General features: G+C 69.7%; 110 protein-coding genes and 2 tRNA genes (2 of these 112 cut by a window edge). 57 read left to right on the top strand and 55 right to left on the bottom strand.

All coding sequences use genetic code 11. The features are described 5' to 3' along the window. The 4 genes in view from VHA73_07845 to VHA73_07830 are tightly spaced (at most 16 nt apart) and all read right to left on the bottom strand, a layout consistent with a single transcriptional unit that may run on beyond the window. Positions 1-878, bottom strand: the 5' portion of a protein-coding gene (locus VHA73_07845) for an acyltransferase (protein HVX17930.1). It extends 340 nt beyond the left edge of the window; 878 of the gene's 1,218 nt are visible here — the first part of the coding sequence; it begins with the start codon at positions 876-878; the stop codon falls past the left edge of the window. Then, positions 878-2,650 (bottom strand): hypothetical protein, encoded by a 1,773-nt coding sequence (locus VHA73_07840; GenBank protein HVX17929.1) that lies wholly within the window; start codon positions 2,648-2,650, stop codon positions 878-880. Before VHA73_07840 ends, VHA73_07845 begins: the two co-directional genes overlap by 1 nt. Continuing rightward, positions 2,647-3,816, bottom strand: a complete 1,170-nt coding sequence (locus VHA73_07835; GenBank protein HVX17928.1) for an acyltransferase — start codon at positions 3,814-3,816, stop codon at positions 2,647-2,649. The genes VHA73_07840 and VHA73_07835 overlap by 4 nt, the downstream gene beginning before the upstream one ends. A 16-nt stretch (positions 3,817-3,832) precedes the next feature. Then, positions 3,833-4,588 (bottom strand): class I SAM-dependent methyltransferase, encoded by a 756-nt coding sequence (locus tag VHA73_07830; GenBank protein ID HVX17927.1) that lies wholly within the window; start codon positions 4,586-4,588, stop codon positions 3,833-3,835. A gap of 151 nt (positions 4,589-4,739) precedes the next feature. Here VHA73_07830 and VHA73_07825 point away from each other — a divergent pair, with 151 nt between their 5' ends. Both VHA73_07825 and VHA73_07820 read left to right on the top strand, forming a co-directional pair. Beyond that, positions 4,740-5,987: a glycosyltransferase family 4 protein gene (locus tag VHA73_07825; protein HVX17926.1), complete on the top strand. Its 1,248-nt coding sequence runs from the start codon at positions 4,740-4,742 to the stop codon at positions 5,985-5,987. Then, positions 5,978-10,444, top strand: coding sequence for an alpha-(1->3)-arabinofuranosyltransferase family protein (locus VHA73_07820; protein ID HVX17925.1), 4,467 nt, complete (start codon positions 5,978-5,980; stop codon positions 10,442-10,444). Before VHA73_07825 ends, VHA73_07820 begins: the two co-directional genes overlap by 10 nt. A 35-nt stretch (positions 10,445-10,479) precedes the next feature. On the opposite strand, the gene VHA73_07815 is transcribed toward VHA73_07820, so the two are convergent. Together VHA73_07815 and VHA73_07810 are read right to left on the bottom strand one after the other, a co-directional pair. Continuing rightward, the gene (locus tag VHA73_07815) at positions 10,480-11,202 is read right to left on the bottom strand and encodes a nitroreductase family protein (protein HVX17924.1); all 723 of its coding nucleotides are present in this window, start codon (positions 11,200-11,202) and stop codon (positions 10,480-10,482) included. Continuing rightward, positions 11,199-12,221: a Gfo/Idh/MocA family oxidoreductase gene (locus VHA73_07810; protein HVX17923.1), complete on the bottom strand. Its 1,023-nt coding sequence runs from the start codon at positions 12,219-12,221 to the stop codon at positions 11,199-11,201. The genes VHA73_07815 and VHA73_07810 overlap by 4 nt, the downstream gene beginning before the upstream one ends. 114 nt (positions 12,222-12,335) lie before the next feature. On the opposite strand from VHA73_07810, the gene VHA73_07805 reads away from it, so the two are divergent. From VHA73_07805 to VHA73_07795, 3 genes are read left to right on the top strand one after another with little or no spacing between them, the layout of a single operon-like run. Continuing rightward, positions 12,336-12,731, top strand: a complete 396-nt coding sequence (locus VHA73_07805) for a nuclear transport factor 2 family protein (protein HVX17922.1) — start codon at positions 12,336-12,338, stop codon at positions 12,729-12,731. Between the two features lies 1 nt (position 12,732). Then, entirely contained in the window at positions 12,733-14,094 is a 1,362-nt protein-coding gene (locus VHA73_07800) for a M18 family aminopeptidase (protein HVX17921.1), read from the top strand. Positions 14,095-14,148: 54 nt separating this feature from the next. Next, positions 14,149-14,832 carry a J domain-containing protein gene (locus VHA73_07795; protein HVX17920.1) on the top strand — a complete coding sequence of 228 codons (684 nt, stop codon included), beginning with the start codon at positions 14,149-14,151 and terminating at the stop codon, positions 14,830-14,832. 7 nt (positions 14,833-14,839) lie between these two features. Here the strand turns inward: VHA73_07795 and VHA73_07790 are convergent, their stop codons facing one another. Both VHA73_07790 and VHA73_07785 read right to left on the bottom strand, forming a co-directional pair. Further along, on the bottom strand, positions 14,840-14,968 hold the full coding sequence (locus VHA73_07790; protein HVX17919.1) for a hypothetical protein: 129 nt from the start codon (positions 14,966-14,968) through the stop codon (positions 14,840-14,842). Positions 14,969-15,034: 66 nt separating this feature from the next. Then, a complete protein-coding gene (locus tag VHA73_07785) occupies positions 15,035-16,183 on the bottom strand; it encodes an acyl-CoA dehydrogenase family protein (GenBank protein ID HVX17918.1) in 1,149 nt (382 codons plus the stop codon). Between the two features lie 206 nt (positions 16,184-16,389). Between VHA73_07785 and VHA73_07780 the strand changes: the two genes are divergently transcribed. From VHA73_07780 to VHA73_07740, 9 genes are all read left to right on the top strand, one after another. Then, a complete protein-coding gene (locus tag VHA73_07780; GenBank protein HVX17917.1) occupies positions 16,390-18,147 on the top strand; it encodes a metallophosphoesterase family protein in 1,758 nt (585 codons plus the stop codon). Positions 18,148-18,311: 164 nt separating this feature from the next. Further along, positions 18,312-18,398, top strand: a tRNA-Leu gene (locus tag VHA73_07775). 221 nt (positions 18,399-18,619) lie between these two features. Further along, complete coding sequence (locus tag VHA73_07770; protein ID HVX17916.1) at positions 18,620-19,177, top strand: plasmid pRiA4b ORF-3 family protein; 558 nt, start codon at positions 18,620-18,622, stop codon at positions 19,175-19,177. A 71-nt stretch (positions 19,178-19,248) separates the two neighbouring features. Further along, positions 19,249-19,434 carry a hypothetical protein gene (locus VHA73_07765; GenBank protein ID HVX17915.1) on the top strand — a complete coding sequence of 62 codons (186 nt, stop codon included), beginning with the start codon at positions 19,249-19,251 and terminating at the stop codon, positions 19,432-19,434. A 459-nt stretch (positions 19,435-19,893) separates the two neighbouring features. Then, the gene (dcm, locus tag VHA73_07760) at positions 19,894-21,063 is read left to right on the top strand and encodes a DNA (cytosine-5-)-methyltransferase (GenBank protein HVX17914.1); all 1,170 of its coding nucleotides are present in this window, start codon (positions 19,894-19,896) and stop codon (positions 21,061-21,063) included. Further along, positions 21,026-21,481: a very short patch repair endonuclease gene (locus VHA73_07755; GenBank protein ID HVX17913.1), complete on the top strand. Its 456-nt coding sequence runs from the start codon at positions 21,026-21,028 to the stop codon at positions 21,479-21,481. Before dcm ends, VHA73_07755 begins: the two co-directional genes overlap by 38 nt. Before the next feature lie 52 nt (positions 21,482-21,533). Beyond that, the gene (locus VHA73_07750) at positions 21,534-22,379 is read left to right on the top strand and encodes a hypothetical protein (protein ID HVX17912.1); all 846 of its coding nucleotides are present in this window, start codon (positions 21,534-21,536) and stop codon (positions 22,377-22,379) included. A 149-nt stretch (positions 22,380-22,528) separates the two neighbouring features. Continuing rightward, positions 22,529-22,732, top strand: coding sequence for a hypothetical protein (locus VHA73_07745; GenBank protein ID HVX17911.1), 204 nt, complete (start codon positions 22,529-22,531; stop codon positions 22,730-22,732). Further along, positions 22,729-23,115, top strand: a complete 387-nt coding sequence (locus VHA73_07740; GenBank protein HVX17910.1) for a Fic family protein — start codon at positions 22,729-22,731, stop codon at positions 23,113-23,115. The genes VHA73_07745 and VHA73_07740 overlap by 4 nt, the downstream gene beginning before the upstream one ends. Positions 23,116-23,399: 284 nt before the next feature. On the opposite strand, the gene VHA73_07735 is transcribed toward VHA73_07740, so the two are convergent. Then, positions 23,400-23,810 (bottom strand): hypothetical protein, encoded by a 411-nt coding sequence (locus VHA73_07735; GenBank protein ID HVX17909.1) that lies wholly within the window; start codon positions 23,808-23,810, stop codon positions 23,400-23,402. A 54-nt stretch (positions 23,811-23,864) separates the two neighbouring features. Then, positions 23,865-24,101, bottom strand: coding sequence for a hypothetical protein (locus VHA73_07730; GenBank protein HVX17908.1), 237 nt, complete (start codon positions 24,099-24,101; stop codon positions 23,865-23,867). Between the two features lie 42 nt (positions 24,102-24,143). Here VHA73_07730 and VHA73_07725 point away from each other — a divergent pair, with 42 nt between their 5' ends. From VHA73_07725 to VHA73_07710, 4 genes are all read left to right on the top strand, one after another. After that, on the top strand, positions 24,144-24,326 hold the full coding sequence (locus VHA73_07725) for a hypothetical protein (GenBank protein ID HVX17907.1): 183 nt from the start codon (positions 24,144-24,146) through the stop codon (positions 24,324-24,326). Between the two features lie 34 nt (positions 24,327-24,360). Next, positions 24,361-24,621 (top strand): hypothetical protein, encoded by a 261-nt coding sequence (locus tag VHA73_07720; protein ID HVX17906.1) that lies wholly within the window; start codon positions 24,361-24,363, stop codon positions 24,619-24,621. Between the two features lie 119 nt (positions 24,622-24,740). After that, on the top strand, positions 24,741-25,019 hold the full coding sequence (locus VHA73_07715) for a DUF1778 domain-containing protein (protein HVX17905.1): 279 nt from the start codon (positions 24,741-24,743) through the stop codon (positions 25,017-25,019). Then, positions 25,016-25,516 carry a GNAT family N-acetyltransferase gene (locus VHA73_07710; GenBank protein HVX17904.1) on the top strand — a complete coding sequence of 167 codons (501 nt, stop codon included), beginning with the start codon at positions 25,016-25,018 and terminating at the stop codon, positions 25,514-25,516. The genes VHA73_07715 and VHA73_07710 overlap by 4 nt, the downstream gene beginning before the upstream one ends. A gap of 116 nt (positions 25,517-25,632) precedes the next feature. Here VHA73_07710 and VHA73_07705 read toward each other — a convergent pair whose 3' ends face one another. After that, positions 25,633-26,103: a pyridoxamine 5'-phosphate oxidase family protein gene (locus tag VHA73_07705; GenBank protein ID HVX17903.1), complete on the bottom strand. Its 471-nt coding sequence runs from the start codon at positions 26,101-26,103 to the stop codon at positions 25,633-25,635. 54 nt (positions 26,104-26,157) lie between these two features. Here VHA73_07705 and VHA73_07700 point away from each other — a divergent pair, with 54 nt between their 5' ends. Beyond that, the gene (locus tag VHA73_07700) at positions 26,158-26,709 is read left to right on the top strand and encodes a DinB family protein (GenBank protein HVX17902.1); all 552 of its coding nucleotides are present in this window, start codon (positions 26,158-26,160) and stop codon (positions 26,707-26,709) included. A gap of 231 nt (positions 26,710-26,940) precedes the next feature. Here the strand turns inward: VHA73_07700 and VHA73_07695 are convergent, their stop codons facing one another. From VHA73_07695 to VHA73_07630, 14 genes are all read right to left on the bottom strand, one after another. Then, positions 26,941-28,467: a hypothetical protein gene (locus VHA73_07695; protein HVX17901.1), complete on the bottom strand. Its 1,527-nt coding sequence runs from the start codon at positions 28,465-28,467 to the stop codon at positions 26,941-26,943. A gap of 189 nt (positions 28,468-28,656) precedes the next feature. Next, a complete protein-coding gene (locus VHA73_07690; GenBank protein HVX17900.1) occupies positions 28,657-29,895 on the bottom strand; it encodes an amidohydrolase family protein in 1,239 nt (412 codons plus the stop codon). A 46-nt stretch (positions 29,896-29,941) separates the two neighbouring features. Beyond that, positions 29,942-30,172 (bottom strand): preprotein translocase subunit SecG, encoded by a 231-nt coding sequence (gene secG, locus VHA73_07685; GenBank protein ID HVX17899.1) that lies wholly within the window; start codon positions 30,170-30,172, stop codon positions 29,942-29,944. Positions 30,173-30,304: 132 nt separating this feature from the next. Beyond that, entirely contained in the window at positions 30,305-31,366 is a 1,062-nt protein-coding gene (locus VHA73_07680) for a dipeptide ABC transporter ATP-binding protein (protein ID HVX17898.1), read from the bottom strand. Then, positions 31,363-32,379 carry an ABC transporter ATP-binding protein gene (locus VHA73_07675; protein HVX17897.1) on the bottom strand — a complete coding sequence of 339 codons (1,017 nt, stop codon included), beginning with the start codon at positions 32,377-32,379 and terminating at the stop codon, positions 31,363-31,365. The genes VHA73_07680 and VHA73_07675 overlap by 4 nt, the downstream gene beginning before the upstream one ends. Beyond that, positions 32,379-33,392 carry an ABC transporter permease gene (locus VHA73_07670; GenBank protein ID HVX17896.1) on the bottom strand — a complete coding sequence of 338 codons (1,014 nt, stop codon included), beginning with the start codon at positions 33,390-33,392 and terminating at the stop codon, positions 32,379-32,381. Before VHA73_07670 ends, VHA73_07675 begins: the two co-directional genes overlap by 1 nt. Then, positions 33,389-34,432: an ABC transporter permease gene (locus VHA73_07665; protein HVX17895.1), complete on the bottom strand. Its 1,044-nt coding sequence runs from the start codon at positions 34,430-34,432 to the stop codon at positions 33,389-33,391. Before VHA73_07665 ends, VHA73_07670 begins: the two co-directional genes overlap by 4 nt. A gap of 92 nt (positions 34,433-34,524) precedes the next feature. Then, positions 34,525-36,114, bottom strand: coding sequence for a peptide ABC transporter substrate-binding protein (locus VHA73_07660; protein ID HVX17894.1), 1,590 nt, complete (start codon positions 36,112-36,114; stop codon positions 34,525-34,527). A gap of 564 nt (positions 36,115-36,678) precedes the next feature. Beyond that, the gene (gene tpiA / locus VHA73_07655) at positions 36,679-37,473 is read right to left on the bottom strand and encodes a triose-phosphate isomerase (GenBank protein ID HVX17893.1); all 795 of its coding nucleotides are present in this window, start codon (positions 37,471-37,473) and stop codon (positions 36,679-36,681) included. 87 nt (positions 37,474-37,560) lie between these two features. Further along, positions 37,561-38,685 (bottom strand): phosphoglycerate kinase, encoded by a 1,125-nt coding sequence (locus VHA73_07650; protein ID HVX17892.1) that lies wholly within the window; start codon positions 38,683-38,685, stop codon positions 37,561-37,563. Positions 38,686-38,711: 26 nt separating this feature from the next. Continuing rightward, positions 38,712-39,722, bottom strand: a complete 1,011-nt coding sequence (gap, locus tag VHA73_07645; protein ID HVX17891.1) for a type I glyceraldehyde-3-phosphate dehydrogenase — start codon at positions 39,720-39,722, stop codon at positions 38,712-38,714. Positions 39,723-39,827: 105 nt separating this feature from the next. Beyond that, on the bottom strand, positions 39,828-40,730 hold the full coding sequence (gene yvcK, locus VHA73_07640) for a uridine diphosphate-N-acetylglucosamine-binding protein YvcK (protein HVX17890.1): 903 nt from the start codon (positions 40,728-40,730) through the stop codon (positions 39,828-39,830). Continuing rightward, positions 40,727-41,578 (bottom strand): RNase adapter RapZ, encoded by an 852-nt coding sequence (gene rapZ, locus VHA73_07635; protein ID HVX17889.1) that lies wholly within the window; start codon positions 41,576-41,578, stop codon positions 40,727-40,729. Before rapZ ends, yvcK begins: the two co-directional genes overlap by 4 nt. A gap of 25 nt (positions 41,579-41,603) precedes the next feature. After that, entirely contained in the window at positions 41,604-41,954 is a 351-nt protein-coding gene (locus VHA73_07630) for a hypothetical protein (GenBank protein HVX17888.1), read from the bottom strand. A gap of 188 nt (positions 41,955-42,142) precedes the next feature. On the opposite strand from VHA73_07630, the gene VHA73_07625 reads away from it, so the two are divergent. Further along, entirely contained in the window at positions 42,143-42,658 is a 516-nt protein-coding gene (locus VHA73_07625; GenBank protein ID HVX17887.1) for a hypothetical protein, read from the top strand. A 15-nt stretch (positions 42,659-42,673) separates the two neighbouring features. On the opposite strand, the gene VHA73_07620 is transcribed toward VHA73_07625, so the two are convergent. Then, positions 42,674-43,825 (bottom strand): acyl-CoA dehydrogenase family protein, encoded by a 1,152-nt coding sequence (locus tag VHA73_07620; GenBank protein ID HVX17886.1) that lies wholly within the window; start codon positions 43,823-43,825, stop codon positions 42,674-42,676. 109 nt (positions 43,826-43,934) lie between these two features. Between VHA73_07620 and VHA73_07615 the strand changes: the two genes are divergently transcribed. Then, complete coding sequence (locus tag VHA73_07615) at positions 43,935-44,612, top strand: winged helix-turn-helix transcriptional regulator (GenBank protein ID HVX17885.1); 678 nt, start codon at positions 43,935-43,937, stop codon at positions 44,610-44,612. A 24-nt stretch (positions 44,613-44,636) separates the two neighbouring features. Here the strand turns inward: VHA73_07615 and VHA73_07610 are convergent, their stop codons facing one another. The 3 genes from VHA73_07610 to VHA73_07600 all read right to left on the bottom strand — a co-directional run bounded on the left by VHA73_07610 (position 44,637) and on the right by VHA73_07600 (position 48,922). Continuing rightward, positions 44,637-45,398 carry a class I SAM-dependent methyltransferase gene (locus tag VHA73_07610; protein ID HVX17884.1) on the bottom strand — a complete coding sequence of 254 codons (762 nt, stop codon included), beginning with the start codon at positions 45,396-45,398 and terminating at the stop codon, positions 44,637-44,639. Then, positions 45,388-47,259, bottom strand: coding sequence for an excinuclease ABC subunit UvrC (uvrC, locus tag VHA73_07605; protein ID HVX17883.1), 1,872 nt, complete (start codon positions 47,257-47,259; stop codon positions 45,388-45,390). Before uvrC ends, VHA73_07610 begins: the two co-directional genes overlap by 11 nt. A 64-nt stretch (positions 47,260-47,323) precedes the next feature. Then, entirely contained in the window at positions 47,324-48,922 is a 1,599-nt protein-coding gene (locus tag VHA73_07600) for an alkaline phosphatase family protein (GenBank protein HVX17882.1), read from the bottom strand. A 353-nt stretch (positions 48,923-49,275) separates the two neighbouring features. Between VHA73_07600 and nadA the strand changes: the two genes are divergently transcribed. From nadA to VHA73_07560, 8 genes are all read left to right on the top strand, one after another. Beyond that, positions 49,276-50,418: a quinolinate synthase NadA gene (nadA, locus tag VHA73_07595; GenBank protein HVX17881.1), complete on the top strand. Its 1,143-nt coding sequence runs from the start codon at positions 49,276-49,278 to the stop codon at positions 50,416-50,418. 219 nt (positions 50,419-50,637) lie between these two features. After that, positions 50,638-51,255 (top strand): TetR/AcrR family transcriptional regulator, encoded by a 618-nt coding sequence (locus VHA73_07590; protein HVX17880.1) that lies wholly within the window; start codon positions 50,638-50,640, stop codon positions 51,253-51,255. A 118-nt stretch (positions 51,256-51,373) separates the two neighbouring features. Beyond that, positions 51,374-53,146, top strand: coding sequence for an FAD-dependent oxidoreductase (locus VHA73_07585; protein ID HVX17879.1), 1,773 nt, complete (start codon positions 51,374-51,376; stop codon positions 53,144-53,146). 71 nt (positions 53,147-53,217) lie between these two features. Then, on the top strand, positions 53,218-53,424 hold the full coding sequence (locus tag VHA73_07580; protein ID HVX17878.1) for a type II toxin-antitoxin system VapB family antitoxin: 207 nt from the start codon (positions 53,218-53,220) through the stop codon (positions 53,422-53,424). Next, on the top strand, positions 53,421-53,807 hold the full coding sequence (locus tag VHA73_07575) for a PIN domain nuclease (GenBank protein HVX17877.1): 387 nt from the start codon (positions 53,421-53,423) through the stop codon (positions 53,805-53,807). Before VHA73_07580 ends, VHA73_07575 begins: the two co-directional genes overlap by 4 nt. 51 nt (positions 53,808-53,858) lie before the next feature. After that, complete coding sequence (locus VHA73_07570; protein HVX17876.1) at positions 53,859-54,131, top strand: hypothetical protein; 273 nt, start codon at positions 53,859-53,861, stop codon at positions 54,129-54,131. Further along, complete coding sequence (locus VHA73_07565) at positions 54,128-54,508, top strand: hypothetical protein (protein HVX17875.1); 381 nt, start codon at positions 54,128-54,130, stop codon at positions 54,506-54,508. The genes VHA73_07570 and VHA73_07565 overlap by 4 nt, the downstream gene beginning before the upstream one ends. Positions 54,509-54,705: 197 nt before the next feature. Further along, on the top strand, positions 54,706-55,593 hold the full coding sequence (locus tag VHA73_07560; protein HVX17874.1) for a class I SAM-dependent methyltransferase: 888 nt from the start codon (positions 54,706-54,708) through the stop codon (positions 55,591-55,593). A gap of 52 nt (positions 55,594-55,645) precedes the next feature. Here the strand turns inward: VHA73_07560 and VHA73_07555 are convergent, their stop codons facing one another. From VHA73_07555 to coaE, 10 genes are all read right to left on the bottom strand, one after another. Further along, on the bottom strand, positions 55,646-56,551 hold the full coding sequence (locus VHA73_07555; GenBank protein HVX17873.1) for a glycosyltransferase: 906 nt from the start codon (positions 56,549-56,551) through the stop codon (positions 55,646-55,648). 11 nt (positions 56,552-56,562) lie between these two features. After that, positions 56,563-57,834 carry a polysaccharide biosynthesis C-terminal domain-containing protein gene (locus VHA73_07550; protein HVX17872.1) on the bottom strand — a complete coding sequence of 424 codons (1,272 nt, stop codon included), beginning with the start codon at positions 57,832-57,834 and terminating at the stop codon, positions 56,563-56,565. Beyond that, positions 57,831-58,934, bottom strand: a complete 1,104-nt coding sequence (locus VHA73_07545) for a glycosyltransferase family 4 protein (GenBank protein ID HVX17871.1) — start codon at positions 58,932-58,934, stop codon at positions 57,831-57,833. Before VHA73_07545 ends, VHA73_07550 begins: the two co-directional genes overlap by 4 nt. Beyond that, a complete protein-coding gene (locus VHA73_07540; GenBank protein HVX17870.1) occupies positions 58,877-59,899 on the bottom strand; it encodes a glycosyltransferase in 1,023 nt (340 codons plus the stop codon). The genes VHA73_07545 and VHA73_07540 overlap by 58 nt, the downstream gene beginning before the upstream one ends. Positions 59,900-59,931: 32 nt before the next feature. Beyond that, on the bottom strand, positions 59,932-61,269 hold the full coding sequence (locus VHA73_07535; protein HVX17869.1) for a sugar transferase: 1,338 nt from the start codon (positions 61,267-61,269) through the stop codon (positions 59,932-59,934). Between the two features lie 138 nt (positions 61,270-61,407). Beyond that, the gene (uvrA, locus tag VHA73_07530; GenBank protein HVX17868.1) at positions 61,408-64,305 is read right to left on the bottom strand and encodes an excinuclease ABC subunit UvrA; all 2,898 of its coding nucleotides are present in this window, start codon (positions 64,303-64,305) and stop codon (positions 61,408-61,410) included. A gap of 74 nt (positions 64,306-64,379) precedes the next feature. Then, positions 64,380-66,188, bottom strand: a complete 1,809-nt coding sequence (locus VHA73_07525; GenBank protein ID HVX17867.1) for a hypothetical protein — start codon at positions 66,186-66,188, stop codon at positions 64,380-64,382. Between the two features lie 42 nt (positions 66,189-66,230). After that, entirely contained in the window at positions 66,231-68,261 is a 2,031-nt protein-coding gene (uvrB, locus tag VHA73_07520) for an excinuclease ABC subunit UvrB (protein ID HVX17866.1), read from the bottom strand. A gap of 132 nt (positions 68,262-68,393) precedes the next feature. Continuing rightward, positions 68,394-69,179 (bottom strand): SDR family oxidoreductase, encoded by a 786-nt coding sequence (locus VHA73_07515; GenBank protein HVX17865.1) that lies wholly within the window; start codon positions 69,177-69,179, stop codon positions 68,394-68,396. Between the two features lie 5 nt (positions 69,180-69,184). Beyond that, positions 69,185-69,811, bottom strand: a complete 627-nt coding sequence (coaE, locus tag VHA73_07510; GenBank protein HVX17864.1) for a dephospho-CoA kinase — start codon at positions 69,809-69,811, stop codon at positions 69,185-69,187. 116 nt (positions 69,812-69,927) lie between these two features. Between coaE and VHA73_07505 the strand changes: the two genes are divergently transcribed. The 9 genes from VHA73_07505 (at position 69,928) to VHA73_07465 (ending at position 79,769) form a co-directional block, all read left to right on the top strand. Continuing rightward, the gene (locus VHA73_07505; protein HVX17863.1) at positions 69,928-70,686 is read left to right on the top strand and encodes an RcpC/CpaB family pilus assembly protein; all 759 of its coding nucleotides are present in this window, start codon (positions 69,928-69,930) and stop codon (positions 70,684-70,686) included. Positions 70,687-70,694: 8 nt separating this feature from the next. Then, on the top strand, positions 70,695-71,972 hold the full coding sequence (locus VHA73_07500) for an AAA family ATPase (protein HVX17862.1): 1,278 nt from the start codon (positions 70,695-70,697) through the stop codon (positions 71,970-71,972). 52 nt (positions 71,973-72,024) lie between these two features. Continuing rightward, complete coding sequence (locus VHA73_07495; GenBank protein HVX17861.1) at positions 72,025-73,545, top strand: CpaF family protein; 1,521 nt, start codon at positions 72,025-72,027, stop codon at positions 73,543-73,545. Then, positions 73,542-74,507, top strand: coding sequence for a type II secretion system F family protein (locus VHA73_07490; GenBank protein HVX17860.1), 966 nt, complete (start codon positions 73,542-73,544; stop codon positions 74,505-74,507). Before VHA73_07495 ends, VHA73_07490 begins: the two co-directional genes overlap by 4 nt. A 10-nt stretch (positions 74,508-74,517) precedes the next feature. Further along, the gene (locus VHA73_07485) at positions 74,518-75,453 is read left to right on the top strand and encodes a type II secretion system F family protein (protein HVX17859.1); all 936 of its coding nucleotides are present in this window, start codon (positions 74,518-74,520) and stop codon (positions 75,451-75,453) included. 5 nt (positions 75,454-75,458) lie between these two features. After that, positions 75,459-77,117, top strand: a complete 1,659-nt coding sequence (locus VHA73_07480) for a histidine kinase (protein ID HVX17858.1) — start codon at positions 75,459-75,461, stop codon at positions 77,115-77,117. A 44-nt stretch (positions 77,118-77,161) separates the two neighbouring features. Continuing rightward, positions 77,162-77,806 (top strand): response regulator transcription factor, encoded by a 645-nt coding sequence (locus VHA73_07475; protein ID HVX17857.1) that lies wholly within the window; start codon positions 77,162-77,164, stop codon positions 77,804-77,806. Between the two features lie 168 nt (positions 77,807-77,974). Beyond that, complete coding sequence (locus tag VHA73_07470; protein HVX17856.1) at positions 77,975-78,163, top strand: Flp family type IVb pilin; 189 nt, start codon at positions 77,975-77,977, stop codon at positions 78,161-78,163. Positions 78,164-78,416: 253 nt separating this feature from the next. Next, positions 78,417-79,769 carry a hypothetical protein gene (locus VHA73_07465; GenBank protein HVX17855.1) on the top strand — a complete coding sequence of 451 codons (1,353 nt, stop codon included), beginning with the start codon at positions 78,417-78,419 and terminating at the stop codon, positions 79,767-79,769. 70 nt (positions 79,770-79,839) lie between these two features. Here VHA73_07465 and rpsA read toward each other — a convergent pair whose 3' ends face one another. Then, positions 79,840-81,258: a 30S ribosomal protein S1 gene (gene rpsA / locus VHA73_07460; GenBank protein HVX17854.1), complete on the bottom strand. Its 1,419-nt coding sequence runs from the start codon at positions 81,256-81,258 to the stop codon at positions 79,840-79,842. A gap of 157 nt (positions 81,259-81,415) precedes the next feature. Between rpsA and VHA73_07455 the strand changes: the two genes are divergently transcribed. Beyond that, the gene (locus VHA73_07455; GenBank protein HVX17853.1) at positions 81,416-81,670 is read left to right on the top strand and encodes a phytanoyl-CoA dioxygenase family protein; all 255 of its coding nucleotides are present in this window, start codon (positions 81,416-81,418) and stop codon (positions 81,668-81,670) included. 221 nt (positions 81,671-81,891) lie between these two features. On the opposite strand, the gene VHA73_07450 is transcribed toward VHA73_07455, so the two are convergent. The 3 genes from VHA73_07450 to VHA73_07440 all read right to left on the bottom strand — a co-directional run bounded on the left by VHA73_07450 (position 81,892) and on the right by VHA73_07440 (position 86,253). Continuing rightward, on the bottom strand, positions 81,892-82,689 hold the full coding sequence (locus VHA73_07450) for a methyltransferase domain-containing protein (protein ID HVX17852.1): 798 nt from the start codon (positions 82,687-82,689) through the stop codon (positions 81,892-81,894). A gap of 171 nt (positions 82,690-82,860) precedes the next feature. After that, positions 82,861-85,563: a DNA polymerase I gene (gene polA, locus VHA73_07445; GenBank protein ID HVX17851.1), complete on the bottom strand. Its 2,703-nt coding sequence runs from the start codon at positions 85,561-85,563 to the stop codon at positions 82,861-82,863. A 93-nt stretch (positions 85,564-85,656) separates the two neighbouring features. Next, the gene (locus VHA73_07440) at positions 85,657-86,253 is read right to left on the bottom strand and encodes a response regulator (protein HVX17850.1); all 597 of its coding nucleotides are present in this window, start codon (positions 86,251-86,253) and stop codon (positions 85,657-85,659) included. A 91-nt stretch (positions 86,254-86,344) separates the two neighbouring features. Here VHA73_07440 and VHA73_07435 point away from each other — a divergent pair, with 91 nt between their 5' ends. The 5 genes from VHA73_07435 to VHA73_07415 all read left to right on the top strand — a co-directional run bounded on the left by VHA73_07435 (position 86,345) and on the right by VHA73_07415 (position 92,553). Beyond that, on the top strand, positions 86,345-86,875 hold the full coding sequence (locus VHA73_07435; protein HVX17849.1) for a DUF3105 domain-containing protein: 531 nt from the start codon (positions 86,345-86,347) through the stop codon (positions 86,873-86,875). A gap of 27 nt (positions 86,876-86,902) precedes the next feature. Continuing rightward, a complete protein-coding gene (gene malQ / locus VHA73_07430) occupies positions 86,903-89,041 on the top strand; it encodes a 4-alpha-glucanotransferase (protein ID HVX17848.1) in 2,139 nt (712 codons plus the stop codon). A 169-nt stretch (positions 89,042-89,210) separates the two neighbouring features. Further along, entirely contained in the window at positions 89,211-89,696 is a 486-nt protein-coding gene (locus VHA73_07425; GenBank protein ID HVX17847.1) for a TadE/TadG family type IV pilus assembly protein, read from the top strand. Continuing rightward, positions 89,693-91,615, top strand: coding sequence for a hypothetical protein (locus VHA73_07420; protein ID HVX17846.1), 1,923 nt, complete (start codon positions 89,693-89,695; stop codon positions 91,613-91,615). Before VHA73_07425 ends, VHA73_07420 begins: the two co-directional genes overlap by 4 nt. Positions 91,616-91,701: 86 nt before the next feature. Beyond that, positions 91,702-92,553 carry a metal-dependent hydrolase gene (locus VHA73_07415; protein ID HVX17845.1) on the top strand — a complete coding sequence of 284 codons (852 nt, stop codon included), beginning with the start codon at positions 91,702-91,704 and terminating at the stop codon, positions 92,551-92,553. Position 92,554: 1 nt separating this feature from the next. On the opposite strand, the gene VHA73_07410 is transcribed toward VHA73_07415, so the two are convergent. After that, entirely contained in the window at positions 92,555-92,980 is a 426-nt protein-coding gene (locus tag VHA73_07410) for a DUF3237 domain-containing protein (protein ID HVX17844.1), read from the bottom strand. Positions 92,981-93,069: 89 nt separating this feature from the next. Here VHA73_07410 and VHA73_07405 point away from each other — a divergent pair, with 89 nt between their 5' ends. The 6 genes from VHA73_07405 (at position 93,070) to VHA73_07380 (ending at position 98,085) form a co-directional block, all read left to right on the top strand. Then, the gene (locus tag VHA73_07405) at positions 93,070-94,248 is read left to right on the top strand and encodes a sterol desaturase family protein (GenBank protein ID HVX17843.1); all 1,179 of its coding nucleotides are present in this window, start codon (positions 93,070-93,072) and stop codon (positions 94,246-94,248) included. Between the two features lie 190 nt (positions 94,249-94,438). Further along, positions 94,439-95,257 (top strand): molybdate ABC transporter substrate-binding protein, encoded by an 819-nt coding sequence (gene modA, locus VHA73_07400; protein HVX17842.1) that lies wholly within the window; start codon positions 94,439-94,441, stop codon positions 95,255-95,257. Positions 95,258-95,324: 67 nt separating this feature from the next. Next, positions 95,325-95,732, top strand: coding sequence for a TOBE domain-containing protein (locus VHA73_07395; protein ID HVX17841.1), 408 nt, complete (start codon positions 95,325-95,327; stop codon positions 95,730-95,732). A gap of 12 nt (positions 95,733-95,744) precedes the next feature. Then, on the top strand, positions 95,745-96,554 hold the full coding sequence (locus VHA73_07390) for an ABC transporter permease (protein HVX17840.1): 810 nt from the start codon (positions 95,745-95,747) through the stop codon (positions 96,552-96,554). Further along, complete coding sequence (locus VHA73_07385) at positions 96,551-97,615, top strand: ABC transporter ATP-binding protein (protein HVX17839.1); 1,065 nt, start codon at positions 96,551-96,553, stop codon at positions 97,613-97,615. The genes VHA73_07390 and VHA73_07385 overlap by 4 nt, the downstream gene beginning before the upstream one ends. Before the next feature lie 68 nt (positions 97,616-97,683). After that, entirely contained in the window at positions 97,684-98,085 is a 402-nt protein-coding gene (locus VHA73_07380) for a VOC family protein (GenBank protein ID HVX17838.1), read from the top strand. Between the two features lie 27 nt (positions 98,086-98,112). Here VHA73_07380 and VHA73_07375 read toward each other — a convergent pair. The 3 genes from VHA73_07375 to VHA73_07365 form a co-directional block, all read right to left on the bottom strand. Beyond that, a tRNA-Val gene (locus VHA73_07375) sits at positions 98,113-98,186 on the bottom strand. Positions 98,187-98,241: 55 nt separating this feature from the next. Further along, positions 98,242-98,958, bottom strand: coding sequence for a hypothetical protein (locus tag VHA73_07370; GenBank protein HVX17837.1), 717 nt, complete (start codon positions 98,956-98,958; stop codon positions 98,242-98,244). 6 nt (positions 98,959-98,964) lie between these two features. Beyond that, on the bottom strand, positions 98,965-100,374 hold the full coding sequence (locus VHA73_07365) for an amidase family protein (protein ID HVX17836.1): 1,410 nt from the start codon (positions 100,372-100,374) through the stop codon (positions 98,965-98,967). 87 nt (positions 100,375-100,461) lie between these two features. On the opposite strand from VHA73_07365, the gene VHA73_07360 reads away from it, so the two are divergent. Next, a complete protein-coding gene (locus VHA73_07360) occupies positions 100,462-102,108 on the top strand; it encodes an FAD-binding oxidoreductase (GenBank protein ID HVX17835.1) in 1,647 nt (548 codons plus the stop codon). Between the two features lie 57 nt (positions 102,109-102,165). Here VHA73_07360 and murF read toward each other — a convergent pair whose 3' ends face one another. Further along, entirely contained in the window at positions 102,166-103,500 is a 1,335-nt protein-coding gene (gene murF / locus VHA73_07355; GenBank protein ID HVX17834.1) for a UDP-N-acetylmuramoyl-tripeptide--D-alanyl-D-alanine ligase, read from the bottom strand. Between the two features lie 77 nt (positions 103,501-103,577). Here murF and VHA73_07350 point away from each other — a divergent pair, with 77 nt between their 5' ends. After that, positions 103,578-104,669 (top strand): D-alanine--D-alanine ligase family protein, encoded by a 1,092-nt coding sequence (locus VHA73_07350; protein ID HVX17833.1) that lies wholly within the window; start codon positions 103,578-103,580, stop codon positions 104,667-104,669. Between the two features lie 27 nt (positions 104,670-104,696). Here the strand turns inward: VHA73_07350 and VHA73_07345 are convergent, their stop codons facing one another. After that, positions 104,697-105,356, bottom strand: a complete 660-nt coding sequence (locus VHA73_07345; protein ID HVX17832.1) for a TetR/AcrR family transcriptional regulator — start codon at positions 105,354-105,356, stop codon at positions 104,697-104,699. A gap of 52 nt (positions 105,357-105,408) precedes the next feature. On the opposite strand from VHA73_07345, the gene VHA73_07340 reads away from it, so the two are divergent. The 4 genes from VHA73_07340 (at position 105,409) to VHA73_07325 (ending at position 111,845) form a co-directional block, all read left to right on the top strand. After that, positions 105,409-107,949 (top strand): HAD-IB family phosphatase, encoded by a 2,541-nt coding sequence (locus VHA73_07340; GenBank protein HVX17831.1) that lies wholly within the window; start codon positions 105,409-105,411, stop codon positions 107,947-107,949. Continuing rightward, entirely contained in the window at positions 107,946-109,130 is a 1,185-nt protein-coding gene (locus VHA73_07335; GenBank protein HVX17830.1) for a zinc-binding dehydrogenase, read from the top strand. Before VHA73_07340 ends, VHA73_07335 begins: the two co-directional genes overlap by 4 nt. 91 nt (positions 109,131-109,221) lie before the next feature. Further along, positions 109,222-110,814 carry a lactate racemase domain-containing protein gene (locus VHA73_07330; protein HVX17829.1) on the top strand — a complete coding sequence of 531 codons (1,593 nt, stop codon included), beginning with the start codon at positions 109,222-109,224 and terminating at the stop codon, positions 110,812-110,814. Next, a complete protein-coding gene (locus tag VHA73_07325; GenBank protein HVX17828.1) occupies positions 110,814-111,845 on the top strand; it encodes a lysophospholipid acyltransferase family protein in 1,032 nt (343 codons plus the stop codon). The genes VHA73_07330 and VHA73_07325 overlap by 1 nt, the downstream gene beginning before the upstream one ends. Positions 111,846-111,907: 62 nt before the next feature. On the opposite strand, the gene VHA73_07320 is transcribed toward VHA73_07325, so the two are convergent. The 6 genes from VHA73_07320 to VHA73_07295 form a co-directional block, all read right to left on the bottom strand. Then, complete coding sequence (locus VHA73_07320) at positions 111,908-112,264, bottom strand: hypothetical protein (protein ID HVX17827.1); 357 nt, start codon at positions 112,262-112,264, stop codon at positions 111,908-111,910. Positions 112,265-112,292: 28 nt separating this feature from the next. Next, positions 112,293-112,547 carry a hypothetical protein gene (locus tag VHA73_07315; protein HVX17826.1) on the bottom strand — a complete coding sequence of 85 codons (255 nt, stop codon included), beginning with the start codon at positions 112,545-112,547 and terminating at the stop codon, positions 112,293-112,295. A gap of 35 nt (positions 112,548-112,582) precedes the next feature. Continuing rightward, positions 112,583-112,903, bottom strand: a complete 321-nt coding sequence (locus VHA73_07310) for a hypothetical protein (protein ID HVX17825.1) — start codon at positions 112,901-112,903, stop codon at positions 112,583-112,585. A gap of 136 nt (positions 112,904-113,039) precedes the next feature. Further along, positions 113,040-113,360 (bottom strand): hypothetical protein, encoded by a 321-nt coding sequence (locus VHA73_07305; protein ID HVX17824.1) that lies wholly within the window; start codon positions 113,358-113,360, stop codon positions 113,040-113,042. A 112-nt stretch (positions 113,361-113,472) separates the two neighbouring features. After that, entirely contained in the window at positions 113,473-113,832 is a 360-nt protein-coding gene (locus VHA73_07300) for a hypothetical protein (protein HVX17823.1), read from the bottom strand. A gap of 194 nt (positions 113,833-114,026) precedes the next feature. Continuing rightward, positions 114,027-114,770 carry a GntR family transcriptional regulator gene (locus tag VHA73_07295; protein ID HVX17822.1) on the bottom strand — a complete coding sequence of 248 codons (744 nt, stop codon included), beginning with the start codon at positions 114,768-114,770 and terminating at the stop codon, positions 114,027-114,029. An 80-nt stretch (positions 114,771-114,850) separates the two neighbouring features. On the opposite strand from VHA73_07295, the gene VHA73_07290 reads away from it, so the two are divergent. Beyond that, a protein-coding gene (locus tag VHA73_07290; GenBank protein ID HVX17821.1) for an aconitate hydratase crosses the window boundary here: on the top strand, positions 114,851-115,343 show its start. Its footprint extends 1,787 nt past the window's final position; only the first 493 of its 2,280 coding nucleotides appear in the window; it begins with the start codon at positions 114,851-114,853; its stop codon lies off the right edge, out of view.

Genomic DNA, 115,343 nt, shown 5'->3' with positions numbered 1-115,343 from the left:
GCGGCTTCCTGCTTCGCCACGACGAACACGACCACGAGCACGAGCCCGCCGAGGAGGGACGCGGGTCGCAGCCACCCCCTCGAACGCCCACCGACCCAGCGCCAGGTGTAGGCCAGCCCGCCGCCGCAGCCGAGCAGGATGACGTCGGCCCGGGTGTCGGTCCGCATGTACAACGGCAGTGCGCTGGCGGGGCCCGACCACGACAGCAATCGCACGATGGCCGCCACGAGCGAGCCGCCCAGCAGCACGGCGACCAGCCAGCTCCGTCGCCAGCCAGCCCGCACCGCACCCAGCACGACCAACGGCCACACCAGATAGAACTGCATCTCGACTGCGAGCGACCACGAGTGCGAGAGCTCGACCGGATACGGCATGTGCCACGCCTGCATCCAGTTCGACACGTACAGGGCGGTGCCGACCAGGGCGTGCACCGACTCCGCCGTCGTGAGCTGGCGGGCATGGATCAACCACACCAGATGCCACCCGGTGCCGACCATCACCACCGCCACGGCGGCCAGCAGAGCCATGAGCGCCGGGACCAGGCGCCGGATGCGGCGCTGCCAGAAGTTCGCGTAGCCGACGTGGCCGCGGGACTGCAGCTCGTCGATCAGCCCGGCTGTGATCAAGAAGCCGCTGATGGCGAAGAACAAGTCGACGCCGAGGAAGCCGCCCGGCAGAGGGTTGCGGACCCATGACTGGCTGAGGAAGGCCGCGTGGTACGCGACGACCGTGAGCACCGCCACGCCGCGCAGGCCGTCGAGCGGCCGGACGTAGCCGAGCCGTCGGGGCCGCGGCTGGTCGTCGAGGCGGCCCCGAGCGGGCGCCGGCGTCTCGGCCGGGTCACCGGCGGCTCGTGGCGCCGGGTCGACGCCCGTCATCAGCGGCCCGGATCGCGCACGAACACCGCGACCGGCTCCACCGGGATCACGAACATCGTCCTACGGTACGAATCAAAGGGACTTCCGGCGGTGGACTGATCCCACCTCGCCACCTGATGGAAGCCGGGCGGTACGTCGGCGGCGTCGGGCCCGCTGGCCACGATCACCGTGCCTCGCGCGCCGTGCGGCAGGTCGTGGTGGCTGCCGAGGTCGAGATTGGCCGCTGGCGCCACGCGCACGTCGCGACCAGCGGCGACCAAGCGCGCCACCACACCCGGCCCCACGACGTAATACGCGAACTCGCCGCGTCGCTCGACGACCCACGGCTCACCGCGATCGGTGGCGCGCACGGCCGCCGCGCCGAGGTGGCGGACCGGACCGAAGCCCGCGGAGCCGAAGTCGTGCGCCACCCCGAGCCGTGGCCACGTCGCCGCGACGACCACCACTGCGGCCACTGCGGCTACCGCCGCGGCCATCCGACCCGCTCGCAGCGACGTGCGGGCGTTGGACGGCCGCGCGGCGAGCTCCGCGCCGATCGCTGCCGCGGCGACGATCCAAGGGAACACCGCCATTGGCCACCACACCCGTCGGGCCCACAACAGCTCCTGGTAGCCGAACTCGCCCGGCGTCCGAGCCACGGTGACGGTGGCGGCAAGCAGGCCGGTGACGGCGACCGCGAGCCCCACCACGATCGAGCGGCGGCGCGCCCGCCAGGCCCGCACGAACAGCGTGGCGAGCACCAGCCACACCAGCACCGCGGTGGCGACGTCGATCGCCGAAACTCCTGGCTGGGGATGGACCAGGTCGTCGACGCCGCTCCACCACACGGGCGGCACCGACGTGGCGTGCACGAGGCCCCGCAGCGCGGCCCCCGCACCGAGTTGCGTCGGCGACGCACCCGATGCTCGCAGCAGGCCCACCAAGTTCCCGCGCCCGTGGATCTGGTCGATGACCGGCCCCGACCACACCGCCAGCACCAGTACCGCCGTGGTCACGACGGGCCATCTCCAGCGCACGCCGCCGGCTGCGGACCTGACGCGCGCCGACCGAACGAGCGCGGCCACGGCCACCGCGCTGACCGCCACCGCTGGCAACACGAACGTGAGGTGCAGCTGGGCGACGACGCTGGCGGCGACCGCCAGCACGGGCAGCATCCGCACGTCGCCCGAGGCGACCCGCCACGCCGCGGCCAGGACGAACAGCCCCGGTAGCACCGCCAGATGCGGGTTCCACGGGTCGTGCAGGACTTGGCCGCCGAGCGACCAGCACATGACCGCCACCAGCGCGGCCGCCACCCAGGCGAACCACGGACCGCCGAACTTGCGCACCAGCCAGACGGTGCCGCCCGCCGCCACCGCGTCGAGCAACGCCGCGCCGATCGCGAGCCCGATGCCCGATGGTCCGAACAGCCGCTGCATCGGCGCCATAGCCCAGAACTCGGCCGGCCCCGGGTGGTACAGGTGATGCGGCCAGTGGGCAGCCGAGCTGAGCGAGGTGTAGATCCCGACCAGCGGGGGGTGCCCGGCCCAGGCGTCGCTCGCCTTCACGGAGATCACGCCGTTGTCGATGACCGGTGCCCACCGCCCGGTGACCGCACGCAGCCCGCTCAGCACGGCTGGCGCCGCCGCCACCAGCGCCGCGAGCCAACCGGACCGGATCAGGGACGCACCGCGTGGCCCGACCCGCCGCCCGGCCCTTGGCGGCATCGCCGCGCCGGCGGGCCCGGCGCCGGCGTCGGCGGTGGCGCTGGCCACCGAGCCCTCGTCCGTCACGGGAGCGCGCCCTGCGTGACGGCGACGGGCCCCCCGGCCGGTGATGGGTCGCCCCGCCGCTCCCAACGCCCCTTCAGTCGCAGGAACGGTTGCTCCACCAGGTAGAACGACGTCGCCGCCAACACGAACGTGAGGCCCCAGCCCCACAGCAGCCGCGCTGCCATCCGGCCATGCGGCATCGCCCGCGTGACCGCCATGAACACCGGGGGGTGCCACAAGTACAGGCCGTAGGAGACCCGGCCGACCCACACGAGCGGTCCCCAGCGGAACGCCGCAGCGGGCAACCAGCGCCGGTCGAGCAGCGCCACGCACAGCAGCGCCAACGCCGCGTCGAACAGCGTGAACCCCCAGCCGTACATCCAGCGCGCTTCGGGCCGCACCCACACTTGGGTGGCCACCAAGGCAGCGAGCAGCGCGGTGGCCACCGCTCGCAACCCGCGGCCGGGTCGCCATCCCGCGTGCAGCGCGATGGCGGCCACGCCGCCCAACAGCAGCGAGTCGGCTCGGAAGTCGGTGCGCATGCCGATCTGCTGGTCGAGGCGTCCGGCCAGCGCCACTGCGCCCCCTGCGCCGCTCACGCGGTACGCGGCCACTGTCCGCAGCACCGTCAGCGCGACGGCACAAGCGAGGAGCAGGCCACCGACCACTTCCAACCGGATCCGGCGGATCAGCACCACCAGCAACAACGTGGGCCAGACCAGGTAGAACTGCTCTTCGACGGACAGCGTCCAGGTGTGGCCCCACGTGAGGCTCGCCACCGGGTCGGTGACGTGCCCGGCCCACTGCATCCAGTTCGAGGCGTACACCCCTGCCCACCCCATCAGCGACAGCTGCGACCGCATGGCCTGGTGCGTCGACAGCAAGTAGACGATGTCGACGCCGAACACGAGGGCGAGCGCCGGCAGCAGCCGCAGGACCCGACGCATGTAGAACGCGCCGAACGCCACCCGTCCGTTGCGTTCGCGCTCGGCCAGCAGCAGCGACGTGATCAGGAACCCGCTCAACACGAAGAAGACGTTGACGGCGAGGTACGACCCCGGGACGCCTCGTGCGTAGCTCTCGGGCCACAGCAAGAAGCTGTGGAACACCATGATCAGCAGCAGCGACACGCCCCGAAGCCCGTCGAGCCCCGGCTGGTAGCCGAGACGGAACGGTGCGCGACTCACGGCCGCGTCGCCCCCGTCAGTACGGCCAGGTCTCGCCATCGTGACCGAGCAGGCGGGTCAGGCGGCCGAGTCGGGCGACCATCAGCGCCTTGATCACCACGTTGCGGGCGAACCACGGCAGTTCGGCGAGCTGGCGCACCACGTTCTTCGTCCGGCCTCGGCCACGGACCGGGACGCGCCGGTACTGCGTCATCGACTGCGCCCGGCCCACATACGTCCAGTCGGCGGACCAGACCAAGGTGGTGAGCAGCGCCAAGGTCACGCCGATCGAGCTCCACGAGTCGTGGATGAGCAACGTGCCGCCCTCGCGCACCCGGCCACCCCACTGGACGATGTCCGCGCGGGCAGGGCCGTAGCGGTGGGCGCCATCGATGTACAGCAGGTCGACCGCGCCGGTGACCTGGTCGTGTGCCGCGCTCGACAGCTCACGCACATGGCGCACCCGCTCGGCCACCCCGGCGGCGGCCAGGTTCGCCGTGAACGCCTCGTGGTCGCTCTGGCCGAGCTGGGCGGTGGTCGTGATCTCCTGGGGGCCTCGGTCGGTACCCAAGTGCGGGTCGATGGCCACCACGGCGACCCCCCCAGGGGCGGCCCTGGCGAGGATGACCGCGGACCGTCCTCGAAAGCTGCCGATCTCCACGATCTGGTCACCCGCGGTGCAGCGAGACGCCTCTTGCCACAGCAACTTGGCCTGGTCCTCGGTCATCCACCCCTCGACGTGGGCAACCGCGCCGAAGGCGGCGTCGAAGGAGCGGGCTGACGTGTCGGTCACGAGGTCCCCGATTGGCAGGCGTCAGGGGTCGACATCCCGGTGCGTCGACCGCAGCGAGTGTAGAGGCGATGCTCGTGGCGGCCGGACCGTCTTCGATACGCTCGCTCGGCGCCCAACAGCCGACCGTGACCGCCGGGCACCCAACTCCGCCATGCCGTTCTCCGCACCCGACCCCCGCTCGACGACCGCCCCGGTCGCACACGACGAAGCCGTCGCCACCGTGGCCGACACGGCTGCGCGGGCCGGCATCCGCCGCGTCCATCTGCTGGCCTGGCGGGACCTCGACGATCCCGAGGCCGGCGGGTCCGAGGTCCACGCCGACAAAGTGGCCCGGATCTGGGCCGAGGCAGGTCTCGACGTGGTGATGCGCACCTCGTTCGCGGCAGGGCACCTCCCCGAGGTCGAGCGCGACGGTTACCGGGTGGTGCGACGGGCGGGGCGCTACCTCCTGTTCCCGCGCGCCGCGCTCGCCGAGATCGCCCGCAACCACGGACCGCGCGACGCCATGGTCGAGATCTGGAACGGCATGCCGTTCCTCACGCCGGTTTGGACCCGCAGCCCCAAGATCGTCGTGCTCCACCACGTCCACGGCGAGATGTGGCGGATGGTGCTCCCGCCCGGGCTCGCCCGCTTGGGCGACACCATCGAATCGCGCTGGGCGCCGCCCTTTTACCGCCGCGAGCGCATCGCCACGTTGTCGGAGTCCTCTCGCCAGGAGATCATCCACGAGCTCGGCATGGACCCCGACCGCGTCTCGGTGGTCCCGCCCGGGGTGGACGCCCGGTTCAGTCCGGGACCGGACCGCATCGGCCCCGACCCCACCCCACCCCCTCCGAACGTCCTGGCGGTCGGCCGCCTGGTGCCGGTGAAGCGCCTCGACGTGCTGATGCGCGCGTGCCACGAGGCCCGCGAGCACGTCCCCGACCTCACGCTCACGCTCGTGGGCCAGGGCTACGAGCAGGTGAAGCTCGAGCGGCTGGCACGGCGCTTGGATGGCGCGTCGTGGGTCACGTTCGCCCCGACGGTCTCCGACGAGGAGCTCGTCGAGCGCTACCGCCGGGCCCGGATCGTCGCCTCGGCCTCGGCACGGGAGGGCTGGGGGATGACGCTGACGGAGGCCGCGGCGTGTGGGACGCCGGCCGTGGCCACACGGATAGCGGGGCATGTCGACGCTGTCGACGACGGCGTCAGTGGCCTGCTCGCCGATGACGCGCACGAGCTCGTCCAGCACCTCGTGGAGCTGTGCAGCGACGACCGCCTCTGGCAGAAGCTGTCGACGGGTGCGGTCGCGCACGCCGCCAAGTTCTCCTGGGATGCCACCGCCGTCGGCCTGATGCAGTTGCTGGCCGAGGCGGCGCAAACGACGGGACGCCGCGGGCGGACCGGCCGATGGCGCTGACGCGCACCGGAGCCCGACGCCGGTTCGTCGAACGCTGGAGCTCCAAATCGCCGTACGCCGCGCTGGCGCTCGTGGCGTACATCCCGGCGCTGCTGACCAAGCCCGGCTGGATCTCGGTCGACACGAAGGTCTACCTGTACCTCGACCCCGGCCGCCTGCTGCACGAAGCCACTTCGATGTGGGACCCCAACACCGCGCTGGGCACTGTCACCCACCAGACCATCGGCTACCTGTTCCCGATGGGGCCGTACTACTGGGTCACGCACGCACTCGGCATCCCGGTGTGGGTGGCCCAGCGGATCTGGTGCGGCTCGCTGCTGCTCGCCGCCGGGGCGGGCGTGATCTACCTGCTGCGGACCATGCGCTGGCGGGGGCCCGGCGTCCCGGTGGCTGGCTTGGCCTACATGCTGTCGCCTTACATCCTCGCTTACCTTCCCAAGCTCTCGGTGATCCTCTTGCCGTGGGCGGGACTGCCCTGGCTGATCGCGTTCTGCATGCGCGCCGCTCGCCAAGGCGGCTGGCGCGATGCCGCGCTCTTCGCGCTCACGGTGCAGGTCATCGGCGGGGTCAACGCCAGTTCGCTCGCGTTCGTGCTGTTCGCAGCCGTGCTGTGGCTGCCGTTCGGGGTGTGGGTGCACCGCGAGGTGTCGTTCCGCGACGCCTGGCGCGCGCTGGCGCGCATCGCCCTGCTCACGTTCGTGACGTCCACCTGGTGGTTGGCCGGGTTGTGGGCACAGGGCCGCTACGGCATCAACGTGTTGCAGTACACCGAGACGGCGCAGACGGTCGCGCAAGTCTCCACCTCTTCAGAAGTGCTGCGAGGGCTCGGCTACTGGTACTTCTACGGCACCGACAAGTTCGGCGGCTTCGTCGACATGGTCGGGCCGTACACCCAGCACCTCTGGTTGCTGGTCACCAGCTTCGCGGTCCCGGGCTTGGCGCTGCTGTCCGGCCTCGTGGCCCGCTTCCGGGAGCGCGCGTACTTCGTGACGCTGGTCGTGCTCGGCGTGCTGTTGTCGGTCGGCGCGTACCCGTGGGACGGGCACACGATCGTGCCGCGGATCTTCCGATGGGTCCTCACGACCTCGCAAGCCGGCAGCGCGATGCGCTCGATGCCGCGTGCCGCACCCCTGTCCGTGCTCGGACTGGCCGTGCTGCTCGGCGCCGGGATCACCGCGCTGCACGAGCGCTACTCCGACGGGGTCAACCGCCTCGACCGCAAAGTCGTGCTCGTGGCCGCGCTGGCCGCCCTGCTGATCGGCGTGAACTACGGGCCCGCCTTCCTCGGCGGCATGATCGCCAAGGGTGGCGAGCGCCCGTCGGCGATCCCCGACTACTGGTATCAGGACGCCAACTACCTCGATGCGCAGCCGCACTCCACCCGCGTGCTCGAATTGCCCGGCAGCGACTTCGCCTCCTACCGCTGGGACGGAACGGTCGCGACCACCGTCGATCCGATCACGCCCGGGCTGATCACCCGCCCGTACGTGGCCCGCGAGCTGATCCCGTTCGGCTCGCCGCAATCGTCCAACCTGCTCGACGCCTTCGACGTGCAGCTACAAGGCCGGATCCTCGACCCTGCCGCCATCGCACCGATCGCGCGCTTCATGTCGGCCGGCACCATCAACCTCCGCAACGACCTCACGTACGAGCGCTACCTGCTCCCCCGGCCGCGTCTGTTGTGGAACTTGTTCGGCGACGCTGGCGGCCTCGGGACCCCGGTCGGGTTCGGCGGGAACGCTCCGAACGTGCCCGACCCCCGGCTCCCCTTGCTCGACGAGACCGAGTTGGGCGCCCCGGCGAACCTCCCGAACCCGCCGAAGGTCGCGGCCGTCCCCGTCGAAAAGACCCCTGCCATCGTCCACACGTCGCCGGTGAGCGGCGCCGTCGTGATGGCCGGTGACGGCAGCGGCCTGGTCAACGCCGCGGCGGCCCACCTCCTCACTGGACGTGAGCTCGTCTTCTACTCAGGGTCGTTCGCCTCGGACCCTTCGGCGCTGCGCAAGATCATCGGCGACGGCGCCACGTTGTTGGTGACCGACTCCAACCGCAAGGCCGGGCAGCGGTGGGGCACCATCTCCGACATCTACGGCTACACGGAGATGGCCGGCGAGCAGCCACTCGCGACCGATTGGCGCGATCAGCGCCTCGACGTCTTCCCCTCGGCCGGCGACGCCTCTCGCAGCGTCACCGAGCAGCGCGGCGGGGTCCAGGCCCGCGCCACTGCGTACGGCAACCCGGTCGCGTACACGCCCGAAGACCGCGCATCCAACGCCGTCGACGGCAACCCGACCACGGCATGGAGCGTCGGCGCGTTCTCCAACGTGTTGCACCAGAAGCTCCAGCTCGACTTCGCCGAGCAGCGCACTGCCGACCAGATCCACCTCCTTCAACCGCAGAACGGCGTCCGCAACCGCTGGATCACGAAAGTGAAGCTGACCTTCGACGACGGCAGCTCCGAAGTGCTCGACCTGAGCGACGCCAGCCGCTCTGGTAACGGGCAGACCATCTCCTTCCCGACGCACACGTTCCGCCGCGTCACCATCGAGATCGTCGGCGACTCGGTCGGCCAACGTCCCGCGTATCCCGGCATCTCCGGCGTCGGGTTCGCCGAAGTCGATCTCGGCAAGGCCATGCCCCACGTCGCCGAGTACGTCCGGCTGCCCACCGATCTGTTGCAGATCGCCGGCGCCTCGAACGTGTCGCACCCCCTCGACTTGGTGCTGACCCGCCAACGGGTGAGCGGCTCCAACGCGGTGCGGACCGACCCTGAACTGCGGATCGCGCGAGCGTGGAACTTGCCGACCGCTCGCTGGTTCAACGTGAGCGGGTCGGTCCGTCTCCAGTCGAACACCGCACCGGCCGCCACCGATCGCACGCTCGGGATCCCCGACGCAACGCATGGCGGGGTGACCTCCAGCGAGTCACGCCACCTGCCCGGTTCGGTCGCGGACCGCTCCACTGCTGGCGCCGACGGCAATCCCGAGACGGCTTGGTCGACGGGCCTCGGGAGCGCGGTGGGTGACTGGGCCGGCTACACCACCGCGCAGCCGGTGACCGTGAGTCAACTGGCGCTGCGGGTCGTCGCCGACGGCCGCCACTCCGTCCCGACGAGCCTCGAGGTCGACGTCGACGGCCACGCCGAGACCGTTGACCTCCCCGCCATCGCCGACAGCGCCAAGCCGGGCAGCACGCGACTGGTCCACGTCGCGCTGCCTCGCGCGATGACCGGGACGCACATCCGCTTCACCGTCAAGGGCATCCGGGCCGTCACCTCACGCGACTGGTACAGCCAGCAGCCGATCGACCTGCCCGTCGCGGTTGCAGAGTGGGGCGTGGCGGGGTTGCAGGCGCCGCGGCCCGCGGCCCGCCTCGACCCCGCCTGCCGGTCTGGGCTGCTGCAAGTCGACGGGGTCGACGTCCCGGTGTCGCTCGTGGGCACCGCCGCCGACGCGCTGGCGGGCAAGCCGATCACCTTCGTGGCCTGCACGCCACCCACAGGCCTTCTGCTGCCGTCGGGTAACCGCACGCTCACCACCACACCGGGAACGACCACCGGCCTCGACTTCGACCAGGTCGTCTTGCGCTCCGCCGCGGGCGGCCGCGGCGACCGCAACGCCGGTCCGGTCGCCCCGACGAGCCAGGGCCCAGGCGGGCGCGCGGGCGCGCCCGGCCCGAGGGTCGAGGTCACCCACCAGAGCCGCACGTCGGTCGACTTGAAGGTCACCGGTGTCGACGCGGCCCAGTGGCTCGTGCTCGGGCAGTCCTTCAACGACGGTTGGCACGCCACCGTCGGCGGCCACGACCTCGGGAAACCCACCCTGGTCAACGGCTACGCGAACGGCTGGCAGATCGGGCCGGGCACCGGCGCGCCCGCCAAGGCGGGCACGGTCGTGGTCCACCTCCGCTGGACACCCCAACGACTGGTCAACGTCGCACTGTGGATCTCGGCCATCGGCGGGCTGCTCGTGTTGATCTTGATCTTGTGGCCGATGCGACACCGGTTGGCGCCCGTCACTGCCTCGCCCCGCTCGAGCCTCGATCGCACGCCGAGCGTGCCACGCCCCGCATCGGTGGTACGCACCGTCCGCTACGGCGGCCCGAGACCGACCACCAAGGAGCTGCTCATCGCGGTGGTCGGGTTCACGGTTGCCACCGGCCTCGTGGTCACCCCGGTCTGCGGCCTGATCGCCGGGGCGCTCACGTTGGTGTGCCTGCGCATCCGCTGGTCACGCTTGTTGTTGGTGCTCGGCGCCCCGCTGTGCGTCGCGGCCGTCATGGCGTACGACGTGATCCATCAGTTCCGCGACCACATCCCGGCCGACTTCATGTGGCCCACGTTCTTCGCCCGCACCCACGACATCGCATGGATGGCCGTCGTGTTGTTGCTGATCGACGTGGTCGTCGACCGCCTGTGGCTGCGGCGCTGGTGGCCGACTGACGACTCGCCGGCCTGAGCAGCGGAGACCAGCCGCGGCCCGCGACGGCGCCCTCAGGACTTCGGTGGGCCCGCTTGCGTGAAGCGGGCGTCGGGTGGGTCGGCCGCCCACGCCGCCGGGTGGCCCCAGGCGTCGTCGAAGACGAGCTCACGCAGCGGGCGGCGGCGGACAGTGCCGTGGTTGCCCGCAGGGCGCCCGAGCGTGATCGTGGCGGCGATCAGGACGCCGTCGGGGATGGCGAGCACGTCGCGCAACTCGCGCTCGACGAGACCGTGCCACATGGTCATCACCCCGCCGTAGCCCATCGACCGGGCCGCGAGGAGCAAGTTCTGGCAAGCCGGATACACCGACGCGCCTTCGCTGGCAAAGGGCGCCCGGTAGCGCTGGAGGCATGCCAGCACCACCACTGGTGACTCCTCGAAGTGGTCGACGTAGTGCTGCATGGTGCGGGCCATGCGCGCTTTGGGCGAGTCGTCCGCAGCACCTGTCCCCTCGTCGTAGCGGTCGTCCGCGCGCTTGGTGTCCCACGCCGAGCGGAATGCGTTCCCCAACAGCGCTCTCGCCTCGAGAGCCTTCGGGCCGCCGCGCAGGACCAGGAATCGGAACGGCTGGCGGTTCGACCCCGACGGCGCGCGACTGGCGGCGAAGAGCATCCGAGCCAGGTCGGCTTCCGGCACCGGATCCGGCAAGTACCGCCGGATGGCCCGGGTGGTGCACAAGCCTTCGTACAGCCCCGGCTCGCCGGTGGGCTCGACATGGGGGTCCGGCGCGGTCATGGCGTCACCTCCACCGGCGCGCCACCCGCTCGTGCCGACTCGTAGACGGCGTCGACGAGACGGTGGGCGCGCACGGCGTCGTCGAACGACGGGCTGGCGGTCCCGCCGGTGCGCGGGGCCCGCAAGAACGCGCCGGCGGGGTTGTCGGGCTCGATGCCGCGGTTCGCCAGTTCGGCCATCAGCCCTTCGTCTTGGCGGACCTGCTCGTCGGCGCCCGTGTACTGCCACCGGACCGGTCCGAACAGGTCGTTTTCGAGCTCGACGTGCAGGCGCTCGCAGAACACCTCGACGTTCCGGCCGCTCGGGCGTTCGAGGATGTCGTGCCACACCGAGGTCAGTGCCCCCAGACCTCCGTCGCGGAACGTCAGCACGGCTGCGGCGTTGTCCTCGATGCCGGCATGGCCGTGGCGGTTCTCGGTGCGGGCGCTGATCGAGGCGATCGGACCGATCACGTGCTCGATGATGTCGAGGTCGTGGATCGAGTGCTCGAGCATCGTGCCGGCGCCGGCCAGCGTCGGGTCGACCCGCCACACCGACTCGTATTGGCCCTGGTTCGGAATGTACTGGTCGTCGCGGAACACGACGCTCATGACCTCGCCGGCTTCGGGGTCGTGGACGAGTGACCGCACCAGCTGGAACGACGGCGAGTACCGCAACACGAGCCCCACCTGGTTGACCACGCCGGCCGCGTCGACCTCTGCAGCCATCGCCGCGGCGCGCTCGGCGTCGAACGCCAGCGGCTTCTCGCAGAACACCGGTTTGCCGGCCGCCACCACCTTCGACACCAACCGGGCGTGCTCGGCAGTCCACGTGCACACGAACACGACGTCGGCGCGGGCGACGACTTCGTCCTCATCGGCGGCCACATCACCGCCGTGGTCCTCGATGAAGGCTCGCGCGCGCTCCGGGTCGTGGTCATACGCACACACGATCTCGCTGGGCTCGTCGGCCAGCGACAACATCATCACGTGGAAGCGGGCGATGAAACCCGTCCCGAGAAAGCCAACGGCGGTGGTCATGGCCGACACCGTACGCAACGACCGGCATCGCGCCAGCGGCGCCCGGCCACGGGGCCGACACCTCGCCAGAGGTCGCGGCTAGACCATTCGGGTCCCCGCGGGAAGGAAGCCCACATGGCTGACGCCGATCAGATCCGAGCCACCATCGCCAGCTACGCCGACCGACTCGGCGCGCTCGACCGCGCCGGCTGGGTGGCGCTGTTCACCGACGACGCACGCCAGGAGGACCCCGTCGGCGCGCCCGTCAACGTCGGCCACGAGGCCATCGGCGCGTTCTTCGACCGCATGATCGGCCCCATGAACGAGCCGCAGATGCTCCTGCACGACGGTTTCCCGATCGTCGTCGGCAACGAGGCGATCGTGGGCTTCCAGATCGTGGCGGGCAGCGGCGCGGAACGCATCCGCATCCCGATGATCGTCGACCACATGACGTTCGCAGACGACGGCCGCATCAGCGCGCTGCGCGCGTTCTGGGATCCCGCATCGCTCATGCTCGACCCCGAGGGCTGACGTGGCCGAGCCCAAGGCAGCCGGGACGCCCGACCCCGCTGAGCTCGGCGCGCACACCGACGACCTGCTGGCGTTCCTCGCTGCGGCCCCGTCGCCCTACCACGCCGTCGAGGAAGCCGCGCGCCGCCTCGACGACGCCGGGTTCACCCCACTGGACCGCGAGGACCCCTGGCCAGCCGGCCCGGGTTCGTTCTACGTGCGCCGCGGCGGTTCAGTCGTCGCGTGGGCCGTGGGGCCCGGAACGCGGGCCGCGGCCCCCTACCGCATCGCCGGCGCGCACACCGACAGTCCGAACCTCCGGGTGAAACCGCGGCCCGAGACGACCACGCTCGGCTACCGGCAGCTCGGCGTCGAGGTGTACGGCGGGGCGCTGTACAACTCCTGGCTCGACCGCGACCTCGGCTTGTCCGGGCGGGTCACGATCTCGACCCGCGCCGGGATCCACACCGAGTTGGTGCGGACCGACGATCCCATCGCCCGCATCCCGCAACTCGCCATCCATCTCGATCGCGGCGTGAACGACGGGCTCAAGCTCAATCCGCAGCTGCACCTCGTGCCGATCTGGTCGCTGAGCGGAGGATCGCACTCCGACGGCGACGACCTTCGCAGCTACCTCGCAGGCCTGATCGCGATGGACGGGCAGATCGATCCGGCCTCGATCACGGGTTGGGACCTGATGTTCCACGACGTCGCGCCGCCCGCACGAACCGGCCGCCACGGCGAGCTCGTCTCCTCGGGCCGGATCGACAACCTGCTGTCGTGCCACGCAGGGCTCCTCGCCCTCATCGATGCGGCCGGCCGCGGCGGCGAGACAGACGCCACCCGGCCCGGTCCAGTTCAGGTGCTCACGTTGTTCGACCACGAGGAGATCGGCTCGCAGACCCCCACCGGGGCGCAAGGCGCCTGGTTGGGTCAAGTCCTCGAGCGGATCTGCCTGGCCCGCGGCGGCACACGCGCCGACTTCCTCCAGGCGTTGGCCGCCTCGACTTGCGTGTCGGCCGACGGCGCCCATGCCACCAACCCCAACTACCTCGACCGCCACGACCCCGCCCACCAGATCACGCTCGACGGCGGGCCCGTCATCAAGACCAACGCCAACCAGCGCTACGCCACCGAGGCGACCACCGGTCCGTGGCTGCGGGCGGTGGCCGACGGGTCCGGCCTTCCTCACCAGGAGTTCGTGAGCCGTGCCGACATGCCATGCGGCTCCACGATCGGTCCACTCACCGCTGCCGGCCTCGCCATCGACACCGTCGACGTCGGCGCGCCGATGCTGTCCATGCACGCGGCACGCGAGCTCACCAGCGCGGTCGACGCCTGGCGGCTCACTGCGTTGTTGCGGGCCGCGTACCTGGCGCCGTGAGTCGACTGGTGTGCCGGCTGGGGCCGGACCGTCGCGATCTGCGATCCTGAGTTGGTGAACCACCTCGAGGCGCTCGGCGTCCTCGGCCTCGAACCTGGGGTGGGCTGGTCCGAAGTGCGAGCGGCATACCGCGGTCTGATCCGCGAGCTCCACCCCGACCGCGCCGGCGACGCCAGCACCGGCAAGGTGGCCCGCATCACCGCGGCGTACTCGCTGCTGGAGGCCACGTGGGACGACCGACCGCCCCCTCCGCCGGCACCCTCACGCCCCGTGCCGACGACCAATGGCCACCCGCCACCAGGTCAGCCGCCTCGCCACGGCACGCCCGCCACGGGCGGGGCGACGTGGTCGGGCCTTCCGGTCGACGTGTTGGGCAACGACGCGCTCGCGGTCGACGCCGACGCCGAGACGGCGTTCTTCTTGTTGCTCGATGCCGCGCATGACATCGGCGAGGTTTCCTTCGTGGACCCCTCGATCGGCCTCATCGAAGCGGTGTGCCAGTTCGCGGGCACGCCCGCGTGCTCACTGGTGATCTCGCTGCAGGGACGCCAAGACCACGTCGAAGCGTTCTGCACGCTGGAGACGCTCGACGGCACGGCGCCACCGCCGCTGCACCATGTCGTGGAAGTGCTGGCCGACTTGGCCCGCCAACGGATGGGGGCCACACTCGACCGGCCGGTGGATGCTCCCGCGGAGTGGTTGGTCGACGAGCAGGGGCGCCCCGGGCGCCCCGACTAGCGATGCGTCAGCGACCGACGGGCACGCCGTAAGCGAGGATCCCGCAGCGCCCGCACACCATCGAGCCGTCCCGCCTCGGCGATCCGAAGCGGTGACCCAAGATGACGCACAACGAGCGCATGAGCCACGCCTGCATGCGTCCATCCTGCCCCGTGGGGCACCCAGCGGCACGGTCAGGGCCCAAATTTCCGCCTCACGCTGGTCAGGCCGCGCCGATGCCTTCCATGCGCGCGAGCACCCGCAACATGACCTCGTCGGCCCCGCCGCCGATCGACAGCAGCCGGGCGTCGCGGTAGAAGCGGGCGGTCCACGTCTCCTCCATGTAGCCCATCCCGCCGTGGTATTGGACCGCGAGATCGGACACCCGGCGCAGCAGCGGGCCGGCCAGCAGCTTGGCAACGGTGGCCAGGCGCGTGGTGTCCTCGCCCGCCAGGTAGGACTCGGCGCACGCGTGGTTGACCGCCCGGAGCGCGTCGGTGTCGGCAGCGAGCTGCGCCACGGTGAACTGGAGGTACTGGTTGTCGGCCAGCGGCCGGCCGAACGCCTGGCGCTCGTTGAGGTAGGCGATGAGCCGATCGAGCGCGCCGCGCGCCTGACCCCATGCCACGTACGACGCGATCATCCGCTCGTTCTGGAACTGCTGCATCTGTTGCACGAAGCCCTTGCCGATCTCGCCGATCGTGTTCGACACCGGCACCCGGCAGTCGACGAAGCTCAACTCGGCCGTGTCCGACGAGCGGTTGCCCAGCTTGTCGAGCTTGCGGCTCACGGAGAAGCCGGGGGTGGTGGTCGGGAACAGGATCTGGCTCATGCCCCGGGCGCCACCGTCGTCGGAGGTGCGGGCCAGCAGGCACAACCAGTCGGCCTGCGCGCCGTTGGTGATGAACAGCTTCGTGCCGTTGATGACCCACTCGTCGCCGTCGCGCACCGCCCGCGTGCGCAGGCCTGCCACATCGCTGCCCGCGTCGGGCTCGGTGACCGCGATCGAGGCGACCAGTTCGCCCCGACAGGCCGGCGCCAACCACGTGCGCTTCAAGTCGTCGGATCCGTAGCGCGCCAACGACGGGGTGGCCATGTCGGTCTGAACGGTGATCGCCATCGACACGCCGCCACAGCCGATCCGGCCGAGCTCCTCGCCCAACACCAACGTGTAGCTGTGGTCCGCACCTTGCCCGCCGAACTCTGTCGGGTACTCGAGGCCGAGCAGCCCTGCCGCGCCGAGCTTCGGGAAGAGGTCGTGGGCAGGGAACTGCCCCGCTGCTTCCCACTCGTCGACGTGAGGATTGACCTCGCGGTCGATCAGGACGCGGACGGTCTCGCGGAACTGCTCGTGCTCGTCGGTGAAGCGCATCGCGCCCACGGTAGGAGGCGGCCAAGGGCGCGGCGAGCCGGCCCGCAGCGACGGTGCGGCAGCAGGTTCGCGGGCGGGGCAGCGGGCCGACCTCGAGCGACCGGGTGGCGGCAGGTTCGCGCCTGGCGCAGCGAGAACTGAACCGGTGACACCCGATGACTTCCACGCCGTCCTGATCGCGCCGACCCTGTCGAGGTTGCCCAACCGTGTACACGCCTTTCGGTGAACTGCCCGACCGGTTCTTGTCGTCGGGCATGTCGATCGACGAGGCCGACGAGTACCTCCGGGCCAGATCCAGTCGCCGGTCGTTCTTGCGTGGCGCGGCGCTCCTCGGCGGTGCCGCCGTCGTCGGGCCGACCCTGTGGCAACAGCCCGGCTGGTCGCAGGCGGCACCACCCGGGTCGCCCCGACTGGCGTTCGGGAACGACCCGACCACCACGATGAACGTGTCGTGGTCGACGCCCGCTCCGGTGGCCAATCCCCGGTTGTCGTACGGCATCGCCTCGTCGGCGGGCACGACCGTCGCCGCGGACACCCGCACCGTCGGCGGGCTCAAGCCCGTGGCCACCAACTACCACCACGTTCGCCTCACGGGGCTCGCGCCCGGGACGACGTACCGCTACCGGGTCGCCCACGACGGCGCGTCGGTCGACGGGCTGTCGTTCACCACCGCCCGCCGCGGCGACCACCCTTTCACGTTCACGGCGTTCGGCGACCAGGGCATCACCACGGCAGCAGCCGACAACACGGCGCTCATCGCCGGCATCGACCCGGCCTTCAACCTCGTGGCCGGCGACGTCGCCTACGCCGACGGCATCGGCACCGGGCTGGTGGTCGACCTCGTGCAGTTCGACCCCACCCGTTGGGACGACTGGTTCGCCGAGACCGCCGTCGCGCAGCGGCGCAGCCCGTGGATGCCCGCCATGGGCAACCACGACATGGAGCCGGGTATGGGGCTGCACGGCTACGGCGGCCACTACGCCCGCCTCGCGCTGCCCACCAACGGCTTCAACGAGGTGGTGTACGCGTTCCGCTACGGCAACGTCGGCGTGGTGGCGGCCGACGCCAACGACATCAGCGAAGAGATCCCCTCCGCGCAGCTGTACACCAACGGTCGCCAGACGCCGTGGATCGACGCCACGCTCGCTGCGTTCCGAGCCGACCCGACAATCGACTTCCTCGTCGTGTACTTCCATCACTGCGCGTACTGCACGATGACCTCGCACGGCTCCGATGGCGGCGTGCGGTCGAAGTGGGTCCCGCTGTTCGACCGTCACCACGTCGACCTCGTCATCAACGGGCACAATCACGGCTACGAGCGCACCCACCCGGTGCGCGCCAACGCGCCGACCGCCGAGGCCCCGGTGGGCGCCACGGTGCGCTCGGACCAGCTCGGCACCACGTACATCTGCGCCGGCGGCGGCGGCCGCGCCCCCGACGACTTCGGGTCCCAAGCCTTCATCAGCCACGGACCCGTCGCCTACCAGCTCAAAGCCGACGCCGAGCTGGAGCCGTCGGCGTGGTCGTCAGTGCGTCGGCCGATCAACAGCTTCATCCGCGCCGACGTCCGCCCACCCGATGCCGACGGGCTGGCCACCATGGCCATCACCACCATCTCGTCCAAGGGGACCACGATCGATCAGGTCACGTTGCGTCGGGCTCGGGTGCGCAACGCTGCCGCGACCTCGACCGTGGGCGGGGCGCAACCCGCCACGGGCGCGGTGGAGGCGGCCGACCTCAACAGGGCTGCTTCTCGCCACCCCGCTTCTGGCCACCCGGCGGCGTCGGGTACCGGACGCACGTCGGGCGGCACGCTCGCCGCGACCGGCGGCCACCTCGACCGCCTCGCGCCGATCGGCGGCCTCGCCGGCACGCTCGCCGCCGGCGGCGTCGCCGGCCTGACCGCGCTGCGCCGCCGCGCCGCCGCCCTCGAGGCGGATTCGCCCTCCGACGTGCCGCGCTGAAGGGGCGCCCCGCTCCTGTCGTCCCCGTCGTCAGCCTGGTGCGCCGGACCTGACACCCGCTGTCATGTTTGGAAGGAAGCCGCCCGGCGACGGTCCGGCACCATTCAGGAGGACGCAGGCCCTGCGCTAAAGTGGCTGCTCGCTCCGGCTCGCCGGGGCGCCACGTCGGAGTGGCGGAATAGGCAGACGCGCTAGCTTGAGGGGCTAGTGCCCGCAAGGGCGTGGGGGTTCAAGTCCCCCCTCCGACACCACCTGACCAGGGCAAACGCCCTGGTCAGCGGCGTTTTCGGCGGAGGTCGAGCGGGCCGTCGTACTCGATCTCCTCGACGGCGGGGTAGATCACCCGGAGGCCGCACTCGTTGGTCAGCGTCCCCACGCCGCGTCGGCGGCCCACTCGGGGTCGTCGTTTGCCGGTACGCACGACCTGTGGCGTGCTCGTCCAACTGCATGCGTGACCTCGTAGCCTCCAGCGATGCCGACACCTCCCGGCCAGGCCGTTGTCGACTGCACCATCGCGCTACGCGAGGTCCAGCCTCGGGTGTGGCGCCGGCTCCTCGTTCCGGGGAGCGTTCGGCTCGACAAGTTGCACCCCATGTTCCAGGCGGCGATGGGGTGGGAGGACTGCCACCTCCACGCCTTCGAGATCGGTGGCAACCACTACGGGATGCAGTTCGACGAGTACCCGGACGGCGAGCTGCAGGAGAAGGACTTCACCGTCGTCACCGCCATCGGGTCGAACGAGCGCTTCACCTACGAGTACGACTTCGGCGACTCATGGGACCACGACGTCACCGTCCACCGCGTCTGGCGGATGCCGAAGGGCCTGAAGTTCGCCGTCTGCCTCGACGGCGCCAACGCCTGCCCGCCCGAGGACGTCGGCGGCTCCTGGGGCTACGAGCACCTCCTCACGGTGCTGGCCGACCCCAGCCACGAGGAGCACGAGCACCTGAGCGGATGGGTCGGCAGGCCGGTCGATCCGCACGAGCTCGACCTCGCGCTCGTGAACGCCCACCTCCAGGCCGTTCGCTGATCAATAGACGGACCTCCTGTGACGCGCCCCACGAGATCGACCGTCGACCGCAGGCAGCTTGCCTTGAACCCATGGCTTTGGTGAAGCGTGTCTACGGCACGGATGAGGCGACAGCGTTCGTCGCTGGCGGTGGCCTCGCGACTGACGACGACGGGTCGATCACCAACGACGGCCGGCGACTGGACAGTGCCGAGGCGGTCCTCGAGTTTCTCGAAGAGCGGAGGCGGGAGCGGGAGACCGCCGAGCGCTCGGCTTGATCTGGTGGGCGATCACCCGCCGCTCGACGTCGACCGAGTGGTCGAGGTGTTCGATCGTCACCAGGTCAGTACCTGCTCGTCGGTGGCGTAGCGGCTCGCTTCCAGGCTCCAAGCGCCCGACCGAGGTCGTTGAGGTCGTCGGACGAGCAGAGGGCTCGCCCCTCAGACGGCGGAGCATGGCCTATCACTGTGATCCCGATCTTCTGCTCGTATGGTGGAGCCAGCTCAGTCGTCCGATCTTCCCGGGGGGCTGCCGGGCGTACGCCGCCCGGGTCGTCGGGCAGAGACGGCTCGAGTTCCGCCCCAGGAGATGACAGCGCCGAGACCGGCGCTCCGAACCTGGAGCGGTCCATGCAACACCCGTCCGACTCGAGCTACGGTGACGAACGCCTGTTCGACCCGATTGCTCTCACCCGAGGTCCGTTCGATGCCGAGTTTCAGCAATGTAGTTTGGCGCCCATGACCGGGGAACCCTTCAGCATCGCTGGATTGTTCGCCGGCATCGGAGGGATCGAGCGAGGTCTCGCCCGCCACGGCGGCGAAGCCGCGTTGCTCTGCGAGTATTGGGACCCGGCTCACCGCGTGCTCGCGGCGAGGTTCCCGGACGTCCCTCTCGTCGAGGATGTGCGCGACCTTCGATCGCTGCCGAAGGTCGATCTGGTGTCGGCCGGCTTCCCGTGCACGGATCTGTCCCAGGCGGGGCGAATGGACGGCATCAATGGACGCGCATCGGGTCTCGTCTCAGAAGTGTTCCGCTTGATCCGTCGTCCCCGTGCGCCGATGTTGCTGCTCGAGAACGTCAGAAACATGCTCGTGCTCGACGGCGGGGCGGCCATGCAGTACCTCGTCGATGAGTTGGAGGCTCTCGGCTATCGGTGGGCGTATCGCCTCGTGGACTCGCGCTTCACCGGCGTGCCTCAGCGACGCCAGCGAGTCATCTTCCTGGCGTCCCAGACCCTCGATCCGCGTGCCGTGCTCTTCTCCGACGATGAAGGCGAGCCCGGTCCGGAGTGGTTCTCGGACGAGACGTGCGGCTTCTACTGGACCGAAGGTCTCCGTGGCCTCGGTTGGGCACGGGACGCAGTGCCCACTCTCAAGGGCGGCTCCACGGTCGGAATCCCGTCTCAGCCTGGGATCTGGAACCCCTCGGCAGCGCTCGGTCGCCGGATCGTCCTGCCGGTGGTCGAAGAGGCCGAGCAGATGCAGGGATTCCCCGCCGGCTGGACCTCACCTGCAGCCGACGGGCCGGGTCGCAAGGGCCCCCGATGGAAGCTGACCGGCAACGCTGTCACCGTCGGCGTGTCGGCCTGGGTCGGCCGTCGCCTGCGTGACCCTGGTGAGCCGATCCTCGACGGAGAACCGATGAAGGCTGGCGGGCGTTGGCCCACCGCGGCATTCGGGGCGAAGGGCAAGATCTGGGCGGTGAACGTGTCCATGTGGCCCACCCGAGAGCCGTATCTCCATCTCCACGAGATCGTCGATCTGCAGGAGGCTCAGCCTCTGTCGGCTCGGGCGAGCGCGGGATTCCTGTCCCGGGCAGAGCGCGGCACCCTGCGGTTCGTCGACGGATTCCTGGACGACGTCGCCGAGCATGCCGCCTACATGGCGGAGGAGCTCTCTGTCGCCTGAGGCCCGCCCCCCGGGTCGTCCCGCCGCCTCGTCGGCGGTCGTGCGCACACGGATGCAGCGCCAGGCCCGGAGGGATACAGCAGCGGAGCTGGCCATTCGTCGCGAGGTGTGGCGGAGGGGACTTCGCTACCGCGTCGACGTCGCTCCGATCCCCGGTCTTCGACGGCGTGCCGACCTGGTGTTCACAAAGGCTCAGATCGCTGTGTACGTGGACGGCTGTTTCTGGCACCGCTGTCCGGTCCACGCCACCTCACCGAAGGCGAACAGCGAGTGGTGGCGCGAGAAGCTCGACGCGAACGTGCGGCGAGACCGCGACACCAACCGTCGGCTCACCGAGGCGGGGTGGACCGTCATCCGGATCTGGGAGCATGAGGACCCCGTCACGGCTGCGGACCGGATCGAGTCGGTCGTGCGCTGACTTGCGCACCGGGTCCCCGGAGCTGGTTCCGGCCTCACCTACGATCGGATCGATGGAGGGGCCCGCGATTCTCGTCGAAGCGCTGCGCGACGCGACGATCGCCGACAAGTACGGGAATCGGTGGCAGTACCACTCCCGTAGCGACCGACACTCGAAGGTCGCATGCTGGGGCATCGGCCTCGACCTCCTGAGCTCGTCGGCGTTGCTCCGACGACACGTCGCCGAGGGCAAGGTCATCCTCGGCGTGAACCACACGATGCGGGACTTCGGCACGGGCCGAAAGAAGGATCTGGACCTGGTACTTGCTCGCCCCGAGGGAGAGCCGGACCGACGAATCACGTTTGGTCAGTTGGCAGAGCGGTACTCGATTCCCCTCTCCGCTCGGCAGCGGATGATCCTCGAGGAGCTCCCCGAGCTACCGGTGGCGCCCGTCGGCGCGGTCCTGATCGCGCTCGAGGCCAAGGCGACGATGACGGCGCACATACGCGCGCTGCCTCGTCTCTACGACGAGCTCAACTCGTCCCACCTCTGTGTGCACGGCGCCAGCCGTCAGGCACTCGCCATCGGTTTCGCCATCATCAATGCGTCGGGGCGGTTCGCGTCCTCGGACATGAACAAGTTCGACCTGTCGAAGGCCGATCGTGTCTTCACGGAGGAGCCGCAGCCTCGCTCGCTGGTGCGCACGCTGGAGAAGATCGCCGAAATGCCTCGCCGATCGAACACGCGCGAGACGGGGTTCGACGGGGTGGGCGTCGTTGTCATCGATGGACCGAACGACGGCACCCCGTTCCGGCTCGTGACAGCCGCGCCTGCGCCGCAGCCGGGTGAGCCGTTCCACTACGACGGGATGATCGCTCGCATGGCCAACGAGTACGACACCAGCTTCTCGTCGATCTGACTGGCCGGCGCCGCAGGCGTCGGCATCGCGGAGATGAGGATCCTCGACATGTAGTCGCCCTCCCGATCGCCGAGTGGAGCCGGCCGATCCACTTCGCTCGGGAAGCAGCTCGCGGACCGCGTAGGTGTCAGACTGATACCGTTGTCTGCATGGCCATGACCCTGCGGCTCACGGACGAGGAGCACGCGGCCCTTCGGAGCCGCGCCGCGGCGGAGGGCATCTCGATGCAGGACGCCGCACGACGGGCGGTGCGGGAGTACGTCCAGATCGGTGAGCACCGGAGCCGCGTCGCGGCCGCCTCGGGGCGGGTGAAGGCGGCGCACGGCGAGGCGCTCGAGCGCCTCGGTGGGTGAGCCGGCAGTTCGAGTACCTCGACACCGATGACCTCGTCGAGCTGGCGATCAGCTTGCTCGGCGATCCGGCGCCGATCCGTGATCTCGGCCTGCTCGGCTCCGCGGCAGCACGGCCGCCCGCGACCGCTTTCGGCGAGGACGCCTACCCCGACATCTGGTCGAAGGCGGCTGCGTTGCTCCACTCCATCGTGCAGCACCATGCCCTCGTCGACGGCAACAAGCGACTCGGCTGGTTGGCGACCGCCGTGTTCCTGGAGATCAATGGCGCCAGGGTCACCGGGATCTCGAACGACGCGGTGTACGGACTGGTCATGGGCGTCGCAAGCGGCGACAGCGATCTTGCAGAGACCGCGCCTCAGCTCCGGACCCTGGCCGAGGGATGATGTGTACGAAGGCGCCAGTGGCAGGTACTGGATCTCGCGGGTTGGCCCTCCGACACAACCTGACCAGCGCGAAAGTGCGGGTCAGCGCAGTTTTCGCCGGCGGTCGAGCGGGCCGAAACGGCTATCGCGGCACGGACGAGTACCGGTCGGTGCTCGCCGTCGCGGGGTCCCTGCTCGCGCATCTCCGCGGTGCGGCCGTTTGGGCATATCTCGGCCTGCCCGACCCGAGGTGAGTCGCCTTATTGCTGGGCGCAGCCTGGCCGGCCATCAGGCGTTCGACGCTGTCATTTGCATCGATGCTCGCTGGTCAGAACCTTGTTCGGCGCCGGGCCTGTTACACCGACTATGAGGCAGCGACCCGTTGTACCGACGACTTCGACCTCGAGCCTCATGCTTGTTCCCGTCGGGAAGACCAGCCACAGCGGGGTGCTGAGACGTAGTGATGGAAGACCAGGTATTGACATTCCGTACAAGCCGCGCGTCGAGCGATCGGCAAAGGCTGTAGCCACCATCTGGACATCAACTGGCTTGAACTTGCTTTCGGCCTCGCGACGAGCTGCAGACACCTTCGACCGGTTCTGGTGAGCAACGTGTGCACCCCACAGCGACCAGGATCCGACTGCCACAATTACGACCATGACGATGATGAGCAAACGGCGGCGGCGGGCCTTCTTCTCAGCACTATCGATCTCCATCGGCTCCTTCACCGTTCACCGGGCCCCAACATGGGCCGACTCAGCTCTGAGCGGTCAACGTGGCCCCCTGGCGGCCCTTTCACGGCCGGCCATCGCGGCGTAGAAATGGAACGCATCGCCCAGCGTATCGATCGGCTGGATCGTTTCATCTGGCAATCCTCCCCTTGACCTATCTTCTATCAGGTCGACCAGCTGCAGGAGAGGAAGTGAATCCAGGTCCAAGTCCTCAACGGGGCGAAGCGACGCGCCATACTCTCGAACGGCAATCTGCGGCCCGGCCTCGACACCCACTACACCACCACCTGGGACTCAACTTCCGCGGACAACGGCGAGATGCTGAAGCTGTCCCGCGGGCTGTATCAGCTGGCCGACACCGCTGGCGTCGGCAACATCCACTTCATTGCGGTGTGTGCCCGGTCGCACCACGGGATGATCGTCGTGGGCTCCGCGCTGTCCTACTGGGACCTCACCGATGTGATCCTATCGGCGGTCCATCTCGCCGTCCCCGAAGGGTGACACCACCATCGACCACCCGCCCACGATGGTCCACGTGTTTCGAGCCGCGAGCTACGAGCTTGGACGCATCGAAGTGACGGAGGCCGGCGGCGAGCGGTTCTGGATCACCGACCGGGAGCGAACCGTCGTCGACGCGTTCCGCCTAGGCCACCTGGTCGGCGACACCACCGCTCACCCGGCGTCGCGCCGCTACCTGGACCAACCCCGGCCGAAGCTCGCTCAACTCGCCGACCTTGCCCGCGATCTGCGGGCGTCGACAGCGGTCCGCGTGGCGCTGGCGATACCTGACACGTGAGTCAGCCCGGCCGAGCCACGCCAGGTGGACGCGCGTGGGTGATGCCGCCTCTTCGTTGGCCTAGTCCGACATCCGCCGTACAATCGTGCGTACATAGGCACAGAAGCGCAGGAGGCATGGTGGCCATCAAGACCGATCGCGTGGAGGCACGCTTGTCCCCCACCGAGCGTGCGCACATCGAACAAGCTGCCTCGATTGCAGGCCTCCCGGTGTCGACGTTCATGGTCGGCGCCGCGGTCAACCGAGCCGACGAGATCATCACCGCGGCCACCACCACGGTCGTGCCGGCCGACTACTTCGACAGGCTCGTCGTAGCCCTCGACGAGGCCGAGCCGACCCCAGGCCTGTCGAAGGCGGCGAGGCGCTCCCACCGTTCGCCGCGCATCATTGCACGGTGACGTACCGGGTCGAGCGGCTCGCCGACCACGACCTCTCGGAGTTCACGTGCGGCAACATGGACCTCGACGACTGGCTGCGATCCCACGCCCAGAGGGCCACGGGGCAGGGGACGCGCACCTACATCCTGGTCGACGAACATGAGCGGGTCTGCGGCTACTTCGCGCTCGCACCCCACCTGTTGTCCCGCGATGACGCCCCACCGCGCCTGGCCCGAGGCGCCCCACAGCAGATCCCGGGGATCTTGCTCGCGAAGCTGGCGCTCGACTCGGCCATCCAGGGCCGCGGCATGGGTGCCGAACTGCTCGTCCGAGCGCTCGACACCATCATCGCGGCGGCCCGCCGTGCCGGAGGGAGGGTGGTCATCGTCGATGCGATCGATGACGATGCCGTCGCCTTCTACGAGCATCACGACTTCCGCCGGCTGCCGGGCCAATCATGGCGCCTGGTCATGAAGCTCAGCAGCGCCGCGAAGGCGCTGGGCCTCCCGTGGCCATGAGGTGGCCTCCCGGGAGCGCGCGGGAACGCTCGAACGTCGCCGCGCGGCCGACGCACCGCGCCGCTGACCCGGCCCGGTCGCAGGCCTCATCAGTAGGACATGGCGCCGGCCTGCGATCAGTCACGCTCGACGGCGCGGAGGCCGTGCTCGGGCGTCCACCACTGAACGACCAGCTTGGTGGCGGCGGCGTCGAGCCCCGTGATGACGACCTCGGTGATGTCGGCGACGAACATCTCGCCGTCGGGCGCCTCGCCGGCCTCGTCGGCGGGCACGGGGCCACCCGGGGTGGCGACGCCGGCGATCTTCGCCTCACCCGGCCACTCGCCCTCCTTGCCCTCGATGGGGTGGAAGGTCGGGCCGTGGAGGGCGAACCGGGGGTCGCGGCGGAGGTCGGCGCCCTTGCGCGCCGCGGTCATCGACCCGAAGCGCAGGTCGCCGTCGACGAACTCGCACTCGATGCCCGAGATGCGTGGCGAGCCGTCGGCGCGCAGGGTCGCGATCGTCTTGTGACGCCCCGCGTCCAACAGACGGCGCACCCGAGCCGCGAATTCCGGTTCCTGCTCTTCGATGACCTTCCAAGCCGGCACGGCCGCTCAGCGTACGCCGCCCGCCGGGGCCGTGGTGGGCCGTAATCTCCTGGCGTGGCCTCCTGTCCCGACTGCTCGTTCCCATTGCTCGGCGCTGACGGGGCCGACGTGAACCTCCCCGGCGCGCTGCGCTACGACGAAGCCCGGTCCGTAGGCGCCGCAGGCCGCATCCGGGTGCTGGCGGGCGAGACTGCCGCGCTGCTGCGGTCGACGTCTGCCGATCGCGCGCGCCGTCGACCCGAACCCGCCGTGTGGTCGCCGCTCGAGTACGCCTGCCACGTGCGCGACGTGCTGCTCGTGCAGCGCGAGCGCGTGCTGATGATGCGACGCGGACTCGGCGACAAGGTCGTCCCGATGGGACGCGACGAGCGGGTCGAGCTCGACGGCTACCGCGCCCAGGACCCCGTCGACGTCGCGACGCAACTCGAACAGGCCGCCGTCATGTTCGAGGGGGTGCTCGCCCAGCTCGCCCCCGACGACTGGGACCTCACCGTCGTCTACAACTTCCCGGTCCGCACCGAGCAGAACTTGCGGTGGGTGGCGGTGCACACCGAGCACGAGGTCGCCCACCACCTCCACGACATCCGCCGCGACCTCGCCTCCTGATCTCCAGCGCGCACGCCTCCTGCTCCCCAGCGCGCACGCCACCCGCTCCCCAGCGCGGACGCCACCCGTCCACCCCGGCCCTCCCTCCACTCGACCACCCCGGCCCTCCCTCGACTCGAGCCGGGCCCAACATCCGTGCTGTGAGCGCTCAGCCACCCACCAGGTGGCCAAGTGCTCACAGCAGCGGACAGCAGCGGGGGGCCGGGGGGTGCGGAGACCGGAGCTCCGGGCTCAGGGGCAGCCGCGGGCGCGGAGGTCGCCCGACGTGATCTGTCCGCCGTCGAGCCAGTAGGCCGAGTGGAAGTAGAACGACAACAAGTTCGACACGCACTTCCCGGCAATCCGATAGGGCACGTTCTGGCCGTCCTCGTACGTGCCCGCACCGATCGAGTGCGCGTCGGACGAGCCGTCGTACTGGCGTGCCGTCAAGCGCCGCAGCCCTGACGGGTCGCCCCGCAGATACCAGTCGAACCAGGCGAGTGAGTAGTAGAACGCCACCCGCTCGCCATACCGACTCGCCTGGAGCGACGCCGGGAACGGCTGGTAGCCGAACTCGTAGTGGGTGCTCGCACGGGTCGTGACGTTCATGGTGTCGACGCCGGCGTGCTGCAACTGGCGGTAGGCCGCGAGCAGGTGCTGGTCGGGGTTCGGGGGGTCGAGTGGGTTCATCGGGGCCAGCACGCTCGGGAACGCGTAGTCGACTGAGAAGAACAGCGTCGGCGCGTGGATGTGTCCCGCCGCCCAAGGCGCCACCGACCCGTCGAGGTTGTCGTACGACACGACCGCCTTCACCCGAGGGTCCGATTGGCCGACCGACGTGACCGCCATGGCGCCCAGCGAGTGGCCGGCGATGCCGATGCGGCTGCGATCGAGGTGCGCCCACAACGGGTTGTAGTGCAAGGCGCCGCGTGCGTTGGCGGGGTAAGCGCCCTTCGCATCGGGCGCGTAGGGGAACGGCGCGCTCGGGGTCGACAACAAGAAATCGACCGCCGATTGCGTATCCGGCTTGTCCGATGTCGGCACGTCCGGGCACCCCGCTGGCGAGCAGTCGATCGACCCGTCCGGCTTGTGGGGCAGGTTCTCGGAGTCCCCCTGACCCTGCGGATCGATCACCAGCACCATGTAGCCGGCCTCCGCCATCCCCTCCGCGAACCAGGCGTTCACCTCGTTGTAGGACTGCAGCCCCGGCGACATCGTCAGGCCCGGCAGCCGCTCGCCGGGCTTGATCACCCGAGGCGTGAACAGGCGGGCGGTGAGCTGCGCACCGGTGCTGGCCACGAACGTGAAGCGCTGCTGGCGCCCGCGGCCCGACGCGGCCCACTCCTCCGGCACACGGAACGGGTCGCCGACCTTGGCAGGCGCCAGCCAGTGGGTCGCGCTGATGTGCGGACGCGTCGGGTTGGCCAGCTGGTCGGCCACGAAACCTGGCAGAAGTCCGAGCGATCTGGCGTCCTCCTGCGCCCACTTGCGCAGGAACGCCGGGTTGTCGACCTCGTCTTGTTGACGTTCGGTCGCACACTCGATGTTCTCCAGATCACGCTGGGTCCAGGCGATGGGATCGGACCGAGGGTCGGGGTCGCCCGCAGGTTCGTCACAACCGAAGATCGATGGCGGGGAGACGGCAGCCGCCGCCGACCCGGACGCAGCCGAGCCCGGCCCGGACGCACCTTCCGCCGGTGCCGCCACCACCGCGCAGACGGCCAGCGTGACCACGGACAGCAGCCCCGCAACCGAGCGGCGATGACGGAAACCGGACATTTCGCCCCCGCGGACCATCCCGACATCCCACCACACCGCAGCTGTGCGCGCTCAGCCACCCACCAGGTAGCCAAGTGCTCACAGCTCGGGGAGGGAGAGGGCCGGCGCCAACCTCCGTGCTGTGCGCGCTCAGCCACCCACCAGGTGGCCAAGTGCTCACAGCTCGGGGAGGGAGAGGGCGCCGACGGGTCAGGCGGCGAGGGACTTGGCGGCTGAACCCATCAGGTCGAGGAAGTTCTCGCTGTAGAACCGGCGGCGCACGTCGTCGGACGCGTCGCCGAGGGACGCCTCGAACCGCTCCAGCGGCCGGCGCCCACCTTCCACATGCGGGTAGTCCGACGAGAACATGCACACCTCGGGGCCGGACTGGGAGATGATCCAGCCGACGTCCTCGGTGGGATACGGCGTGACCCGCACCTGGCGACGCACGTACTCCGACGGCCGCAGCGACAACGCCTGCAGCCGCTCCTCGTGGCGGGTGAACGCCTCCACGGCCGACTCCATCTGGCGCATCCACGACGGCACCCACACGGCGCCTTGCTCGATCACCCCGATGCGCAGCTCCGGGAAGCGCTCGAGGACGCCGTCGAAGATCATCGTGGCGAGCGTCTGCATGGGCGGGAACGGGATGCCCACGTAGTCGACCGAGCGGAAGTTCTCCTCGCCACCGTGGAAGTCGGGCGGGATCGGCAGGCCGTTCACGAAGTAGTTGTGGTCGATCAGGTCGGCTGTGCCGCCCACGTGGAACACCACAGGGATGCGGGCCTCCTGCGCCCGCGCCCACACCGGGTCGAGGCCGCGGTGGCTGGGCGAGTGCCCCGGCGGGCAACCCGACGCCACCAGCAGGGCCGCGGCTCCCCCGGCGAGCGCTTCGTCGGCCATGGCGGCGGCCCGGTCGAAGTCGGCCAGCGGCACGTAGCACGTCGGCAACAGGCGGGGGTCGGCGGAGCAGAACTCGACCATCCCCCGGTTGTGGGCCCGGGCCGCGCCGTACGCGAGGTCGAGGTCGCCCGAGTGCTCCCAGTCGCGCAGACGCCGGTTGTGGAACGTGTTGAACACGAGCTGGCTCGAGAAGCCGAGCAGGTCGAGGGCCCGACCCCGGTCGTCGGGCAGGAACGAGCCGGTTGCGGCGAAGTTCTTGCGCAACATGATGTCGGCGGCCTCGGTGGACCGGTACTCGTCGGAGCGGTGCTTGGCGGCGAGACGGTCGAACGCAGCAGCGAGGTCGCGCTGTTGCTCTTCCGGGTCGCCGGTCTGGCGCAGCTCGTTGCCGCCGGGGTAGCGCAGCGGCTCGATCCGGTCGCGGATCGCAGGGTCCGCGTGGTCGCGCAGCCACGTCGGCGTCTCCATGATGTGGGCGTCGGCGTCGTGTACCACCCGCCCGGCGACAGCGTTGTACGGCAACGGCTCGTGGTCGGTCACGGACATGGCTCCCCCTTCGCGGCCAGGCCGGTTCGACGCCCCAGGTGGTCGATCAGCTGCCCTTCATGAGCAGCCCGAGCGCCACCGTGGTGAACGTGAAGATCAGGGCGCACACGAGGGTCACGCGGTCGAGGTTGCGCTCCATCACCGTGGAGCCCTGTGCCTGGGCACCCATGCCGCCGAACATGTCGGACAGGCCGCCGCCGCGTCCACTGTGCAACAGGATCAGCACGCCCATGGTGAACGAGATGACCACGTGGATGATGGCGACGGTGAGAATCATGCGAACCTCGTGTGCGAGCCCGGGTGACGACCCGGCGAGCCTCTGAAGTTACCAGGCACCACGCGTCGACCCGAAGCCATCGCAGCGAACCCGCCAAGACGGGCCTGGGTGCCCCGACCGGCCGGGCAGTGCTCAGATGACCTTGATCGGCTCGGCGAAATGGCAGGCGATGCGGTGCTCGTCGTTGTCGTCGTGCGGCTCGAGCTCGGGTTCCTCGATCGCGCAGATGTCCTGCGCTTTCGGACACCTGGTGCGGAACCGGCATCCCGAGGGCGGATCGATGGGACTCGGGACGTCGCCTTGGAGGATGATCCGGCGGCGGGCCCGCTCGCGGGTGGGATCCGGGATCGGCACGGCCGACATCAACGCCTGGGTGTACGGGTGCATCGCACGGTTGTAGATGGCGTCCCGTGGCCCGGTCTCGACCACTTTGCCGAGGTACATGACAGCGACCCGGTCCGAGATGTGGCGCACCACCGAGAGGTCATGCGCGATGAACACGTACGCGAGGCCACGCTCGCGCTGGAGGCGGATCAACAAGTTGATGACGCCGGCCTGGATCGACACGTCGAGGGCGGACACCGGCTCGTCGAGCACGACAAGTGCGGGGTCGATCGACAGCGCCCGCGCGATGCCGACCCGCTGTCGCTGCCCGCCGGAGAACTCGTGCGGGTAGCGGCCACGGTGCTCGGGCGACAGGCCGACCGTCTCGAGCAACTCCCCCACCCGGTCGTTGGCGTCGGTCCGGGACAGCTTCTGGTGGATCCGCAGCGGCTCGGCGAGGGTCTCGCCGACGCTCATGCGCGGGTTGAGCGACGCGAACGGGTCCTGGAAGACCAGTTGCATCTGCAACCGGGCCGCCCGGCGTTCCTCCCGGTTGAGCGACTGCGTGTCGCGCCCGTCGAGCAGCACCTGTCCCGCGGTCCGCGGTGACAGGCCCATGATCACGCGCCCGAGTGTCGACTTGCCGCAGCCGGACTCGCCGACCACGCCGAGCGTCTCGCCCCGGTCGACCCAGATGGACACGCCGCTCACGGCGTGGACCTTCGCTCGGCGGATCGACCAGCCGATCCTGGGACCGCGGAACTCCTTGACGAGGTCCACGGTCTCGAGCAGCGGCGGACGGGACGTCGCAGCCTCGTGCTCGTCGCCAGCGGCGGACTCCTCGGTGGTCGTCACGTCGGGGGCGCTCACGCATTCACCCCATGGCGGCTCAACAAGTCGGCGGCCAGCAGTTCGTCGCTGCGGAAGCAGGCGGCCTCATGGGGCGGCGAGCCGTGCGGCTCGAGCTCCGGCAGCCGGTCGAGGCAGCCGGCCGCCTTGCTGGCGTGGGGGCAGCGCGGGTGGAAAGCGCAACCGGCTGGCGGGTGCAGCATCGACGGGGGCTGACCGCCGATGGGGACGAGAGGGCTGTCCTCGCCTTCGTCGAGCCGAGGCAACGAGCGAAGGAGGCCGGCGGAGTAAGGGTGCGACGTGTGCTCGAAGATCTCGTCGACCGTGCCCCGCTCGACGACCCGACCGGCGTACATGACGACCACCCGGTCGGCGAGGCCAGCCACCACGCCGAGATCGTGCGTGATCAGCATCACTGCGGTGTCCAAACGGTCGGTGAGGTCGACCAACAGCTCGAGCACCTGCGCCTGCACGGTGACATCGAGCGCGGTGGTCGGCTCGTCGGCGATCACCAGCTTGGGCTCGTTGGCCAGTGCCATGGCGATCATGGCGCGCTGGCGCATGCCCCCCGAGAACTCGTGTGGGTACTGGCGTGCGCGTCGCTCGGGCTGCGGGATGCCCACCAAGCCGAGCATCTCGACCGCCCGTGCCTTGGCCTCACGGCGACTGATGTCCTGATGCGCCAAGACCATCTCGACGATCTGGTTCCCGACCCGGTAGACGGGGTTCAGCGCCGACAGCGGATCTTGGAAGATCACCGCGATCTCGCCGCCGCGCACGGCGCGCATGCGGCGCTCTGGCGCCTCCAATAGCTCCTCGTCGCCCCACTTGACGCTGCCATGGATCTCGGCCATCGGCGGGAGCAACTGCAGCATGCTCATCGCCGTCACCGACTTGCCGGATCCAGACTCGCCGACGACCGCGACGACCTCGCCGGGACCGATGTCGAGCGACACGCCGCGGACCGCCTGTACGAGGCCGTCGTCAGTCCGAAACCCCACGTTCAGGTCGGTCACTTCGAGCAGGCCGGCCATCAGGTGTCCTTCACGTCGAGGGCGTCACGCAGGCCGTCGCCGATGAGCAAGAAGCCCAACACGGCCAACACGATGAACAGGCCCGGGAAGATCAACAGCCACGGTGCCTGCTGCATGATCGCGGCCTTCGAAGCGTCGTTGATCATCAGGCCGAGCGACGGGTTCGGGGGCTGCACCCCGACGCCGAGGAAGCTGAGCGCCGCCTCGGCCAGGATCGCGCCACCCACGCCCACCGCGGCCAGCACGACGACGGGCTGGAACACGTTGGGCAGGATGTGGCGCCACACGATCCGGCGTGCCGGGATCCCCATGCAGCGAGCCGCGTCGACGTATTCGAGGTCGCGGACCTGCAAGAAGCCGGCTCGCACGATGCGTGCCGTCTGGAGCCACGCGGTCACCGCGAGCGTGATGATCACCGCGTTGATCCCCCGCCCGATCGCCGCGACGAGCACGAGTGCCAAGACGAGGTACGGGATGCCGAGCAGGATGTCGACAAAGCGCATCAGCACGACGTCGGTCCAGCCGCCGAACCAGCCGGCGACGCAACCGATGAAGATGCCGATGATGGTCTCGGCAGCGGTGGCGAGCACGCCGATGAACAACGACACCCGCAGGCCGTAGATCACCCGGGCCAGCACGTCGGCGCCCACCTGGTCGGTGCCGAACCAGTGGCCGGCCGTCGGGTGGAGCAACGACGGGAAGTTCGTGTTCAGCGGGCTCGGGACGAACAACGGACCGATCAAGGCGATGCCCACCAAGACGACCACGATGAACAAGCCGGCGACGGCCAGCCGGTTGCGCTTGAACCGACGCCAGGCGTCGGCTCGCAGGGACCGGATGGGCATCACCTCGGCGAGCGAGGCGTCGAGGTCCCCGTCGCTCACCAGCTCGAGCTCGAGCGCTTCTCGGGGGGTCAGCTCGGCATCGGTCACGGCGCGGGTCGTGGCTTGCAACCCGCTGTCGCCGGGACCTTGGACGATCCGGTCGTCGCCTTGGCTGAGCGAGTCGGTCATTTCGCCTCCCCCAGCCGAACTCTCGGATCCAACAGTGCGTAGCTCAGGTCGACCACCAGGTTGGCCACGCCGTAGATCAGCATCACGACCACGGAGAAGCCGAGCACGGCCGGCAAGTCCTTGTTGGCGGCCGCATGCGCCACCGTGTAACCGAGGCCCTTCAAGTTGAAGACGGTCTCGGTCAAGATCGCGGCGCCGGCGGCGGTGCCGAAGTCGAGACCCACCACAGTGACCACCGGGATCATGGCGTTGCGGGTCACGTGGCGGCGCATCACGCGCTTCTCTGACAGCCCCTTGGCGCGAGCGGTTCGCACATGGTCCATGCGACTGGTCTCCAACACCGTGGTCCGCACGATGCGGGTGAGGATGGCCGTGGTGACCGCAGCCAGCACGATCGCGGGCTGTACCAGGTACTTGAACGTGCTCGGCCGCGGGAAGATCAGCAAGAACCAACTGCCGTTCTGGGCGTTGTAGGAATCTCCCGGGCCCAACCCGATGTTCGGGAACGTCATCCATCTCGGCAAGTGGTGCTGGTTCGCGAACACATAGGTGAGCTGGATCAGCAGATAGCCGAGGACGAACACCGGTATCGCAGAGGCCACCACCGCCGCGACGGTGGTGGTGGTATCCGCAAGTGAGTTTCTTCGTCGTGCCGACAGCACGCCGAACGCAAGGCCGATGACGATCTCGATGATGATCGCCCATGTGGCCAACCGGATGCTGACGGGTGCCCGCTGTTTGAGCAGGGCGTTGACGCTCTTGTTGGAGTCGAGCGTCTTTTCGCTGTAGGCGGTACCGAAGTCGAAGTGGAAGATCAGCCGGTCCATGTAGTGCTGGTACTGGCGCAGCATCGGCCGGTCCAGCCCCAGCTTCTTGGCGGTGTTCTTGACGACTTGGGGGTTCGTGGCCTTCGCGCCGCCGCCGACCGCCAACTCGGCCGGGTTGTCGGGGATGGCGTAGACGAGGAAGAACAACAGCGTCACGCCGGCCAGCACGGTGAAGATCAGCTGAGCGACGCGGCGCAGAGTGAACAGAAGCATGCGTCTCCAGGATCAGGCGGGATCCCCGCCCGAGAACGAGTGCAACAGGGGTGCCGGGCCCGAAGCCCCGACACCCCTGCCACGTTTTCAGGTCAGCTGGTGACGCCCACCTTCTCCCAGAGCATCAAGCCCAGGGGCGGCTGGTGGAAGTTGACCACGTTGTTGCTGTACGCGATCTGGCCGGTGTACCAGTTGATCGGGATGGCCTGTACGTCCTGGTTGAGCAGGATCTGCTCGGCCTGGTTGTACAGCTCACCCCGCTTGGTCTTGTCGGTCTCGGCCTGCGCGGCCTTGATCTTGGCCTCGAACTGCGGGCTGTCGTAGCGCCCGAAGTTGTTGCCGTCGATCGAGGCCTTCGAGAACAGGTCGACCATGAAGTTGCCGTACGTCGGGTAGTCGGCGTACCAGCCCGAACGGCAGATCATGCAAGCGCCAGCCTTCGGGATGTCCCGGAAGTAGGTCTTGGTGATCGGGTCGAGCGTGGTGCTGAGGCCCAGGTTGTCCTTCAGGTTCGCCTGGATGATCTGGACCACCGGCTCGTGGCCGGCGCCGGCGTTGAAGCTGATGCGGATCGGCTTGGTGATCTTGCCGCCCGCCTTGACCCACTTGTCGTAGTAGGTCTTGGCCAGCTTCGGGTTGTACGAGCAGTAGTCACACAGCCCTGCCTTGAACCCGGGGATGCCCGGAGGCGTGATGCCGGTCGAGATGGTGCGGGCACCCTCGTACACCTTGGTGTTGATCTCGGCCCGGTTGATCGACAGCGAGATGGCGATCCGCAGGTCGCGGTTCTTCGGACCCGCGAGCTCCGGGATGTCGTCACCGATGTCGAAGTAGTACGACCCGAGGTTCGGGTCCTTCACCGTGTTGTTCTTGTACGTGGCCTCGGCCGACTTGATCCCGTTCGGCGGGATCGTGGCGTCGTTGCCGGTGCCACCGGTGAAGGTCTGCCATGCGGTGTCGACTGTGTCGGTGGCCTTGAAGATGAGGTGCGCGAGGTGCGCCTTCTTGTCGCCGTACACGTTGCCGGCCCAGTTCGGGTTCGGCACGAGGTCGACTTCCTCGGTGGTCGGCGCCTTGGCCGGGTCGAGCATGAAGGGCCCGTTGCCGATGCTCGCGCCGACCCAGCCCGGGGGCTTGTCGCCGAGCTTCTGCAGGTCGGCGTTGCTGATCGGCGAGAAGAAGCTGTGCGACACGATCGCCGGGAAGTCGGCGTTCGGGTCCGACAGCGTGACCTTGAGGGTCATCGCCGAGTCGTCGGCCACGATCGCGGGCAGGTCGTGGACCTTGCCGGCCTGCAGGTCGGCACCACCTTTGATGTAGTCGATCAGGTAGCCGTAGGGAGAGGCGATCTCCTGCGAGCCTGCGCGCTCCCAAGCCTTCTTGAAGTTGGAGGGCAGCACCGACTCGCCGTTGGAGAACTTCAGGCCGCTCTTGATGTGGAACGTGAACTCACTCGCATCGGCGTTGCTGTCCCAGCTCGAGGCGACGAGGCCCTTGAGGACGGGGCTGCACTTCTGCGTGAAGTCGAAGTCGGTCAGGCCGTCGAACACCGCGTTGGTGATCTGGGCCTCGGCCAGTGACTGGACCACGCCAGGGTCCCAGCTCGTGTTGGTACCCGAGTTGCTGAGCCACGCGTAGTCGGTGAAGGTGCCGCCGTCTGGCACGTTCGTGTCGAACTGCATCGTTCCGCAGCTCTTCTTGTTGAGCTGGTTCGCGACGTCAGAGCCCGTCGAGCTCTGTGTCTTGTTGCTCCCCGAACTGCCACACGCACCGGCAACGAGGGCCAAGCCCACCGCTACCGCTGCGAGGCGTTTCCTACCTGACCTGGGTCGCACTGAGTGGACCTCCTTGGAACGTGGACGTGGATGCGCTGCGGAACACTAGAGGGCTGGCGCCCGAGACGTGACGATCGCCACAGCGACCCGATGGCGCGCGGGTAGCCGAGAGCAGGGCACCGACACGTGCTCCCTCCACAGCAGACCCCCGGTCCAGCGGGGCTCGGGGCGGGTCCAGCCGGGAGGCCGGAGACAGCCCGTCCAGCGAGCGCGGGTAAACGTAGCAGAAACGCATAGTGGCGGGTAAGGACACGAAGCATTTCGCGACGAAATCGTCAACTGAGCACACAACTTGCCCATACCGGCGCGCGTCAGATCGCCCTCGCTGCGGGCTCAGCCCGACGCCAGCCGTGGCGAACGTAGCCGTCTGGTCGTGGCGATGCACCGGATCCCGCGCGGTGGCGGGACCGGTCAATCTGCGTTGGGAAAGCGGATGATCGCGGCGAACTGGTCGGGATCGAGGGACGCACCCCCCACCAACGCGCCGTCGATGTCCGTTTGGGCCATCAACTCCGCCGCGTTCTCCGGTTTCACCGACCCGCCGTACTGGATCCGGACCGCGCCGGCCGCGGACTCGCCGCCAACCGACGTGAGCTCGTCGCGCACCACTGCGCACACGGCCTGCGCGTCGTCGGGGCTCGCGGTCCGCCCGGTGCCAATGGCCCAGATCGGTTCGTACGCGACCACGACCGTGGCGAGGTCGTCAGCGGACACGCCTCGGAGCCCCGCACGCACCTGGTTGCGGACCTTCTCCTCCGTGGTGCCCTCGTCACGCTCGCCGAGCGTCTCCCCCACGCACAAGATGGGCAACATCCCGGCCTCGAGGATCGCATGGACCTTGGCGTTGACGAACTCGTCGGTCTCGCCGAACAGCTCGCGCCGCTCCGAGTGCCCGGCGATCACGTACCGCACGTTGAGCTTGGCGAGCATGGGTGCCGAGACCTCGCCGGTGAACGCACCGCTCGGCTCGGAGTGGCAGTGCTGGGCGCCGAGCGCGATCGGGATGTGGTCGGCCTCGAGCACGGTCTGCACCGAGCGGAGATCGGTGAACGGCGGGTGGATCGACACCTCGACCGAGTCGTAGTCCTCTTTGGTCAACGACCACGACAGCTTCTGGACCGTCTGGATGGCCTCGAAGTGGTTGTGGTTCATCTTCCAGTTGCCGCTGATCAGCGGCTTGCGCTCGGGAGGCGTTGCGGTCGGCACGGCGGGCTCCGGGGGACGGCGGAATCGAGTCCGGCGCAGGTTAGGGCGCTCGCATGAAGGCGGACGGGCCGCTGCGGCCCGCCCGGCCTACGCGTGGAAGTTCGGTGCCGCCCGCAGCGCGGCCAGGCCGGGCAGGTCGCCTTGTTCGAGCAGCTCGAGCGAGGCGCCGCCGCCGGTCGAGATGTGGTCGATCTGGTCGGCCAGGCCGAAACGCGCGATCGCCGCTGCGCTGTCACCCCCGCCGACGACGGTGAAGGCCTTGGTCGACGCGACGGCCTCGGCCACCGTGCGGGTGCCGGCCGCGAAGCGGACGTCCTCGAATGCCCCCATCGGACCGTTCCAGAACACCGTGCGAGCGTCCATGATCACGTCGCTGAACTCCGCGGCCGAGCCAGGACCGATGTCGGCACCGATCCAACCTTCGGGCAAGTTCACGCCGAACTGGCGGACCTCACCACCTGCGGGTGGGTCGAACAACTTGCCACCGGGGCCGAGCGCGGTGAGATCCGACGGGAGGTGGATCGTCGCGTCGCTGGCCAGCAGCTCGCGGCAGGTGTCGACCTGGTCCGCTTCGAACATCGACGCGCCGATCCGGTGACCCTGGGCGGCGAGGAACGTGAAGCACATGGCGCCGCCGATGACGAGACCGTCGACCACGTCGAGCAGCGCGCGGATCACACCCAGCTTGTCGGACACCTTCGACCCGCCGAGCATCGCCACGAACGGGCGGCGGGGGTGCTCGCGCAAGTCGCCGAGGACCTCGACCTCACGGGCGAGCAAACGACCCGCCGCGCTGGGCAGCACGGCCGGCGGGCCGACGATCGAAGCGTGGGCGCGGTGCGACGCACCGAACGCATCGTTCACGTACGCGTCGAATCCGTCGGTCAGGCGGGCGACGAACGCCGGGTCGTTGCTCTCCTCGCCGGGGTCGAAGCGCAAGTTCTCCATCAGCTCGACCCCGGGCGCCAGCTCGGCGAGGCGGGCGCGGACCGCGGTCATCGCGTAGCGCTCGTCGGGCTTGCCCTTGGGGCGTCCGAGGTGGCTGCACGCAGTGACCTTGGCGCCGCGCTCCTGCAGCCATTGGAGGGTCGGGAGCGCCGCGCGGATGCGAAGGTCGTCGGTGATGTGCCCGTCTTCGAGCGGCACGTTGAAGTCCGTGCGGACCAGCACGGAATTGCCGCTCACATCACCCAGATCCTCCAGCACCGGCACCCGCGCGGGGGTAGCGGTGCCGAGACTCATTTCGCGGCGCCTCCGACGATGGAGACGAGATCGACGAGGCGGTTCGAGTAGCCCCACTCGTTGTCGTACCAACCCAGCACCTTCACGAGGTTCCCCATCGCCATCGTGAGGCCCGAGTCGAACGTGCACGAGGCCGGCGTGCCGACGATGTCAGACGAGACCAGCGGATCCTCGCTGTACACCAGCACGTTGGACAGCGGGCCACTCGCTGCGGCGCTCTGGTAGGCCGCGTTGACCTCTTCGACCGTCACGTCTCGGTCGAGGATGCCGACGAAGTCGGTGATCGAGCCGGTCGGGATCGGCACCCGCAACGAGGTGCCGTCGAGGCGGCCCTTCATAGCCTCGAGCACCATGCCGGTGGCCCGCGCCGCTCCCGTCGACGTCGGCACGATGTTCACCGCCGCCGCGCGCGCCCGCCGTAGGTCCTTGTGGGGTCCGTCGACGAGCTGCTGGTCACCGGTGTAGGCGTGCGTGGTGGTCATGAGACCCTTGTGCACGCCGAACGCGTCGTCGAGCACCTTGATCATCGGCACGAAGCAGTTGGTGGTGCACGAGGCGTTCGAGATCACCTTGTGCTGCGCGGGGTCGAACGTGTCGTCGTTCACGCCGACCACGAACGTGGCATCGGCGTTGGTGGCAGGCGCCGAGACGATCACGTGAGGAGCGCCTGCGTCGAGGTGCGCCGCCGCTTTCTCCCTGCTGTTGAAGAAGCCGGTCGACTCGACGACCAAGTCGACGCCCAGGTCGGCCCAGGGAAGCTGGGCCGGGTCGCGCTCGGCGAGGATCTTGATGACTTTGCCGTCGACCTCGATGCCGCCGTCGACTTCTGTGACCTCGCCGTCGAAACGACCCATCACCGAGTCGAACCGCAGGAGATGAGCCATCTGGTCGACCGAGCCGAGGTCGTTCGCGGCGACCACCTCGATGTCGGCCCCTTGGCTCCGGATCGCCCGGTAGAAGTTGCGGCCGATCCGACCGAAACCGTTGATGCCAATGCGAATGGTCATGGCGCTCGGCCTCATTTCGTGCGCTTCGTGGGCCGATCTGGTGATCGGCTCGTGGGTCGATCTGCGAAAAGCGGCCGCCCCGGGAGGGCGACCGATCCCAGCTTGCTAGTAGGTGGCGCGGTTCCCTTGCAAGACGCCGGAGGCCAGATCCCCCAGCACCTCGCCGAGCCGGACGGGATCGTGCGCCAGGCCGTCCGGAAGGCGAGCCACCGGACGCTCCACGACCGGCACCGGGATCGGTCGGCCCGGCAACGCAGTCGGGTGATGCACCACGACATCGACGTCGATGCCGTGCCGTTCGAGCGCTTCCACGTGGGCGGCGGCGTCGAGCCCCGCGGTCTCCCGGCCCTCGGGGCCGAGGTTGCACACGTACACCCGCTGAGCCGACGTGGCGCGCAGCGCCTCGCGCACCGCCGGCACGACCGCGGCCGCCAACACGCTCGTGTACAGCGAACCCGGACCGAGGATCACCTGGTCGGCCGCCTCGATCACTTTGCTCACCGCCGGAGGGCTCGACGGCGCGGCGGGATCGAGTGCGAGATGGTCGACGCCGGTCTGCTTGATGGCGACCTGGCCCGCGACTCTCCCGTGCACACCGTCGCCGACCAGCACCACCGGCTCGACCGTGGCAGGGATGACCGTGCCGACTGCGTTCACCAAGCGGGCGAGCTCGTCAACCGCCGAAGTGAAGTCACCCGTCGCGTCGGCAAGGCCGGCCAGCAGCACGTTGCCGAGCGCGTGACCGTCGAGCTCACCTCCGCTGAAGCGATGGTCCAGCGACGCGGCGAGCACCGACGGCTCGCCGACCAGCGCGCCGACACAGCGGCGGATGTCGCCTGGCGCAGGCACCCCCAACGCGGCTCGCAGCCGACCACTCGACCCACCGTCGTCGGCGACCGACACCACCGCGCTGATCGAGCCCGCATACATGCGGATGGCACGCAGGCTCGTGGCCAGGCCGTGGCCACCGCCCACCGCCACGACCGCCGGGGCGTGCGTCGCCGTCACTTGTCGACGTCCCGGTGGCTCACCGTCAGCAGCGTGCCGTCCGCGGCGAGCCGCTCGCCGAGGTCTTCCGCCACGGCCACGGAGCGATGGCGCCCACCAGTGCAGCCGACCGCGACGGTCAGATACGCCTTTCCTTCTGAGCGAAACGCCGGCAGCGTGAGCAGCAACAGCTTCTCGACCGCCCCCACGAAGGGCTCGGCCGCCGGTTGACCGAGCACGAACTGCCGGACCGGCTCGTCGAGCCCCGTCAGCGGTCGCAACTCGTCGACCCAGTGCGGGTTCGGCAAGAACCGGCAGTCGAAGACCAGATCGGCATCGAGCGGCAGGCCGTGCTTGTAGCCGAACGACACGACGCGGACCTGCATGGCGCCCGCCGGCGATTCCTGCCCGAACACCTCGACCACCCGCCGGCGCAGCTCGTGGATGTTGAGGTCGGACGTGTCGATCACGATGTCGGCTTCGTCCTTCAGCGGGCCCAGCAGCCCCCGTTCCGCTTCGATCGAGGTGGTGAGGCTCCCGCCGCCCTGGTGCGGGTGGCGCCGCCGCGTGCTCTCGTAGCGGCGCACGAGCGACTCCGTTGACGCGTCGAGGAACAGGATCCGCACCGTGGAGCCGGGTGCCCGCATCGCCGCGATCGATGCGTTGAGCTCGCCGTCGGCGGGTCCCGCGCCGACCACCAACGCGACCCGCTCGTAGCCGCTCTTGGGGTTGGCGGTGAGCTCGAGGAACTTCGGGAACAGGGCCGTGGGCAAGTTGTCGATCACGAACCAGCCCAAGTCCTCGAGCTCGTCGGCGGCGGTGGTCCGGCCAGCCCCGGACAGGCCGGCGATCACGACGAAGTCCGTCATCGATCCCCAGCGTAGTGGGGACCCGTCAGCGGCGGTCCGGGGGCGACGCGCCGAGGTGCGCCTCGTGGCCGGCCAGCTCGCCTCGGCCGTCCGCCGTCCGGGGCCTCGCCCACACGACGAACAGGCAGGCCAGCCCGTAGGTGGCCACGACCGACCACACCAGCCCGTCGCCGAGGCCGTCTTGCAGCCGGAGCCACGCCACGCCCATCGCGATTGCGAGCGCCACGGTGGCGAGGACTTGGCGCGCGGGGCGGTGGCGACCGCTGAGCAGGTCGCCGAGGAAGTCCAGCACCGCCGGGATGGGCAACAGCCACAGGAGCCGCTGGTCCAGCGACTCCGGCCAACGCGCTCCCGACCGGGCGGCGAGGACGGTCATCAGCGCCACCGGGTACAGCACCAGGCAGCGACGGCAGATCGCTGCGTTCCCCAGCCGTACGCAGCGATCCGAGTCACCCGCGTGGTGGTGCGAGAGCCAGATCGGCGACACTCCGTCCCATCGGCCGGCTGTCGCCAGGGTTGAGGCACGCGGCGTCGACGGGAGCCCGCGGGTCCTACGCTCGGCGGGTGGCCCGCCGACCGGAGACCTTCGAGTTCGACCCTGCGGAGCTCGACCGCGTGTTGTCCCGTATGGAACAGATGGCGGCCGCACAGCTCGGCTGGATCAACCTGCAGCCCGCGGTGAGCGACGACGAGCTCAAGCGGCCCGGCCCCTTCGCTGCGCTCTTCAACCGCCGGAGCCCGCAGCTGACGTTGGCCACGTGGACCGCCAGCGAGCGGGTCCGCAAGGGCGTCACCCCCGAGTCGGTTGGTGTGCAGCACAGCCGCCCCCACCGCGTCCGGGCGCTGTTGGGCGACGAAGGCAAGACGATCCCCCAAGGCTGGAAGGTCGTGCAGGACGCGCCCCGCCGCGGGTTGGTCGCCCTGCTACCGGAGGAAATCGATCACCGCGAGGTGCTCGAATGGCTGCTCGACACCACCGTGGTGGTCAGCCCGATCACGACGACGGGTCGGTGGCGAGCCATCATCCACTGGTCCGAGGCCGTGCGCGGCGCCGGCCCTGGCGGCCAGCGCGGCCGCTGACCCTCGCCGCTGAGGTCAGCCCACCGGCGAGAGCCCGACGGCCACCCGCCCGCTGAGGTGGGTCTGCTTGGCTCGCGGCAGCGGATGGAACAGGCACCCGTGCACGTCGCGGTAGAGCCGTTCGAGGTCACCACCCCGGGTGTAGGCCCTGCCGCCGGTGAGCTCGACGGCGAGGCGGACCGTGTCGATCAGCGCGTCGGCAGCGATCGTCTTGCGGCCCAGCATCGAACTGGCGAGCTGATCGGTGTTGTCGAAGCGCAGGTCATCGGCAGCGTTCGCCATGGCCACCACGACGTCGTGCGCGAGCGTGTGGGCGTTGACCATCTCGCCAGCGAGTTGGAGCGAGGGTGCGTCCGCACGGCCGGCCGCCCCGTCGAGCGCCAAGTCGACGGCCGCGTCGGCGACCCCGAGATAGGCAGCCATGATCAGCGGCAGTGCCGCCCCGAGAACGATGTTCCACACCGGGTGCCACACGTCGGCCGGGCGCGTCAGCGAGACCGCCTCGTCCGGCACGAAGACGCCGTCGAGGACCACGGTGTGTGACCCGGTGGCCCGCAGGCCGAGCGTGTCCCACGTGGGCTCGATCGAGACGCCGTCCGCAGCGAACGGCACCGACCCGTGCAGGACCTGGGGCCCGTCGGGGCTGTCGTCCCAGCGGAAGCTGGTCACCAGCACGTCGCCGACCTCGCATCCGCTCGCCGGTGACTTGCGGGACCACACCCGATACCCGCCGTCGGCGCGCTCGGCCCGCCCGTTCGACCCCAGCCAGTCCGACGCGCCGGTGCTGATCAACACCGCACCTCCGGCAACCTTGCGGAGCACCATCTCGGCGTCCATGCCGTGGAGCTGGCGCCACAGCTGGAAGGCCACGAGGTGGCTGTGCATCGACAACGTGACCGCCAGCGCCGGGTCGTGCCGGCCGAGCGCTCGCAGCGCTTCGCACATCATGCGGTGCGACGCGCCGCCGCCACCCAGTTCAGCGGGGACGAGCGCTGCCGTCAGCCCCGCTGCCTTCAGCCGCCCGAAGGCCTCACGGTCGAGCGTGCCCGCCTGGTCGGCCGCGGTCACGCCCGGCCGGACGGCGGCGCCCACCGACCGTGCGACGCCAACCCAGTCGGCCTGGGTGGGAATGGCTGAGTCCGGCTCGTGAACAGATTGGAGTGCCATGCTCCGACGGTACGAACGGGTCGACCCGCTGCCCAGTGCAGATGCTGTACCGCCTGCTCCCAGACCGCCGCGTAGGATCGGGCCCGGATTCCGCATCGAGGGGGACGGCATGGGCGATCCACGCGCCGGCTACGGGCAGTACTGCCCGGTCACACGGGCACTCGACGTCGTCGGCGAACGATGGTCGCTGTTGATCATCCGCGACCTGCTCGTGGGGACCTCCCGGTTCAACGATCTGGCCCGCGGCCTCCCGGGGTTGTCGCGGACCCTGCTGAGCAAGCGGTTGCGCCAGCTCGAAGCGGCGGGCATCGTCACGCGACGCGGCACGGACTACGTGCTGACCGATGCCGGCGAAGCGCTCCATGATGTCGTCTTCGGGCTGGGCGCCTGGGGAGCGCGATGGGCGTTCGGCCGTCCCCGCCCCGAGGAGCTCGACGCAGAGCTCTTGGTCTGGTGGATGCACGAGCGGCTGGACACCTCGGGGCTCCCGGGCAAGCGCCACGTGATCTACCTCCGGTTCAGCGACGACCCCCGCCGGTTCTGGATCGTCCTCGAAGACGGCGTGCCGTCGGTGTGCAAGGCCGACCCGGGCTACGACGTCGACATCACGATCACGTCCGATGTCGCCACCCTCTACGAAGTGTGGGTCGGACACCTGCCGCTGCGCGAGGCCATGTCGTCGGGGCAGCTCCGCTTCGACGGCACCGCCGCCCGGGTGCGCCAGATGCCGCGCGTGCTGCGGCTCAGCCCGATCGCTCCCCTGGTGCAAGCGGCCGCACCGCGCTGACCGCAAGGTGTTGCACGGCGCCGATCACGCCATCTTGTCGGCCACCAGCAACAGCAGGCGCGGGATGGTGGCGGCTTCTTCGTACTCCGGCGCGCGGATCAAGAACCCTGGAGGCGGCGCCGGCTCCGCCATGTGGCGCACGACCATTCCGTTGTCGGCCAGGCCGTTGACGTAACGAGACAGCGGGCGGTGCAGGAACTCGATGAACACGCCCGGTTCGACTTCCTCGGTCGTGCGCTGCTCGGTGAGGTACGGGCCGATGCGCCAGTACTGCTCAGGGGGCTCGAGCATCTGGTCGTCGATCCAACCGGACCCGGGCGTCTGGAGCAGCGGGTGGTTGAGGAACAACACGAACCGGCCGCCTTCGCGCAGAACCCGTGCCACTTCCGCCAACGACTCGTCGAGCGCGTCGACGTGCTCGAACACCAGGCAGGTCACGGCGGCGTCGAAATGACCGTCGGGAAATGGCAGGCGATCGGACCCGGCCCGCACGTAGTGCGCACCGCCGCGCGCCCGGGCGGTCGCGACTTGGCCGCGGGTCGGGTCGAGGCCGACGACCTGCGCTGCCCCGATGTCGGCCACCAGCCGGGACACCTGCCCTTCGCCGCAACCGATGTCGACCACCCGGTCATGGCCCCGCAGCCACTGCGCCGCGAGCGGCAGGATCTGCTCGACGTACTCGGGATCGGCGCCGTCGGTGAAACCGTCCTGCCACCAGCGAGCGTGCCGTTCCCACAAGTCGCGGTTGGAGGTGCGGGCCGCGCCGGGCTCGGGCTCAGCCGCCACGACGATCCCCTGCCGTGTGCAGCTTTCGGTGCACCGCGCCGGCCACCGTGTCGGGCAGCCACGTGAGCGCCTGGAGCTCGTCGAGCGACGCGGCCTTCACGGCGTTGACGCCGCCCAGCTCCTTCACGAGCCGCTTCTTGCGCGTAGGACCGAGTCCAGGGATGTCGTCGAGGGCGGACTTCGTCATCCGCTTGCCGCGCAGCAGCCGGTGATACGTGATCGCGAAGCGATGCGATTCGTCGCGGATCCGCTGCAACAGGTACAGCGACTCTGATTGGCGCGGCAGGCGGACCGGCTCAGACCGGTTCGGCAGGTACACCTCTTCGAAGCGCTTCGCGAGAGAGGCCACCGGGATCTCCTCCTCCAGCCCGAGTTCCTCGAGCACCCGCACCGCGACCGACAGCTGGCCCTTGCCGCCGTCGACGAGCAGCAGCTGGGGTGGGTACTGGAACTTCCCCCGATCGGCCACCGGCTTGGCGCGCTCTTCCAGGTAGTTGCCGAGCCGCCGGGTGAGCACTTCCTCCATCGCGGCGAAGTCGTCGTTCTGGGGAACGTGCACTTTGAAGCGGCGGTACTCGCGCTTGTCCGGAAGCCCGTCGGTCATCACCACCATCGAACCGACGTAGTCGGTGCCTTGCAGGTGGCTCATGTCGTAGCACTCGATCCGCAGTGGCGCCTCGGGGAGCTGGAGCTGGTCGCGCAAGTCGTTGAGCGCCCGGGCCCTGCTGTTGTGATCGGCGGCCCGACGCAGACGGTGGCGGGTGAACTCCTCCTTTGCGTTGCGGGTGACGGTGTCGGCAAGGGTGCGCTTCCCGCCGCGCTGGGGCACTCGGATCGTGACCTGCGAGCCGCGCAGCTCGCTGAGCCAGCGTTGGTGGAGGTCGAGGTCGTCGGGCTCGGTCGGCACCAGCACCTGCTTGGGCAACCCGAGCGGCGGGATCTCCTGGTAGAAGCCCTCGAGCACTTTGGACACCAACTCGGCGGGGCTGAGGTCCTCGACCTTGTCGAGCACGAACCCTTTGCGACCCAGCACCCGCCCTTTGCGGACGTGAAACGCCTGGACGGCGGCTTCGAGCTCGTCGTCCGCGATCCCGAACACGTCGATGTCCTCGTTGCGGTCGGCCACCATCTGCTGGCGCTCGATCGCCTTGCGGACGCTCGCCAGCCGGTCGCGGATGCGTGCCGCGCGCTCGAATTGGAGCACCTCGGCGGCCTCGCCCATCTCGCTCTCGAGCCGCTTGACGATCGTGTCGGTGTCGCCGGCCAGGAACTCGAGCAGCTCGTCGAGCAGCTCCTGGTAGCGCTCATGGGTGACCTCGCCCACGCAGGGCCCCGAGCACTTCTCGATGTGGAACAACAAGCACGGCCGGCCGAGCTTCTCGTGGCGCTCGAACTTGTTGTCGGAGCAGGTGCGCAGCGGGAAGGTTCGCAGCAGCAGATCGAGCGTCTCCCGAATCGCGTAGGCGTGCCCGTAGGGCCCGAAGTACCGCACCCCCTTGCGCTTGCTGCCGCGCATGACCATCGGCCGGGGCCACTCGTCGCTGACGGTGACGGCCAAGAACGGATAGCTCTTGTCGTCGACCAGGCGGACGTTGAACCGCGGCCGGTGGCGCTGGATGAGGTTGTACTCGAGCATCAACGCTTCGACGTCGTTGTTGACCTGGATCCACTCGACGGTTTCGGCGGTGGCGACCATCTGCGCCGTGCGCGGCGGCAGGTTGCGCGGGTTCTGGAAGTAGTTCGACAGGCGCTGGCGAAGGGACTTCGCCTTGCCCACGTAGATCACGCGGCCAGCGCCGTCTTTGAACTGGTAGGAGCCGGGCGCGTCGGGGATCGTGCCGGCTGGTGGACGCTGGACCATCGGCCCCATCGTAGGGAGGGTCGGGCGCCGTGCGTCCCAGCGTGCGGGCGGTGGGCCGCGCGGTTCAGACCCAGCGGGTCGCCATCGTCGACGGCTCGAACGAGAGGCCTTCACGCTCCAGCCAGCCGGTCGTCGCCAACAGGGCGAGTTCGTGGTCCGGCACCGCTCGAGTCCAGCCCGCCGACCCGGTCCTCGATCGGATCGGGACAGCTTGCGGCCCACCAACCTCGCCGGTGACCGCAGGGCTCCACGCAAGCCCCTCGGCAGCACCCGCACAGGCCGCAGTGGACGCGGGGATCGCCGCATCGACATCGAAGTCGACCGCGGCATCGCGGCGACGGACCAGCGAGACGCCGATGTTGTTGGCGTTGGTGTCGCGCTCGGTCAACGCCCACGACGCCGCGCCGGGTCCCGGATGGCCGGCGCCCTCCGCGGGCGCGCCGAGGAACCGCCACTCGATGAAGCGCAGGATCGAGGTGTGGTCGAACACGGTGTGGTCGACGTAACCGCGCCGGGCGTACGGCGAGGCGACGACGGTGGGCACCCGGAACCCGCCCTGCCCGAAGTTCTCCGAGTCCTCGGCCGACAAGCGCTGATCGGCGAACGTGGCCGGACGGACGTGGTCGAAGAAGCCACCCCATTCGTCGTAGGTCAACACGAACAGCCCGTGCTCCCAGTGCGGCGACGCTGCGAACGCGCGGAACACGTCCTGCAGGAACCGCTCGCCCGCGTGGACGTCGCCGTGGGGATGGTCATCGGTGCGGCTGCCTCCGATGAAGCCGGGATCGACCATCGTCACAGCCGGCAGCTTCCCGGCCTTGCAGTCCGCGAAGTAGTCGTCGACCTGGCTGTTGATCGACAGCAGCCGCGTGCCCCAAAGGAGCGTGACCGGCAGGTCGGTCGAGTAGTAGCGGGCCGACACACCAGCCTTCGCGAGACGGTCCCAGATCGTGTCCCACGGGAGCCCGCCGGCGGGCGGGAGCTGGTTGCCTTTGATGCCGCCGGACTGCGCGGAGTGCAGATACATCCGGTTCGGATACGTCGACGCGAGCAGCGACGCGTGCGAGTGGTCGCACACGGTGAAGCGTCGCGCCAGGGCAGACGTGAACGGGAGGTCCGCCGCCTCGTAGTACCCCAGCGCGAACTCGTCGTTGCCGCTTCCCGTGCCGAGAAAGCCCCGATCGCGCTGCGCGCGCCCTTGGGTCCACGTGTGGCCCGGGTCGGGGTGGCCACACCCGCGGAACCCGTCACCTGCGGCTCGTCCTCCCGGCCAGTGGCGTGTGGCCACCGGACCGTTCGGCCCGGCGAAGGTCTGGCGCTGGTCGGCCTCGACCCTGAAGGTCTTGCCGTAACGGGAGCGTCCGGCCTCCAGCCACGCGTGATCGGTCGCCAACCAGCCGAGCCAGTGGTCGAAGGAACGGTTCTCCATCATCACGACCACCACGTGGTCGATCGGTGAGCTGGCTGCGGGCGATGCCAGCAGCGGCTCGTCGCTCAGCGCCCGCTTCGGCGCGGTGATGCTGGGACCACTGCCACCGAGGCCCCCGCGCCCAGCCGGCTTGCCATCCGGCCCGCAGCCCGACAGCGCCCCGCCGACCACCGCCAGCGCCCCGGCACCCGCCGCGAGCCGGGCACTGTCAGCGAGGAATCGTCGACGGTCCATGGCCGCCATGATGCCCGTGCGTCGTGGTTGCGCGCCCGGGGTGATGGGCCGAACGCGTCGACCTGCGACCACGTCAGATGGCGCAGCCCTCGGGGCCGCAAGCTGCGGCTTCGTCGGCCGACCGAGCCTCGCGTCGCCGCCGAAGTGCACGACGTGCGTGTCGGGGACGCGATCCTTCCGCCGCGCGAACCCGTCGATACGTGGCGCCGACGTGCCGCGGAAGTACACTGCCCCTACGCCGACCGGGTTTACGGCGACATATCTGCTCCCAGGACGACATCCCCGTGGCGAGGCGACCCGGCTGCCCCCACCGTCCGTTCACGGAGCACGCACCCCATGGAGGGTTCACCGACATGTTGCGCATCCAGACGCCTCTGCCCGAGGAGTACTTGACCGCGACCGACGACGAACTCGCTGACCGGATCGGCGCGGCGAAAGCTGCGCTCGGAGAGCGACTCTTCATCCTCGGCCACCACTACCAGCGCGACGAGGTGATGCGCTGGGCCGACGCCCGCGGCGACTCGTACCGGCTGTCGGTGCTCGCCCAACAGCGGCCCGCGGCCGACTACATCGTGTTCTGCGGCGTGCACTTCATGGCCGAGTCGGCCGACATCCTCACCGCTGACCACCAACAAGTCACCCTTCCTGACCTCAACGCCGGCTGCTCGATGGCCGACATGGCCGACATCGACGAGGTCGAAGAAGCGTGGGAGTCGCTTGCGGACGTGATCGATGTCGAGCGACTGGTCCCCATCACGTACATGAACTCCTCGGCGGCCATCAAGGCGTTCGTGGGTCGCCACGGTGGTTCGGTGTGCACGTCGACGAACGCTCGATCGATCGTCGAGTGGGCCCTCGGGCGTGGCAAGCCCGCCGGCCTCGACACCCAGGGCGCCACCGGCGGCGGCGACAAGCTCATCTTCTTCCCAGACCAGCACTTGGGGCGCAACACCGGCTTCGACCTCGGTCTCACCGCTGACGACATGCGGCTGTGGAACCCGCGCTTCGACCTCGGCGGCCTCGACGATGCGGATTGCAAGGACGCCACGATGTTGCTGTGGAAGGGCCACTGCTCGGTCCACCAGCGCTTCACCCCCTCGCAGATCGAGGCGTTCCGCGCCGAGCACCCTGGCGGCATCGTGGTCGTGCACCCCGAGTGCCCGCATGAGACGTGCGAGCTCGCCGACCAGGTCGGCTCCACCGACTACATCATCAAAGCTGTGGCCGCCGCGCCCACGGGGTCGGTCATCGCGGTTGGTACCGAGATCCACCTGGTCAACCGGCTGAACGACGAGACGCCCGACAAGACCGTCGTGTCACTCGACCCGCTCGTGTGCCCGTGCTCGACCATGTTCCGGATCGATGCGCCGCACCTCGCCTACCAGCTCGACGGCCTGGTGAACGGGAAGGTTCGCAACCAGATCACCGTCGAACCCGAGACCGCGCAGTGGGCCCGTGTCGCCCTCCAGCGCATGATCGACATCACCGAGAGCTGACTTCGGCGCGTCGTCAGCGGCGCATCCCAGACCGTCCCGGGTCGCCCGCGGCGGTCACGCGTCCTCACGACGCGCTGCCTCGGCACTGGTCGCCTCCGCGAAGACCATTGACCTGGCGGCGCGCTTCGTGCACCATGTCATCACAGTTGTTCCGTAACAGTTGTGTTGGCTTGTCGACAGGGTCGCCCAACTGGCCGACGCACCAAGGGGGACGCGCTCGTGCCCAAGCAGGTCCGCGATCCCCATGCCCGCGTGCGAGTCATCGAAGCCGCGCGCCGCACGATCGCGGCGCGGGGCTTCAAAGGAGCGACTGTGCGGGCCATCGCTGACGAGGCGGGCGTCTCCACGGGGTTCGTGATGCACTACTTCGCCGACAAGCAACAAGTTGCCGACGAGGTGCTCCGCTACAACAACCGGCTGGCAGCGGCACGCGTCGTGGCCGCCCGCAAGCGCCAGCGCGGCACCAGTGCGGTACTCGCCATGGCTGAAGCCCTCCTCCCTTATGACGAGGAACGGCGCCTCACCTGGCAGGTGTGGGCCGCGGCCTGGTCGGTTGCGCAGCCCGACGAGCCCTCGGCGTCCGAGCTCGAGACCGCGCGCGCCGGGCTCGCGGCCATGCTCGCCGACGCGCTGGGCGAGGCCGTGATCGACGGCGACCTTCCGTCCGGGCTCGACCTCACATACGAGGCCGACCGACTCGAGGTCCTCCTCGCTGGACTGGGCTTGCGCGCCCGCGTCGTTGCCGCAGGTCGTCGACGCCGCGTCGCGTCGCGCATGCTCGCCGACCACCTCGCGGCGTTGGCAGGCGCACCGCTCGTCGAGGTGCCGTCCGGGTAGCCACCGGCCGACGGAAGCCACCTGCGACGAGCCACTCAACCAGTCCTGACCTCAACCCGAACCACCACTGACTTGGACGGGCGACCACGCGGACAACCTCTCGAAGGAGACACACCCGATGTCCAACCCGACCCGACGCCAGTTCCTTGCGGACGCCGGACGACTCGGCACCGCGGCCGCCGTCACCGCGCTGCTCCCGAGGCTGACCGCTCGGCCGGCCGCGGCCGCCCCTGGTGGCCGGTCGGTAGCCGTGTTCGGTGCGGGTGTCGCCGGCCTCACCGCGGCGCATGAGCTCGCCGAGCGTGGCTTCGCGGTGACGGTGTACGAGCGCTCACAACACCTCGGCGGCAAGGCTTGGTCGATCGACGTGCCCGGGTCGGCCACCGGCGGGCGGGACCCCTTGATGGCCGAACACGGGTTCCGCTTCTTCCCCGGCTTCTACTTCAACCTCGGCGACACGATGCGCCGCACGCCGCTGCCGGGCGGCGGAACGACCTACGACCAACTCGTGCGCGCCTCGACCTACCGCACCGCGCTCGAGGGCCGCGCCGACCTGACCGTGCCGCTGTCGCTCCCGCCGATGGGCTACACGCCGGACGCCTTCGAGCAGACGGTGCTCGCGGCGTTCAAAGAGCTGTCGCTGTTGCCGGCCGATGAGGCCGCGTACTTCGTGGCGAAGCTGTGGACGTACGTGTCGAGCTGCGACGCCCGACGCCTCGGCCAATGGGAGTACGTCAGTTGGAGCGACTTCATCCGTGAGTCGGACATGTCGGCCGAGTACCGCAAGATCGTCTCGCGTTCGCTGGTCCGAAACCTCGCGGCCACCAAGTCGAGCGACGCGTCAACCCACGCCATCGGCCTGGTCGGCCTGGCCACCGTCATGAGCATCATCGGGCAGGGCAACGACGTGAACGGCACCGTCGACCGAGTGCTGAACGGCCCGACCAGCGAGGTGTGGCTCCGCCACTGGGTCGACCACCTCACCAGCCTGGGTGTCACGTTCAACCTCGGCACCACGATCACCGGGCTCGACGTAGCCGACCGAGCCATTACCGGCGCGACCGCGGCCGACGCGTCAGGCGGCATGCACCAGGTCACCGCCGACCACTACGTGTGCGCCATCCCGTGCGAGCGCATGGCCGCGCTGCTCAGCCCGCAACTGCTCGCCGCCGACCCGTCGCTCGCGGGGATCGCCAAGCTGAAGACCGACTGGATGAACGGCTTGGTGTTCCACCTTCGAGAGCGTCTCGACCTCACCAACGGCCACGTGAACTACGTCGACTCGCCGTTCGCGGTGACCTCGATCAGCCAGGCGCAGTTCTGGAAACGGGACCTCTCCCAATACGGCGACGGCACCGTGAAGGAGTCCTTCTCCACCATCGTCTCCGACTGGGTCACCCCCGGGATCCTCTACGGCAAGACCGCCAAGGAGTGCACACCCCAGGAGATCGCGAACGAGGTCTGGGCCCAGATCAAAGCCCATGTGAACGACACCGGGGTCGTGCTGAGCGACGACATGTTGCACTCGTGGTATCTCGACCCGGCGATCATCAACCCCGGCACGTCGGGTGTCACCAACGACACGCCCCTGTTCGTGCAAGACCCGGGCGGTTGGTACAACCGCCCGACGTCGACCACCAAGGTGCGCAACCTGTTCCTGGCGGGCGACTGGGTGCAGACCAAGATCAACGTCACCACCATGGACGGCGCCAACCAGGGCGGCCGCACGGCTGCCAACGGCGTGCTCGACGCCGCGGGCTACTTCGGCAGCCGGGCCAGCGTGCATGGCCTCTACGTGCCGCCCGAGTTCGAGCCCTTCCGCGCCGCCGACGCCTTCGCGTATGCCGCCCGCCAGCCCAACGCCTTCGACCCCGACCACACCCGGCCTTGACCAAGCGCCCCTGATGTGCGCGCACTTCGCCCGGAAGCGGGACTGCACAGCGGGGGGTGTATCGTTGGTGTATGGCACGCACCAACATCGACATCGATGATGAGGCGTGTGCCGCAGTCATGCGGCGTTACCGGTTCGCCACCAAGCGCGAGGCGGTCAACTTCGCACTCCAGCATCTGGCGTCGGAGCCCCTCGCGCTCGATGAGGCGCGCGCCCTGCGCGGCTCGGGCTGGGACGGCGACCTCGAAGACATGCGCGCCGGTCGCGTCGCCACGTGATCCTGATCGACACCTCGGCGTGGATCGAGTTCCTCCGCGACACGGGAAGCCCCGTCTGTCAGCGAGTTGACCAACTGTTGGGTGAATCGATCGCATGCACCGACACGGTGCGCATGGAAGTGCTCGCCGGCGCCCGCGACGAAGGCCAGCTCCAGCAGCTGACCCGCCTCCTGGCACGGGCGGAGATGCTCGCGACCGAGCCGGTCCATTACGACGCCGCCGCGCAGATGTACCGAACGTGTCGCCACAACGGAGAGACCCCGCGCAAGCTCATCGACTGCCTCATCGCTGCCGTGGCCGTCGCCAACGGCGCACCCGTGCTTCACCAAGACGCGGACTTCGACACCCTCGCCCGGCATACGAGTCTCACTGTCGTGGCATAGCTGCGAGCACCGGGCGAGCCAGGCCGAGCGTGCGGAAGTATGGTGTTTGGTATGGCGACACGCAAGGTCACCGTCACGATCGACGAATCGCAACTGGAGAAGATCCGCGGGCTCGTGACGGCGGGCAAGGCGGCGAGCGTGTCGGGGTACGTGCAGGGCGCCGTCGCGACGTCGTTGGATGATGTGGCCGGCTGGGGAGCCATGCTCGCCGAGGCCCTGCGCGACACCGGAGGAGCGCTCACCGACGACGAGCGCGCCTGGGCCGACGGGATCCTCGACCCGGGCCCGCAGACCAAGCCGCGTCGACGCCACTCCGCCGCGTGAGCGCGGGGGTCACGCTCGACGCGGGCGGGCTGATCGCCCTCGATCGTGGAAATCGACAGGTGATCGTCTTGCTCGCAAGGGCTGCGGAGACGGGGGCCACCGTGACCGTCCCCGCGACGGCCCTCGCGCAGGCGATTCGAGATCCAGCGCGCCAGGTTCGCCTCGCCCGACTCCTGCGCCAGCCCACCACCTTTGTCGCACCGCTGGATCGCGTGTCCGCCACCGACGTGGGGCGGCTCCTCGCTGCCAGCGGCACCGCCGACATCGCCGATGCCCACGTGGTGATCTGCGCACACGAGGCCGACCAGCACGTCGTGACCTCCGACGCCGTCGATCTCCACCGCCTCGACCCGGATCTGCGAACCGTCAACGTGTGACTACGCGGCGGGCCGTCGAGCCTGCGCCGTCGAACCGCCTCGCGCGCGCGTCCAAGTCACCACGCCGTGTCAGCACAGGATGACATGGACCGGCCGGCACCGTCGGTCTCGAACGTGGCTGAATCGGGCGCAAGTGGAGTGGAGACCCTTGGCACCCACGTGTCTCATCTCTGTCCGGCGATGGCCGATGGATCACGATGACGCCATCCGTCACCGCGCCACGGCCGAGCCACCGCGAGCGGATGGCACGGCTGGCCGTCTCGAGCCCGCCTGAGCTCGGCCCTGTGGTGCTCCGGCGCGTGGTTGGTTCGCGCGTGGCCGACGTCGGATGTGGCGCGGGACTCTTCGGCTACATGCTGCGTGCCGCATGGCACCGCACCGGCTCTTGGTCGGAGGAGGCAGTACCCGAGCCCGACGAACTGCTCGGCATCGACTACTCAGAGCTCGCCGTCGATCTGCTCTCCCACGGCCACGTTTACGACCGTGTACTCCACGCCGACGCCGCCACGCTCCCACTCGACACGAACGCCGTAGACACCGCCATGTCAATGGAGAACCTCGAGCATCTGCTTCCTGACGAGGTGCCGAATGCGATCGCAGAACTCGCTCGCGTCGCGCGACGACGAGTGGTCATCAGCACACCAGCGCCATGGCGCGTCGTCCCGCGGCCGTGGGTGCGCAGCCAGCTCCACCACCTGTCGAGCGAGCCAGGGCCCATGCCTCGCGACGAGTTCCTCCTTCGCTCGGGGCAAGTGCACAAGAGCGTGCTCTTGCCCCGCCAGATGCGACGCGTCGGGTTCCACTACCGCACGTTCCTCGGCTCTCCTCAGATCACCGCGGGCTCGATCGTGTACTGGGCCGATGTCCCTGACTTGGACCTTCGCAACCTCGGGGCCGTGCGGGGCATCCGTCACGACCTACCTCGCGCCGAATCCGACTGCTCCGATTTCCGTCCGTCATACCGACGGCTGCTAGAGGGGGCGTCGGACCTTGGCGTCAGCCATCGCCAGCCTGTTCGAACGACACTCGGCGAGATCGCCAAGCCGCTGAAGCTAGCTGTCCGCCCGCACAGCGCCGAGGGTTGATCGGAGCCCGCCCTCGCCGGGCGATCGACCGCCGGCAGTCCGCGTCGGCCGGTCAGCGAATCTCGGTCACGGCCATCACTGCGGACCGCAACCCCGCGGTCCGCGCACCGATCCGTTGACGCCGACTAGACCGCGGTCCCGCCAGGCCTCGGACGGAGTCGACCGCAAGAAGCCGAACACGCCACAGCACCACTAGCGGCCAACCAATCAGCGCTCGCGTCCGCCCACCCGTCCGACGAAAGCAGCGGACGGCGTTCCGCGCGAGGAGTGCATCCTTTTGCGCGCGAACGTCGAGGCGTCCACCGATGTGGGCGATGCGCAGCTCAGGGTCAATTGATACCTTCCGCCCATGGCGGCGAAGTGTGTGGAACCACTCCGACTCCTCCCAATACATGAAGTACGTCTCCGGCAACGGACACGATCGCAGCAGATCAGTACGGCACGCGACGACCACTGCGGCGGCGGCTTGGATCGGCTCCGGTCGGCTTGGCCGACGCCACTTCTGCACACCGAACGAATGGCCCGCAAGCAACGGCTTGTCCGGTAGCAGGAGCCACTCGAGCGCAAAGCGCCACAACGTCAGAACTGGCGCGACCGTCCCCACCACCCGACCGCAATCGTCATGGACTGCCGGTACGACGACATCCGCCTCTCTCGCGGCAAGGATGCGGCCCAGACCGAGGACGACGTCGCCGGTCAGGGCCGCGTCGTCGTTCGCGAACACGACGTTTGCTGTCGCTGTCTGCGCCACACCGAGGTTCACCGCCGCCGCGTAGCCAGGGTTGCCCAGAACTGGCACGACCCGAGCGCCGTGATGCTCCGCAACCGTGCGCACTTCACGGTCGTCGTCAACGTTCATCACGACCGTGTCGATACCGCCACGTTGCAACGACGGCAACGTGCGCAGGAGCGAGTCAGGCCGGTGGTAGGCGACGATCACGACACTGACCGAATCCACAGCGCGTTCCCTCATCCGACTACCAGCGAGCTCACGCCCGGCACTGGCGCGGCACGACTCTCGAGTTCCGAGGCACGCTGTTGGCGGAGCCAAAACCACAAGCTGATGCCGGCCGATGTGCCGTAGCCGCTGAGCGCACCAAGCCCCGCTCCGCTCAGACCCCATCGGTGAATCGCGATGGTGTCCACGCTCACCATGACCGCGACAGCCGCGATCGACGCGGCCGCGCGCACGCCTGATCGGCCGTGCGCGGTTAAGTCCGCATTCATAACTCGTGCCATGCCCAGGGCCGCGGCGGCAGGAGCGAGCCAGCCCACCAACGGTGCTGCGTGCCGAAAGGCGTCGCCGAAAACCAGTGGCACTGTCCACCAAGCCGTCGCTGCGAGGCCCGCGGCAGCAACGGCCGCTGCTACCGCAGTGCACAGCATCAGGGCTCGGGACGACCAATCTCGTTCCGCCGCAGCGCGTGGCAGAAGAGCGGTCGCCACCGAGTTCGGGAGCAGTAGCGCTGCCTCCCCCACCGCACTCGCCACGGCATATATGCCGGCCGCGGGCAGCCCGAGCCAGAGCGCCACGAGCAACACGTCGACGCGCAGCGCCGCGAAGGTGATCAGATCGCCGATCGCACCGGGGAGCCCAAAGCGCAGGGCACTGCGATACGTCTCGTGTGCGTCCGAGGATTGGTCTGCGCCAATCTGCAGGAGTCGCACGCACGAGACCGCGGGGATGAGGTTCCCGACGGCAGCACCCGCCAGGAACCACGAGACCGATGACACCTGTGCAACCCAGAGAGCGAGGGACCAGAGCAGGTACACCCCGCCACCGAGCAACATCCACGCTGCCATGCGCCTCAGTCTGAGCATGCCGGATGTGATTGCCACGCCGAGCATCGAAATCACCCAGGACAGCGCGAATAAGATTGAAACGAGCGCCTCGGAGTCGAGCCCGCCGGTGAGTATGGGTTCAACTGCAACCGCCGCAACCGTCAACGCGACCGCAAGGCACACGACGACTCGCAGGTGATGCCTGACGATACGTCGGACCTGCGAATCCACACCGCCTGCCCTGGCCACAGTCCGATTGATCCAATACTCGAGACCGCCTGTCCCAAGCGAGCCAACCCCTGTGGCGACCAGCACCCACAGCGCATACGCGCCCTTCCCGCCCGTTCCGAGTGCCCGCGCTCCGACCGCGCCACCTAGTCCGGAGATCAACGTCGATCCGATCACCGCCGCGCTTGAATAGCCGAGCTGGTGGCGCAGGCGTGTCCGTGTTGCTCTCATCTGCGCGTCTCACACAAGACGAGGTCGAGCAGCTGGTTCAGGTTGCTTGTGAATCGATCGTGATTCCGTACCGCGCGTGCACGTGCAGCCAGGCCCAGTTCGCGACACCGTTCCGGCGACTCCAACTCCCGAAGAGCGGCTTGCCATTGTCCTTCGTGATCGGGCTCCACGAGCAGGCCGTCCACGCCATGCTCAATCTGCTCGGGAAGCCCGCCGACAGCGGTAGCCACGGGCACGGAGCCCAGCGCCTGGGCGAGCGCCACAGCGCCGCTCTGCGACGCGTGCCGATACGGGAACACGCAGGCTGTCGCGGCCTCGACGATGTGGACGAGCTCCGCGGCCGAGAGGAAGCGGTTGATCGCGGTCACCCGGTCAGTGCCGGTCGCCCCCACGCCCGCCGCGAAAAACTTCCACTCCTGGCTGGCGTCCGCCGCGAGACGGCCGAATTCGTCACCACCTTTGTACCCACGGCCGACCACACCGAAATGCAGGGCAACCTTGCGAGCGACTGGGTGATGTACTGCCGCCTCCCATCCGGGCGGCAGAATCCCCACCTGCGCTGGGAGTGGCCAGACCACGACGTCATCGACGCCCAGCCGATCCGCCACGTACTCGCTGTGCGCGATGGTCAACGTGCTCCGTTCCAAGAGTGCACGGAGGCCAGCATTCGAGCCGCCAGAGCGGTCGTGATGCTTGTGATCGTGCACAACGAACACCAGTGTCGCGCCTACGTCACGTGCGGCCTCGTGCACCCTGCGCTCGACTGAGGGAATCACGAAGTTCTGCACGATCACGACTTCCGGACGGCACTCATGAATGACTCGGACTGCCTGTCGGATGAGCGCGAGATGAGCGGTCAACCGGGATCGCCGTGCCGGCGGAGTCTCCACTGTGAACGCGCCAGGCTCGATCTCTCGCCCCGGGCGAGTCGCAACTCGCACTTCCGCACCGCCGTCGGCCAATCCCGTCGCCCAAGCCTGCGTGCAGTGGGCCACACCACCTCGCCCCAGCCAGTCCACGATCAGAATGGATCGCCCGCTGCTCACAGCACCCGTTCGCGCGCGGCCCGAACGAGCCCCGTCCACGCCCCCACCGTCCATCCGCCCGACACGGCCATCGCGGCGATCGCTGCCACCGGTCCAGAGCGAAAGGCCATCTCCTTCTCCTGGCGATCCTTCGGCCGAATCGAGACGGCAGCCCCAATCCACACCGCTACGCCCGCGGAGCGTCGGAAGCGGGGGCGAGCGACCATCGCGGCCGCACCAAGCGCAACGGCGAGCGCGCCGACCGGCAACGCAGCAAGGGCAGCCAGCTGCCGGGGCTGGGGCTTGTCGCCGGTTTCACGCCAGTAGCGGACCTTCCACTCGCCGAAGCGGCGGTATTGGCGGTACAGGTCGCCGAGGGTGGCGCGCGGGATGTAGCCGACGGGGATCGAGTCGTCGAACCAGACCGAACCGCGGGTCGACATGCGGCGGTTGAGCTCGAAGTCCTGGTTCGTGCCGAAGCGCTCGTTCCAGCCGCCGATGGCACGCAGGTCCTCCGTGCGGAAGAACCCGAGGTACACCGTGTCGGACGGGCCGCTCGAAGCACCGCGCCGGTAGCGCGACATGCCCATCGTGTAGCGGTTGTTCAGCGCTCGAGCGATGCCTTCACCAACCGCGCCGGGCTGCGGTGGCACCGCCACTTGGGCGCCGCCCACCACCGCACGGTCGGGGTGCGCGGCCAACACGCCCACGCAGGTGCGCACGTAGCCGGGCGGGATGAGGCTCCGCGCGTCGACCCGGCAGATGTAGCTGCCCCTTGCGAACGCCAGGCCCATGTTGAGGTTCGAAGGCGTGGAGCGCGCCGGGTTCTGCACGACCTGCGTGCGGCCGAACGGGAGCGTCGCCAAGACCTGTTCAGCCAGCTCGGCAGTGCCGTCTTCGGATTCGCCGTCAACGACGATGACCTCGAGGCGGCTGAGCGGCCAGTCCTGCCCGGCCACGGCCTCGAGGCACCGAGCGAGGTGCTGCACTTCATTGCGGGCGGGGATCACGACCGAAACCAATGGCTCGTGGCCGGCCATCGCGACACCCTCCGCAGGTGCACGGAAGGCCTTCACCGGCCCTGCCTCCCTAGCACGCTGCGCAGGGTGCGACCGATGATCTTGAGGTCGAAGCCGACGCATTGGTGGCGCAGGTAGAAGAACTCGTACTGGAGCTTCTCCAGCGCGTCGGTCTCGTCGCCGGCGTACCCGTACTTCACCTGCGCCCAGCCGGTGAGGCCGGGGTGGACGAGGTGGCGCAGCTGGTAGAAGGGCAGCTTGTGGGCCAGCTCGTCCACGTACGCGGGCTGCTCAGGTCGGGGGCCGACGACGGCGAGCTCGCCCCGAATGATGTTGACCACCTGGGGAAGCTCGTCGAGGTGGCTGCGCCGCAGCAGACGCCCGAACGGCGTGATCCGGGGGTCGTCTTCGGCCGTCCAGGCGTCTCGGTCATGTTGCGCCTCGGCCGCGCCCGCGGGCGCGGCGGCCATGGTGCGGAACTTCACGATGGAGAAGGTGCGTCCGCCGCGCCCGACCCGCTCCTGGCGGAAGAACAGCGGGCCGCGGTTGGCGAACAAGTTGCCGAGCGCCACCAGCGGGATGGCCACCACCAGCGCGGCGAGGCCGGCGATCGCGAGCGGCAGGTCGACCAGGCGCTTGAGCCGGGCGTAGCGAGCCTGGTGCACTTCGCCGATGTCGAACAGCAGTGACGTGCGCTCCAGCTCCGACACGGGGAGCTTGCCGAGCCACTCCTCGTAGAACAGCTCCAGTGTGCGCACCCGCACGCCACGCTGGTGCAGGTCGGCCACCTGGGCCACGATCGTCTCCTCGAGCTGCGCCGCATGGTCGACCACCACCACAGTGGCCTCCTTGGCGCTCACCAGCTCCGCCACCGGCCGACTGCCCGGACCGGCGGCACCCGCCCTGGCCTCGGCGATCTCCAGCGATCCCACCACCCGGGCCGGGCGCTCCGCTTCGCCGTTGAGCTCGAACAGCAGAGTGACGACCTCGTTGCGGTCCGCCACCACCACGACCCGCTCGCGGTGCTCCGCGCGCCCACGCCCGGCGTTTGCAACCGTCTGGCAGGCGAGGTTCCACGGGATCAGCGCGAGCGCCGAACCGAACACCACAAATCGGGGAAGCAGCGCGTCGCCCGCGGCGAGCTGCAGGATCGCCATCGCGAGCGCCGCGCCCAGCGGGGCCACGACTGCGGCAGCCACTGCCCGACGGCGGGTGCGCACCAGGTCGGGCAGGCCGAGCCCGTAGGCGGCAAGGGCGAGCAACACCACGAAGGCCGCCGACCACGCCATGCGCGGCGAGGAGTGCCACGAGTACGGAACAGCGGCGACCAGCGCCGCGTGGACCTTGGAAAGCGCGAGCACGACTGCGGCCGCGCCGCCATACACGCCCATCCTGGCCACACGTCGCATAGACGTCCTGTCGGCAGGACCACCTGCCGCGAGCATGGGCCAAACGGACTATTCGCCGCCTGGCCCGGCCGTCGACTTCCGGAGAGTTGTGGGGCCATAGACCCCAAGACGCTCCGACGTTCAGGACTGGAGGAGGGGTGCCAGGAACTGCCCGGTGTGGCTCTCGGGCGTCTTGGCGACGAGCTCGGGCGGGCCCTCGACGACCACGGTGCCGCCGCCGTCGCCGCCCTCGGGCCCGAGGTCGATCAACCAGTCGGCGGTCTTGATCACGTCGAGGTTGTGCTCGATGACCAGCACGGTGTTGCCCTGGTCGGTCAGCCGGCTGAGGACCGTGAGCAGCTTGCGGATGTCCTCGAAGTGGAGGCCTGTGGTGGGCTCGTCGAGGATGTAGATCGTGTGGCCGGTCGAGCGCTTGGCCAGTTCGCTCGACAGCTTGATCCGTTGCGCCTCACCGCCGGACAGGGTGGGCGCCGGTTGGCCGAGGCGGATGTAGCCGAGGCCAACGTCGACCAGCGTCTGCATGTGGCGGGCGATCGCCGGCTGGTTGGCGAAGAACTCGAGCGCCTCTTCGCACGACAGGTCGAGCACTTCGGCGATGTTCTTGCCCTTGAAGGTGATGTCGAGCGTGTCGCGGTTGTAGCGGGCGCCTTTGCACACCTCGCACGGCACGTAGACGTCGGGCAGGAAGTGCATCTCGATCTTGATGGTGCCGTCGCCGGCACAGGCCTCGCACCGACCGCCCTTCACGTTGAAGGAGAACCGCCCGGGCAGGTAGCCGCGCACCTTGGACTCCTGCGTGGCAGCGAACAGCTTGCGGATGTGGTCGAACACCCCGGTGTAGGTGGCGGGGTTGGAGCGTGGCGTGCGGCCGATGGGCGACTGGTCGATGTTGATGACCTTGTCGAGGTGCTCGAAGCCCTCGACTGTCTTGTGCAGCCCCGGCACCACCTTTGACCGGTACACCTTCTGCATCAGGACCCGCAGCAGGATGTCGTTGACCAACGTGGACTTGCCCGAGCCGGACACGCCGGTGACGCTCACGAAGCACCCGAGCGGGATCTCGACGTCGATGTTCTGCAAGTTGTTCTGCCGGGCGCCTTTGACGACCAGCCATTGGTCGCCGGGTTGCCGTCGGACGTCGGGTACCGGGATCGACTTCTTGCCGGAGAGATACTGACCGGTCAGCGACTCACGAGCCTTCAACAAGCCCTTGACCGGCCCGCTGTAGACGACGGCGCCGCCGTGCTCGCCGGCACCGGGACCGATGTCGACCACGTGGTCAGCCACGTTGATCGTGTCCTCGTCGTGCTCGACCACGAGGACCGTGTTGCCGAGGTCACGCAGCCGCACCAGCGTCTCGATCAACCGGTGGTTGTCGCGCTGGTGCAGCCCGATCGACGGCTCGTCGAGGACGTACAGCACGCCGACGAGGCCCGACCCGATCTGGCTGGCGAGCCGGATGCGTTGCGCTTCGCCACCGGCCAACGTGCCCGCCGAACGGCCCAGCGTGAGGTAGTCGAGGCCGACAGCCACCAAGAACCCGAGGCGAGCGTTGACCTCCTTCAGCACCCGCTCGGCGATCAGGCGGTCGCGCTCGGACAGCTCCAACGCCCCGAGGATCTCGGCCGCCTTGCGGATCGACACCGAGCACAGGTCGTTGAGGTTGTGGCCGTCGACCGTGACCGCGAGCGACAACGGGGCCAGCCGGGCGCCCTCGCACGCCGGGCACGGCACCTCGCGCATGTAGCCCTCGATCTGCTCGCGGGCCGAGTCGGACTCCGACTCGCTGTGGCGCCGCTGGAGCCACGGGATCACACCTTCGTAGCGGGTGTCGTAGCTGCGGGCACGGCCGTAACGGTTGCGGTACGTGACCTTGAGCTTGCGCTCGCCCGCGCCCTCGAGCAGGACCTTGCGCTGCTTGGCGTTCAGCGCGCCCCACGGCGCGTCGAGGTCGATGTCGAATGCCTCGCCGACCGACTCGAGCAAGCGTTGGAACCAGCGGTTGTGGCCGCCCGCCCACGGCGAGATCGCGCCGTCGCGCACGCTGAGGTCGGGGTTCGACACCACCAGCTCCGAGTCGACCTCGAACCGGGTGCCGAGCCCGTCACACTTCTCGCAGGCGCCGTAAGGCGAGTTGAACGAGAAGTTCCGCGGCGCCAACTCGTCGAAGCTGCCGTGACCGTTGGGGCAGGCGGCGTGCTGGGAGAACGTGAGGGTCTCGGGCAGGGCGCCGTCGTCGGCTTCGCCGCTCCGGGGCACGAGCTCGACCTCGGCGACGCCGTCGGCCAGGCGCAGCGCGGTCTCGAGCGAATCGGTGAGACGCCGTTCGATGCCCGCACGGCGCACCAGCCGGTCGACGATCACCTCGATGGTGTGGTTCTCGTAGCGGGCCAAGTCGACCTTGTCGGCCAGGTCGTGCAGCTCACCGTCGACGCGGGCGCGGCTGAAACCCTGGCCCGCGAGGTCGGCCAGCAACGTCTCGTAGTTGCCCTTGCGACCCCGGACGACTGGTGCCAGCACCTGGAAACGGGTGCCTTCGGGGAGCTCGAGGACCCGGTCGACGATCTGCTGGGGCGTCTGGCGCTTCACCGGGACCCCGCACTCGGGGCAGTGCTGCACGCCGATCCGTGCATAGAGCAGCCGCAGGTAGTCGTAGACCTCGGTGATCGTGCCGACCGTCGACCTCGGGTTGCGAGACGCCGACTTCTGGTCGATCGAGATGGCCGGCGACAGGCCCTCGATGAAGTCGACGTCGGGCTTGTCCTGCTGGCCGAGGAACTGGCGGGCATAGGCAGACAGCGACTCCACGTAGCGCCGCTGGCCTTCGGCGTAGATGGTGTCGAACGCCAGCGACGACTTGCCCGAGCCGGACAGCCCGGTGAAGACGATCAGCCGATCGCGGGGCAACTCGATCGAGATGTTGCGGAGGTTGTGCTCCCGGGCCCCCCGCACCACGAGGTTGCCGGACGTCGAGGGGGCCGCGGCCTGTGCCGTCGACCGAGATTGCCGGGTCGCCATAAGGCGCCCAGCCTACCGGGTCACCGGTGGCGCGTGCAGAACGTTTGTTCGGCCTCGGGGTCGGTCGAACTCGCTCAGCTGCGGACGTAGCGGTCGACGTCGACCGACAGGCCGAGGAACGACAAGCGCACGCGACCCGTGCGGTGGAACCCGGCGACCTGCGCAGGGGCCGGGGTGCCGCTGTGGACGAGGCCGAACGTGTCCGCTCCGCTCGCCCCGACCACCTCTGCGGCGCCGCGCAAGGTGCCGCCCGACCCGATCGTCAACAGCTCCCGGCCCCCGGTGAAGGCGCCGCCCTCACGCCACAAGTGCGCGAACGACTGGTCCGCGACCAGGACTTGTTCCGGTTGCGCCTCGATCTTCGGCACGTCGCGTGCCACGTCGTGCGTCCGCGCGGAGGTCCACGCCACACCCAACGAGGTGATCGCCACGGCACACCCCACCAGCGCCGTCCGCTCCCGCCGCCCGAGCGCGGCCAGCGCCGGCATCGCGGCCACCGAGAGCACGAAACCGGTGCACAGCACGTACCGCCCGCCCCACTGAGGGAGCGCGCCACCGGTGAACTGGAACAGCCAGACCACTGGCAGGGCCGCCACCGCCGCGAGCACCGCGACCCGGGTCTCGAACCGTGCACCGCTCACCGCCGCCCAGCAGCCGAGGACGGCGAGCGGCGTGGTCACCACCAGCCCCGGGACGAAGCCCAAGCCACCACCCACGACCGTCAGGTAGAGCAACACGAGCAGACCCGCGGCGCCCAGCCGCATGAGGTGCGACGCGTCGCGCCGCGTCGCGGTCCAGGCCAACACCAGCACGACCAGGCCGATGCCGACTCCAACCAGGACCACCTCGCCGTCGAACGATGCCCGCGACCCGAACGTCGTGACGAGCCCCTCGCGAACCCGCTCCGCCAGACCGTCTCCGCCACCGGCGGCGGTTCCCGCTGCCCGGCCCGCACGGATGCCGGAGCCGACGACAAGGTGCTCGAGGCGGGCGTTGCCCAGCCAGAACAGCACCACACCGAAGCCCGAGCCCACACCGATGCGCCACGCATCGCGGATGCGACGACGCCCCAGCGCCACGAGCCCTGCCGCCGCCGTGAAGGCAGCCCCGTAGACGAGAGCTTCGGTGCGCATGGTGGCCGCAGCGCCGAACGCGCACCCTCCCGCCAACCCGAGCAACCAGATGCGGCGCGGCGGGCGGGCCTTGTCGGCCAGCAGGTCGACCATGGCGACGACACCCCAGGCCATCAGCGCGAGGCCGAGCGTGTGCTCCCACAGGTCGAGCGCGTAGATCGTGACCGGCGAGGCGAGCCCGACCAGCCAGAACGCCCACCAGCCTGCTCGGCCGTCCGCGCCGAAGCGTCGGGCGAGTGCCCGGGCGGTGAACGCGCAGGCCACCGCCCCCAGCATGGGCAACAGCAGCGCCAGGCGCTCGCCCCCCAACCGGTACAGCGGTTCGGCTGCCAGCAGCATCGGCACCGTGGTGGCCTGGATCCACTTGCCGTCGACATACGTCGTGTACCAGAGGGGGTGGTACGTGCCGTCTGCGTCCCACCTGGCCGCCCAGTAGCCGACGTCGATGTCGGTGAACGAGCCGCGCTGGTCCATCGCGCGCAGGGTCGCGACCTTGCCGCCGGTGTCGGTACCGAGAAACCCCTTGGGGGCGTTCAGCAGCGATAGGCCGAAGTAGGCGATCAGGAGGACCAGCCCCGCCGCGAACGTCCTCGCCCAACTCCGGCGCCGGCCCGACCAGTGGTCCACGATCGTGCGGCGGCCCCCACCCGCTGCTTCCTCGGCCGAGCGCGCGGCCGCCGTGTCGAGGGGGCCGGCCGCATCCGGCGAGTCGAGCGTGGACGTGGCGGGGCGTGCCGTGGTCGTGGTCACCCCCGACCCGTCGGCCGGCCCGCCCCGTTGTTGAACGCCGCTCTACCGCGCCGCGGCGACGTCGCGCAGCTCGCGCTTGAGCTCTTTGATCTCGTCGCGGAGGCGGGCCGCGTACTCGAACTGGAGCTCGGCGGAGGCGTCGTGCATCTCCTCTTCGAGCGTGCGGATGAGCCGCTCGAGCTCGTCGTGCGGCAGCTCGGCGTAGTCGGGGCGCTTCGCCTCCGGCCGCGCCCGCTCACGACGACGACCACGGCCGGGCGTCGGCGCGCCTTCGTCGGGCCGGAGGCTCGCCAAGATGTCGCTCACCGCCTTGACGATCGTGGTCGGGTTGATGCCGTGCTCGGTGTTGTAGTCGACCTGGAGCTTGCGCCGGCGCATCGTCTCGGAGATCGCCCGCTGCATCGACGGGGTGACCTTGTCGGCGTACATGATCACTTGCCCGTCGATGTTGCGGGCGGCCCGGCCGATGGTCTGGATCAGCGAGGTCTCCGACCGCAGGAAGCCTTCCTTGTCCGCGTCGAGGATCGCGACCAACGACACTTCGGGAAGGTCGAGGCCCTCGCGGAGCAGGTTGATGCCGACCAGCACGTCGAACTCGCCGAGGCGCAGATCGCGGAGGATCTCGATCCGCTGCAGGGTGTCGACCTCGGAATGGAGGTAGCGCACGCGCACGCCCAGCTCGAGCAGGTAATCGGTGAGGTCCTCGGCCATCTTCTTGGTGAGGGTGGTGACCAGCACGCGGTCGCCGCGCGCCACCCGGTCGTTGATCTGCTCGAGCAGATCGTCGATCTGGCCTTTGGTTGGCTTGACGATCACCTCCGGGTCGACGAGGCCGGTGGGCCGCACCACCTGCTCCACCACCTGGCTCGACATCTGCAACTCGTAGTCGCCAGGTGTGGCCGACAAGAAGATGCACTGGTTGATCCGCTCGGACAGCTCCTCAAAGCGCAGCGGGCGGTTGTCGGCCGCGCTCGGCAGGCGGAACCCGTGTTGGATCAACGCCTCCTTGCGGGTGCGGTCACCCTCGTACTGGCCGTGCAGCTGCGGCACGGTCTGGTGGCTCTCGTCGATCACCAACAAGTAGTCGTCGGGGAAGAAGTCGAGCAGCGTGTGAGGTGGCTCGCCGTAGCTGCGCCCGTCGATGGGGCCCGAGTAGTTCTCGATCCCGTTGCAGTAGCCGACCTCCTGCATCATCTCGAGGTCGTACTGGGTCCGCATGCGCAACCGCTGGGCTTCGAGCAGCTTGCCCTCGGCCTCGAACTTCGCGAGCTGGCGCTGCAGTTCGTCCTCGATGCGCACGATCGCCTTCTGCATCCGCTCCTCGGACGCCACGTAGTGGGTGGCCGGGAAGACGATCAGCTCTTCGAGCTCCGTGATGCGCTCGCCCGTGAGCGGATCGACCACCACGATCGACTCCACCTCGTCGCCGAAAAGGCCGATCCGCACCGCGGTCTCGTCGTAGGCGGGGTGCACCTCGATGGTGTCGCCCCGCACCCGGAACTTGCCTCGGGTGAGGTTCATGTCGTTGCGGTCGTACTGCATGTCGACCAACTTGCGGAGGATCGCCCGCTGGTCGTGCTCCTCCCCTGGCCGCACCACCAGCAACTTGTCGCGGTACTCCTCGGGCGAGCCCAACCCGTAGATGCACGAGACCGAGGCGACCACGATCGTGTCGGGCCGGGTGAGCAGCGCGGACGTGCTCGAGTGGCGCAGCCGGTCGATCTCGTCGTTGATCGAGGCGTCCTTCTCGATGTACGTGTCGCTCGACGCGATGTAGGCCTCTGGTTGGTAGTAGTCGTAGTAGCTGACGAAGTACTCCACCCGGTTCTTCGGGAAGAACTCCCGGAACTCGTTGGCGAGCTGCGCGGCGAGCGACTTGTTGGGCGCCAGGACCAGCGTGGGCTTCTGCACCTGCTCGATGGTCCAGGCGATGGTGGCGGACTTGCCCGAGCCGGTGATGCCCAACAGGGTCTGGTACTGGTCGCCCCGGAGCACGCCTTCGCTCAGCTTGGCGATGGCCTGCGGTTGGTGACCGGCCGGAGCGAACTCGGACACCACCTCGAACTTCGGCATGCCCCCCAGCCTACGGATCGCCTGTGACACTCCCCGTTCTGGGCTGCTTTTGACGCGTCCCAGCGCGTAAGAAGCAGCCCAGAACGGGGAAAGTGGGGTGGGGTCGGGAAAGGTGGGGACGGGACGGGGGCGTTACCAGGTGAGGTCGAGGACCTCGCGCATGGCGGCCTCGAAGGCGGCGTCGTCGAGGGAACTGCGGGCACCGGTGACCATCTCGGCGTCGGCGCCCACCGGGCACCGCAGCGGGCAGGACGGGTCTTCGATGGCTGCCGCCACGGCGTCGGCCACGATCTCGGGCCCCGGGCGTCCGCCGCCGGTGAGCACCTGGTCGACCCCCGACAGCTGGCGCCGCAGCTCGTCGTAGGGCGCCTCCTCGCCGATCGGCGGTTGGCTCTGCATCCCCGGCGCGATGAACCCGGGCTCGATGATCACCACGCGAATGCCGAAGTGGCCGAGCTCGTAGTACAGGGCTTCAGAGACGGCCTCCAGCGCGGCTTTCGATGCCGCGTACGCACCGCCGAGCGGCTCGGTGACCCGGCCCGCCACCGACGAGATGTTCACGATCACGCCTGAGCCTCGCTCGCGCATGGCCGCCACGAACGCCTGCGCCACCCGCACGACACCGAGCACGTTGGTCTCATACAACTCCCGGAACCGGGCCACGGGCACCCGCTCCACGGGCCCACGCTGGTTGATCCCGGCGTTGTTCACCAGAACGTCGACCGATCCGATCCGCGCGGCGAGGCGGGCGACCGACTCGTCGGAGGTCACGTCGAGCGCGTGGCGCTCCGCCACGTCGAGGTCGTCGAGCACCTCTGGACGCCGTGCGGTGGCCACGACCTCGTGACCGCGCGTCGCCAAGTGCCCCGCGATGCAGCGCCCCATCCCCGACCCCGCGCCGGTCAACAACACCCGCATCGTCGTCACTCGCCCTCGTCGGTCCGCTCGGCCGGGGCCGTGGTCAGCGCCAGCAGCTTCGGCCAGAGGTCCTCGATCTGGGCCTCCAGGTCACCGACAGTGCCGGAGTTGTCGATGACGAAGTCGGCCGCCGCCAAGCGCTGCTCGCGGCTGGCCTGCTGTGACATGCGCGCCCGGGCATCGTCGGGACGCATCCCGCGCTGCTGCACGAGGCGGTGCAAGGCGATCTCGGGATCGACGTCGACCACGATCGTCGCAGCCTGGTCAGCCCTCCCCGACTCCACCAGCAGCGGCACGTCGAGGATCACGATGTGGTCGGTCTCGGTCTCGGCGGCCAGCCGCTCGGCGATCTCCACACCGACCGCGGGGTGCACGATGGCGTTCAGGTCGGCCAGCGCCTGGGGGTCCTTGAACACCAGGTCGGCCACCGCCTGGCGGTCGAGCTGTCCATCGCCGCCGACGATCGCCGGGCCGAACCGCTCGACCATGGCCTCGAACACCGGCATGCCGGGCTGCTGGAGCTGCTTGGTGATCGCGTCGGCATCGATCACGACCGCGCCGCGCGCGGCAAGCCGTGTGGACAGGGTGGATTTGCCGGATCCGATGCCTCCGGTGAGCCCGATGACGACCACTGCGCCAAGGTAGTGGCTCGGTAGGTGCGCGAAACCACTCACGAATGACCCCTCGCGGCCGATTCGTTCCCCGAGCCCGGACCGACACTCCGGGTCCCGGATCGAGGAGGCCAAAGGTGCAACGTCGAGCGAACGTCCTGGTGCTGGTGGGCGTGGCCGTGGTGCTGATCGGAGGGGTGTTGCTGTGGTCGACCACCCGCGACAGCGGCGGCAGCAGCAACACCGCCACCGTCCCCGTGTTGGTGGCGACATCCAACATCTCCCAAGGCACCACCGGCGACGACTTGATCTCGTCGGGCCATGTGGCGGTCAAGAACGTGCCGGTGTCGCAGCGGTCCGCGACCGCGTTGAGCAATGCCGGATCACTGAGCGGCCAGATCACCATCCGCAGCATCAGCAAAGGTGAGCAGATCGGCTCCGACTCGGTGCGCACGCAGTCCCTGCGGGCCCAGGCGATCAGCATCCCGAAGGGCAAGAACGGCGTGGCCGTGACGTTGCCCTTCACGGCGGCGGGTGGCGGCTACGCCGGCGCCGGTGACGTCATCAACCTGTACACGTACCAGTTGCCGTCGGACCCGGGCTCGCCGTTGCCGGTGTCGAAGCTGCTCGTGTCGAACGTGACGGTGCTCGACGTGTCGCAACAGGTGGCACCCGCGGTCGACACCAACGACGTGACCACCGCCCAGAACGGCGCCACGACGCCTCGAGCCGAGGGCCAGAACCTGACCTACCTGCTCGCCCTCACCCCTGAAGAGGCTGAGCACGTCGTGTTCGCCACTTCGCTGAACCACCTGTACTTCACGATCGTCGCCAAGGGCAACGCGCCCGCCAGCACTTCCGGCGTCCAGTACAGCAACCAGCTCCCGAAGGGTTGAGCGGACAGATGCGAACTCCACGACTCCTCGTCCTCGACAAGGGTGAGACCCTCGCGGCGCAGGTGACGACGGTCGCCGAAGACCTCCAGCCTGCGCCCGAGGTGGTGGCCTGCACCCAACCGGCCAACGTGGGCGACGTCCTCACGGACGACGGCCCGTTCGACGTGCTGATCGCCGGCCCCGGCCTCAGCACCCGCGGCGGCCTGACCCGCCTCCGGGTGATCCGCGAAGAGCTCCCCGAGATGCCGGTGGTGCTGGCGTTCAGCCGCCGGCCTGACGCCACGATCCGCGAGATCGTGCAGGCCGGTGCTGTCGACCTCGTGCAGCTCCCGTCCGAGGACAAGGATCTGCTCGTCGCCATCGAGCGGGCGCTCGCCATCTCGCTCGTCTCGCGGCTGCAGGAACCGCCGCCCCCGGCCGTGGTGGCTGCACCCGTCGTCGCCGCCGACAGCAACCCGTCGGCCGCCGCCGCGGTTCCCCGCCAGCCCGGCAGGATCATCACGATCACGTCGGCCACGGGGGGCTGCGGCAAGACGTTCTTCGCCACCAACCTCGCGTACTTCCTCGTGCACCACACCCAGAGCAAGGTCTGCATCTTGGACCTCGACCTCCAGTTCGGTGAGGTGTCGACGGCGCTGCGGCTGCGACCGAAGTACACGATCTCCGACCTGCTGGACGGCGAGGCCGCCGGCGAGCTCCGCATCGACGAGCAGGTCGAGGACTACACGGTGACCCACGAGACCGGCATCCACGTCCTGGCCGCGCCCCGTGACCCCTCTGAAGCCGATCGGATCTCGCCGCCGGAAGTCACCCGGGTGCTCGAAGCGGCACGCGACCACTACGACTGGATCATCGTCGACACGCCCCCCGCGCTGTCGGAGGTCGTGCTCGCGGCCTTCGACCTGTCCGACGAGCTGTACAGCATGGCCACGCTCGACCTCCCCAGCGTGCGCAACATGAGCGTGTTCCTGTCGACGCTCGAGCGGCTCAAGATCTCCAGCGACAACGTCCGCCTGCTGCTCAACAAGGCCGAGACCGACGTGGGCATCGACGTCGAACAGGTGAGCCGCATCTTTCCGAAGGGGTTCGACGCAGTCCTCCCCTACGCCAAAGAGGTGAGCCGATCGATCAACGTCGGCATGCCCGTGATGGCGAGCTCGCCCGACTCGGAGGTCAGCCGCCTCATGGTCGGCGGCCTCAAGCGTCTGCTTCCCCCAGAGGCGCAGGCACAGATCGATGCCGAAGCCGCGCCCACCAAGCGCAAGCGCTTCCGACGCAACCGTTGACGCGCCCGCTGCCCATCCAGACGATGCGAACCCCTGAGAAGAGGACATTGCGATGAAGCTCTCTGAGAAGCTCGCCGCCATCGAGGAGGAGGGCCCGGCTCCCACCGAGGGCACGAGGTCCTCCAACCGGAGTCCGGCGGGGACCCTGCGGGCCGGCGCGGCGAAGACGTCGGGCAAGGCCGCGACCGACGCCGGCGGAGGTGCCAGGCCGGGCACCGCGCGGACCGGCCGCGACGCCTCGTGGGAGGCCACGAAGCGCCAAGTGCGGGACCTCGTGCTCGAAGAGCTCGCCCCCCGCATGGCGTCGCTGTCACCCGAACAGGTGGAGAGCGAGCTCGTCGAGGAGCTGGGCCGCATCCTCGACCGCGAAGACGTCGAGGTCACGACCGTCGAGCGGCGCAAGTTCGTGCAGGAGATGCTCGCCGACACGCTCGGCTACGGCCCGCTCGACGCGCTGCTGCACGACGAGAGCGTCACCGAAGTCATGTGCAACGCCCACAACGACATCTGGGTCGAGCGCGGCGGCAAGCTCGAGCACACCGGCGTGCGGTTCGCCGACGACGCGCAGTACCGCCAAGTGATCGAAAAGATCGTGTCGGCCGTCGGCCGCCGCGTCGACGAGGGATCACCCATGGTCGACGCTCGCCTCCCCGACGGCTCCCGCGTCAACGCCATCATCCCGCCGCTGGCGATCCACGGATCGGTGCTCACGATCCGGAAGTTCGCCACCGACCCTTACACGGCCAAGGACCTCATCAACTTTGGCACGTACACGCTCGGCCTGGTGCAGGTGCTCGAGGCGTGCGTGCGAGGCAAGCTCAACATCTTGGTCTCGGGTGGTACGGGCACCGGCAAGACCACCAACTTGAACGTGCTGTCCTCCTTCATCCCCGAGAGCGAGCGGATCCTCACCATCGAGGACTCCGCCGAGCTCCAGCTCCAGCAGGAGCACGTGATCAACCTCGAGGCACGGCCACCCAACGTGGAAGGGCGCGGCCAGGTCGCCATCCGCGACCTGGTGCGCAACGCCCTCCGCATGCGCCCCGACCGCATCATCGTGGGTGAGGTTCGCGGCGCGGAGGCGCTCGACATGCTCCAGGCCATGAACACCGGCCACGAGGGCTCGATGACCACCGTCCACGCCAACTCCACCCGTGACGCGATCTCGCGTCTGGAGACCATGGTGTTGATGGCCGGGTTCGACTTGCCCGTACGGGCCATCCGCGAGCAGATCGCATCGGCGGTCGACATCATCATGCAGGTCGACCGCATGCCCGACGGCCGACGTGTGGTCACGGCGGTGACCGAGGTGCAAGGCCTCGAAGGCGAGGTCATCTTGCTGCAGGACCTGTTCTCGCTGCACCACGATCGCAACCGGCGCGGCGACACTCCCGGCGCGGAGCTCGTCGCCACCGGTCTGCGCCCGAAGTTCCTCGAAAAGCTCAAGGAGCAGGGCATCGAGCTGCCGCTCAGCGCCCTGCGTCCACCGGTGCCGGCGCCGCCGTCGGTGCCGAGCCGACGCACCAAGCCGCCGACACCTCGCGCGCTGGTGGAGCAGGAGCGCCTGCGATGAGCTCGCAACTGATCGCTGCCGTCGTCGGTGTCCTCGGGGGCCTGACGCTGCTGGCCGCCGGCCTCGTCCGGCGCTCCGAGCGCCAAGACGACTGGTTGGCCACGGTCCTCGACCTCCCCCACGGCGAGAGCGACGTCGACGTGCAGGACGTGACCGAGAACCACAGCCCCGTGGTGGAGGGCACGGTCGGCTTCGCCGAGCGCATCGTGCAGCAAGTTGACGCCAAGGGCTCGCTCCGCATGAAGCTCCAGCGTGCACGGATCCCGATGAAGCCCGGCGAGTACGTGGTCATCGTCGGCTCGATCGGCGTGATCGCGGGCGCGCTGGTCATGGCCATCACCAGCCACTGGTGGATGGGGCTCCTCGTGCTCGCCGCCTCGCCGCTCGGCAGCCACGGCTTCCTCGAGTACAAGGTCAACCAACGCCGCAAGGCGTTCGAGGCCCAGCTCCCCGATGCGCTGTCGCTCATCGCCGCCTCGCTCGCCGCCGGCCACACGTTCCTGCGCAGCATCCAGATCATGTGCGAAGAGGCCGACGAGCCCCTCGCCAGCGAGTTCGCCCGAGTCGTGTCGGAGACCCAGCTCGGCGACCCGCTCGTCGACGCGCTCGATCGCATGGCCGAACGGGTTGGCGTGGAAGACGCCCGCTGGATGGTGCAGGCGATCCGCATCCAGCAGGAAGTGGGCGGCGCCCTCGCCGACCTCCTCGACACGCTCGCCGAGTTCATGCGTGCCCGTGAGGAGGTCCGCCGGGAGGTCAGCGTGCTGACCGCCGAGGGCCGGCTCTCGGCGTGGATCGTCGGCGGGCTGCCCGTGTTCGTCTTCTTCGCCGTGCAAGTGACCTCGCCCGGCTACATCAACCCGATGTTGAAGGGCTGGGGCTACTTCTGGCTCGGCGCAGCCGCAGGGTCGGTCGCCGCCGGCGTCGCTCTCATCCAGAAGATGTCGAAGATCAAGGTCTGAGAGGCTGCCAATGGATCCCCTCCTGATGCTCGGTTGCGCCGTGGTCGCGGCGGGCGGGACCGCCGTCGCCGTCGGCGTGGTCGACAGCCGTGTGCCGGTCGACGCCGACCTCGAGAGCTACCTGCGGAGCCTTGACGAGGAGCCGTTCACCGGCCCGACCGACGAGTTCGAACGCCTGCTGACCACGCCGTTCCTGCAACGGGTGCTGCGCCCGCTCGGGTCGTCGATCGTCGGGCTGCTGTCGCGGGTGATGCCGTCGAACTACCGCGACACCGTTCGACGCCAGCTCGCGTACGCCGGGCTGGCGGGCACGTGGCGACCCGAGGAGGTCATCACCGCCCAGCTGCTGCTCGCTGGGGTCGGGCTCGTGATCGGGCTCGTGCTCGCCGGCACCGGCGTCGCCAAGGACAACATCGCCATGTGCGCCGTGATCGGGCTGCCCCTGCTCGGCGCGCTGTACCCACGGGTGGTCGTCAGCCGCAAGGCCGACGAGCGCCAGGAGTCGATGCGCGACGAGCTCCCCGACACCATCGACCTGCTGGCGATCAGCGTCGAGGCCGGGCTCGGCTTCGAAGGTGCCGTCGCGATCGTGTGCGACCACTTCAGCTCGCCCCTCTCGCACGAGTTCGCCCGCATGCTCCAGGAGATGAGCCTCGGCCTGACGCGGCGCGAAGCGCTGCAGAACATGCGCCGGCGCACCCGGGTCCCGGAGCTGTCCAACTTCGTCGTCGCGATGACGCAGGCAGACGCGCTCGGCATGCCCGTCGGCCAAGTGCTCAAGACCCAGGCGGTCGAGATGCGCAAGAAGCGCCAGTCGCGAGCACGGGAAAAGGCCGGCAAGCTGCCCGTGAAGATCATCTTCCCCCTGATCATGTGCATCTTCCCGGCGCTGTTCGTGGTGATCCTCGGGCCCGCCTGGCACGGCCTGACCCACATGTTCGGCTGACGCCGGTGACCACCCTGGCCGCCGCCGATCGAACCGACGACAGCCTGAGCCGCTTCCGGGCCGCGGTCACGGCGATTCGCCTGGCGTGCCTCGCGTTCGCCGCCGCCATCGCTGCACCTGCAGCCTCCAACGACCACTGGCGGCTCGCGCTGGTCGGCCTCGGTCTGGTCGTCGTGCACGCCGCCCGGATCCTCGCCCCGTTGCACGGGCGTGGACGCGCGATCGACCTGGTGGCCGTCGCCGGCTCGCTCGCCATCCACGTGGCAGCGGTCCTCGCCACCGGAGGCTGGGACTCGCCGTACGTGTTCCCGCTCCTCGGCGTGGTGGCCATCGCCGGCTTCGCCAGAGGTCTGCGTGAAGGCATCCCCACAGCCATCGCCGTGGCGGCGGTGATCTCGGCAGCGAGCTGGGCTGGCTGGTTCGACGTGACGTGGTCGTTCACCGCAGCGCGGCAGTGGAGCCTCGAGGTCGTGATGGTGGCCGGCGTCGCCGGCTATGCCCGCCGCGTGATCGGCGACGCGGAGTCGAACAAGTCCGAGGCGATGCTGTGGGTGCAGCAGCTCACCGATGCCAACGTGCTGCTCTCGTCGCTCCACCGTGTCGCGCAAGCCCTCCCCGCCGAGCTCGACCTCGACGGCGTGCTCGACCAGACCATCCGCACCTTGCGCGACCACTTGCGCTACGACGCGGCCGCCATCATGTTGCGCAACCAGCTCGGCGAGCCCTCCGAGTGGCGCGTCGGGCGCTTCGAGGGCATCGACGGCGACGTGCTCGACTCCACCGTGCTGCGCAGCGGGCCGGCGCGGGCGCTGCACCGCCTCGCGCCCGTCAGGGTGGACCTCGGCTCCGAGGGCACCGGTCCCCCCGCGGGTCTGCGCTCCCAAGCCAGATGCGGCGTGTACGCGCCGCTCCTGGCCCGAAACGAGCTGGTCGGCCTGCTCGCCATCGAGTTCGACGACGAGGAACCTGCCAAGGCGGATCGGGCACTCGAGCTCGCGAGGGGCCTCAGTGAGCCGGCAGGGCTTGGCATCGACAACGCTCGCTGGTTCGCCCGCCTGCGCCTCGTCGGCGCCGACGAGGAGCGCACGCGGATCGCGCACGACCTGCACGACGGCGTGGGACAGACGCTCGCCTACCTCGGCTTCGAGCTCGAACGCGTCACCCGCGGCGTCGACGACACGGCCCTCAGCCAAGAGCTCACCCGCTTGCGAGGCGACCTGCGCACCGCGCTGAGCGAGGTGCGCGAGACACTGTTCGACCTCAAGAGCGACGTGAGCGACGAAATCGACGTGGGGGCCGCCCTGGCACGCTGCTGCGCCCGGGTCACCGAGCGAGGCGAGGTGAAGGTGGCGTTCGAGGGCGACGCCAACGGACGGCTACCTCGCCGCGTCGAACACGAGCTGTGGCGCATCGGCCAAGAAGCCGTGCTCGCGGCCGAGCGACGTTGGAACGCGTCATCGATCGCCGTGCGCTGGTGGACGGACGGGCGCGCGGCCGAGCTGGAGCTCGCTCACGACGGCTTTGCCGAACAAGGCCGCCGCCGTGGCGACGCAATGGAGGTCGCCACGTTGCAGGACCGGGCCGACGCGCTCGGCGCCGAGCTCACGGTCTCGAAGGCGTTCGACGGCCGCCAAGTGCTGCGCCTCCACCTGCGCCCGACCTGACCGGGCGCCGCTCAACGAGCCGGCCCGCCTGCCGATGGAACCACGTGGGAACTCGACTGCTCCTGGCCGACGATCACCGCATGCTCCGAGAGGGCCTGCGCCGCTCGCTCCAGGCCGAGGGCTTCGAGGTGGTGGCCGAGGCCGGCAACGGGCGTGAGGCGGTCGACGCCTGCGACGCCGCCAGCCCCGATGTCGTCCTCATGGATGTGACCATGCCCGTGGTCGACGGCGTGGAAGCCACGCGTCGCATCCGGCGGGTGCATCCACAGCTGCCGATCCTGGTGCTGAGCATGCACACGGCCGACACGATCGTGGTCGACGCCATGCGCGCCGGTGCCACGGGTTATCTGGTGAAGGACTGCTCGATCGACGACATCGCCTGCGCCATCCGCCAGGCCGCCAGCGGCGAGACGCACCTCAGCCCGGCCATCGCTGCCTCGATGCTCGAGCAGGCGCAGCAGCTCGCGCCCGAGCCACCCGAGGCCCCGTGCGCGGTCAGCCCCCGAGAGATTGAGGTGCTGCAGCTCGTGGCCGACGGATGCTCGACCCCCGAGATCGCCGCGCAGCTGTACATCAGCCAAAAGACGGTTAAGAACCACCTGGCGTCGATCTACGCCAAGCTCGACGCCCGCGACCGCACCCAAGCGGTGCTGCAAGCCGTGCGCAGCGGCATCGTGCGCCTCACCTGAGCCGCGCGGGTACGCCGCAACCCCCGAGACGCGGGCGGCCGGGCCTGCTGAGGGGGCCATCGACAAATGGGCCATCAGACCCATTCAGGTCGTCGCCCGGGCACCGATGGATACGGGACAAGACACACGGCTTCCCTGCTGGGGGCCGCGAACCCCGGAGGCAATCCAATGGTCAACCTGTACGAGAACGTCGCCATGTTCCTGCGTGCCCGCTTCGGTCAGACCGAGCGTGGCGCGTCGCTGGTGGAGTACGTGCTCCTCGTGGCCCTCATCGCGGTGGCGGCGATCGTCGCCATGCAGCTCGTCGGCACCAATGCCAGCAAGCGCCTGAGCACGGTCGGCAGCACCATCGGCTGATCAACCCACTCGGTGGGTGAGAGGGGGCGGGCTTCGGCCCGCCCCCTCTTCACGTTTTCCGATGCACTTCCCCCACATCCCTTTTGTCACCTCTGCCACGGCCGACGAGAGAGGCATGCAGATGGCACCAACATCAGCAAGCCCCTCGACAGCCACGAAGGCGGCCACCTCGGGCCCACCGGCGGACGACATCGACACCACCGGGACAGCCCCGACCCGAAGTCCTGCACGCGGTGGCGTCCCCCTGTCCGCCGTGGCGGGCATCGCCTTCATGGTCGTCGCCTTCCTCGTGGGCGCACGCGCGCTGAGCGACAACAGCTTCCTCACCCATCTCGCCACCGGACGCCTCATCCTCGGCGGCCACTTCCCGCACACCGACCCGTACTCGTTCACCGCGCACGGGTCACCGTGGGTGGCGCAGAGCTGGATCCCCGCCATCCTGTACGCCACCGCCGAGAAGATCGCCGGCGCCACCGCCATCCGGCTGCTCTGCGGAGCCCTGACCGCGGCGCTCATGGCGCTCGTCTGGCGCCTCACACGCGACGCCAAGACTCTCGTCCCCCGGGTGCTGATCGCGGGGTTCACCCTCGTGGTCGGCGCCGGCTTGTGGGCGAGCCGGCCCTACATGTTCGGGCTGATCTTCCTGGCCGTCACCCTGGTCATCCTCCGCGAGGACCGCCGACCGTTCTGGCTCCTTCCCCTGTTCTGGCTGTGCGTCAACTGCCACGGTTCCTGGCCCCTGGGCCTCGTGTTGCTCGCCGTCTGGTTCGTCGGCAGTCGCGCTGACCACCTGCCGACCACGCACACCGTGCGGTGCATCGCGTGGTCGGTCGGCGGCGCCGTTCTCGGGGCGGTCGGCCCGCTCGGCTTGTCGGCCCTCACGTTCCCCATCGACCTCGTGCGTCGTACCAAGGTGTTGGCGAACGTGGTCGAGTGGCAGGCGCCGAAGTTCGTCGCGACCGACCAGCGGGCCTTCCTGGTCGCCGCGGTGATCGCCATCGTGTGCGTGGCACGTCGACCGTCGTACCGAAACGGCCTGCTGACCGCCGCGTTCGTCGCCTGCGCGCTCCTCGGGGCACGCAACATCGTCGTGGCCAGCGTGGTCCTCGTGCCCGTGCTTGCCGACGGGCTGTCCGACCTCGGCTCGCTCGCCGGCGAACGGCGCTCGCCCACACTGCGCCTGGCCGCGGCCGGTCTCGTGGCCATCGCCGTCCTGGCTGGTGTCAGCTCGCTGCGCCAGCCGTCGTGGGACTTCAGCGCCTACCCCGTCCGGGCGACGGCGTACCTCCAACAGCACGACTTGATCGGTCCCGGCCACCGCGTGATCGCTCGCGACATCGTCGGGAACTACTGGGAGTACCGATTCGGCACCAACGCCAACGTGTTCTTCGACGACCGCTTCGACATGTACTCCAACGAGATGAACCGCGAGCACGACATCCTGCTCAACGTGAAGCCCGGCTGGCGTGAGGTCATCACGAGGTGGCACCCCGACGCGATCCTCTGGAAGCGCAGCTCGCCGCTCACCGACTTGTTGAAGGCGTCGAACGACTGGCGCGTGGCGTACCACGACAGAGACTGGGTCGTGTTCGTCCCGAAGCGGTGACGCTCCAGCGCCACGAGCGCAGACGTCGAGCCGAGCGGACCTGGCCGCCGGGATCGCCCGGCGGGGTGCTTCAGCCTTCGGTGGGTGCCTCGGGCTCGGCGGCGGGGGCCTCCTCAGCGACCGCTTCGGGAGCCGCCTCGGACTCGGCCGGCGCGGCCTCGGCAGCTGGCGCCTCCGCGACGTCAGCAGCCGGCGCTTCAGCGGCAGGCGCGCCTTCGCCAGCCTCGCCGCCCTGGTCGGCGTAGTACTCGGCCCAGGCCTGCTCGGCGTCGGGGTCAGTGCCGCCGCCGATGTAGTTGCCCTCGTCGTCGTAGGCGTGCTCGCCGAAGTGCTCCTGGTACTCGGCAGCCACAACGCCGCCTTCGGCAGCCTGCTTGATCGACAAGCTGATGCGGCGGCGCTGGAGGTCGAGGTCGATGATCTTGACCCACAGCTCCTCGCCCGGCGTGACGACCTGCTCGGGCAGCTCGACGTGGTGCGCCGACATCTCCGAGATGTGCACGAGCCCCTCGATACCGTCGCCCACCTGCACGAAGGCACCGAACGGCACCAGCTTGGTGACCCGGCCGTACACCAACTCGCCCACGCGGTGGCTGCCGGCGAACTCCTGCCACGGGTCCTGCTGGGTGGCCTTGAGCGACAAGCTGATGCGCTCACGGTCGAGATCGACGTCGAGCACCTGCACGGTGACCTCGTCGCCGACTGCCACAACCGACCCGGGGTGGTCGACGTGCTTCCACGACAGCTCCGAAACGTGGATGAGCCCGTCCATCCCGCCGAGGTCGACGAACGCGCCGAAGTTCACGACGGAACTGACGACACCGTTGCGGATCTCGCCGGGCTTCAGGTTCTCGAGGAACTCCTCGCGCTGCTCGCGCTGGGTCTCCTCGAGCCACGCGCGGCGGCTGAGCACGACGTTGTTGCGGTTCTTGTCGAGCTCGATGATCTTGGCTTCGAGTGTGCGGCCGACGTACGGCTGCAGGTCGCGCACCCGGCGCAGCTCCACGAGCGATGCCGGCAGGAATCCTCGCAGGCCGATGTCGAGGATGAGGCCGCCCTTGACCACCTCGATGACGGGCCCTCGCACCACCCCGTCGTCTTCCTTGATCTTCTCGATGTCGCCCCACGCCCGCTCGTACTGCGCACGCTTCTTCGACAGGATCAGCCGGCCGTCTTTGTCTTCCTTGGTGAGGACCAGGGCCTCGACCGCGTCGCCGAGCTTGACGATCTCCGACGGGTCGACGTCGTTGCGGATCGACAGCTCCTTGGCCGGGATCACACCCTCGGACTTGAAGCCGATGTCGAGCAGCACCTCGTCACGATCGACCCGGACCACCGTGCCTTCGACGATCTGGCCGTCCTCGACGTTCACCATGGTGCCGTCGATGGCTTCCTCGAAGGAGACGTCGAGGTCGTCGGCAGTGATCTGGCGGGGGACGTAATCGTCGGTCGGGGCGTCGGGGTTTACGGTGGCAGTCGAGTCGGACACGGGATCTCTTTCGGCGGACAGGGATTCGGGGACAGGGACGTGGGCGCGCCAAACGGGCACGCACGGACCCGACAAGCTACCACCCCACCTGAGGCGGGCGGAAAGGCCCCAGCCGGCGGATCGTCACCACGCTCCCGGCCTGAATGGGCGCTCCGCCGTGGTCAAGCAACTGCTGGGAGACCACAGCTGGTTCGCGGAGCTGTTCACCGCCGCCGAGGCGAACGACCCCGTTGAGCGCATCCGGCGATTCATGCTCGACGACGCCGAGATCGACGGCATCCGGGTTCGTGTACGAGAACTGACGGGCAGCGCCGGCGATGTCGTCCTCCTGCACCCTTGGCTGCTGCACTGCGCATCGGCCAACACCGCCGACCGGCCCCGCATGATGGTGACCCACACCATCTATCGGTGAACGCCCGAGCGACCCGGCCCTGGCCCGAGCGGGCTTGGCGCCGGCCACAACGGAAGGCCACAGGGTGCGATTGCGCGACCGTGGCCACTGCGCACACCGGCGGCGAGACCCGCATCACTGGGCGCTTCGCAACCCAGCTTCCGCCGCCCAACGCGGCACCGGCGCGATGATCGCTTTCCAGACGGACCCATCGGCCGCCGGCCTGAGGACCAGTTGGTGGATCACCCGCGGCTCGCCACCACCAGGAACTCGGGGTGATCGATGTCGGCGGGCTGCTCGGCATAGCGACCCGTCGACACCGACCAGAGGTCGCGCACGGTGAGGCCGACCGAAGCGCACAGCAGGCGCAGCTCCCGAGGCGTGAAGCAGGTGGTCCACAACTCGGTCTCGGTGTCCACGCCCTCTTCGGAGCGGATCGTGGTGCGTTCGTGGTTCACCCCCGACGCCGCGTCGAAGTCGTCGGTCGACTCGAGGAAGCGCACCTGGAAGTAGGCAGAGAAGGCGCTGAGGGCCACCATGCCCCCGGGACGCACCGCCCGCGCGATCCCGGCCAGCACGCTCACGTCGGGATCGAGGCTCGACGCCGCGGGACCTCCGGCGAGGCCGAACGCCCCCTGGCACAACGAGATGGCCGCGTCGAAGTCGCTGTCGTAGTCGAGGTGGCGGGCGTCTCGTCGTTCGAACGTCGCCCGGCCGGCCTCGACACCGGCCTCAGCACCGGATGCGTCGGCGTCGGAGGGCGGATTGCCGGCCGTCATGACCTCGGCGGCTTCGTTGGCCAAGTCGACGAAGCGCTGGCTGATGTCGATCCCGGTCACGTCGATCCCCCGGCGAGCCAACGCCAGCGCGTGGCGACCTGGCCCGCAGCCGACGTCGAGCACCGACATCCCCGGCTCGAGGCCCAACGCGTCGACCAAGAACCCGACTTCCTGCTCGGTGCCCTTCGTGAACGAGTAGCGGAGGTAGGCGGCCCCGAGGTGGTCGGCCACGTCCTCGAACCAGTGGTCGCGATCGGTCACACCCCCACCCTCGCGCGCCCACCCCACCCTCGACCCACCCATTCCATCCCACCTGTTCGCACCCACCCGTTCGCACCCACCCGTCCCGCGCGTGAAATCCCACCCCGGCGGTCACCTCCCACGCGCAGAAGGATCGTTGCGGCGGCACCCCACCCGTTCCGCGCGTGGCGCTCAGGACTTGGCGTCGGCCCAGTTGGCGCCGAAGGCGAGGTTCACCTCGAGGGGGACGCGCAGGTCGGCGGCGCCGCACAGGACGCGCTCGACCAGGCTGACCATCGTGTCGTGCTCGTCGAGGACGACCTCGAGGAGGACCTCGTCGTGCACCTGCAACGTGAGGCGACTCGCGAAGCCACCCGCAGTGAGCTCGTCGTCGAGGCGCACCAGTGCCACTTTGAAGATGTCGGCGGCGAGTCCTTGGATGCCGGCGTTCATGGCTTGGCGCTCGCCGGCCTGGCGGATGCGGTAGTTGTCGCTCAACAGCTCGGGGATCGGCCGGCGGCGACCGAACAACGTCTCGGTGTAGCCGCGCTCGCGGGCTTCCTTGACCGTCTGCTCCATGTAGGCCTTCACCGCCGGGAACGCGGAGAAGTAGGCGTTCAGGATCTCCGAGGCCTCCTCCACCGGGATGCCGAGCCGCTGGCTCAGCCCGTAGGACTCCATGCCGTACGCGAGGCCGTACGACACCATCTTCGCTTTCGACCGCTGCTCGATGGTGACCTCGGACGGGTCGACGCCGAACACGCGCGACGCGGTGGCGTTGTGGATGTCGTCGCCCGCCTCGAACGCAGCGATCAGCCCCGGATCCTCGGCGAGGTGGGCGATGCAGCGCAGCTCGATCTGGTTGTAGTCGGCCACCAGCAGCTCACGACCCTCGGCCGGCACGAACGCCTTGCGGAACGCCCGCCCTTCCTCCGACCGCACCGGGATGTTGTGCAGGTTCGGCGCGTCGGACGACAGGCGGCCGGTGCGGGCCACGGTCTGGTTGAACGTCGCGTGGATGCGCCCGTCCGCCGGGTCGACTTCGGCGAGCAGCCCTTCGCCGTACGTCGACCGCAGCTTCTCGACTTCGCGGTAGCGCAAGAGGTGCTCGACGATCGGGTGCTCGCCCACCAGCTTCTCGAGGCTGGCTGCATCGGTGGAATAACCGGTCTTGGTCTTCTTCGTGGGGGTGAGGCCGAGCTGGTCGAACAGGATCTCCCGCAACTGCGGGGTGGAGTTCACGTTGAACTCGTGACCGGCGGCGGCGTGCACTGCCGCAGTGAGCGCGCGGGTCTCCTCGATCAGGTACTCGTTGAGGCGCCGGAGCTCGCCCGCGTCGACGCCCACGCCAATGTCCTCCATGCGCGCCAGCACACCCACCAACGGCACCTCGATCTCACGGTTCAGGGTGTCGAGGCCGTCGCGGACGAGCACCTCGTTGATCGGCTCGACCAGGCGGTCGACGGCCAGGGCCTGGCGCGCGGTCACCTGGGCCACGTCGACGCCCGTGCCGCCGTCGAGATCGAGCTGGCCCTCAGGCGGGGTGTCGCCGGCCGGCAGCTCGAGGCGCGCGTAGCGCCCGAGCAGCTCCTCCAGCACGTAACGTGCCTCGGCCGGATCGACGAGGTAGGCGGCGATCTGCGTGTCGAGGTGCAGGCCGTCAGCCGCCAGGCCAGCGCGCAGCAGCTCGCGCATCAGCGGCTTGGCGCCATGTGCGGCGAAGCGCCGACCGACCAGCGCTGCGCCCAGTGCCTGGCGGACGCCGCCGTCGCCCAGCAGCTCCGCGGGGAGCCAGGCCACGTCCGCGCCGACGGGATCGGTCACCAGCGCGATCCCTTCGAGGGCGGTACGGACGGGCGCACCCTCCCAGGCCGCGGCGACCGCCACCGGTGCGAGCTCATCGCCCGACGACCCGCCCCGGGCCGCCAGCGCGTCGAGGCCCGCGACTGCGGCCGCGGCGTCGTCCCATCGGGTGAGCTCGGCTTCGATCACCTCGAGCCCGCCAGGCGCCGCGCCCAAGTCGGTGTCGACGGCCTCGGCCAGCCGTTCGTACAACGTGCGGAACTCGAGGAAGTCGAACAGCCGCCGGACTTCCTCGACGTCGAAGTCGGGCGACCACGTGAGGTCATCGGGCCCGATGTCGAGCGGCACGTCGCGCAACAGCACCATCAGCTCGGCGTTGACCCGGGCCTGCGCTTCGTGGTCGGCGAGATTCTGGCGCAGCTTCGGCGTCTGCTCGTCGAGGTGCTCGAAGATGCCGTCGAGGCCGCCGTAGGAGTTGATCAGCTTGGCGGCGGTCTTCTCCCCCACCCCGGGCACGCCGGGCAGGTTGTCGGACGTGTCGCCCCGCAAGGCGGCGTACTGCACGTAGTCGGCCGGCTTCACACCGGTGCGCTCGGCGATGCCGGCCTCGTCGTACAACACGTAGTCCGACACACCCCGCCGGTTGTACAGCACCCTGATGTGGGGGTCCTCGACCAGTTGGTAGGCGTCGCGGTCGCCGGTCACGACGATCACGTCGCGGCCCTTGTCGCGGCCCTGGGTGGCCAACGTGGCGATGATGTCGTCGGCCTCGTACCCGGCCGCTTCCACCGTCGGGATGTTCAATGCGCCGATCACTTGGCGGACCAGGCCGAACTGCTGCACCAGCAAGTCGGGGGTCTCTTGGCGGTTGCCCTTGTACGTGGCGACCCGCTCGTGGCGGAAGGTGGGCTCGGGCCGGTCGAAGGCCACGACGATCCCGTCGGGTGTGTGGTCGCGCAACAGGTTGATCAGCATCGACGTGAACCCGAACACCGCGTTCGTGACCTGGCCGCCGGCGGTGGCGAGATCGGACGGGAGGGCGAAGAACGCCCGGTACGTGAGCGAGTTGCCGTCGATGAGGAGAAGCGTCACCCGACCGATGCTAAAGCGACGAGCCGACAGCGGGATCCGGGATCCGCGGGGAACGTCGGGGATGGGCGACCGCAGCGGCCGGCGGGTGGCTGCTCAGGAGTGCGTGGACTCGGTAGGCACCGCGATCGTGCCGTCGAGCACGTCGTTGGCCACCTCGATCATCGCCCGCCGCTCTCGCATCGCGGTCTTCTGGATGAAGCCGAACGCGGCCTGCTCGGTCATGTGGCCTTCGTCCATCAGATGGCCCTTGGCCCGGTCGACCACCTTGCGGGTCTCCAGCTTCTTCTCCAGCGACGTGGCCTGATCGTGCAAGGCCTTGATGTCGTGGAAGCGAGCGAGGGCCACCTCGAGCGCGGGCAGCAGGTCGGCGCGCTGGAACGGCTTGACCAGGTACGCGAGCGCGCCCGCGTCGCGGGCTCGTTCGATCAGGTCGCGCTGGCTGAATGCCGTGAGGATCAGCACCGCGGCGCGGCGCTCGCCGGCGATCTCCCGAGCGGCCGACAATCCGTCGAGGCCGGGCATCTTGATGTCGAGGATCGCGATGTCGGGACTCAGATCCCGCACGAGCTGCACCGCTTCGTCGCCTCGACCCGTCTCGCCGACCACCTCGTAGCCCTCTTCCTCGAGGGTCTCCTTGAGGTCGAGCCGGATGATGGCTTCGTCCTCGGCGATGACGACTCGGGTGGGCACCCTTGCCCCTTTCTCCCGGGGTCTCCCCTGGGACGCGGCGACGTTGCTGCTTCGCGCAGTCTAGGCAGCGCCCCCCTGCGACACTGTGCGCATGGCGACTGGACGACGGCGGATCAGCGGCGTGCTCGCGGCCGCTTCGTTCGCCGGACTGTGCCTCGTCGCGACCGCCGGGTGCGGCGCCAAGGGTGGGGGTGCGGACGCCACCGCTGCATGCGGTCCGGTGCAGCGCGAAGTGCTCGATCCGCGCTCGATCCAACACGTGCTGCCGAACGCGCCGACCCCCACCTATCTCACAGATCCACCGACGTCGGGGCCCCATCAGCCGTCGCCGCCGATCCACGGGGTCCAGACGAGCGCGATCCCCAAACCCGTCCAGGTCGGGCTCCTCGAAGGCGGCAACGTCCTGGTGCAGTACCGGGCGCTCTCGGATCGTTCGCTCACCACGGTGCGTTCGCTCGCCGGCACCAAAGTGGTTGTTGCGCCGAACCCCGACCTCCGCGACGGTCGGGTGGTGCTGACCTCGTGGCTGTACAAGCAGACCTGCAGCTCGGTCGACGTCCGCGCCGCCCACCGGTTCGTGTCCGAACACGCCAACCGCGGGCCCGACCACCCGAACGGCTGACGCCAGCAAGCCACCCGGAGACAGGCGATGGCGACCGATGTGTGGGGGATCGACGACGGCTACACCGACGTCGCAGGAACATGGCGACCGCTCGGGACGGCCAGCCGATCTGCGCTGCGCGCCGCGATGGGATCCGACGGCGACCAGCCACCCACCGGCCCACCCCTGGAGTTCGTCGTCGCCGGTGACACACGGCGGCTCCCCGGCCGGCGCGAACTGCTGCTCGAGGACGGCACCGAACTCGGCAGCGTCGCCTCACTCCCGCCCGACCTCCCGATCGGCTGGCACCAGCTGCGCCGGCCCGACGGCGGGCCCACCACCACCTTGGCGGTCCACCCGTCTCGTGCCACGCTGCCGCCCGACCTGCGCGCGTGGCTGTGGTCGGCCCAGCTCTACGCGCTGCGCTCGAGCCACAGCTGGGGCATCGGCGACTTGGGCGACCTCGCCGCGTTCGGCCGGTTCGCTCGCGCGTCGGGTGCGTCGCTCACGCTCGTCAACCCCGTGTTCGACGCACGCACCGAGCCGGTCTGCGAAGCGTCGCCCTACTTCCCGTCGAGCCGCCGTTGGCTCCACCCGCTCTGGCTCCGCATCGAGGACATCCCGGGCGCGCACCAACTCCCTGACCTACCGCGTCTCGCCGCCGCCGGCCGCGCCCTCACCAGCGGACCGGTCATCGACCGCGACCGCATCTGGTCGCTGAAGCGAGCCGCGCTGGAGCAGCTGTGGATGCTCCACCGGAGCGCGGCCCGGACCGACCCCGCGTTCCGGCGGTGGCGCGAGGCCGAAGGTGACGGCCTGGTCGACTATGCCCGCCACCGCGCCTTGACCGAGGCGCACGGACACGATTGGCGCCGGTGGCCGACTCCGCTGCGCGACCCAACCGGGCCCGGCGCGACCACGGCCGTCACCGAGCCCGCCACGGCCGACCGCGTGGAGTTCTGGACGTGGGTGCAATGGCTGCTCGACCGGCAGCTCGCGGCCGCCACGGCCGAGCTGCAGGTGATGGCCGACCTCCCCGTCGGCGTCGACCCCGGCGGTGCTGACAGCTGGCGCTGGCAGCACGTGCTGGCCGAGGGGGTGCGCATCGGTGCTCCGCCCGACGCGCTCGGGCCGCTCGGTCAGGACTGGGGTGTCGCGCCGTTCATCCCGTGGGCGCTGCGCGCCGCCCACTACCGGCCGCTCGTCGAGGTGGTGCGGGCGGTGTGCGCACGGGCCGCTGCCCTCAGGATCGACCACGTGATGGGGCTGTTCCGCTTGTTCTGGGTGCCGCCGGAGGCGACACCGGACGCGGGCGGCTATGTCCGCTTCCCCGGCACCGAGCTGCTCGACGTCGTGCTGCTCGAAGCCGCCCGCACCGCCACCTTGCTGGTGGGCGAGGACCTCGGCACCGTCGAGCCTGGTGTGCGCGAGCTGCTCGCGGATCGAGGTGTGCTGGGAACCCGCCTGGTGTGGTTCGAGGACGGCCTGCCCGCCGAGTACCCCGAGTCGTGCATGGCATCGGTCAGCACCCACGACTTGCCCACGGTCGCCGGGCTGCTCAGCGGTGCAGACGCCGCCGACGTGCTCGCCGCTGGCGTGCCCCTGGATGAAGCCGCGGCAGCCGCCATGCGACGTCGCCTCCTCGTCGCCGCTGCCTCGGACCGCACGACCGAAGTGCCATCCGGGGAACCGGTCCAGCCGGGCCCGTCAACCTCCGGGTCGCCCGCCGGCGAACCGGTCCCGCCGGGCCCGTCAACCTCCGGGTCGACCGCCGGCGAACCGGTCCCGCCGGGCCCGTCAACCTCCGGGTCGACCGCCGCACAACACCGCACCGGGGCGTCGCCCGCACCCAAGGTGACCGGTGAGCCACCGACCGCTGAGGTGATCGGCGACATCGTGCGAGCGTTGGCCGGGTCGCCCGCCGCGCTCGTCGCGCTGAGCCTCGATGACGCGCTGGGCGCGACGGCGCGTCCCAACCTGCCGGGCACCGTGGCCACCCAACGCGCGAACTGGTCGCTCCCGCTCCCGGTACCGCTGGAGGACCTCGCGGCACATCCGCTGATGCAGCGTTGCGCCGCCACCCTGCGTGCCGCGCGCCCCCGCCGTCCCGACGCCAACCGTCCCGACGCCAACCGTCCCGACGCCGACCGTCCCGACCGCGACGGTGCGGACCCCACCCTGCGATAGGACCCAGCTGTGAGCACTTGACCACCTGGCAGGTCGCCAACTGCTCACAGCACGAGGATTCGATCCACGCGAAATCGCCCGCAACGGCTCAACACGCGTCGATTCGCTCCGACGAGGAACTCGTACCGGCGTACCTGCGCCGGATCGGGGCTGTCGAGAGGAGCAAGCGGTGCGCCGAAGGTCGCGACCAGCAAGTCGTTGGGCCCGGCTCCGTGCGGCCCACCGCGACGAGGGCGAGCGAGGAGCCAGCCTCGTCGAGTTCGCCATCGTGGTCGGCCCGCTCCTGTTGATCCTGTTCGGGATCCTGTACTTCGGCGTCATCCTCAGCTTCAAGCAAGCCGTCACCCAGTCCGCCGCGGAGGGTGCCCGTGCGGTCGCACCGGTGTCGGGCAACGCTTCGACTGCGCTGGTGACCTCGACGGCCCTTCTCGCCGCCAACCGGCCGATCAGCGGCTGGAGCAAGACCTGCACGTCATCGGGCATGACCTGCAACATCTCGGTCGCGGCGTGCCAAGGCAACGCCAGCGCCAAGTGCGCCACCGTCACGGTGACGTACGACTACGCGAGCCACCCGATCCTCCCGTCGCTGCCGCTGTTGGACAACGTGCTGCCAAGGCACATCCACTCGACGGCCGTCGTGCAGATGAACCCATGAAGCGCGCGATCGTGCGTGCGGGCTCCGGGATCCGCTCCCGGTTTCCCACCGAGCGGACGCGGCGCGAAGGCGGCGCCGTGTTGTTGATGGCGGCGTTCTCGATGGTCGTGCTGATTGTCGCCACGTCGCTCACCATCGACATCGGCACGTTGTCGGCCAAGCGACGCGACCTGCAAAAGACGGCGGACGACATGGCGCTCGACATGTTGCGGTACATCACACCCAACACGAAGTCCGCCCAGCTCGTCACCGACGCGAACTGGATCGCCGCCGCCCAGGCAAGCGCGCAGCGCAACGGGCTGACGTCGCCCACATTCCAATGCCAGCGCGCCGCGCCGCCGCAGACCGCGTCGCCGAACGACTCGATCTGGTGCTATGACCGAGACGACTTCCCGCCGGGGGCGACGTATCCGAAGGGCCCGGTGGTCACGATCTCCGTTGGCCACATCGGTGCGGCACCGAACCAGTACTGCGACACCAGTACGACCAGCGCCGACGGCACGACCTGCTTCATCCCGTCGAGCAGCTACCCCGGAGGTCCGTCCGACCCGCCCACCGCCGTCCGGGTGACGGCGCAGGACACCGTCAAGTACTTCTTCTCGACCGCGTCACGCGCCACGTCGCGATCGGCGGTGACGGCGCAGGGCCCAGCGCAAGCGTGGTTCAGGGTGGGTTCCTTCCTGGCGAGCCTCGACCCCAACACCGACAAGGTGCTCGGCCAGTTGCTCAACCAGGTCCTGCCGGGCGCCGCCGCCCTCAGCTACTCCGGCGTCGTCAGGACGAGCGTCACCGTCGGCGCGCTGCAGACCTACTTGCCCGTCACCGTCGGTTCCCCCGACCAACTCCTCGACACGATGGTGTCGATGCACGACCTCGTCGTCGCATCGATCGGCGCGGTCCAGGCCGGCAGCGGGGACAGCGCAGCCCTGACGGCGCTCAACGGGCTGCTGTCGCTCGCCCCCACCGCGCCGAAGATCCGTCTCGGCGACATCCTCGGCGTCGATGCCGGCGGCAGTGTGCCGGCCGCCGACGTCTCCCTCAACCTCGGGCAGCTCCTGCTCAGCAGCGTGTTCCTCGCCGACAGCGACCACTTCATCAACGTGCCGAACACCGGCCTGAGCATTCCCGGCCTCACCAGCGTCGGAGTCGGGCTCACCGTCACCGAGGCGCCTCGCATCGGCGGCCCGAACGAAGGCGCGTCGGTCACCACCAAGCAGCTCCAGCTCACGGTCACACCGAACCTCAACCTCTCGAGCGCGAACTCGGTGAACGCCTGCAACATCCCGCCGGCCGAGCAGAGTCTCTTGGCGACGCTGCTCGGTGGGCTGTTCCAGGTGCTCGGCTGCCTGCTCGGTCCGGTGCTCAAGTCATTGACCATCGGCATCAACGGCTCGGTGCCCATCACGGTCACGGGCGCGAAAGCCACCGTGACCCAGCACATCGACTGCACGAACAAGCGGTTGGTGCTCACACCATCGGAGCTGAGCGCCGCCACCGTGAACGCGCCGATCCACTTCGACATCACGCTTGGCTCCGGGGTGCTCGCGGGCGTCGACTTCACAGCCGGAGCGAAAGCCAACGGCACTTCGAGTCCGCTCACGTTCAATGCGCTCGGCCCTGGACCGAACCAGTACACGTCGTTCAGCCCGGGAAGCGGCTCGTTCGGCTCGAGCCCGCTCGGTCTCAAGAACCTTCTGCAGTTGCAAGGCGGAAGCGTGACCTTGTTGAACGCCAGCCTCCCGATCACCTTCAGCCTGCTCCAAGGGGCCATCATGCCGCTGGTCAACCAGGCTCTCGGCCTCGTCGACCAGTACGTGGTCACGCCGTTGGCGCAGCTGCTCGGCATGAACCTCGCGGGCGCCACCGTGTGGCCGCTGAAGATGGACTGCCAACCGTCGACGCCGGTGCTGTACCACTGAGGCTCATCTCCGCTGATCCTTCCTCCGCACCGCGCCGCGTGTTACCATCGGTAACAGCACCGCATCCCCCGGACAGGAGCAGCGCGTTGGGCGACACGACGGTCAAGGCACGGCGGATCGCATTCGAGATCCCGGCCGATCTCCCTCGGCACTACATGGCGGACGAGAACCTGCTCTGGGGCCACATCATCGCGGTGCTGTCCGCGCTGTTCCCCGCCGGGGAGGACTTCTTCGTCCGCTCGGTGCGCAACGTGCGCGACGAGATCACCGATCCCGACCTGAAGCGCCAGGTCGCCGGGTTCATCGGCCAGGAAGCCACCCACGGCAACCACCACCGCGAGTTCAACGAGCGGCTCGCCCAGCTCGGCTACCCCACCGACACCATCGACCGGCTGCTCGAGCAGGATGCGCAGCGCGCAACCGAGCACCTTCCGAAGAAGGTGCAGCTGGCCGTGACCTCGGCCTTCGAGCACTACACGGCGCTGCTGGCCGAGGTGCTGCTGAGCGACCCCGACGCACGCGCGCTGTTCGATGACGACGAGGTGCGCTCGCTGTTCCTGTGGCACGCCGTCGAGGAGTCCGAGCACAAGTCCGTGGCGTTCGACGTCTACAAGGCCCTCGGCGGCACCGAGGCGATGCGCATCGTCACCATGCAAGTGGTCACCGCCGCGTTCATCCCGGCGGTCGTGGCCTGGACGACGATCTCGGTGCGGCGTGACCCGGCGCGCCGCGACCGCCGGCGCTGGTGGGCGAGCCTGCGATCCGTCGGCCGATCGCCGTTCATCAGCATGCGGGTCCTGCGAGGGCTGCTCGCCTACTCGGTGCCCGGCTTCCACCCCAGCGATCGCGACAACACCGAGCTGCTCGCCGAGTGGCGCGAGCAACTGTTCGGCGACGGCGGCCGCCTGACCACCAAGCTGCTGGGCACAGCCGCCTGACTCAGGGTTCGCGCACCTCGAACCACTCGTAGTGGAGCGCCGTGCCGTCGAGGTGGCCGACGCCCACTGCCTGCACCAGGTTGAGCCACCGGTACTGCTCCGCGCCCGTCTCGAACGTCGGCGCCACGTAGATCGGGGCGGACGCCTCGCCGCTGGCGAGGTTGGTGCGGCCTCGGTACTGCACCAGCACCAGCGCGCCGTCATCGGTCTCGAGCGTGGCGCGCACGTCGACCGCCCCCACGCCGTCGATCACGGTCACCCAGTCGGCGGACGCCGAGCCGTGGTGGTGGCCCGAGATCCGGTCGCCGGTCATCGTCGCCGAGCCGACCTCCAGCACCATCCGCATCCCGGCCGGACCCTCGCCGATCACGATCGGCGTGCCGAGCGTGATGTCGATCTCACAGAGCGGGACGAGTTGCAGGGGCATGAGGCCCTCCTCGGTGGCGTAGATGTGCCCGACCAAAGCGGTCCGCGCCACAATGGCGCCAGCGGCCGGCCACGTGGACGGGGGTGACGATGGATCTGACGGTTGCCGCCACACCGTTCTACTTCGGCTCGATGGCCGTAGAACGCCGCGTGCTGGCACGTCGGGCGCGCCGCGAAGGCGCCCAGCCGTCGGACTACGAGCGGTCCGACACCATCGCGAGCCTCACGATGGGCACCGCGAGCCTCGTCGCGCCGTTCGCCGCGGGCGCGTTGGTGCGACTCGTCGCACCGGGCAGCGGTCGCTTCCCGAAGGTGTTGGTGCGCACCGCCGTGGGCGCGGCCGTCATCACCACCGTGGCCGATCGCCTGGCCACGCTCGACCGGCGTGCCGCCGATCACGCACGTGTCGAGCCCACCTCAGCTGCTGGCCTGACGGCGACCCACAGCGACGCGCCGCCGACGCTCGCTGCGCTGGTGCCAACCGAGTCCGCGCCGGGCCCGCGCGCCGCCCGACGTCGCCGCGTCGCAGCCTGGGCTCGCAAGTTGGCCCGAGTCGGTGGCCCGGTCACGATCGCCGCGGGGGCGCTCGCCGCGTCGACCGGTGCGGCGGTGCACAACCGCCCCGCTGCGATGTGGAAGCGCAACGGCGGACGCGACCTCGGCGAGGGTGTGGCCGCGTGGGCGGTCGCCATCATCGGCTGGGATCTCATCTACTACTGGAACCACCGCCTCATGCACGAAGTGCGGGCGCTGTGGGCGATCCACGTGGTGCACCACTCGAGCGAGCGTTACAACCTGTCCACGGCACTGCGCCAGCCCGTCGCCGACGTGCTCGGCGTGTTCGTGCCCCAGGGCCTGATGTGCCGCCTCGGCGTCCGCCCCCGCCTCGTGGAACAGGCCCGCGGGGTGAACTTGCTGTACCAGTACTGGGTGCACACCGACGCGATCCGCAAGATCGGTCCCGCCGAGGAAGCGCTCAACTCGCCGTCGCACCACCGGGTGCACCACGGCTCCAACAGCCGCTACATCGACCGCAACCACGGCGGGATCTTGATCATCTGGGACCGCCTGTTCGGCACCTTCCAGCGCGAGCGTGCCGACGACCCGGTCATCTACGGCCTCACGAAGAACATCAACACGTTCAACCCCTTGCGCATCGCCACCCACGAGTACGCCGACATCGTGCGCGACGTCAGCCGCTCGACCACCTGGCACGACCGCCTGTCCTACGTGTTGCGCGGCCCCGGTTGGGCCTACGCCCGCCGCTGACCCCCCGCCACACCCACCCTTTCGCGCGTCAAATCCCACCGCCACGGTCGCATTCCACGCGCCGAAGCGGGTTGGTGGTGCACGCCATCTGACGTCTTGTGCCTCGCACATCGCGGGTTTCGAGCGGGTAAACCTTGCACGCTCGCTAGGGTTCGTTGGCACCGCCACGCCGACCTCCCCCTGGAGCGCCATGCGCCGCACCCGCGCCACCGCCGTCTCTCTGCTCGCCATGCTCGCCGTGGTCGTCGCGGTCGTCGCGGGCTGCGGCAACTCCAACGGGTCGACCGGCGCCACCGCGGGCAACAGCACCACGTCTGCCTCCGCCGTCACCGCGCACGGCAACGTGACGGTGTTTGCCGCGGCGTCGCTGACGGAAGCCTTCGGCGACGAGAAGGCCACCCTCGCCACGTCCGACCCGGGTCTGTCGATCACGTACAGCTTCGCCGGGTCGGGCGAGCTCGTGACCCAGATCGCCAACGGCGCGCCCGCCGACGTCATCGCCACCGCCAACACCTCCACGATGCACACGCTGGTGCAGGAGGGCCTGGTGGAGCCGCCCGTCACGTTCGCGCGCAACAAGCTCGAGATCCTCGTGGCACCTGGCAACCCGAAGCACGTCAAGGCTCTCGCCGACCTCACGAAGTCGGACCTCACGCTGGTGCTGTGCGACGAGACCGTCCCCGCCGGCAAGTACGCCACACAGATCTTCCGCGCCGCCAGCCTCACGCCGCACCCCAAATCGCTCGAGCCCGACGTGAAGGCCGCGGTCACCAAGGTGGTGACCGGCGAGGCCGACGCCACCGTCGTCTACGTCACCGACGTGAAGGCCGCCGGCTCCGAGGGCCAAGGCGTCGCGATCCCCGCGGCGCAGAACGCCATCGCCACGTACCCGATCGCCATCGTGAAAGCCACCAAGCACCGTGCCGCAGCCGCCGCTTTCGTCGACGCGATCGTGCACGGCTCGGGCCAGCGCGCCTTGACCGCGCGGGGGTTCCTGCCCGCCTCGTGACCTGGAGCGCCCGCCGCCGACCACCCACGTCCCACCCCACCGCCACCGGAGTCGAGAGGACCCGCCAATGCCGTCATATCGGATGGGCCAAGCCGCCAAGCTGCTCGGCGTGAGCGTCGACACGCTCCGCCGCTGGGTCGACGACGGCAAGATAGCATCGCAGCGACCACACGGCGGCCATCGGCTCGTCGACGGGGCGTCGCTCGCCGCCTTCGCCGTCACCGCCGCGGACGAAGTCGATCACGATCCGGAAGTCGTGGTCGGCCGCTCGGCACGGAACCGTTTCCAAGGGATCGTCACGCGTGTGGTGAAGGACAAGGTCACGGCGCAGGTCGAGATCCAGGCCGGTTCTCACCGCGTGGTCTCGCTCATGACGCGCGAGGCGGCTGACGAGCTCGAGCTCACGCCCGGCGTCGTGGCCACTGCGGTCGTGAAGGCCACCAACGTCGTGGTCGAGCGGCCGGCGGAGCCGTAGGCGCCGGCGCCCGTGACGACGCGGACGGGCGCGACCTCGCGCCGCACGGTGCCACCCCTGTGGGTGCTCGTGCCGGGCGTGCTCGCGGCCGCGCTGTTCGCCCTGCCGCTGCTCGGGCTCGTCTGGCGGGCACCGTGGCACGGGTCGTGGAGCCGTCTCACGAGCCCCGACGCTCGCAAAGCGCTGCTGCTGTCGCTCGAGACGTCGCTGTCGGCCACCGGCGTGGCGCTCGTGCTCGGCGTGCCGCTCGCATGGCTGCAGGCCAACGTCGACTACCCGGGAAAGCGGGTGGTGCGGGCCATCACGACCATGCCGATGGTGCTGCCGCCGGTCGTGGGTGGCGTGGCGCTGCTGTTGGCCTTCGGGCGTCGAGGCCTCGTCGGGAAGCCGTTCGACCAGCTCGGCGTGCACTTGCCGTACACCACCGCCGGCGCGGTCGCCGCCGAGACGTTCGTGGCGATGCCGTTCATGGTGATCACGCTCGAAGCGGCGTTCGCGTCGGTCGACCATCGTCTCGAGCACGCCGCCCGCACCCTGGGCGCGTCGCGCTCGCGGGTGTTCTGGCGCGTCACGTTGCCGCTGGTGCGCCCGTCGCTGGTCGCGGGCTCCGTCCTGTGCTGGGCGCGAGCGCTGGGCGAGTTCGGCGCCACGATCACGTTCGCCGGCAACCTTCCCGGCACGACCCAGACGCTGCCGTTGTTCGTGTTCTTGAAGCTGCAGGGCACCGAACGGGACTCGGCGATCACGTTGAGCATCGTGCTGCTCGGCGTGTCGTTCCTCGTGCTCGTGGCGCTGCGCGACCGCTGGCTGACCGCCCGATGACACTCGACGCACAGCTGCGGGTCCGCCGCGACGGCTTCGAGCTCGACGCGGCCTTGCGTGTCGACGCAGGCACAACCGTGGCGCTGATGGGGCCCAACGGAGCCGGCAAGACGACGTTGCTGCAGTCGCTCGCAGGACTCGTGCCCCTCAGCGAAGGCCGCGTCACGCTCGGCGATCTCGTGTTGGCCGACACCAACCGAGCACGGTTCGTGGCGCCTGAGCACCGACCGATCGGTGTCGTGTTCCAGGAGTACCTCCTCTTCCCACACCTGAGCGCGCTCGACAACGTGGCGTTCGGCCTTCGCTCGAGGGGTGCGTCGCGGGCCGCCGCCCGGCGCGCCGCAGGCGGGTGGCTCGAGCGGCTGGGCCTTGCCGACCATGCCCACGCGGCCCCGGCCGAGCTGTCGGGCGGCCAGGCACAGCGGGTCGCGCTGGCCCGAGCCCTCGCGATTGAGCCGGAGCTGCTGTTGCTCGACGAACCGCTTGCCGCGCTCGACACCACGACGCGCCACGACGTGCGCCACGACCTCGCGCGGGAGCTCGGCGACTTCGCCGGCGTGCGCATCGTCATCACCCATGACCCTGTCGATGCCGCGGTGCTCGCGGACCGGGTCGTGGTCCTCGAGGACGGTCGAGTCGTGCAGCAAGGCACGCCGAGCGAGGTCACTGCCCGGCCGCGCACGCCGTGGGTCGCGTCGCTGGCCGGCACCAACCTCTACGCCGGCACCACGACCGCCGACGGCGCCAGCTTGGACGTGGGCGGGGGCGCCGCGCTGGTGCTGGGCACCGCCGAGGCCCCGGCCACACCGCTTCTGGCGGTGGTGTCACCCAACGCGGTGACCATCAGCCTCGAGCGACCCGCCGGGTCGAGCCGCAACTGCTGGGCGGGCGTGGTCGACACCGTCGAACCACTCGCCGGGCGCCTGCGCGTCCGGGTGGCGGGATCACCCACGATCGTCGCGGAGATCACCGCCGCGTCGGGCGCCGAGCTCGACATCACCCCCGGACGCCACGTCTGGGTTTCGGTCAAGGCCACCGAGGTCGCCACGTACCCGGCGTGACGGTCGCCGGTGCGCCCGCCCGCGCCCGCGCTACCTTGCCGAAGGCGGTGCGACACGAGGAGGTCATCATGGCCACGGTCAGCGTGCGTTACATCGTGAACGATGTCGACGAGGCGATCGCGTTCTACTGCGGAATGCTCGGCTTCCACGAAGACATGCACCCCGCCCCCACGTTCGCCATGCTCTCCGCGGGTGATCTCCGCCTGGTGTTGAGCGCGCCGGGCGGCGGACCCGGCGGCGGCCAAGCGATGCCAGACGGCTCCGTGCCGGCCCCTGGCGGTTGGAACCGCTTCTCTCTCGAGGTCGCCGACCTGGCAGCCCTCGTGGCCGACCTGCGAGCGAAGGGCGCACGGTTCCGCAACGAGATCGTGACCGGCGTGGGCGGCAAGCAGATCCTCGTCGAAGATCCCTCGGGCAACCCCGTGGAGCTGTTCGAGCCGACCCGACCGGAAGCCAAGCTCGGGTCGTGAGGTACCCGCGGGTGACGGGGCCAGGAGTGGGCGTGACAGGACTTGAACCTGTGACCTCTCGCGTGTGAGGCGAGCGCTCTGACCAACTGAGCTACACGCCCTGGGACGACGAACGCTACCGCAAGCGGGAAGCCACCCGGAACCGGGATCGAGCCGTCATCGCAGGTTCGAGCCAACGACGTCGCAGCGGACCGGCTCGTGGCTGAACCGCTCGAAGCGGACGGGATCGAACAGCACCGGTTCGGGCGAACCGGCGGCACGGGGGGCCAGCACCGGCGCGGTCCGCACGACCCGTGCCGGGCCACGCACGTGGTGGAGGCCCCGCAGCACCGCACCGGGGTGGCCGCCGGCCAGCGCGGCAAGGTCGTCGCCCGGATAGGTGTGGACCGTGACCCGCGCCACCTTCAGGGTCCCCCGGGCCCGGCCCGGGGCGATCACCGGTTCGCGGTTGCGCTCGAGGAACAGCGGCTGGGGTGCCATCCAAGGGACCACCGGGCCCCGCCCGCGGCCTCGCACGACGAGGTCGCGCTCCTCCCACACCAGCTCGCGCGATTCTTCGCGGGCGAGCCACCGCAACGTGCCCACTGCGCAAGGCAGGCCCCAGTGTGCGCGAAGTGCGTTGCGGACCTCGCCGCGGTCGACCACCACCAACGTGCGGCACCAACCGAAGTGACCGCCGATCCTCGCCGGCAGCGCCACGGCCAGTTCGAGGAACGGCCCGACCGTCGAGTCGGTGTAGCGCAGCGCGGTGACCATGGCGGGCCCAGGAGCGCGGGTCATGCCCTCGGGCAGCGGCCAGGTGAGGCTGCGGGCGCGGGCGAACGCGACGAGGCCCTCTCCGACCAGCTCCCATCGGTCCGCCAAACCCGACATCTCGCGTCAGCTCAGCGGAGCGCGCTCGTCAAAGGCGATGACCCGCTCGAGCACGGCGAGCATGCGCAGCACCACCGCGTCGCCGTGTTGGGGCCCGATCACCTGGAGACCGACGGGAACGCCCGACTCGGTGCGGCCGACGGGCACGGTGCCGGCCGGCGAGCGTGTCAGGTTGAACGGGTACGTGAACGCCACCCAGCTCGGGGTGACTTGGCCGTTGATCGTGCCCTCGCTCCCCGGCGCGCCCGGCTGCCCTGCCACCGTCGGCGCGAGCAGCAGCGGCGCCTGGTGGAACAGCTCGACCAGGCGCAAGTTCAACACGTGCGCGACCCGAGTGGCGTCGATGACGTCAGCGGCCGTGGCGTGCGATTCGCACATCTCCATCAGAGCGACATGGCCCGGATCGAGTTGCTCCCACCGGCCGTCGTCACGCAGCGAGCGCAAAGCCGCGAGGCTGCCGATCATGGCGAGGTTCAACCACGGCATGACCGGGTCCTCGTCGAACACGACCGGCACTTCGATGATCTCGGTGCCTTCGGCAGCCAGCTTGTCGACCGCGGCCTGGCACAACTCGGCGACTTCGCGGTCGACCGTGCCGTAACCCAACGTGGGCGACCACAGCGCCCGACGAGGCGTGTGCAAGGTGGCGACGGCGTCGACCCACGACTGTTCGGGCATCGGCAGCGAACGGAGGTCGGTCGGATCGGGACCGATGACCGCGTCGAGCACGAGCGCGAGGTCTTCGGCGCGCTGCACCGCCACGCCCTTGGTCGACAGGTCCGCCCAGCTCGTCGGCGTCGGGCCTCCCCCCGGAACGCGGCCGATCGAGGGTTTGAGCCCGACCAGGCCGTTGACTGCTGAGGGGATCCGGATCGAGCCGCCGCCGTCGCTCGCCGTGCACAGCGGGACCATGCCGGCCGCAACGGCCGCCGCGCTCCCGCCGCTCGACCCGCCGGCGGAGAAATCGGTGTTCCACGGGTTGCGGGTGGAGCCGAAGACGAGGTTGGTCGAGTCGGCCTTGTGACCGTGCTCAGGGGTGTTGGTCTTGCCGATGATGATGCAGCCCGACTGCCGCATGCGTTCCACCAGCACGGAGTCGGAAACGGCGACCGGGTCGTTGGCGTGCACCAGCGATCCATGGGTGGTGCGGAACCCCGCCGCGTCCTCCAGGTCCTTGACGCCGATCGGGATGCCGGCGAGCGGACCGACATCGTCACCCGCAGCTCGCCGCCGGTCGAGATCGTCGGCGTCGCGCAGCGCGAGATCGGCGTCGACGGCGACGAACGCGTTGATGGTGGGGTTCAACTCATCGATGCGCGCCAGCGCGGCTTCCGTGAGCTCGCGAGCGGACACGTCGCCGGACTGCACCCGGGACGCGAGCTCGCCAACGGTCTCGTTGCGGAAGTCGATGGTCATGCCGTGACGATACGCCTGGCGGCGAGCGGCTGCTCGGGGCGCGCAGCCTCGCCGCAGGGCTCCCGGGAGGTGCGTAGGGTGAGCGCCATGGCCGGCCGCGTTCCTTCCTGGTGGGGTTGGGGCTACGAGGACGCGGCGCTGACCACTGCACAGCGCGACAAGCTCGCCGCATCGGTCACGGGGCTGTTCGGCGACGGCCAGGCGACGCTCGAACCACATGACCCACCCGACCCTGCGACGCTCGGGCTCCGGCCACCTCGCGTGACCGCACCCGACGCGCTCGCCCACCTGTGCGCAGATGATCCCAACAGCCGCGCCGGCCACACGCACGGCAAGGCGTTCCGAGATGTGGTCCGCAACTTGGAGGGACGCCTAGCGCACCCACCGGACCTCGTGGCCCGGCCGACGACAGAAGCCGAAGTGGTCGACCTGCTCGACTGGTGCGCGGCTGACGGCATCGCGGCCATTCCCTACGGCGGCGGGTCATCGGTCGTCGGCGGCGTGGAGGCCGATGTCGGCGACGGCTACCGGGGCGCAGTGAGCATCGACCTCACCACGATGGACCGGGTGCTGGAGATCGACCGGACCAGTCGTGCTGCGAGGATCCAGGCGGGCACGCTGGGCCCTCACCTCGAAGACCAGCTCCGCCCTCACGACCTCACGTTGCGGCACTTCCCGCAGTCGTTCGAGCGATCGACCTTGGGGGGATGGCTCGCCACCCGCGCGGGGGGCCACTTCGCGACCGTGTACACGCACATCGACGACCTCACCGAGTCGTTACGCGTCGTCACCCCTTCGGGCATCAGTGAGTCGAGGCGCCTGCCCGGCTCAGGAGCGGGGCCGTCGCCGGACCGCATGTTCATCGGCTCCGAGGGCTCGCTCGGGATCATCACCGAGGCTTGGATGCGACTGCAGGACCGGCCCCGCTGGCGGGCCGGCACGTCGGTCACGTTCGCCGCGCTCGAGCGTGGTGTCGAGGCAGTTCGCTCGTTGGCGCAGGCCGCCTTGTTCCCGACGAACTGCCGGCTGCTCGACGGCACCGAGGCGGCGCTGTCGGCCGGCACCACCGGGGTCGGCGCGCTGCTGGTGCTCGGCTTCGAGTCGGCTGACCATCCCGTCGAACCAGCGATGACACGAGCCGTCGAACTGTGCCGCGACCACGGCGGGTTGCTGCCCGAGCCGGTCCGGTACTCCGACGCGGGCGCGCCTGGCGCGCCGCGCGAAGACGATGCCACGGCCAGCCGTGAGGGCGCCGCGGGCGAGTGGCGCAACAGCTTCCTGCGGGCGCCGTACACCCGCGACGCGCTGGCCTCGCTGGGACTCGTGGTCGACACGTTCGAGACCGCCATCACCTGGGACCGCTTCGGCGACCTCCACCAAGCGGTCATGTCCGCGACCGCCGCGGCCCTGCAGGACGTGTGCGGCGGGGGCGTCGTGTCGTGCCGCTTCACCCACGTCTATCCCGATGGTGCCGCGCCGTACTTCACCGTGTACGCGCCAGGGCGCTGGGGCTCGCTCGTCGACCAGTGGGACGACATCAAAGCGGCCGCCTCGGACGCGGTCCTCGCCGGTGGCGGCACGATCACCCACCACCACGCAGTCGGGCGCGACCACCGGCGCTGGTATGACGAGCAGCGCCCGGACCCCTTCGCTGCGGCGCTGCGGGCAGCGAAAGGTGCGCTCGACCCGACCGGTGTGTTGAATCCCGGTGTGTTGATCGATCCATTGCGCTGAGGCCCGACGGCTGACCCGGCCGATCGCCGCCCCTGCCTTGCGCCGACGGTGGGTCGGTCAGCTCCCGGTGACCAGCGCGGCCGCCACCCGTTCGAGCGCGGCCACACGGCTGCCCTTGACCAGGACCGCGTCGCCTTCGCGGATCGGACCGACGGCCTCGACGGCTTCGTCGACCGTGCCCACGTGGGTCGCGTCGGGGCCGTAGTCGGGTGCGCCGACCGCCACGAGACGGATGCCCAGCGTTGCCGCCCGCACCCCGATGCTGCGGTGGGCCTGTGCGGCGTCGGGACCGAGCTCGGCCATCACGCCGAGGACGGCGGTGCGCCGAGGACCGGGCAGTTCGGCGAGCGCATCGAGGGCGGCGGCCATCGAGGTGGGGTTGGCGTTGTAGGAGTCGTTGAGCACGGCTGCACCCGACGGAGTCCGCTCGAGCTGCATCCGCAGACCCGAGATGCCGGCGCGGCCGAGCGCCGACGCCACGGATTCGAGAGGTACGCCCGACGGGATCGCCGCGGCCGCCGCGGCCAGCGCGTTGGCCACCTGGTGCGCGCCGCGCACCGCGAGGACCACTGGCGCGCTCCCCCACGGCGTGCGCAAGGCGAAGCGCGCCCGGAGGCCGGCGTCGAGCTGGACGTCCTCGGCCACGACATCCGCGCCGCCGTGCACACCGAACGTGAGGACGTCGGCTTCGGTGCGCTTGGCCATGCCGGCCACCGCGTCCTGATCGGCGTTGAGCACGGCAAGCCCGCCGGCGGGGAGCGCCTCTACGAGCTCGCCTTTGGCCCTCGCCACCGCTTCGAGGTCGCCGAACATCTCCAAGTGCACGCCGTCGACCCGGGTCACGACACCAACGGTCGGCCGGGCGATCTCGCACAGCAGCGCGATGTGGCCCTCGCACCGGGCGCCCATCTCGACCACGACGGCCTCGGTGTCGGGGCGCGCACCGGACAGCGTGATGGGGAGCCCGAGCTCGTTGTTGAAGGATCGTTCGCTGGCGGCGGTGACCATCGTCGACGACAAGACGGCCGCCAGCAGGTCCTTGGTCGAGGTCTTGCCAACCGATCCGGTCACCCCGACGACGCGCTCCGGCAGCCGGTCGCGGGCCGCACGCCCGATGTCGAGCAACGCCGCCGACGTGTCGGAAACCTCGATCGCCGTTGCGTCGCCGGTGTCGCCGAGGTCGGACGCCGGGCGCGAGGTGAGCACCGCGGTGGCGCCGTTGGCGACCGCTGGGACCAAGAACTCGTGGCCGTCGCGGTCGGCGACGATCGGCACGAACAGCTGGCCCGCCTGCACGGTGCGGGAATCGATCGAGACGCCGTCCACCTCGGCAGATCGCCCGTGGACCCGCCCGCCCGTCGCCGACGCCAGCTCCTCGGTCGTGAACCGCACCCGCACAACGGTACCGCCGCACCTCCGGTCGGCCTTGCATGCCCGGCCGGCGCTGCGACCCTCCCTACACTTTCCCCATGCCTGAGCTCCCCCGCCGAGTCCGTCTCGTCGTGCTGTTCGGCGGGGTCTCGGCCGAGCACGAGGTGTCGTGCGTGACCGCCGCGCACGTCCTGGCCGCCGCCGATCGCGACCGCTACGACCTCGCTCCGATCGGCATCACGCGCGACGGCACGTGGGTGCGAGACGACGACGCGGCCGCGACGCTCGGGGAGGGCACGGCCGCGCTCCCCGACCGCCTCGAGCCGGCCGGAACCGATGTCGACCCGATCCCGGCGCTGCGCTCCCCCGACCCGGACCTGCCAGTGGTCGTGTTGCCGTTGCTGCACGGCCCGCACGGCGAGGACGGCACGGTACAAGGGCTCCTCGAGCTCGCCGACGTGCCGTACGTGGGCACCGGTGTCCTCGGCTCCGCCGTCGGCATGGACAAGGCGATGGCCAAGGTCGTGGCCGCCCAGGCTGGCCTTCCGCAGTGTCGCTGGATCGAGTACCGGGCAGGGGGCAGTCACGGGAACCCCGCCGACTTGGCCGTCCGAGCGGCCGCCGAGCTCGGGTTCCCGCTGTTCGTCAAACCGGCGAACCTCGGGTCGTCAGTGGGGATCAGCAAGGCGCACGACGCTGCGGAGCTCGCCACGGCCATCGACTCGGCGTTGAGCTACGACGAAGTCCTCGTCATCGAAGAAGCCGTCGCCGGGCGCGAGATCGAGGTCGGCGTGCTCGGTGACCTGGATCCGCAAGCGTCGGTGCCCGGTGAGATCGTGCCGGGCGCCGAGTTCTACGACTACGACGACAAGTACCTGCACGACCGCGCACAGCTGCGCATCCCGGCCGAGCTCCCGGACGCCGCGGCCGACGAAGTGCGCGCCCTCGCGGTCCGCGCCTTCGTCTCGTTGCGGGCAAGCGGCATGGCCCGCGTCGACTTCTTCTACGAAGCAGACGGGCGCGGCTGGCTGCTGAACGAGATCAACACGATCCCCGGCTTCACACCTCAGTCGATGTACCCCAAGCTGTGGGAAGCCACGGGCGTGCCGTACGCGGAGCTCATCGACCGCCTGGTCGGGCTCGCGCTCGCCCGCCACGAACGACGCTCCCACTTCTCGACCAAGCGCTGAGGTGGCCCGCGCGGGCGCGCCGACGAGTCACGCAGATCGGCCCGATCGAGTGGTGAGCTCGTCGATGAGGTCGGCGCGACGACGGCGCAGCCACGCCAGGTCGGGTGCGATGCCGAGCTGGCGCCGCAGCTCCGATTCCATTGCCAACGCGAGCACCCGTGCGCTCGCGGCCAGCACCGACCGGCGCACCGCAGCGCTCTCCTCTGCGACCGACCGTCCGCCACGTGCACGGCCACCAGCCGCAGGAGCCGGCCCGGCGAGGTAGGCGACGAGGTGCTCGAACACCGGCTCGACCCGCACCGCGAGTCGACCGGCGGCGGGGTCGCCCAGGCGCGCCACTTGCCACAACAGCGCCAGGACTTCGGGCCGGCGGCTCCCGAGCCGGAAGATCGTGTCGACCACCACGGTCACCCGGCCATCGGGATCGGCAGGACCTGCCGCGATGGCCTGATCGAACGCGTCGACGAGCTGGTTGACCACGCGGTCGACCACGGCGTCGAGCAGCGCATCCTTGGTGCGGTGGTAGTAGAGGATCGTCTGCTTGCGGATCCCGAGGTCGGCCGCGAGGTCGTCGAGCGAGGTGCCGTTGAAGCCTCTGGCCGCGAAGCTCGACAGCGCCGCGTCGAGCACCCGCTCCGCGGTGCTCGGCTCGTCGTTCGCCTCGCCGTTCGTTCGATCCACAGCCACCATCTCTACCAAATGGTAGAGGACGTGCTACCGTGCGCGCGGTGATGCCCCGATGACGGACCCCGACGCCGCACCTTCCGCCGTGGCCGCGCCGCTCTCGATCAACGGATCGCTGGCCGGCAAGCGCTTGTTCATCACGGGCGCCACCGGGTTCCTCGGAACCGCGCTCGTGGAGCGGCTGCTGCGCTCGGTGCCCGACTGCGAGATCGCGCTGTTGGTGCGACCCGGCCGGATGCGGACGGTCGACCAGCGGGCCAGACGCGAGATCTTCCGCAACGACTGCTTCGACCGCGCGCGCGACGAGGTGGGGGGTGCGAAGGCCTTCGACGAGTTGGTGGCACGCCGGGTGCAGGTCGTGGCCGGCGACGTCGGCAGCGACGGGCTCGGTCTCGACGACCGCGGCCGCGAGCTCTTGGCGAGCTGCGACATCGTCGTGCACTCGGCCGCCACCGTGTCGTTCGATGCGCCGCTCGACAGCGCGATCGAAGTCAACCTCCTCGGCCCTACGCGGATCGCCCAGACGCTCCATGACCTCGCCGTCGCGCCGCACCTCATCGCTGTCTCCACCTGTTACGTGGCTGGTAACCGGCGCGGCGCCGCGCCCGAGGCGATGGTCAACGCCAGCCCGTTCTGGGTCGACCTCGACTGGCGCAAGGAAGTCGATGCAGCCCGGCGCGTGCGGGCGGACCGCGAAGCCGCCAGCCGCACCCCCGACAAGCTCAAGGAGTTCATGGCCGAAGCTCGCCGCGAGCTGGGCGCGGCCGGGGCACCGTTGCTGGCCGACAAGAGCGAGCAGCTCCGCACGGCGTGGGTCCGCGCCGAGATGGTCGAGGCGGGAAGGGTCCGTGCGGCGTCGGTCGGCTGGCCCGACGCGTACGCGTACACCAAGGCGCTCGGCGAAGTTGCGCTGGCCGAGAACCGGGGCGACATCCCGGTCAGCACCGTCCGCCCATCGATCATCGAGTCGTCGTGGGCCGAGCCGCGGCCCGGCTGGATCCGCGGCTTCCGCATGGCCGAGCCGGTCATCGTCTCGTACGCCCGGGGACTGCTGAAGGAGTTCCCCGGCATTCCCGAGGGCGTGGTCGACGTGATCCCGGTCGATCTGGTGGTCGCCGCGATCATCGGCGTCGCGGCGAAAGGCCCCGAGCCCCAACTGCCGCACCCGTCGATCTACCAAGTGGCGTCGGGCACCGCGAACCCGCTCGGCTACCAGCGGCTGTTCGACCTGGTGCGCAACTGGTTCACCGAGAACCCCGTGTACGACAGCAACGGCCAACCGATCGTGGTCGGCGAGTGGAGCTTCCCGGGCCGCGGGCAGGTCCAAGCGCAGCTCCAGCGAGGCCACGACCTGATGGAGCGAGCCGAGAAGCTGCTCCATGCGCTGCCGTTGCGGGGTCGCCAAGCTGAATGGTCGGCGCGCATCGAGGAGCGCAAGGACCTCGCCGCACGAGCCCTGGCCTACGTCGAGCTGTACGGCGCGTACACCGAGTGCGAGGCGCTGTACGGCGTAGACCGGCTGCTCGGGTTGTGGGACCAGTTGCCGGCCGACGACCAGGCCGCGTTCTGCTTCGACCCACGGGTGATCGACTGGGACCACTACGCGCGTGAGATCCACTTGCCGTCGGTCGTGGAGCACTCGCGGGTGCGGACCACCGCCCACCGGGCGAAAGGCGAGAGCCGACCTGAGCGGTTGCGGCGCCAAGTGCTGTCCCCCGAGCGCCACCTGGCCGCGTTCGACCTCGAGAACACCTTGATCGCGTCGAACGTCGTCACCAGCTACGCGTGGTTGGCGAGCCGTCATCTCGACCCCGGTGACAAGCGGACGTTCGCGGCGAAGCTGATCGCCGATGCGCCCGGCTTGTTGAAGCTCGACCGGCGTGACCGCTCCGACTTCCTGCGCCACTTCTACCGTCGCTACGAGGACGCGCCGGTCGACCAGCTCGCCGTCGACTCGGTCGAACTGTTCAACCAGCTCATCCTCACCAAGGCCTTCCCGGCCGGCATCCGCCGCGTGCGCGAGCACCGGGCCCTGGGCCACCGCACCGTGCTGATCACCGGCGCACTCGACTTCGTGGTCGCCCCGTTGCGCCCGCTGTTCGACGACATCGTGTGCGCTCGGATGTCGACCGAGGAGCGCGACGGGGTGGAGCGCTACACCGGTCGGGTCACCGACGCGCCACCCACTGGCGAGAGCCGGGCGCAAGTGCTCTTCGACTACGCCGACGCCGAAGGGCTGTCGCTGCGAGAAGCAGTGGCCTACGCCGACTCCGCCAGCGACCTCCCCATGCTCGACGCAGTCGGGTTCCCCGTGGCCGTGAACCCCGAGACGCGGTTGTCCGCGATCGCCCGCAAGCGCGGGTGGTTGGTCGAGCAGTGGAGCCGTACGCCTGGCGGTCCGGCACCGGCGTTGCCGCTCGCCCGACGCGGCGAGCACGAGGCCGACGACTTTCTCAGCCGCCTCACGGCCGCCATCGGGACCCCGCTGCTCGAGAAGGCGGCCGGTCACACTCGACGCACGGCCCGCGCCGCACGATCGGGCGGCGGCAGCGCGCGCACCTCCGCCGCAGGGCGCCGGGCTCGAGGTGCGTCGTGAAGGCCCTGCAGTTCGAGCGCAAACCCGCCCGGTACGCGGCCGCACGAGCCGCCGGCTCGATCGTCCCGGGCCGCGGTGCGACCGCCGGCCCGTTGCGGTTGGCCACCGATCTCGACGTTCCCGCGCTCCCGAGCGAGGAGTGGGTGACCGTGCGCCCCCGTCTCGCAGGCATCTGTGGCAGCGACCTCGCCACGATCGACGGCAAGTCGTCGCCTTACTTCGAACCGATCGTCTCGTTCCCGTTCACGCCGGGCCACGAGGTGGTCGGCGACCTCGACGACGACTCCCGCGTGGTGCTGATCCCGGTGCTGACGTGCGAAGCCCGCGGGCTCACACCGGTCTGTGCCGCTTGCGCGGCGGACCGGGTCAACCACTGTGAGCGCCTCGCGTTCGGCCACCTCGATGCCGGCCTGCAGACCGGGTTCTGCGCGGAGACCGGCGGCGGCTGGGGCACCCGCCTGGTCGCCCACCCCTCCCAGGTTCTGTCAGTGCCCGACGATCTCACCGACGAGGCGGCGGTGATGATCGAGCCGACCGCGTGCGCCGTGCGGGCCGCGCGGGCCGTCGCCGAGACCGGTGCCCGTTCGGTGGCGGTGCTCGGTTCGGGCACGCTCGGGCTCCTCACCGTGGCGGCACTCCGCCACCGGGGCGACGTCGCCGGGCCGGTGGTGGTCACGGCCAAACACCCGCACCAGCGTCGCCTCGCCGGCGAGCTGGGCGCCGACCACACCGTGGCCCCTGGGGAGCTGGCCCGAACCGTCCGGTCGCTCACGGGATCGTTCGTGCTCGGGTCGTCCGACCCCGCCGCGGGCCAACTGACCAGTGGCGTCGACTGCGTGGCCGACTGCGTCGGGTCGGCCGATTCCGTTGCCCAGGCCCTGCAAGTCGTGGCGCCCGGGCGCGACGTCATCCTCGTCGGCATGCCGGGCCACATCGGCATCGACCTCACTCCGCTGTGGCACCGCGAGACCTCCTTGCGGGGTTGCTACGCGTACACCCGCGACGACTTCGTCACGGCCATCGACGTGGTCCGCGATGCCGACCTCGGCCGTCTCGTGTCGGCCACCTATCCCCTGTCCCGTTACCGCGACGCCATCGAACACGCGGCCAACGCCGGCCGGCGCGGCGCCGTGAAGGTCGCCTTCGACCTGCGTGCCGAAAAGGAGCGCCAACACCCATGACGCCCGTGCCCTCCATCTGCGACCCGCACTCCCAGTCCCAGTCCCGGTCCCACCCCGCCCCCGCTCCCCGTTGCCGGCGGGGGGTGCGCTGATGCCTCGCCCCGGATTCGTCCTCGAGGTCGACAAGTCGACGCCGCCGATCCTGTTCCACCACGGCGAGCAGTTCCGCCTCGAGAAGCTGCCCGCCGATCGCAGCCGGGTCATCTACCCCGGTGAACCCCACGAGGGCATCCGGGACCCCGACGCCGCGATCCGCCACGCCCTCGAGCATCCACTCGACTCCGAGCCGCTGTCGGCGTTGCTCCGCCCGGGCATGAAGCTCACGATCTGCTTCGACGACATCTCCCTCCCGCTGCCGCAGATGCGGGCGCCCGACATCCGCCAGCGGGTGATCGAGGCGGTCCTCGACGCGGCGGCCGCCGCGGGCGTCGACGACGTCCACCTGATCGCCGCGCTCGCGCTGCACCGTCGCATGACGGAGGCCGAACTGCGCCACGCAGTCGGCGACCGGGTGTACGACGCGTTCGCGCCCCGCGGCGCCCTGTACAACCACGACGCCGAGGACGCCGACAACCTCGCCTTCCTCGGCGAAACCGACCAGGGCGAGGAAGTCGAGATCAACCGTCGGGCCGCGGAAAGCGATCTCGTCGTATACGTCAACCTGAACTTGGTGGCGATGGACGGCGGCTGGAAGAGCACGGCCACCGGGCTGGCGAGCTACCGGAGCCTGCGCCACCACCACAACGTCCGCACCATGCAGCACAGCACCTCGTTCATGGATCGGCACAAGTCAGAGCTGCACCACTCGAACTGGCGCATGGGTGAAGTGCTCAAGCGCAACGGACCGAAGATCTTCCAGATCGAGACCACGGTCAACAACGACACGTTCGGCACCGACTCCCCCCTGTCGATGCTCCAGAAGCGTGAATGGGAGTGGACGTGGCGCGACCGCGCGACCTTCATGACCATGAAGGCCGGCCTCGACCGCATGCCGGCCAAGGCTGCCCGCAAGATCTTCCAGGGTTGGCGGGCGCCTTACGCGCTCACGTCGGTGCAAGCCGGCGACGTCGACGCGGTGCACGCTCGCACGCTCGAGCAGGTGTGGTCCGAGCAGTTGGTGCACGTCGAGGGTCAGACCGACGTGCTGACCATGGGGCTGCCCTACATCTGCCCGTACAACGTCAACTCGGTGATGAACCCGATCCTCGTGATGTGCCTCGGGCTCGGGTACTTCTTCAACATGTACCGGGGCAAGCCACTCGTGCGTCAGGGCGGGGTGTTGATCATGACCCACCCCACGCCCTGGGAGTTCCACCCGGTCCACCACCCGAGCTACATCGACTTCTTCGAGCAGGTCCTGGCCGAGACCACCGACCCGATCGAGATCGAGCAGCGGTTCGAGAAGAGCTACGCCGAAGACGAGTGGTACCGCCACCTGTACCGCACGAGCTACGCGTATCACGGGGTGCACCCGTTCTACATGTGGTACTGGGGCAGCCACGCCCTGCAGTACCTGAGCCAGGTGATCATCGTCGGCGGCGAGGCTCGGTCCGTGCGGCGCCTCGGGTTCCGGCCCGCCAGCACGCTGGCCGACGCGCTCGAGATGGCGAGCGACGTCGTGGGTCCGTCGCCGACCATCTCCCACTTCCACAACCCGCCCCTCGTGGTCGCCGAGGTCAGCTGATGGCCGACGAGCTGCGCCGTGGACGCCCGGCCGGTGCGTCTGCACCGCTCGACAAGCAGGTGGTCGACCGGGCCCGCACCGCGCTTGCTCTCTTGAGCGCCCGGAGCCGTCCGAGCCTGAGCCGGCTGGTCGGCCGTCTCGACTTCCCACTGCGCGCGCCGACCGTGCCCCTCGGGGTGGAGCCGCCCCCGAGCACGCGCAAGGTCGGTGGAGACTACGAGACCGAGTGGGCCCGCCGCCCAGCCGCCCGCGCCGCGCGCGCTGCGCTGCTCGAAGGCGTCACGCGTCCCGCCATGCGCGCCGTCGCCGACCCGGAAGTACGCGGCCTCGACCGGCTGCTCCACGTCGACGGACCGGTGATCTTCGCTGCCAACCACCACAGCCACCTCGACACCGCAATCCTGCTCAGCGCCTTGCCGTCGCGGTTCCGCCACAAGGCCTTCGTGGTGGCCGCTGCCGACTACTTCTTCGCCAACCGGGCCACCTCGGCCGCGTCGGCCTTGGCGCTGAACGCCATTCCGTTCGAGCGGGTCAAGATCGGCCGACGCTCCGCCGACCAGGCCGCCGAGCTGCTCGGCGACGGGTGGAACATGGTGATCTTCCCCGAGGGCGGTCGCAGCCCCGACGGATGGGGCCAGGAGTTCAAACCCGGCGCCGCCTACCTCGCCCAGCGGTGCGACGTGGCGGTGGTGCCGGTCCACCTGCTCGGCGTCGATCGGCTGTTGCCAAAAGGGGCCACCCGACTCAAGCGGGGCCAGACGGTGGTCACGTTCGGCGCGCCCTTGGAGCTCGCCGACGGCGAGGACTCGCGCCGCTTCAGCGTGCGCATCGAAGCCGCGGTGGCGGCCCTGGGTGACGAGGCGCGCACCGACTGGTGGACCGCCCGGCGCCGCGCGCACGACTCGTCGACCCCGGCGATGGCCGGGCCCGCCACCAGCTCGTGGCGACGCGCTTGGGAGCTCGGCGACCGCACCCCCCTCGGCCGCCCCGCCGACCGGGCCCCGTCGCGCACCTGGCCCGACCTCGACTGACCCTCCAGCTGTGAGCACTTGGCCACCTCCCAGGTGGCCAAGTGCTCACAGCACGAGGGGTATCAGCAGTGGGTGGCGACGTCCTGGAGGCGGTCGAGGATCGTGGTCGTCAGCGCGTCGGGCGGGTTGGGCTGGTTCAGCCCCTTCTTCTCGGAGGCCGTCAACGTCGGCCACACGGCATCGGCGGCACACGTCGCGTACGTCTCGTCGAGGCCACCGAACTGCTGGAGCTTGTCGACGAGGCCGTTCTTGGAGATCGGCGTGAGCTCGCCAGGCGCGACTGTGGACGTGGCCTGCGGATTCCGCGATGCGGGGATCGACTTCGAGCAGCCTGCCAGTGCACCGCCCGACACGAGGGCGAGCGTCATCATCGACGCCAGTCCCACCACCACGGCACGAATCCCCCGAACGGCACGCATCGGACCACTTTCGCGCGAGCCGCCGCGCTCAGCGGCAGCGACGCTCGATCTGGTCGAGCGCGGCGCCGTAGCGATCCTGCAGCGACTTCGGCAGCACGGCCTGGTTGCTGGCATCGCGGATCTTGTCGAGGTCATGCGACGAGAAGCGGGTGAACAGCACGTCGGCCGCGCACGTGGCTTGGGACTGGCTCAGGCCGTAACGGTTGCGGAGGGCTACGACGAGCTCCGACCGCGACGGCTTCGACGAACTGCTGCAGCCCACGCCGACGGTGAGGGCCGCCACCGCGGCCACGGCAGCTGCGACGACGCGCCGCCCGGTCAGGGAGTGAGGCCCTTGGCCCTGCACGCCTCGCCCGCCTTTTCGGCCTTCGGAGCGATCGTCTTGCTCAGCGATGCCTTGGGGTTGGTGGCGTTGAACGCCTTGCGCTCGGCGGTCGTGAGCCGCAGCGAGTGGTTCTTGTTCTGGAACAGCTGGGTGGCCATGCAATCGGCCCATTTGCTGCTCACGCCCTGGTGGCTGCGGTACTGCTTGGCGAAGTCCTTCTGGCTGATCGGGCCGCTCTTGGTCCCGGTGCAGCCGCCGAGCATCACGAGGCAGCCCGTGGCAACGAGAGCGACGACCAGCTTGCGCAACGACATGGGGCTCCTTGGGATCTGGTGCTCCGTCGCCGACGATCGGCCGGCGGCGGACCGGGACGACGCTAGACGCCGCCGGCCCCCCGCCGGAACACCGACCGTGTGAGCGGCGGGCGACCCGACGGCCGCCCGTCTTCGCTCAACTGCTGGTGCTGCCCGTGACCTCGCTGGCGCAAGGCGTCACGGCGTCGTCCTCGAAGCGCTTGGCGAGGTCCGTGCCGACGTCGGACTCGTTGTCCGCCTTGACGATCTTTTGGATCTCCGAATCGGAGAACTTGCCGCTGTCGTACACCTTGGAGACGATGCACTCGGCGACCTTCTTCTGGAGCGGCGACGACGCCTTCTTCTCCAGCTCGCTGAGCGCTTTCGAGCGGCTGATGTTGCCGCCGCCGCTGCTGCAGGCCGCGATGGGTGCCGCCAGCGCCAACAGCGCGACGAGCGTGACGAGAAGCTTCTTCACAGGGATCTCCCCAGGTGTAGGCGGGACGGAGAGGGTACTCGGCCCCGGCGGACGGGCGGCGAACTGCCCATCGGGCCCCGGATCGAAACCCCCGGGCGGCCCGCCCCGGGCATCACCCGGAGGAAGACGGCGCGGACGTGGTCGACGATGCGACCGACGACGAGGTCGAAGACGTCGACGCGTCGACGCAGCCGCGGATCGCCGTCATGACCTTCTGGCGAAGCGTCGGGCTCACCGAGGCGGTCGGGCTGTCGCCCTGGCGCATCAACTGGCGAAGCTCCCCGTCGGTCAGCGCGGCGAAGACGCGGTCGGTGGCGCACTTGGCCGTGGCGGCGGGGTAGCCGGCCTGGCGCAACACCGACTGGACCTGGCTCCGGTCATGCGACGACTTCGGGCCGCTGCTGCAACCCACGACGAGCAACAGACCCAACGTCAGGACCACGACCACGGTGACCCCCCGCACCTCGCGCATCGGCGGCACCCTAGTGGTGCGTCTGGCAAGTGGCGGGGCGGTCCTCGCGGCCCCCGGCCCCGCTGGGCGACGTCCTCCTCCTCACCGCAGCCACGGCTGCGCCTTCGTCGTGCGTCCTGGCCAGCGGCACCGAATGACTCGCCATGACCACCTCCTCACCCACCAGGCACACCACCAAGCGTCCGCCGCGGTGGTCAGTCGACCAGGCGCAGGCCGCTCGGCGCGATCGAGGCCTCGGGACGCGCCAAGTCGGCCACGAATTCGGTGCGCAGGCCGGGAAAGACGTGGACCGCGACGAGCACGGGGACTCCTTCGGCGTCGGAGGTGACCCGCCGGCAGACGAGCACCGGCGAGCCCACCGGGACTTCGAGCAGCTCGGCGTCGGTCGGGTCCGCGGCGGCCGCAGCGATGGTCTGCACCGCGTCACCGAGCTGCCGCCCTGCGACGGCGGGCAGCAGGTCGTAGAACGTCTGCTCGGCCAGCTGCTCCTGCGTCATCCCCTTCGCCAGCGAACGGGGGCACCACACCGTGACACGGGCAAACGGATGGCTGTCAGCCAAGTTGAGCCGGACCACTTCGAGGACCTTTCCCGGCCCGAGCACTGCGGCGACGTCGGCCGGCGGGTCGACCACGTGGAACGACAGGATCCGGCGTGCGGAGTGAAGGCCTCGTTCGGTGAGCTGGTCCTCGATCGTGCCCAACCGGGCGAGTCGCTGTCGGAGCGGGGCACCGGCCGCGAACCACCCGAAGCCCTGGCGCGCGCCCACCAGACCCTCGGTCCGAAGCTCTTCGAGCGCACGGCGAATGGTCACCCGGCTCGCCCGGTACGCTGCCGCGAGCTCGGCCTCCGAGGGCAGCAATCCGCCCGACGCGAACTCCCCACCCGCCAGGCGCCCACGGAGGTCGTCCGCGATTTCTCGGTATCGGATGGTGCGCACTTGTATGACACTTGTCTACAATGGCGCCGTCCGCAAGTGATCGCGACGAGAACTTGCCCAACCGTCGAGAGGTGACCGCCATGGCTGTATCCGCCAGCACCCCCATCGAGCTCGTGAACGGGGTCTACGACCGTCTCCCCGAGCGGGTCGAGCAGGGACGCAAGCGGGTGGGCCGACCGTTGACGCTGACCGAGAAGATCCTCGTCAACCATCTCACCGATCCCGCAACCGGCGGGCTCGACCGGGGGGTCGACTACACCGACTTCGCGCCGGACCGCATCGCCATGCAGGACGCCACCGCCCAGATGGCGCTGCTGCAGTTCATGACCGCGGGACTGCCCGAGACCGCGGTGCCCACCACTGTCCACTGCGACCACCTGATCCAAGCGAAGGTCGGCGCGCAGATCGACCTCGGCGTGGCCATCGACACCAACCGCGAGGTCTACGACTTCCTCCGCTCCGTCTCGGCCAAGTACGGCATCGGCTTTTGGGGGCCGGGCAGCGGCATCATCCACCAGGTCGTGCTCGAGCAGTACGCCTTCCCCGGCGGGATGATGATCGGCACCGACTCCC

The organism is Acidimicrobiales bacterium (assembly GCA_035547835.1).
GTDB lineage: Bacteria > Actinomycetota > Acidimicrobiia > Acidimicrobiales > Iamiaceae > DASZTW01.
This window is presented reverse-complemented; position numbering and strand designations above follow the sequence as displayed.

Coding starts and splice junctions, on each gene's coding strand:
- secG (HVX17899.1), bottom strand. CDS start 30,172: ATGATTCTCACCGTCGCCATCATCCACGTGGTCATCTCGTTCACCATG.
- VHA73_07820 (HVX17925.1), top strand. CDS start 5,978: ATGGCGCTGACGCGCACCGGAGCCCGACGCCGGTTCGTCGAACGCTGG.
- VHA73_07545 (HVX17871.1), bottom strand. CDS start 58,934: ATGGACGGTGGGGGCGTGGACGGGGCTCGTTCGGGCCGCGCGCGAACG.
- VHA73_07370 (HVX17837.1), bottom strand. CDS start 98,958: ATGTCGGGTTTGGCGGACCGATGGGAGCTGGTCGGAGAGGGCCTCGTC.
- VHA73_07620 (HVX17886.1), bottom strand. CDS start 43,825: ATGGCACTCCAATCTGTTCACGAGCCGGACTCAGCCATTCCCACCCAG.
- VHA73_07690 (HVX17900.1), bottom strand. CDS start 29,895: ATGTCCGTGACCGACCACGAGCCGTTGCCGTACAACGCTGTCGCCGGG.
- VHA73_07360 (HVX17835.1), top strand. CDS start 100,462: ATGGCCGGCCGCGTTCCTTCCTGGTGGGGTTGGGGCTACGAGGACGCG.
- uvrA (HVX17868.1), bottom strand. CDS start 64,305: ATGGCGACCCGGCAATCTCGGTCGACGGCACAGGCCGCGGCCCCCTCG.
- VHA73_07350 (HVX17833.1), top strand. CDS start 103,578: ATGCCTGAGCTCCCCCGCCGAGTCCGTCTCGTCGTGCTGTTCGGCGGG.
- VHA73_07825 (HVX17926.1), top strand. CDS start 4,740: ATGCCGTTCTCCGCACCCGACCCCCGCTCGACGACCGCCCCGGTCGCA.
- VHA73_07695 (HVX17901.1), bottom strand. CDS start 28,467: ATGTCCGGTTTCCGTCATCGCCGCTCGGTTGCGGGGCTGCTGTCCGTG.
- uvrC (HVX17883.1), bottom strand. CDS start 47,259: ATGGTCCAGCGTCCACCAGCCGGCACGATCCCCGACGCGCCCGGCTCC.
- VHA73_07600 (HVX17882.1), bottom strand. CDS start 48,922: ATGGACCGTCGACGATTCCTCGCTGACAGTGCCCGGCTCGCGGCGGGT.
- VHA73_07725 (HVX17907.1), top strand. CDS start 24,144: ATGCTGAAGCTGTCCCGCGGGCTGTATCAGCTGGCCGACACCGCTGGC.
- VHA73_07495 (HVX17861.1), top strand. CDS start 72,025: ATGAAGCTCTCTGAGAAGCTCGCCGCCATCGAGGAGGAGGGCCCGGCT.
- VHA73_07365 (HVX17836.1), bottom strand. CDS start 100,374: ATGACCATCGACTTCCGCAACGAGACCGTTGGCGAGCTCGCGTCCCGG.
- VHA73_07515 (HVX17865.1), bottom strand. CDS start 69,179: ATGCGGGTGTTGTTGACCGGCGCGGGGTCGGGGATGGGGCGCTGCATC.
- VHA73_07665 (HVX17895.1), bottom strand. CDS start 34,432: ATGCTTCTGTTCACTCTGCGCCGCGTCGCTCAGCTGATCTTCACCGTG.
- VHA73_07810 (HVX17923.1), bottom strand. CDS start 12,221: ATGACCACCGCCGTTGGCTTTCTCGGGACGGGTTTCATCGCCCGCTTC.
- VHA73_07385 (HVX17839.1), top strand. CDS start 96,551: ATGACACTCGACGCACAGCTGCGGGTCCGCCGCGACGGCTTCGAGCTC.
- VHA73_07660 (HVX17894.1), bottom strand. CDS start 36,114: ATGCAGTTCGACACGAACGTGCCAGACGGCGGCACCTTCACCGACTAC.
- VHA73_07330 (HVX17829.1), top strand. CDS start 109,222: ATGCCTCGCCCCGGATTCGTCCTCGAGGTCGACAAGTCGACGCCGCCG.
- VHA73_07615 (HVX17885.1), top strand. CDS start 43,935: ATGGGCGATCCACGCGCCGGCTACGGGCAGTACTGCCCGGTCACACGG.
- VHA73_07560 (HVX17874.1), top strand. CDS start 54,706: ATGACGCCATCCGTCACCGCGCCACGGCCGAGCCACCGCGAGCGGATG.
- VHA73_07490 (HVX17860.1), top strand. CDS start 73,542: ATGAGCTCGCAACTGATCGCTGCCGTCGTCGGTGTCCTCGGGGGCCTG.
- VHA73_07410 (HVX17844.1), bottom strand. CDS start 92,980: ATGCCCCTGCAACTCGTCCCGCTCTGTGAGATCGACATCACGCTCGGC.
- VHA73_07815 (HVX17924.1), bottom strand. CDS start 11,202: ATGACCGCGCCGGACCCCCATGTCGAGCCCACCGGCGAGCCGGGGCTG.
- VHA73_07300 (HVX17823.1), bottom strand. CDS start 113,832: ATGCGCGAGGTGCGGGGGGTCACCGTGGTCGTGGTCCTGACGTTGGGT.
- VHA73_07745 (HVX17911.1), top strand. CDS start 22,529: ATGGCCATGACCCTGCGGCTCACGGACGAGGAGCACGCGGCCCTTCGG.
- VHA73_07420 (HVX17846.1), top strand. CDS start 89,693: ATGAAGCGCGCGATCGTGCGTGCGGGCTCCGGGATCCGCTCCCGGTTT.
- VHA73_07675 (HVX17897.1), bottom strand. CDS start 32,379: ATGGCCGGCCTGCTCGAAGTGACCGACCTGAACGTGGGGTTTCGGACT.
- VHA73_07805 (HVX17922.1), top strand. CDS start 12,336: ATGGCTGACGCCGATCAGATCCGAGCCACCATCGCCAGCTACGCCGAC.
- VHA73_07380 (HVX17838.1), top strand. CDS start 97,684: ATGGCCACGGTCAGCGTGCGTTACATCGTGAACGATGTCGACGAGGCG.
- VHA73_07485 (HVX17859.1), top strand. CDS start 74,518: ATGGATCCCCTCCTGATGCTCGGTTGCGCCGTGGTCGCGGCGGGCGGG.
- VHA73_07785 (HVX17918.1), bottom strand. CDS start 16,183: ATGCGCTTCACCGACGAGCACGAGCAGTTCCGCGAGACCGTCCGCGTC.
- nadA (HVX17881.1), top strand. CDS start 49,276: ATGTTGCGCATCCAGACGCCTCTGCCCGAGGAGTACTTGACCGCGACC.
- VHA73_07500 (HVX17862.1), top strand. CDS start 70,695: ATGCGAACTCCACGACTCCTCGTCCTCGACAAGGGTGAGACCCTCGCG.
- VHA73_07585 (HVX17879.1), top strand. CDS start 51,374: ATGTCCAACCCGACCCGACGCCAGTTCCTTGCGGACGCCGGACGACTC.
- VHA73_07340 (HVX17831.1), top strand. CDS start 105,409: ATGACGGACCCCGACGCCGCACCTTCCGCCGTGGCCGCGCCGCTCTCG.
- VHA73_07535 (HVX17869.1), bottom strand. CDS start 61,269: ATGGGCGTGTATGGCGGCGCGGCCGCAGTCGTGCTCGCGCTTTCCAAG.
- VHA73_07790 (HVX17919.1), bottom strand. CDS start 14,968: ATGCAGGCGTGGCTCATGCGCTCGTTGTGCGTCATCTTGGGTCACCGC.
- VHA73_07570 (HVX17876.1), top strand. CDS start 53,859: ATGGCGACACGCAAGGTCACCGTCACGATCGACGAATCGCAACTGGAG.
- dcm (HVX17914.1), top strand. CDS start 19,894: ATGACCGGGGAACCCTTCAGCATCGCTGGATTGTTCGCCGGCATCGGA.
- rapZ (HVX17889.1), bottom strand. CDS start 41,578: ATGACGGACTTCGTCGTGATCGCCGGCCTGTCCGGGGCTGGCCGGACC.
- uvrB (HVX17866.1), bottom strand. CDS start 68,261: ATGCCGAAGTTCGAGGTGGTGTCCGAGTTCGCTCCGGCCGGTCACCAA.
- modA (HVX17842.1), top strand. CDS start 94,439: ATGCGCCGCACCCGCGCCACCGCCGTCTCTCTGCTCGCCATGCTCGCC.
- VHA73_07770 (HVX17916.1), top strand. CDS start 18,620: ATGCCGACACCTCCCGGCCAGGCCGTTGTCGACTGCACCATCGCGCTA.
- VHA73_07750 (HVX17912.1), top strand. CDS start 21,534: ATGGAGGGGCCCGCGATTCTCGTCGAAGCGCTGCGCGACGCGACGATC.
- VHA73_07765 (HVX17915.1), top strand. CDS start 19,249: ATGGCTTTGGTGAAGCGTGTCTACGGCACGGATGAGGCGACAGCGTTC.
- VHA73_07470 (HVX17856.1), top strand. CDS start 77,975: ATGGTCAACCTGTACGAGAACGTCGCCATGTTCCTGCGTGCCCGCTTC.
- VHA73_07405 (HVX17843.1), top strand. CDS start 93,070: ATGGATCTGACGGTTGCCGCCACACCGTTCTACTTCGGCTCGATGGCC.
- VHA73_07540 (HVX17870.1), bottom strand. CDS start 59,899: ATGGCCGGCCACGAGCCATTGGTTTCGGTCGTGATCCCCGCCCGCAAT.
- VHA73_07325 (HVX17828.1), top strand. CDS start 110,814: ATGGCCGACGAGCTGCGCCGTGGACGCCCGGCCGGTGCGTCTGCACCG.
- VHA73_07630 (HVX17888.1), bottom strand. CDS start 41,954: ATGACCGTCCTCGCCGCCCGGTCGGGAGCGCGTTGGCCGGAGTCGCTG.
- malQ (HVX17848.1), top strand. CDS start 86,903: ATGGCGACCGATGTGTGGGGGATCGACGACGGCTACACCGACGTCGCA.
- VHA73_07755 (HVX17913.1), top strand. CDS start 21,026: ATGCCGCCTACATGGCGGAGGAGCTCTCTGTCGCCTGAGGCCCGCCCC.
- gap (HVX17891.1), bottom strand. CDS start 39,722: ATGACCATTCGCATTGGCATCAACGGTTTCGGTCGGATCGGCCGCAAC.
- VHA73_07670 (HVX17896.1), bottom strand. CDS start 33,392: ATGACCGACTCGCTCAGCCAAGGCGACGACCGGATCGTCCAAGGTCCC.
- VHA73_07320 (HVX17827.1), bottom strand. CDS start 112,264: ATGCGTGCCGTTCGGGGGATTCGTGCCGTGGTGGTGGGACTGGCGTCG.
- VHA73_07435 (HVX17849.1), top strand. CDS start 86,345: ATGGCGACTGGACGACGGCGGATCAGCGGCGTGCTCGCGGCCGCTTCG.
- VHA73_07735 (HVX17909.1), bottom strand. CDS start 23,810: ATGGAGATCGATAGTGCTGAGAAGAAGGCCCGCCGCCGCCGTTTGCTC.
- VHA73_07395 (HVX17841.1), top strand. CDS start 95,325: ATGCCGTCATATCGGATGGGCCAAGCCGCCAAGCTGCTCGGCGTGAGC.
- VHA73_07580 (HVX17878.1), top strand. CDS start 53,218: ATGGCACGCACCAACATCGACATCGATGATGAGGCGTGTGCCGCAGTC.
- VHA73_07310 (HVX17825.1), bottom strand. CDS start 112,903: ATGTCGTTGCGCAAGCTGGTCGTCGCTCTCGTTGCCACGGGCTGCCTC.
- VHA73_07550 (HVX17872.1), bottom strand. CDS start 57,834: ATGAGAGCAACACGGACACGCCTGCGCCACCAGCTCGGCTATTCAAGC.